103 protein-coding genes and 1 riboswitch (2 of these 104 only partly in view) are annotated in these 111,210 nt (G+C 71.7%); of the genes, 44 read left to right on the forward strand and 59 right to left on the reverse strand.

What is annotated here, in order from left to right; genetic code table 11:
- The 4 genes in view from ACIBHY_RS36885 to ACIBHY_RS36900 are tightly spaced (at most 44 nt apart) and all read left to right on the forward strand, a layout consistent with a single transcriptional unit that may run on beyond the window.
- On the forward strand, positions 1-228 hold the end of the coding sequence (locus ACIBHY_RS36885) for a carbohydrate ABC transporter permease (protein ID WP_397258640.1). Its footprint begins 579 nt before the window's first position; 228 of the gene's 807 nt are visible here — the last part of the coding sequence; its start codon lies beyond the left edge, outside the window; the stop codon is at positions 226-228.
- A 14-nt stretch (positions 229-242) separates the two neighbouring features.
- Entirely contained in the window at positions 243-1,556 is a 1,314-nt protein-coding gene (locus ACIBHY_RS36890; RefSeq protein ID WP_397258638.1) for an ABC transporter substrate-binding protein, read from the forward strand.
- Positions 1,557-1,565: 9 nt separating this feature from the next.
- Complete coding sequence (locus tag ACIBHY_RS36895) at positions 1,566-3,095, forward strand: alkaline phosphatase D family protein (RefSeq protein WP_397309128.1); 1,530 nt, start codon at positions 1,566-1,568, stop codon at positions 3,093-3,095.
- 44 nt (positions 3,096-3,139) lie between these two features.
- Positions 3,140-3,946, forward strand: coding sequence for an SDR family oxidoreductase (locus tag ACIBHY_RS36900; protein ID WP_397309129.1), 807 nt, complete (start codon positions 3,140-3,142; stop codon positions 3,944-3,946).
- Here ACIBHY_RS36900 and ACIBHY_RS36905 read toward each other — a convergent pair.
- Complete coding sequence (locus tag ACIBHY_RS36905) at positions 3,930-5,504, reverse strand: ABC transporter substrate-binding protein (RefSeq protein ID WP_397258632.1); 1,575 nt, start codon at positions 5,502-5,504, stop codon at positions 3,930-3,932. The two genes, ACIBHY_RS36900 and ACIBHY_RS36905, sit on opposite strands and share 17 nt — an antisense overlap.
- 114 nt (positions 5,505-5,618) lie before the next feature.
- Positions 5,619-6,224, reverse strand: coding sequence for a TetR/AcrR family transcriptional regulator (locus tag ACIBHY_RS36910; protein ID WP_397309130.1), 606 nt, complete (start codon positions 6,222-6,224; stop codon positions 5,619-5,621).
- 37 nt (positions 6,225-6,261) lie between these two features.
- On the opposite strand from ACIBHY_RS36910, the gene ACIBHY_RS36915 reads away from it, so the two are divergent.
- Both ACIBHY_RS36915 and ACIBHY_RS36920 read left to right on the forward strand, forming a co-directional pair.
- Positions 6,262-6,744 (forward strand): hypothetical protein, encoded by a 483-nt coding sequence (locus ACIBHY_RS36915; RefSeq protein WP_397258628.1) that lies wholly within the window; start codon positions 6,262-6,264, stop codon positions 6,742-6,744.
- Between the two features lie 113 nt (positions 6,745-6,857).
- Positions 6,858-7,235 carry a hypothetical protein gene (locus ACIBHY_RS36920; RefSeq protein WP_397258626.1) on the forward strand — a complete coding sequence of 126 codons (378 nt, stop codon included), beginning with the start codon at positions 6,858-6,860 and terminating at the stop codon, positions 7,233-7,235.
- Positions 7,236-7,281: 46 nt separating this feature from the next.
- Here ACIBHY_RS36920 and ACIBHY_RS36925 read toward each other — a convergent pair whose 3' ends face one another.
- From ACIBHY_RS36925 to ACIBHY_RS36935, 3 genes are all read right to left on the reverse strand, one after another.
- Entirely contained in the window at positions 7,282-8,421 is a 1,140-nt protein-coding gene (locus ACIBHY_RS36925) for an NAD(P)/FAD-dependent oxidoreductase (protein WP_397309131.1), read from the reverse strand.
- Between the two features lie 68 nt (positions 8,422-8,489).
- The gene (sigJ, locus tag ACIBHY_RS36930) at positions 8,490-9,344 is read right to left on the reverse strand and encodes an RNA polymerase sigma factor SigJ (protein WP_397309132.1); all 855 of its coding nucleotides are present in this window, start codon (positions 9,342-9,344) and stop codon (positions 8,490-8,492) included.
- A gap of 47 nt (positions 9,345-9,391) precedes the next feature.
- Complete coding sequence (locus tag ACIBHY_RS36935; RefSeq protein WP_397309133.1) at positions 9,392-10,255, reverse strand: alpha/beta fold hydrolase; 864 nt, start codon at positions 10,253-10,255, stop codon at positions 9,392-9,394.
- Between the two features lie 96 nt (positions 10,256-10,351).
- On the opposite strand from ACIBHY_RS36935, the gene ACIBHY_RS36940 reads away from it, so the two are divergent.
- Both ACIBHY_RS36940 and ACIBHY_RS36945 read left to right on the forward strand, forming a co-directional pair.
- A complete protein-coding gene (locus tag ACIBHY_RS36940; RefSeq protein ID WP_397258618.1) occupies positions 10,352-10,813 on the forward strand; it encodes a pyridoxamine 5'-phosphate oxidase family protein in 462 nt (153 codons plus the stop codon).
- Positions 10,814-10,916: 103 nt separating this feature from the next.
- Positions 10,917-13,547 (forward strand): DUF6493 family protein, encoded by a 2,631-nt coding sequence (locus ACIBHY_RS36945; RefSeq protein WP_397309134.1) that lies wholly within the window; start codon positions 10,917-10,919, stop codon positions 13,545-13,547.
- 42 nt (positions 13,548-13,589) lie between these two features.
- Here ACIBHY_RS36945 and ACIBHY_RS36950 read toward each other — a convergent pair whose 3' ends face one another.
- Positions 13,590-16,913: a DNA-directed RNA polymerase subunit beta gene (locus tag ACIBHY_RS36950; RefSeq protein ID WP_397309232.1), complete on the reverse strand. Its 3,324-nt coding sequence runs from the start codon at positions 16,911-16,913 to the stop codon at positions 13,590-13,592.
- 476 nt (positions 16,914-17,389) lie between these two features.
- Here ACIBHY_RS36950 and ACIBHY_RS36955 point away from each other — a divergent pair, with 476 nt between their 5' ends.
- Both ACIBHY_RS36955 and helR read left to right on the forward strand, forming a co-directional pair.
- Positions 17,390-17,899, forward strand: a complete 510-nt coding sequence (locus ACIBHY_RS36955) for a glycosyltransferase (protein WP_397309135.1) — start codon at positions 17,390-17,392, stop codon at positions 17,897-17,899.
- Between the two features lie 41 nt (positions 17,900-17,940).
- Positions 17,941-20,088 (forward strand): RNA polymerase recycling motor ATPase HelR, encoded by a 2,148-nt coding sequence (gene helR / locus ACIBHY_RS36960; protein ID WP_397309136.1) that lies wholly within the window; start codon positions 17,941-17,943, stop codon positions 20,086-20,088.
- Positions 20,089-20,101: 13 nt separating this feature from the next.
- On the opposite strand, the gene ACIBHY_RS36965 is transcribed toward helR, so the two are convergent.
- Entirely contained in the window at positions 20,102-20,701 is a 600-nt protein-coding gene (locus ACIBHY_RS36965) for a TetR/AcrR family transcriptional regulator (RefSeq protein ID WP_397255736.1), read from the reverse strand.
- Positions 20,702-20,802: 101 nt separating this feature from the next.
- Between ACIBHY_RS36965 and ACIBHY_RS36970 the strand changes: the two genes are divergently transcribed.
- The 3 genes from ACIBHY_RS36970 to ACIBHY_RS36980 all read left to right on the forward strand — a co-directional run bounded on the left by ACIBHY_RS36970 (position 20,803) and on the right by ACIBHY_RS36980 (position 23,984).
- Positions 20,803-22,173, forward strand: a complete 1,371-nt coding sequence (locus ACIBHY_RS36970) for an APC family permease (protein WP_397255734.1) — start codon at positions 20,803-20,805, stop codon at positions 22,171-22,173.
- A 90-nt stretch (positions 22,174-22,263) separates the two neighbouring features.
- A complete protein-coding gene (locus tag ACIBHY_RS36975; protein ID WP_397309137.1) occupies positions 22,264-23,022 on the forward strand; it encodes an IclR family transcriptional regulator in 759 nt (252 codons plus the stop codon).
- A gap of 80 nt (positions 23,023-23,102) precedes the next feature.
- Positions 23,103-23,984, forward strand: a complete 882-nt coding sequence (locus tag ACIBHY_RS36980) for an SMP-30/gluconolactonase/LRE family protein (protein ID WP_397309138.1) — start codon at positions 23,103-23,105, stop codon at positions 23,982-23,984.
- Here ACIBHY_RS36980 and ACIBHY_RS36985 read toward each other — a convergent pair.
- Genes ACIBHY_RS36985 through ACIBHY_RS37000 form a run of 4 tightly spaced genes read right to left on the reverse strand, consistent with a single transcriptional unit; the run spans position 23,974 to position 28,281 of the window.
- Complete coding sequence (locus ACIBHY_RS36985) at positions 23,974-24,786, reverse strand: carbohydrate ABC transporter permease (protein ID WP_397255730.1); 813 nt, start codon at positions 24,784-24,786, stop codon at positions 23,974-23,976. The two genes, ACIBHY_RS36980 and ACIBHY_RS36985, sit on opposite strands and share 11 nt — an antisense overlap.
- A complete protein-coding gene (locus tag ACIBHY_RS36990; RefSeq protein WP_397255728.1) occupies positions 24,783-25,709 on the reverse strand; it encodes a carbohydrate ABC transporter permease in 927 nt (308 codons plus the stop codon). Before ACIBHY_RS36990 ends, ACIBHY_RS36985 begins: the two co-directional genes overlap by 4 nt.
- Positions 25,706-26,992, reverse strand: coding sequence for an ABC transporter substrate-binding protein (locus ACIBHY_RS36995; protein ID WP_397309139.1), 1,287 nt, complete (start codon positions 26,990-26,992; stop codon positions 25,706-25,708). Before ACIBHY_RS36995 ends, ACIBHY_RS36990 begins: the two co-directional genes overlap by 4 nt.
- Complete coding sequence (locus tag ACIBHY_RS37000) at positions 26,989-28,281, reverse strand: alpha-glucosidase/alpha-galactosidase (protein WP_397309140.1); 1,293 nt, start codon at positions 28,279-28,281, stop codon at positions 26,989-26,991. The genes ACIBHY_RS36995 and ACIBHY_RS37000 overlap by 4 nt, the downstream gene beginning before the upstream one ends.
- Before the next feature lie 217 nt (positions 28,282-28,498).
- On the opposite strand from ACIBHY_RS37000, the gene ACIBHY_RS37005 reads away from it, so the two are divergent.
- On the forward strand, positions 28,499-29,446 hold the full coding sequence (locus ACIBHY_RS37005) for an endo alpha-1,4 polygalactosaminidase (protein WP_397309141.1): 948 nt from the start codon (positions 28,499-28,501) through the stop codon (positions 29,444-29,446).
- 38 nt (positions 29,447-29,484) lie between these two features.
- Here the strand turns inward: ACIBHY_RS37005 and ACIBHY_RS37010 are convergent, their stop codons facing one another.
- From ACIBHY_RS37010 to ACIBHY_RS37020, 3 genes are read right to left on the reverse strand one after another with little or no spacing between them, the layout of a single operon-like run.
- A complete protein-coding gene (locus tag ACIBHY_RS37010; RefSeq protein WP_397255720.1) occupies positions 29,485-30,534 on the reverse strand; it encodes an amidohydrolase family protein in 1,050 nt (349 codons plus the stop codon).
- 12 nt (positions 30,535-30,546) lie between these two features.
- The gene (locus ACIBHY_RS37015; protein ID WP_397309142.1) at positions 30,547-31,482 is read right to left on the reverse strand and encodes a zinc-binding dehydrogenase; all 936 of its coding nucleotides are present in this window, start codon (positions 31,480-31,482) and stop codon (positions 30,547-30,549) included.
- A complete protein-coding gene (locus tag ACIBHY_RS37020) occupies positions 31,479-32,300 on the reverse strand; it encodes a fumarylacetoacetate hydrolase family protein (RefSeq protein WP_397309143.1) in 822 nt (273 codons plus the stop codon). Before ACIBHY_RS37020 ends, ACIBHY_RS37015 begins: the two co-directional genes overlap by 4 nt.
- 184 nt (positions 32,301-32,484) lie before the next feature.
- Here ACIBHY_RS37020 and ACIBHY_RS37025 point away from each other — a divergent pair, with 184 nt between their 5' ends.
- Positions 32,485-33,567, forward strand: coding sequence for an alanine racemase (locus ACIBHY_RS37025; protein ID WP_397309144.1), 1,083 nt, complete (start codon positions 32,485-32,487; stop codon positions 33,565-33,567).
- Positions 33,568-33,578: 11 nt separating this feature from the next.
- Positions 33,579-34,343 carry an SDR family NAD(P)-dependent oxidoreductase gene (locus ACIBHY_RS37030; RefSeq protein ID WP_397309145.1) on the forward strand — a complete coding sequence of 255 codons (765 nt, stop codon included), beginning with the start codon at positions 33,579-33,581 and terminating at the stop codon, positions 34,341-34,343.
- On the opposite strand, the gene ACIBHY_RS37035 is transcribed toward ACIBHY_RS37030, so the two are convergent.
- Together ACIBHY_RS37035 and ACIBHY_RS37040 are read right to left on the reverse strand one after the other, a co-directional pair.
- Positions 34,336-34,896 (reverse strand): dihydrofolate reductase family protein, encoded by a 561-nt coding sequence (locus ACIBHY_RS37035; protein WP_397255710.1) that lies wholly within the window; start codon positions 34,894-34,896, stop codon positions 34,336-34,338. The two genes, ACIBHY_RS37030 and ACIBHY_RS37035, sit on opposite strands and share 8 nt — an antisense overlap.
- Positions 34,897-34,987: 91 nt before the next feature.
- On the reverse strand, positions 34,988-37,900 hold the full coding sequence (locus ACIBHY_RS37040) for an AAA family ATPase (RefSeq protein WP_397309146.1): 2,913 nt from the start codon (positions 37,898-37,900) through the stop codon (positions 34,988-34,990).
- A 33-nt stretch (positions 37,901-37,933) separates the two neighbouring features.
- On the opposite strand from ACIBHY_RS37040, the gene ACIBHY_RS37045 reads away from it, so the two are divergent.
- Positions 37,934-38,137, forward strand: coding sequence for a hypothetical protein (locus tag ACIBHY_RS37045; protein WP_397309147.1), 204 nt, complete (start codon positions 37,934-37,936; stop codon positions 38,135-38,137).
- 155 nt (positions 38,138-38,292) lie between these two features.
- Here ACIBHY_RS37045 and ACIBHY_RS37050 read toward each other — a convergent pair whose 3' ends face one another.
- Complete coding sequence (locus tag ACIBHY_RS37050; RefSeq protein ID WP_397309148.1) at positions 38,293-39,222, reverse strand: NADP-dependent oxidoreductase; 930 nt, start codon at positions 39,220-39,222, stop codon at positions 38,293-38,295.
- 133 nt (positions 39,223-39,355) lie between these two features.
- On the opposite strand from ACIBHY_RS37050, the gene ACIBHY_RS37055 reads away from it, so the two are divergent.
- The gene (locus ACIBHY_RS37055) at positions 39,356-39,868 is read left to right on the forward strand and encodes a MarR family winged helix-turn-helix transcriptional regulator (RefSeq protein WP_397309149.1); all 513 of its coding nucleotides are present in this window, start codon (positions 39,356-39,358) and stop codon (positions 39,866-39,868) included.
- Positions 39,869-40,000: 132 nt separating this feature from the next.
- Here the strand turns inward: ACIBHY_RS37055 and ACIBHY_RS37060 are convergent, their stop codons facing one another.
- Positions 40,001-40,450, reverse strand: a complete 450-nt coding sequence (locus tag ACIBHY_RS37060) for an iron chaperone (RefSeq protein WP_397309150.1) — start codon at positions 40,448-40,450, stop codon at positions 40,001-40,003.
- 126 nt (positions 40,451-40,576) lie between these two features.
- On the opposite strand from ACIBHY_RS37060, the gene ACIBHY_RS37065 reads away from it, so the two are divergent.
- From ACIBHY_RS37065 to ACIBHY_RS37075, 3 genes are all read left to right on the forward strand, one after another.
- Positions 40,577-41,686 carry an MFS transporter gene (locus ACIBHY_RS37065; RefSeq protein WP_397255698.1) on the forward strand — a complete coding sequence of 370 codons (1,110 nt, stop codon included), beginning with the start codon at positions 40,577-40,579 and terminating at the stop codon, positions 41,684-41,686.
- Between the two features lie 140 nt (positions 41,687-41,826).
- Positions 41,827-42,513 (forward strand): hypothetical protein, encoded by a 687-nt coding sequence (locus ACIBHY_RS37070; RefSeq protein ID WP_397309151.1) that lies wholly within the window; start codon positions 41,827-41,829, stop codon positions 42,511-42,513.
- A 196-nt stretch (positions 42,514-42,709) separates the two neighbouring features.
- Positions 42,710-43,000, forward strand: coding sequence for a DUF1330 domain-containing protein (locus ACIBHY_RS37075; protein ID WP_397255695.1), 291 nt, complete (start codon positions 42,710-42,712; stop codon positions 42,998-43,000).
- A gap of 13 nt (positions 43,001-43,013) precedes the next feature.
- Here ACIBHY_RS37075 and ACIBHY_RS37080 read toward each other — a convergent pair whose 3' ends face one another.
- From ACIBHY_RS37080 to ACIBHY_RS37110, 7 genes are all read right to left on the reverse strand, one after another.
- The gene (locus ACIBHY_RS37080) at positions 43,014-44,423 is read right to left on the reverse strand and encodes an amino acid permease (RefSeq protein ID WP_397309152.1); all 1,410 of its coding nucleotides are present in this window, start codon (positions 44,421-44,423) and stop codon (positions 43,014-43,016) included.
- Between the two features lie 74 nt (positions 44,424-44,497).
- Complete coding sequence (locus ACIBHY_RS37085; protein ID WP_397255691.1) at positions 44,498-45,316, reverse strand: GNAT family N-acetyltransferase; 819 nt, start codon at positions 45,314-45,316, stop codon at positions 44,498-44,500.
- 44 nt (positions 45,317-45,360) lie between these two features.
- A complete protein-coding gene (locus ACIBHY_RS37090; protein WP_397255689.1) occupies positions 45,361-46,539 on the reverse strand; it encodes an ABC transporter permease in 1,179 nt (392 codons plus the stop codon).
- Complete coding sequence (locus ACIBHY_RS37095; protein ID WP_397255686.1) at positions 46,526-47,203, reverse strand: ABC transporter ATP-binding protein; 678 nt, start codon at positions 47,201-47,203, stop codon at positions 46,526-46,528. The genes ACIBHY_RS37090 and ACIBHY_RS37095 overlap by 14 nt, the downstream gene beginning before the upstream one ends.
- Positions 47,196-48,950, reverse strand: coding sequence for a peptidoglycan-binding protein (locus tag ACIBHY_RS37100; protein ID WP_397309153.1), 1,755 nt, complete (start codon positions 48,948-48,950; stop codon positions 47,196-47,198). The genes ACIBHY_RS37095 and ACIBHY_RS37100 overlap by 8 nt, the downstream gene beginning before the upstream one ends.
- 1 nt (position 48,951) lies before the next feature.
- Positions 48,952-49,821 (reverse strand): hypothetical protein, encoded by an 870-nt coding sequence (locus ACIBHY_RS37105; RefSeq protein ID WP_397309154.1) that lies wholly within the window; start codon positions 49,819-49,821, stop codon positions 48,952-48,954.
- Between the two features lie 320 nt (positions 49,822-50,141).
- Positions 50,142-51,245: a serine hydrolase domain-containing protein gene (locus ACIBHY_RS37110; RefSeq protein ID WP_397309155.1), complete on the reverse strand. Its 1,104-nt coding sequence runs from the start codon at positions 51,243-51,245 to the stop codon at positions 50,142-50,144.
- Positions 51,246-51,391: 146 nt separating this feature from the next.
- On the opposite strand from ACIBHY_RS37110, the gene ACIBHY_RS37115 reads away from it, so the two are divergent.
- A complete protein-coding gene (locus ACIBHY_RS37115; RefSeq protein WP_397309156.1) occupies positions 51,392-52,999 on the forward strand; it encodes a PucR family transcriptional regulator in 1,608 nt (535 codons plus the stop codon).
- A gap of 424 nt (positions 53,000-53,423) precedes the next feature.
- The gene (locus tag ACIBHY_RS37120; protein ID WP_184963150.1) at positions 53,424-53,627 is read left to right on the forward strand and encodes a cold-shock protein; all 204 of its coding nucleotides are present in this window, start codon (positions 53,424-53,426) and stop codon (positions 53,625-53,627) included.
- Here ACIBHY_RS37120 and ACIBHY_RS37125 read toward each other — a convergent pair.
- On the reverse strand, positions 53,624-54,541 hold the full coding sequence (locus ACIBHY_RS37125; RefSeq protein ID WP_397309157.1) for a DMT family transporter: 918 nt from the start codon (positions 54,539-54,541) through the stop codon (positions 53,624-53,626). The genes ACIBHY_RS37120 and ACIBHY_RS37125 overlap by 4 nt on opposite strands.
- On the reverse strand, positions 54,538-55,041 hold the full coding sequence (locus ACIBHY_RS37130) for a MarR family winged helix-turn-helix transcriptional regulator (RefSeq protein WP_397309158.1): 504 nt from the start codon (positions 55,039-55,041) through the stop codon (positions 54,538-54,540). The genes ACIBHY_RS37125 and ACIBHY_RS37130 overlap by 4 nt, the downstream gene beginning before the upstream one ends.
- Positions 55,042-55,148: 107 nt before the next feature.
- Between ACIBHY_RS37130 and ACIBHY_RS37135 the strand changes: the two genes are divergently transcribed.
- Positions 55,149-56,570, forward strand: a complete 1,422-nt coding sequence (locus ACIBHY_RS37135) for a hypothetical protein (RefSeq protein ID WP_397255673.1) — start codon at positions 55,149-55,151, stop codon at positions 56,568-56,570.
- An 82-nt stretch (positions 56,571-56,652) separates the two neighbouring features.
- Here the strand turns inward: ACIBHY_RS37135 and ACIBHY_RS37140 are convergent, their stop codons facing one another.
- Positions 56,653-58,131, reverse strand: coding sequence for a serine/threonine-protein kinase (locus ACIBHY_RS37140; protein WP_397255671.1), 1,479 nt, complete (start codon positions 58,129-58,131; stop codon positions 56,653-56,655).
- Between the two features lie 423 nt (positions 58,132-58,554).
- Between ACIBHY_RS37140 and ACIBHY_RS37145 the strand changes: the two genes are divergently transcribed.
- Complete coding sequence (locus tag ACIBHY_RS37145; RefSeq protein WP_397255669.1) at positions 58,555-59,247, forward strand: alpha/beta fold hydrolase; 693 nt, start codon at positions 58,555-58,557, stop codon at positions 59,245-59,247.
- On the opposite strand, the gene ACIBHY_RS37150 is transcribed toward ACIBHY_RS37145, so the two are convergent.
- Positions 59,244-60,050 (reverse strand): HAD family hydrolase, encoded by an 807-nt coding sequence (locus tag ACIBHY_RS37150; protein WP_397309233.1) that lies wholly within the window; start codon positions 60,048-60,050, stop codon positions 59,244-59,246. The genes ACIBHY_RS37145 and ACIBHY_RS37150 overlap by 4 nt on opposite strands.
- A 14-nt stretch (positions 60,051-60,064) precedes the next feature.
- Here ACIBHY_RS37150 and ACIBHY_RS37155 point away from each other — a divergent pair, with 14 nt between their 5' ends.
- Both ACIBHY_RS37155 and ACIBHY_RS37160 read left to right on the forward strand, forming a co-directional pair.
- Positions 60,065-60,190: a hypothetical protein gene (locus ACIBHY_RS37155; RefSeq protein WP_397255667.1), complete on the forward strand. Its 126-nt coding sequence runs from the start codon at positions 60,065-60,067 to the stop codon at positions 60,188-60,190.
- A 22-nt stretch (positions 60,191-60,212) separates the two neighbouring features.
- Complete coding sequence (locus ACIBHY_RS37160) at positions 60,213-61,277, forward strand: P1 family peptidase (RefSeq protein ID WP_397309159.1); 1,065 nt, start codon at positions 60,213-60,215, stop codon at positions 61,275-61,277.
- Between the two features lie 93 nt (positions 61,278-61,370).
- Here ACIBHY_RS37160 and ACIBHY_RS37165 read toward each other — a convergent pair whose 3' ends face one another.
- Positions 61,371-61,769: a hypothetical protein gene (locus ACIBHY_RS37165; RefSeq protein WP_397255663.1), complete on the reverse strand. Its 399-nt coding sequence runs from the start codon at positions 61,767-61,769 to the stop codon at positions 61,371-61,373.
- Positions 61,770-61,875: 106 nt separating this feature from the next.
- Between ACIBHY_RS37165 and ACIBHY_RS37170 the strand changes: the two genes are divergently transcribed.
- Both ACIBHY_RS37170 and ACIBHY_RS37175 read left to right on the forward strand, forming a co-directional pair.
- Positions 61,876-62,436, forward strand: coding sequence for a TetR/AcrR family transcriptional regulator C-terminal domain-containing protein (locus ACIBHY_RS37170; RefSeq protein ID WP_397255662.1), 561 nt, complete (start codon positions 61,876-61,878; stop codon positions 62,434-62,436).
- A 213-nt stretch (positions 62,437-62,649) separates the two neighbouring features.
- Positions 62,650-62,841: a DUF5999 family protein gene (locus ACIBHY_RS37175; RefSeq protein WP_184963175.1), complete on the forward strand. Its 192-nt coding sequence runs from the start codon at positions 62,650-62,652 to the stop codon at positions 62,839-62,841.
- Position 62,842: 1 nt separating this feature from the next.
- On the opposite strand, the gene ACIBHY_RS37180 is transcribed toward ACIBHY_RS37175, so the two are convergent.
- On the reverse strand, positions 62,843-63,433 hold the full coding sequence (locus ACIBHY_RS37180) for an alpha/beta family hydrolase (RefSeq protein WP_397255660.1): 591 nt from the start codon (positions 63,431-63,433) through the stop codon (positions 62,843-62,845).
- Positions 63,434-63,516: 83 nt separating this feature from the next.
- On the opposite strand from ACIBHY_RS37180, the gene ACIBHY_RS37185 reads away from it, so the two are divergent.
- The gene (locus ACIBHY_RS37185; RefSeq protein WP_397255658.1) at positions 63,517-63,867 is read left to right on the forward strand and encodes a hypothetical protein; all 351 of its coding nucleotides are present in this window, start codon (positions 63,517-63,519) and stop codon (positions 63,865-63,867) included.
- Between the two features lie 67 nt (positions 63,868-63,934).
- On the opposite strand, the gene ACIBHY_RS37190 is transcribed toward ACIBHY_RS37185, so the two are convergent.
- From ACIBHY_RS37190 to ACIBHY_RS37235, 10 genes are all read right to left on the reverse strand, one after another.
- A complete protein-coding gene (locus ACIBHY_RS37190) occupies positions 63,935-64,732 on the reverse strand; it encodes a tetratricopeptide repeat protein (RefSeq protein ID WP_397309160.1) in 798 nt (265 codons plus the stop codon).
- A 176-nt stretch (positions 64,733-64,908) separates the two neighbouring features.
- A complete protein-coding gene (locus ACIBHY_RS37195) occupies positions 64,909-66,066 on the reverse strand; it encodes an esterase-like activity of phytase family protein (protein ID WP_397309161.1) in 1,158 nt (385 codons plus the stop codon).
- A gap of 181 nt (positions 66,067-66,247) precedes the next feature.
- Positions 66,248-69,076, reverse strand: a complete 2,829-nt coding sequence (gcvP, locus tag ACIBHY_RS37200) for an aminomethyl-transferring glycine dehydrogenase (protein ID WP_397255653.1) — start codon at positions 69,074-69,076, stop codon at positions 66,248-66,250.
- Positions 69,077-69,228: 152 nt separating this feature from the next.
- A riboswitch (glycine riboswitch) is annotated at positions 69,229-69,323 on the reverse strand.
- A 59-nt stretch (positions 69,324-69,382) separates the two neighbouring features.
- On the reverse strand, positions 69,383-70,000 hold the full coding sequence (locus ACIBHY_RS37205; RefSeq protein ID WP_379623108.1) for a MerR family transcriptional regulator: 618 nt from the start codon (positions 69,998-70,000) through the stop codon (positions 69,383-69,385).
- Between the two features lie 147 nt (positions 70,001-70,147).
- Positions 70,148-70,618 (reverse strand): bifunctional nuclease family protein, encoded by a 471-nt coding sequence (locus ACIBHY_RS37210; RefSeq protein ID WP_090771501.1) that lies wholly within the window; start codon positions 70,616-70,618, stop codon positions 70,148-70,150.
- Positions 70,619-70,704: 86 nt separating this feature from the next.
- A complete protein-coding gene (locus ACIBHY_RS37215; protein ID WP_397309162.1) occupies positions 70,705-71,358 on the reverse strand; it encodes a MerR family transcriptional regulator in 654 nt (217 codons plus the stop codon).
- Positions 71,355-71,867, reverse strand: a complete 513-nt coding sequence (locus ACIBHY_RS37220; protein ID WP_397255649.1) for an FHA domain-containing protein — start codon at positions 71,865-71,867, stop codon at positions 71,355-71,357. The genes ACIBHY_RS37215 and ACIBHY_RS37220 overlap by 4 nt, the downstream gene beginning before the upstream one ends.
- Positions 71,868-72,208: 341 nt before the next feature.
- Complete coding sequence (locus ACIBHY_RS37225; RefSeq protein ID WP_397309163.1) at positions 72,209-74,716, reverse strand: sugar phosphate nucleotidyltransferase; 2,508 nt, start codon at positions 74,714-74,716, stop codon at positions 72,209-72,211.
- A 4-nt stretch (positions 74,717-74,720) separates the two neighbouring features.
- The gene (locus ACIBHY_RS37230; RefSeq protein WP_184963195.1) at positions 74,721-75,302 is read right to left on the reverse strand and encodes a CDP-alcohol phosphatidyltransferase family protein; all 582 of its coding nucleotides are present in this window, start codon (positions 75,300-75,302) and stop codon (positions 74,721-74,723) included.
- Positions 75,303-75,635: 333 nt separating this feature from the next.
- A complete protein-coding gene (locus ACIBHY_RS37235) occupies positions 75,636-76,223 on the reverse strand; it encodes a phosphoribosylanthranilate isomerase (RefSeq protein WP_397255645.1) in 588 nt (195 codons plus the stop codon).
- Positions 76,224-76,304: 81 nt separating this feature from the next.
- Here ACIBHY_RS37235 and ACIBHY_RS37240 point away from each other — a divergent pair, with 81 nt between their 5' ends.
- Together ACIBHY_RS37240 and ACIBHY_RS37245 are read left to right on the forward strand one after the other, a co-directional pair.
- Entirely contained in the window at positions 76,305-77,702 is a 1,398-nt protein-coding gene (locus ACIBHY_RS37240) for an SLC13 family permease (RefSeq protein WP_397309164.1), read from the forward strand.
- A gap of 9 nt (positions 77,703-77,711) precedes the next feature.
- Positions 77,712-79,088 (forward strand): glycerate kinase, encoded by a 1,377-nt coding sequence (locus tag ACIBHY_RS37245; RefSeq protein WP_397309165.1) that lies wholly within the window; start codon positions 77,712-77,714, stop codon positions 79,086-79,088.
- On the opposite strand, the gene ACIBHY_RS37250 is transcribed toward ACIBHY_RS37245, so the two are convergent.
- Together ACIBHY_RS37250 and ACIBHY_RS37255 are read right to left on the reverse strand one after the other, a co-directional pair.
- A complete protein-coding gene (locus tag ACIBHY_RS37250) occupies positions 79,069-79,746 on the reverse strand; it encodes a response regulator (protein ID WP_397255746.1) in 678 nt (225 codons plus the stop codon). The two genes, ACIBHY_RS37245 and ACIBHY_RS37250, sit on opposite strands and share 20 nt — an antisense overlap.
- Complete coding sequence (locus tag ACIBHY_RS37255; protein WP_397309166.1) at positions 79,743-81,353, reverse strand: histidine kinase; 1,611 nt, start codon at positions 81,351-81,353, stop codon at positions 79,743-79,745. Before ACIBHY_RS37255 ends, ACIBHY_RS37250 begins: the two co-directional genes overlap by 4 nt.
- A gap of 129 nt (positions 81,354-81,482) precedes the next feature.
- Between ACIBHY_RS37255 and ACIBHY_RS37260 the strand changes: the two genes are divergently transcribed.
- Entirely contained in the window at positions 81,483-82,073 is a 591-nt protein-coding gene (locus tag ACIBHY_RS37260; protein ID WP_397255637.1) for a class I SAM-dependent methyltransferase, read from the forward strand.
- Between the two features lie 71 nt (positions 82,074-82,144).
- Complete coding sequence (locus tag ACIBHY_RS37265; RefSeq protein WP_397255634.1) at positions 82,145-83,326, forward strand: acyl-CoA dehydrogenase family protein; 1,182 nt, start codon at positions 82,145-82,147, stop codon at positions 83,324-83,326.
- A 50-nt stretch (positions 83,327-83,376) separates the two neighbouring features.
- Here ACIBHY_RS37265 and ACIBHY_RS37270 read toward each other — a convergent pair whose 3' ends face one another.
- The 4 genes from ACIBHY_RS37270 to ACIBHY_RS37285 all read right to left on the reverse strand — a co-directional run bounded on the left by ACIBHY_RS37270 (position 83,377) and on the right by ACIBHY_RS37285 (position 86,797).
- Positions 83,377-84,159, reverse strand: a complete 783-nt coding sequence (locus ACIBHY_RS37270; protein WP_397309167.1) for an enoyl-CoA hydratase/isomerase family protein — start codon at positions 84,157-84,159, stop codon at positions 83,377-83,379.
- Complete coding sequence (locus tag ACIBHY_RS37275; protein WP_397309168.1) at positions 84,156-85,076, reverse strand: alpha/beta hydrolase; 921 nt, start codon at positions 85,074-85,076, stop codon at positions 84,156-84,158. The genes ACIBHY_RS37270 and ACIBHY_RS37275 overlap by 4 nt, the downstream gene beginning before the upstream one ends.
- A 10-nt stretch (positions 85,077-85,086) precedes the next feature.
- A complete protein-coding gene (locus ACIBHY_RS37280) occupies positions 85,087-85,770 on the reverse strand; it encodes a gamma-glutamyl-gamma-aminobutyrate hydrolase family protein (RefSeq protein ID WP_397255628.1) in 684 nt (227 codons plus the stop codon).
- A 130-nt stretch (positions 85,771-85,900) separates the two neighbouring features.
- Positions 85,901-86,797, reverse strand: a complete 897-nt coding sequence (locus tag ACIBHY_RS37285) for a LysR family transcriptional regulator (RefSeq protein WP_397255626.1) — start codon at positions 86,795-86,797, stop codon at positions 85,901-85,903.
- An 86-nt stretch (positions 86,798-86,883) separates the two neighbouring features.
- Between ACIBHY_RS37285 and ACIBHY_RS37290 the strand changes: the two genes are divergently transcribed.
- The gene (locus ACIBHY_RS37290; protein WP_397309169.1) at positions 86,884-87,366 is read left to right on the forward strand and encodes a nuclear transport factor 2 family protein; all 483 of its coding nucleotides are present in this window, start codon (positions 86,884-86,886) and stop codon (positions 87,364-87,366) included.
- On the opposite strand, the gene ACIBHY_RS37295 is transcribed toward ACIBHY_RS37290, so the two are convergent.
- From ACIBHY_RS37295 to ACIBHY_RS37320, 6 genes are read right to left on the reverse strand one after another with little or no spacing between them, the layout of a single operon-like run.
- Positions 87,363-88,568, reverse strand: a complete 1,206-nt coding sequence (locus tag ACIBHY_RS37295) for a cytochrome P450 (protein WP_397309170.1) — start codon at positions 88,566-88,568, stop codon at positions 87,363-87,365. The genes ACIBHY_RS37290 and ACIBHY_RS37295 overlap by 4 nt on opposite strands.
- Complete coding sequence (locus tag ACIBHY_RS37300; protein WP_397255620.1) at positions 88,568-89,734, reverse strand: cytochrome P450; 1,167 nt, start codon at positions 89,732-89,734, stop codon at positions 88,568-88,570. Before ACIBHY_RS37300 ends, ACIBHY_RS37295 begins: the two co-directional genes overlap by 1 nt.
- Positions 89,731-90,357 carry an ATP/GTP-binding protein gene (locus ACIBHY_RS37305; protein ID WP_379623144.1) on the reverse strand — a complete coding sequence of 209 codons (627 nt, stop codon included), beginning with the start codon at positions 90,355-90,357 and terminating at the stop codon, positions 89,731-89,733. Before ACIBHY_RS37305 ends, ACIBHY_RS37300 begins: the two co-directional genes overlap by 4 nt.
- Positions 90,335-90,697 (reverse strand): DUF742 domain-containing protein, encoded by a 363-nt coding sequence (locus tag ACIBHY_RS37310; RefSeq protein WP_397255618.1) that lies wholly within the window; start codon positions 90,695-90,697, stop codon positions 90,335-90,337. Before ACIBHY_RS37310 ends, ACIBHY_RS37305 begins: the two co-directional genes overlap by 23 nt.
- Entirely contained in the window at positions 90,694-91,083 is a 390-nt protein-coding gene (locus ACIBHY_RS37315) for a roadblock/LC7 domain-containing protein (protein WP_397255616.1), read from the reverse strand. Before ACIBHY_RS37315 ends, ACIBHY_RS37310 begins: the two co-directional genes overlap by 4 nt.
- An 11-nt stretch (positions 91,084-91,094) precedes the next feature.
- A complete protein-coding gene (locus tag ACIBHY_RS37320; protein WP_397309172.1) occupies positions 91,095-92,549 on the reverse strand; it encodes an ATP-binding protein in 1,455 nt (484 codons plus the stop codon).
- Positions 92,550-92,897: 348 nt separating this feature from the next.
- Here ACIBHY_RS37320 and ACIBHY_RS37325 point away from each other — a divergent pair, with 348 nt between their 5' ends.
- From ACIBHY_RS37325 to ACIBHY_RS37335, 3 genes are all read left to right on the forward strand, one after another.
- On the forward strand, positions 92,898-93,497 hold the full coding sequence (locus tag ACIBHY_RS37325; protein WP_397255612.1) for a PadR family transcriptional regulator: 600 nt from the start codon (positions 92,898-92,900) through the stop codon (positions 93,495-93,497).
- A gap of 2 nt (positions 93,498-93,499) precedes the next feature.
- Positions 93,500-95,467: an ABC1 kinase family protein gene (locus tag ACIBHY_RS37330; RefSeq protein WP_397309173.1), complete on the forward strand. Its 1,968-nt coding sequence runs from the start codon at positions 93,500-93,502 to the stop codon at positions 95,465-95,467.
- Between the two features lie 475 nt (positions 95,468-95,942).
- Entirely contained in the window at positions 95,943-97,061 is a 1,119-nt protein-coding gene (locus ACIBHY_RS37335; protein ID WP_397255608.1) for a globin domain-containing protein, read from the forward strand.
- Positions 97,062-97,065: 4 nt separating this feature from the next.
- Here ACIBHY_RS37335 and ACIBHY_RS37340 read toward each other — a convergent pair whose 3' ends face one another.
- Entirely contained in the window at positions 97,066-97,842 is a 777-nt protein-coding gene (locus tag ACIBHY_RS37340) for a helix-turn-helix domain-containing protein (protein WP_397255606.1), read from the reverse strand.
- Between the two features lie 166 nt (positions 97,843-98,008).
- On the opposite strand from ACIBHY_RS37340, the gene ACIBHY_RS37345 reads away from it, so the two are divergent.
- The gene (locus tag ACIBHY_RS37345) at positions 98,009-99,088 is read left to right on the forward strand and encodes a WD40/YVTN/BNR-like repeat-containing protein (protein ID WP_397309174.1); all 1,080 of its coding nucleotides are present in this window, start codon (positions 98,009-98,011) and stop codon (positions 99,086-99,088) included.
- A 3-nt stretch (positions 99,089-99,091) separates the two neighbouring features.
- Complete coding sequence (locus ACIBHY_RS37350; RefSeq protein WP_184963241.1) at positions 99,092-99,397, forward strand: molybdopterin synthase sulfur carrier subunit; 306 nt, start codon at positions 99,092-99,094, stop codon at positions 99,395-99,397.
- A 36-nt stretch (positions 99,398-99,433) separates the two neighbouring features.
- Here the strand turns inward: ACIBHY_RS37350 and ACIBHY_RS37355 are convergent, their stop codons facing one another.
- From ACIBHY_RS37355 to ACIBHY_RS37365, 3 genes are all read right to left on the reverse strand, one after another.
- Entirely contained in the window at positions 99,434-100,528 is a 1,095-nt protein-coding gene (locus tag ACIBHY_RS37355) for a serine hydrolase domain-containing protein (protein ID WP_397309175.1), read from the reverse strand.
- A gap of 61 nt (positions 100,529-100,589) precedes the next feature.
- Complete coding sequence (gene thyX / locus ACIBHY_RS37360; RefSeq protein WP_397255600.1) at positions 100,590-101,372, reverse strand: FAD-dependent thymidylate synthase; 783 nt, start codon at positions 101,370-101,372, stop codon at positions 100,590-100,592.
- A gap of 115 nt (positions 101,373-101,487) precedes the next feature.
- The gene (locus ACIBHY_RS37365; protein WP_397309176.1) at positions 101,488-104,139 is read right to left on the reverse strand and encodes a M4 family metallopeptidase; all 2,652 of its coding nucleotides are present in this window, start codon (positions 104,137-104,139) and stop codon (positions 101,488-101,490) included.
- A 298-nt stretch (positions 104,140-104,437) separates the two neighbouring features.
- Here ACIBHY_RS37365 and ACIBHY_RS37370 point away from each other — a divergent pair, with 298 nt between their 5' ends.
- Positions 104,438-104,788 (forward strand): DoxX family protein, encoded by a 351-nt coding sequence (locus ACIBHY_RS37370; protein WP_397255596.1) that lies wholly within the window; start codon positions 104,438-104,440, stop codon positions 104,786-104,788.
- Positions 104,789-104,801: 13 nt separating this feature from the next.
- Positions 104,802-105,254: a MarR family winged helix-turn-helix transcriptional regulator gene (locus tag ACIBHY_RS37375; protein WP_397255594.1), complete on the forward strand. Its 453-nt coding sequence runs from the start codon at positions 104,802-104,804 to the stop codon at positions 105,252-105,254.
- A 288-nt stretch (positions 105,255-105,542) separates the two neighbouring features.
- On the opposite strand, the gene ACIBHY_RS37380 is transcribed toward ACIBHY_RS37375, so the two are convergent.
- Positions 105,543-106,688, reverse strand: a complete 1,146-nt coding sequence (locus tag ACIBHY_RS37380) for an amidohydrolase family protein (RefSeq protein WP_397309177.1) — start codon at positions 106,686-106,688, stop codon at positions 105,543-105,545.
- Positions 106,689-107,075: 387 nt separating this feature from the next.
- On the reverse strand, positions 107,076-109,202 hold the full coding sequence (locus ACIBHY_RS37385; RefSeq protein WP_397309178.1) for an anthranilate synthase component I: 2,127 nt from the start codon (positions 109,200-109,202) through the stop codon (positions 107,076-107,078).
- 271 nt (positions 109,203-109,473) lie between these two features.
- Here ACIBHY_RS37385 and ACIBHY_RS37390 point away from each other — a divergent pair, with 271 nt between their 5' ends.
- Both ACIBHY_RS37390 and ACIBHY_RS37395 read left to right on the forward strand, forming a co-directional pair.
- Positions 109,474-110,916 (forward strand): glycosyltransferase family 39 protein, encoded by a 1,443-nt coding sequence (locus tag ACIBHY_RS37390; protein WP_397255588.1) that lies wholly within the window; start codon positions 109,474-109,476, stop codon positions 110,914-110,916.
- Between the two features lie 60 nt (positions 110,917-110,976).
- Positions 110,977-111,210: the beginning of a S8 family serine peptidase gene (locus ACIBHY_RS37395; RefSeq protein WP_397309179.1), read on the forward strand. 3,267 nt of this gene lie beyond the right edge of the window; 234 of the gene's 3,501 nt are visible here — the first part of the coding sequence; its start codon is at positions 110,977-110,979; its stop codon lies beyond the right edge, outside the window.

The following is a 111,210-nucleotide window of genomic DNA, read 5'->3' on the forward strand; positions in this document are numbered from 1 at the left end:
ATCACCGTGATCTCCACGTGGAACAGCTTCATGTGGCCGCTGATCATCACCAGCGGCGACGAGACCAAGGTCATCACCGTCGCCCTCGCGGCGCTCAAGGTGGGCATCGGGGTCGACTACACGGCGATCATGTCCGGCGGGCTGATCGCGCTGGTCCCGATGGTCGTGATCTTCATTTTCTTCCAGCGTTACATCGTCCGGTCGGTCGTGTTGACCGGGCTGAAGTGAAAGGCGTACCCCCCATGAAATCCCCCCGTCTCCGCCTCGCCCTGGCGGCGCTGACCCTGCTCCCCCTCGCCGCCTGCGGCTCCGGATCCTCCGACGCCGGCGGACCGGTGACGCTCACCTACCGCATCTGGGACGAGCAGCAGAAGGTCGGCTACGACAAGGTCATGGCCGCCTTCGAGAAGGCCAACCCGAACATCAAGGTCAAGATCGAGGTCCTGCCCTGGGACGATTACTGGACCAAGCTCACCGCCGACGCGGTCGCGGGCAGCGGCCCCGACGTGTTCTGGATGCAGGTCACCTACTTCCCCGAGTTCGCCACCAAGGGCGTGCTGGCCGACCTCGGCTCGCTCGGGCTGGACACCGCGAAGTACCACCCCAACGTCGTCGCCTCCAACACCTATGAGGGCAAGCTGTACGGCGTGCCCAAGGACTGGGGCATGCCAGGCATCCTGTACAACAAGGACCTGTTCAAGAAGGCCGGCGTGGAGATGCCGGACAAGCTCACCTGGGCGCCCGACGGCTCCGGCACCCTGCTGGAGCTGGCCAGGAAGCTGACCGTGGACGAGGCCGGCAAGCACCCCGGCGAGGCCGGCTTCAACGCGGCCAAGACCAAGGTGTACGGCTTCGCCTCGGCCAACCACTCGCAGACCCAGTGGATGAACTGGATCGAGTCCAACGGCGGCAAGCTCATCGACAAGCCGTTCGGCAAGTACACCTTCAACGACGACGCCTCGGTCCAGGCGGTGCAGTTCGGCGTGGACCTGGTGAACAAGCACCAGGTCTCGCCGCCGGCGAGCCAGACGAACCCGCCCACCGGCACGGCCGCCGACATGTTCAAGGGCGGCCAGGTCGCCATGTACCCGGCCAACAACGCGCTGCTGCCGTTCGTGGCGCCCGAGGCGGCGTTCGAGATCGGCGTCGCGATGATGCCGGAGGGCCCCAAGGGCCGCTCGGCCAACATCAACGGCCTGGGCGAGGCGGTGTACGCCAAGTCGAAGCACCTGGAGGAGGCCAAGAAGCTCGCCGCCTACCTGGGCACCGAGGAGGCGCAGAAGTCGATGGCCGACCAGGGCTTCGCCTTCCCCGCGCTCAAGGGCGACGCGCTGGCGCAGGGCTACGTCGACTTCTGGAAGACCACCAAGAAGATCGACGTCACCCCGTACCTGGAGGAGTCCAAGGGCACGACGTTCAACATGCCGATCGTGACCGGCTGGACCGGCTTCGAGCAGAAGCTGAACTCCATCTTCAACGAGATCTACCTGGGCCGGACCCCGGTGAAGCAGGGCCTCGACCAGGCCGTCACGGACGGCAACGCGACCATCAAGTAGGAGCCCCTCATGATCACCCGGCGATCGTTGTTCGCCGGGGGCGCCGGCGTGGGCCTGACCGCCGCACTGGGGGACTCCCCGGTGCGCGCGGCGGCCCGGCGCGCCCCCTTATCCGATGTCTTCCGGCTGGGCGTCGCCTCGGGCGAGCCCGCGCCCGACGGCGTGGTCCTGTGGACCCGCCTGGCCATGGATCCGCTCGCGCTCGACGGTCTGGGCGGCATGCCGAGCCGGCCCGTTCCGGTGTCGTGGCAGGTCGCCAAGGACGAGAACTTCCGGCGCGTCGTGCGCGCGGGAGCCGCGGTGGCCCGCCCCGAGGCGGCGCACAGCGTCCACGTCGAGCTGCACGGGCTCGACCCCGGCGCCGACTACTTCTACCGCTTCCGGGCCGGCTCCGAGATCTCGCCGGCCGGCAGGACCGTCACCGCCCCCGCCCCGGGCACCCGCGGCCGGGCGCTGAACCTCTCCTTCACCTCCTGCGCCGACTACCAGACGGGCTGGTTCACCCCGTACCGGCGCATGGCCGAGGATCATCCCGACCTGATCGCCTTCCTCGGCGACTACTTCTACGAGTACGGCGACTACCGCGCCCCGGTGCGCGACCAGGCCGGCGGCGAATGCCTCGACCTGGCCGGATACCGTCTGCGCCTGGCGCAGCACCGCGCCGACCCCGACCTGCAGGCGGCGCACGCGATCGCGCCCTGGACCGTGGTCTGGGACGACCACGACGTGGAGAACGGCTGGGCGGGCGACGTCCCCGAGCAGCCGGACCCGCCGTTCCTGCCGCGCCGGGCCGCCGCCTTCCAGGCCTACTACGAGAACATGCCGCTGCGCCGCGCCCAGCGCCCGGACGGCCCGGCGCTGCGGTTGTACCGCAGCATCCGCTGGGGCGCGGTGGCCAACCTGCACCTGCTCGACACCCGCCAGTACCGCGACCTGTACGCCTGCACGGGCCGGTCCGGGACCGTCGGCCCGGACTGCGCGGAGCGGTTCGCGCCGGAGCGGACCATCCTGGGCCGCCGACAGGAGGCCTGGCTGGAGGGCGAGCTGCGCCGTTCCCGCGCCACCTGGGACCTGCTGGGCCAGCAGGTCTTCATGATGGAGATGGACTGGGTGAACGGCGAGGCCAAGGGCTGGTCCAACGAGGGCTGGGACGGCTACGTCGCCTCGCGGGACAGGCTGGCCGCGGCCATCGAGGACAACCGGCGCAACGGCGTCGTGCTCACCGGCGACGTGCACTCCCACTGGGCGGGCGAGATCAGGCGCAAGTCCAGGCCGGTGGCGGTCGAGCTGGTCACCACCTCGGTGACCTCGGCGGGCGACGGCCTGGACGAGTACCCCAACACCAAGCAGCTCCTGGCCGAGAATCCGCACGTCAAGTTCTTCAACGGCCGGCGCGGCTACGTGCGCGCCAAGGTCACCACGAGCGAGATGAGGGTCGACTTCCGCTCACTGCCCTACGTCACCCGGCCGGACGCCCCCGCCCACACCTCGGGCTCCTTCGTCATCGAACCCGGCAATCCCACCCTGAACCCAGCATGACCAGGTGGGTTGATTTTCTGTACTCGCTCCCCTAGCGTCTGGGCATGATCTCTGTCGTCCTGGTGGCGGGCGCCTCGTCGGGCGTCGGGCTGGAGACCGCGCGGGCACTGGCCCGTCGCGGTCATCAGGTGTACGGCACCAGCCGCGTGGCGGCCCGCGTGGACCTCCCGGGCGTGACCCCGCTGGCCCTGGAGGCCGGCGACGAACGCTCCGTCCGCGCGTGCGTCGACCACGTCCTCGCCCGGCACGGGCGGCTCGACGCGCTCGTGTACAGCGTGGGCTTCTACACCGCCGGTGCGGTGGAGGAGACCTCGGACGAACTGGCCCTGGCCCAGTTGGAGGCGTACCTGCTGGGCGCTCACCGCCTGGTCCGCGCGGTGCTGCCCGCCATGCGCGAGCAGGGCGCGGGCCGGCTGGTCCTGATGAGCTCCACCGCGGCCGTAGCCGCCATCCCGTTCCACGCGATCTACTCGGCCAGCAAGGCCGCCCTGAACCACTACGCCGAGGCGCTGCGCGACGAGGTCGCGCCGTTCGGGGTGCGGGTGACGTGCGTCGAGGCCACCAGCGTGCGTACGGGGGCGGCGGTCGCGATGCGCGAGAGCGACCCGATCCCCGGCTACGAACCCGTACGCACGCGGGTCATCGAACGCTTCCGGCGGCTACAGCTCGACGGCCCGTCGCCGGTGCCGGTGGCCGACGGCATCGTCCGGGCAGTCGAGGCCCGCCGCCCGCGCCCCGTCTACCGGATCGGGGCGCAGGCCCGCATGCTGCCGTGGCTGCGCGCCGTGCTCCCCGATCCGGTGTTCCGGCGGCTGTACGGCCGCTTCTTCCACGTCAGCCGCCCTGGGTGACCCGGATCGTGGTCGGGTCGAACAGCCCGAGTATCAGGCTGAACGTGGCGTTCTTGGTGGCCACCAGCACGGTGGTGTCGGCGACGGGCACCAGGTCGCCGTTCTCGAACAGCGCCGACTCGGCCTCCAGCCACAGCTTGCAGCCCTCCTCGCCGGGCTTCAGCGTGGCCTCCTCGACCAGCTTGGTGTAGCGCTCGTTGGCCAGGTGGGCGAAGTTGGCCCCCTTCGGCGCCGCGGGCCCGCTCAGGAAGCCGACGAGCTGCGAGGGCAGGGTGACGCCGATCGGCAGCCAGGCCACGTCCCAGTCCTGGGTGGCGTTGAGCGACTCGGCCAGCTTGGTGTCCAGGACGCCGTTGAGCTTGATCTCCACGCCCAGCTTCTTCCAGGTGGCGGCCAGGTACTCGGCCGCCGCCTGGATGCCCGCGCCCTTCGTGGTGACATAGAGGTAGCGCAGCGACAGCCGCTTGCCGTCCTTGACCCGGATCCCGTCGGGACCCGCCTTCCATCCGGCGGCGTCCAGCCCCGCGGCGGAGGCGGCGGCGTCGAAGGCGGGCACGTGACCGGCCACGCTGTCGCCCTTGCACGGCCTGGGCTCGGCGACCATGCCCGTGGCCGGTCTGCCCGTCCCGCTGGTGGCGATGCCGCCCAGTTCCTTCAGGTTGACGGCCTGGGTCAGCGCCTTGCGCACGGCCGGGTCCTTGGTGGGCCGGTCGTCGCCCTGGTGGTAGAAGAACTGGTGCTGACCGGCCGACGGCAGCATCTTGCCGATGCCGGGCGCCGCCTCCAGGCGCGTACGGTCGGCGCCGTAGAACGTGGCCCCGTTGATGCTCCCGGCCAGCAGCAGGTTCGCGGCGGTCTGCTCGTTGGGCACGACCTTCAGCACCACCTTGTCCGGCAGCCCCTTCGACGTGGCCCCGTTCGGGCCCCAGGCGTAGTCCTTGCGGACCTCGAAGGTGTAGGAGTCGCCGGGCGCGGCCGACTTCAGCACGAACGGGCCCGTACCGGAAGTGGCGCGGGCGATGGACGCGCGGTCCTTCACCCCCTTGCCGCAGACGATGAACAGGCTCTCGGCGCTCTGCAGGATGAAGGAGAACGGCTTGGGCGTGGACAGCGTCACCGTCCCGGCTGCGTCGTCGGCCACGGCCTTCATCCCGACCGGCAGCAGGACGCCGTAGATGGGCGACTTGGTGGCCGGGTCGGCGATGTGGTTGACGTTCTGCGCGACGTCGGCCGGGGTGAGCTTGGAGCCGTCGGAGCAGGTGACGTCCTTGCGCAGGGTGAAGGTCACCGAGTCCGGCTTGACCTCCCACTTCTGCGCGAGCGCGGGCACGATCGTGCCGTCTTCGGTGCTGGCGACCAGGGTGTCGTAGGCGACCGAGAGCACGAGGTTCGTGGCGCCGAGCACGCCGGTGGCCGGGTCGAGCACACCGGGGTCGGCGGACAGGGCGTAGGTGAACGTGCCGCCCGCGACCGGACCACCGGCGGGGGCCTGCGTACCCCCGCCACCACACGCGGCCGTGACCAGAGCCAGGGCGGCGAGCACCGCTGCTTTCTTCATGCACGAACAGTGGTACCTGCCCGCCACCGCATCTTCGTGCCACCCGACGAAACTCCGCCGCTCCCTCGTGCCACACACCCGAGCCACCCGATGGGCGGTCGCCCCGCGGAAGGCTCAGGGGCGGCCGGTGAGGGTCTGGAGGTGGTGGCGCAGGGTGCGGGCCATCAGGCCGGGTGGCATCCGGTCCGGCCGGAGCACGCCCTCCAGCGTCAGCCCGTCGATGAGGGCGGCCAGCCGCTCGGTCTCCAGTTCCGCGTCCAGCGGGCGGCGCCTGGCCAGGCCGTCGACGATCCGGCGTACCAGCTTGCGCATGCCGTCGTGGGACTCGCGGGCCAGCGGCTCCAGCTCGGGCCGGGTGCGGGCGGCCGTCGCGAAGGCCAGCCACACCGTGGTCTCCTCCCGCCGCTGATCGTCGAGCGGCAGCAGTTCCGACAACATCCGCTGCGCGCCCTCGGCCCTGGCGTCGCGGTCCTGCTCGGCCAGCAGCGGCCCGACCCGCTCCATCAGCCGCGCGGCCACCCGGTCGAGCGAGGCCCGCATCGCGAACACCATCAGGTCCGTGTGACTGTCGAAGTAGTGCCTGACCGAGCCGATGGCCAGCCCGGCCTCCGCGGCGACGTTGCGCAGGGACGCGTGCTCGAAGCCCGCGCGGCGCACGACGCGGAACACCGCGTCCACGACCTCGTCCCTGCGGGCTTCCGGATCGACCACCTTCGGCATGTGGCCTTTATAGCACACCCCTGCTACTTTATTTGGCATGGACGTGCTAAAAATACTCCTCATCGTCGGCCTGATCGGCTACGTTGTGGCCGGGCGCATGCGCGGCCGGCCGCTCGTCGCCAAGGACGTCTACGTGCCCCCGGCGGTCATGGCCGCCATCGGCGCGCACGGCCTGCTGCAGCGCGACCTGTCCGCGGCCGACCTCGGGTGGCTGGCCCTCACGATCGCGCTCGGGGTGCTCTTCGGCGTGATCCGCGCCGCCACCACCGTCGTGTACGCCCGCGAAGGCGTCCTCTGGCACCGCTACACCTGGAAGACCCTGGTGGTCTGGGCCATCACGCTGGCCATCAGCCTCGGGGTGGGCGCGCTGGCCGTGGCGGCGGGGATGCATGCCGAGGCCAGGTCCATGCCGCTGTCGATCGGCGCCGGACTGCTCGGGGAGGCTCTGGTCATCGTGTTCAGGTCGCGTACGGCCGGCGTCCCGTACGCCGGGCGGGAAAACACCCGGCGGCCGCTCTGAGATCTCTACACTGAGGCCGCCCCTTCATCCGCGACCCCCGACCCAGCGAAGCAAGGGGTTGGACGGGCCATCCCGTCGCCACACGAGAACCGATCACCCAAAAGGAGATTGGAATGCGTAAGTCGTACAAATTCGCACTACCGGCCCTGCTGGCAGCCGGCCTGCTCACGGCACCGGGCGCGCTCACCTCCACCGCCTCCGCCGCGACGGCCCAGTCGGCGAGCGCGATGGCGCTGACCCTCGACAGCGCCGGCTGCGAGGCGATCGCCCGGCGCTTCCTCTGCGAGGTCCACTTCAGCGGCGCGGTCGCGCCGGTCGCCATCCGCTGGTTCGTCAACGGCAACGCCATCCCGTCCTTCGACAACCGCTCCTTCGTGGGCATCGGCTGCCAGCCCACGTTCAGGTACGACATCCGCGCCGTGATCTCCGACGGCACCGGCGCGTCCGTCCAGTTCCACACCACGCCCACCTGCCGCTCGGGCACCCCATAACCTCCGGTGCGGCGGCCCGCCGGGCCGCCGCACCGTGGGTGGAACGTCAGGCGGCCTCCTCCCGGGGGAAGAAGGGGAGGGCCTGGTAGACCTGGTCGGCGGCGGCGAGGATCCGCTCGGCGTCGTCGACCGGCGGGTGGATGTATTCGTTGATCCGCCGCTTGATGTCCGCGCCCGCGGCGCCCGAGGCCATCACCTTGCGGTCCCAGCCCCGGGTGAACACCCCGCCGGCCCCGCCCAGGTCCAGGCACGTGACGTACGGAGCCGGCGTGAAGTCGCGCAGCGGCCTTCCGAGCAGGTCGGCGGCCGCGTTGTACCCGGCGACCTTGCCGAGCGGGGTGGCGTGCTGGCAGGCCTGCATGACCGTGCGCCCGGCGTCGGACGGCGCCGCGGCCGTGTCACCGGCGGCGAACACCTCCGGCAGCGCGCGCAGCCTCCGGTCCACCGGCACCCGGCCGAGGTGGTCGAGTGCGCCGGAGACCTGCCGGGTGAGCTCGCTGGCGCGCAGCCCGACGGACCAGACCACAGCGTCGGCCGCGACCTCGGTCCCGTCGGACAGCACCGCGTACCCGTCGCCGACCTCCGTCACCGTGGTCGAGAGCCGGCGTTGCACGCCCAGTTCGTCCAGCGCCGCCTCGATGTGCGCGCGCGGGCCGGGGCCGAGCTGATGCCCGACCACCTCCGACCGGTCCACCAGCAGCACCCGGCCGCGCGCGGCCAGCGCGGTCGCGGCCTCCAGCCCGACGAATCCGGCGCCGACGACCACGGCGGAGTAGTCCTCGATCCCCCGCAGATGGCCGGTCAGCCGCCGGGCGCCGTCCAGGGTGTCGATGTCGAAGAGCCGTTCCGCGCCCGGCAGGCCCCGCGGTTGCACGAGCCTGCTGCCCGCCGCCAGCACCAGGCGGTCGTAGCCGATCTCCACACCGTCGGCCACCACGACGCGGCGGCCGGTGTCGATCGTGCTCACCGTGGCCCGCACGTGCTCGACCCCGATCGGCCCGAGAAACCTGCTCAGCTCCACCTTGGCCAGGTCCGGCTCCGGCTCGTACAGGCGCGGCCGCAGCACCAGGTGCTCGTTCGGCGCGATGAGCGTGATGCGCAGGTCCGCGTCCGCGCGGGCCAGCGCCGCTCCCGCCGCGCTCCACACGCCCGCGAAGCCACCTCCGATGATCACAACGTGAGCCATCGTCCCGTCCTCTCTAAGCTTTCACCCCCGGGAACGGGGGGTTTCGGCAGGGAGACAAGACAGCGGGCTCAGATGTGACCGAGGTGGGCGAGTTTTTCGGGATTGGCCAGTCTCCTGAACGCCGTGATCCGCCCGCCGGCGACCTCCACGGTGTCGACCCAGACCAGCTTCCCGCCCGCGTACGTGGCCATGGCCGGCCTGCCGTTCACCTCGATGATCCGGTACGCGTCGGGGCGCAGGATCTCGATCGTGCGCACGGCCAGCATGGCGATGAGCTCGGCGCCCTGGAGCGGCCTGCGCGCCGCGGTCACCTTGCCGCCGCCGTCGCCGACGTAGATCGCCTCGGGGGCCAGCAGTGCGATGAGCTCGGCCATGTCGCCCGCGTCGGCGGCCGCCTTGAACGCCTTGAGCACCCGTTCGACCTCGGCTTTGGACGCCGGGGGCGGCTCCTCGGCCGCGGCGACCCGCGCCCTGGCGCGGGAGGCGAGCTTACGGCTGGCGGCCGCCGTGTTCCCGAGCACGCCGGCGACCTGGTCGAAGGGGAAGTCGAAGACGTCGTGCAGCACCAGCGCGACCCGTTCGGCGGGCGTGAGCGTCTCCATGACGACCAGCATCGCGGTGCCCACCGACTCGTCGACCAGCACCTGGGCGGCGGCGTCGGGGCCGGTGAGCAGTGGTTCCGGCAGCCAGGGGCCCACGTAGGACTCGCGCCGGACCCGCGCCGAGCGCAGCACGTTGTACGACGTCCTGGCGGACACGGTCACCAGCCAGGCCCGCAGATCCCGCACCTCGGACAGGTCCGCGGCGGCGGCGCGCAGCCAGACCTCCTGCGTCACGTCCTCGGCCTCGGCCACGGTGCCGAGGATCCGGTAGGCCGCCCCGAAGATCGCGGGACGATGCGCCTGCCAGTCCGCCTCCACCATCCCGGCCTCCTCGAATCGGTGAGCGGCCTCCGATTCTAGGCACGCGCTCAGCCGTTGAGGACCTCGCGCAGTTTGCGGGCGAAGGCCTCCGGCTGCCCGGCGTAGCCGAACTCGCCGCCGAGGAAGCCGCCGTGGTGGCTGGGGAAGACCGTGACCCGCTGGCCGAGCAGTTCGGCCGTCGCCACCGCGGTGCGTCCGGTGAAGACGTCCGCCGACTCCTCCCCCACGGCGACGACGACCCGCGTCGGGGCCGCGGCGAGCGCGCCGGTGTCGGGCCGGTAGCCGCTGACCGCCCAGGACCGGTCGGACAGCAGCGGGTCGTCGCGCGAGCCGTCGTCCTCGGCCGGCATCCCGAACGCGGCCGGATCCGGCGCCGGCTGGGCGAAGTAGTCGTCGGTGAACTCGCCCTTCCACCCGGTCATCACCATGAAGGCCGCCATCCCGGCGCCCCAGCCGTTCTTCTCGTACGCCTCGCGGACGCCGGCCCTGGCGCGCCCGGCCGCCTCGGCGTCGGGCAGCACCGGGATGAGAGGCGGCTCGTGCGCCACCAGCGTGACGACGTCGCCGGGATAGGCGGCCACGAGCGCGAGCGCGGTCACCGCGCCGCCGCTGCTGCCGAACATGTCGACCGGGCCCGCACCGAGGGCCTCGATGATGGCGTGCACGTCGGCGGCCTGCGTGGTGGGCGTGTGGTCGTCCCGGCCGTCCTTGCGGGTGCTGCGGCCGAGCCCGCGCGGGTCGTAGGTGATCACCGTGCGCTCGGCGGAGTGCTCCGCCAGGGAGCTGAAGCCGGTGGCGTCCATGGGCTGGCCGATCAGGAACAGCGGCGGGCGTCCGTCGGCCGTGGGCAGCGGCCCGTGGACGTCGTAGACGAGGTCGACCTCGGGAGTCGTGAGCGTGTGCGTGGTCATGACGATGTAGACCCCTTTCGTGCCGGTAACTCATCGGACCCTACTCCGGCCCCCTGACGAACTCGTGAATGCGCGCCCGGCGCTACCCTGACCTCTGTGAATCCTCCAGCCCGTGACCCCGGCCGGCGCATCCGCGACACCCTGGACCGGCTCGACCGCGACGTCGACGCCTGGTTCGCGACCGCCGATCCGGCAGGCCTGCCGTACCTGATGCCGCTGTCGTTCCTGTGGGACGGCGAGGCGATGCTCGTCTCCACCGCCAGGACGAACCCGACGGCCAGGTTCATGGAGGCCACCGGCAGGGTCAGGGTGGCGCTCGGGCCCACGCGCGACGTCGTCCTGATCCACGGTGAGCTCCGTGAGGTGATCCCGTCCGCCGAGCTGCCGGCCGAGGTCGGCGACGCGTTCGCCGCCAAGGCCGGTTTCGACCCGCGCAAACAGGGCGCCTCTTACCCCTACTACCGCATCGTCCCGCTCCACGTGCAGGCCTGGCGCGAGGTGAACGAGCTCGCCGAGCGCGACATCATGCTCGACGGCCAATGGATCGACGTGACGTAGAGCGGGGTTTGTCGGGGGCGGTGGTTATGGTCCCGGCCATGATCGCTTGTTTGGGACGGGCCGCGATGACGGCCCGCACCGCCCCGGCGGACGGGGCGCCCGCATGAACCCCTGGCGGGAGGTCCTCGACCGCATCGAGGCGGGCGAGGACGAGGAACTGGCGAGGTTCCTCAACGGGCTGAACGACCTGGGGCGGCGCGCGGTCGCCGTGCGGCTGCCCGCCCACCTGACCGAGGAGTTGCGCGGCGGGGTGGAGGCGCGCTGGGAGATCGAGGGCCTGGCGCCCGGATACCGGCTGGCGGGCGCGGCCTGCTTCACCAGCGCCCGGCAGGTGGCCACCTGGCTGAACCGCAGGGAGCTGCGCCGCCCGGTCGACGCCGAGCGCGACGCGCGCCGGATCATGTCCGTGCTGCGCGGCCGTAGCGTGGAGTGGCGCCGTGAGCTGGCCTTACGGCTGGCGGACCGGCTGCGCCCGCGGACCGGCAGGTCGCGGCGGGGCGACGAGGGCATGCCCGGCTGGGATCTGACCGCCGCCCTGGTGGCCGAGACGGGCATCGAGCCGCCCGGCGGCGACGCCTTCGTCGTCGGCTGGGTGTGGCGGCTGGTGCTGCGGCGGCGCTGGAACCGTGGCGGCCTCGACGGCGATCCGCTGCTCGATCTCCTGGTGCCGCGCCTGTTCACGGCGCAGGGCGTGGCCGGTCCGCTGGCCCTGGACGAACGGTGGAACTCGGGGCTGAGCATTCTGGCCGAGCTGGCCGTGCTGGCCGACGAGGGCAAGGTGGCGCGCGCGACGCTGGTCGGCGGCTGCGCCGGACGGTTCCTGGCCGATGGCCCGGCCGAGGAGATCGCCCCGTTCGTCCGGCTCTGGCGGTTGCTGGCGCCGGAGCCGGACGAGCTGCCCGTGCTCGACTTCGTCCGCCTGCTGCCGCGGGCGTCGTCGCCGCTGGCGCGGCTCGCGCTGGAGGAGCTCGGGCGGGCGGAGGACGCGGGGCTGCTGGACGACGACCTGTTCGCCGAGGCCGTGGGGGCGCTGGCGTACCGGCGGGAGAAGACGTTCGTGCGGGCCGCCGTGCGGTGGCTGGCGCGCACACCCGCGCCGAGGGGCGGCGGCGCGGTGCGCGCGCTGGCCCCGGTGTTCGAGGTGGACACGCCGGCTCTGCGCGAGCGCGCGGTACGGCTCGCGCTCACGCTGGCCCCGCACGCCGGCGCCGCCGGCCGGGAGGCGATCCGCGCGGCCGCCGTCCTGCTGCCCTCAGGCCTGCGTGAGCAGGTGGCCGCCGCCTATGGCGCGAGCGCCGGGGCGGAGCCCGAGCCGCCGGTGGCCGCCGTCCTGCGCGCGAGCGCGTTGCCCGCCCTCGCGCCGCCGCCGGCCGCGCCGGTCGAGGTGGTCGCGGCGCTGCGGGAGCCGGGCGCGCCGGAGGAGCCGCACGCGTGCGAGCGGGTGCTGGCCGGGCTGGCCGCGCTGGCCCACCGCGACCGCGACGCGATGGCGGCGGCGCTGCGGCCGTGGTGGGCGCGGCACCTGCCGGTGCCCGCCGGCTCCGGACCGCACGTCTACGACCACTACCTCGGTTACGACCGCGGCGTGCACACCCTGCTGGTCCGATGCGTGCTGGCGCTCGTCGATCCGGAGCGGAGCCGGGAGGTGAGCGCGGTGTCGGCCGAGTCGGACGCGTACCACGCCGCCCACGACTGGCCGCCCCAGATCCTCCTGCGGCGCCGCCTGGAGGAGGTGATCGCGCTCTTCGAACGCGGGCGGAGCGTTCCCGCGCTGCTGGCCACCCCGACCGAACCCACCGGCCACGTCGCCGCCGCGGTGCTGGTGGAGCGGATGGAGGCGCTCGGGAACACCGAGCCGCTGCCCGCCGACTTCGAGCAGGGGCTGCTGCGGCTGCCCCGCCACACCGACCCGGGACTGCTCGCCCGCGCGGAGCGGCTACCGACGCGGGCGGGGCGGACCCTGGCCGCCTGGCTGCGCGCGGGCGGGTGGCCGGACCCCGCCGTGACGTGGGAACTGCGCGAGGAGCGCGCCGCCTACACCTGGACCCGCCAGTTGCTCCCCACGGTCGAACCGCCCGCCGGCCTGCCCGGGTGGCTGGCGGAGCTGTGGACGCTCAAGCCCCGCCACGTCTCCCTCTCCTACCCGCGCGACGCCATCTGGTGGCCGATGATCATGCCTTCGCACCGCGAGATCGTGGCCACCGCGCTCGTGCGCTGCATGCCCCTTCTCCCCGAGGCGAACGACGTCAGAACCGACGCCCTGGCGGCCCTGGCCCATGGCGAAGGCCCCGTGGGCACGGCCACCGCCCTCGCGATCGCGGGCGGTCTCGGACACCGCCGCGACGCGCGACGTGCGGCGGCGCTCGACGCGGCCCGCACGCTGGCCGCCCGCGGCCAGCTCTCCGCCGGCGACCTAGGCCGGGCCCTCGCGAAACTGCTCCGGCACCGGCTCGTCCCGCTCAAGCGGATCACCGGCTCGCTCGGCGAACTGACCGAGACCGGCGCGCACACCGAGGTATGGCACGCGCTCGCCGCCGCCCTCCCGTCCCTGCTGCCCGGCCCCGGCGAACGACCGCACGCCGGCCTGGGCGACCTGCTGGGCGTCGGCGTCCGGGCGGCCGTCCTCGCCGGCACCCGGAGCGAGATCGCCGGGCTGGCCGAGATGGCCGCGCGCAAGGGCTCGAGCCTCGTCCTGTACGAGGCCCGCCGCCTGCACGAGGCCATCTCCGCGTGACCCGGCCGGTGCCCGCCGTGCGCGGGCACCGGTAGCGCGGGGTCAGATCTCGTCGACGGACATCGCGCCCTCGTTCGGGCGCCGGGCCAGGTCGATGCCGAGTTCCTCCGCCGCGCGGAAGACGTCCTCGTCGGTGTCGCGCAACTCGATGGACATGCCGTCACTGGAGAGCACCTCGACGTTCAGGCACAGCGACTGCATTTCCTTGATGAGCACCTTGAAGGACTCCGGAATGCCCGGCTCGGGGACGTTCTCGCCCTTGACGATGGCCTCGTAGACCTTGACCCGGCCGAGGACGTCGTCGGACTTGATGGTCAGGAGCTCCTGCAGGGCGTAGGCCGCGCCGTAGGCCTCCAGCGCCCACACCTCCATCTCACCGAAGCGCTGGCCACCGAACTGAGCCTTACCGCCGAGCGGCTGCTGGGTGATCATGGAGTACGGGCCGGTGGACCGAGCGTGGATCTTGTCGTCCACGAGGTGCAGCAGCTTCAGGATGTACATGTACCCGACGGCGATCGGATAGGGGAACGGCTCCCCGGAACGTCCGTCGAACAGCACCGCCTTGCCGCTCTCCTGCACCAGCCGGTCGCCGTCGCGGGTCTCCAGCGTGTGCCCGAGCAGGCCGACGATCTCCTCCTCGTTCGCGCCGTCGAAGACCGGCGTCGCCACGTTGGTCCGCGGCTCGACCCGCTCGAAGCCCTTCTCCCGCAGGCGCTGCGCCCAGGCCTCCCTGACCCCGGAGATGTCCCAGCCGCGGGCGGCGATCCACCCCAGATGGTTCTCCAGGACCTGACCGATGTTCATCCGGCCGGGCACGCCCAGCGGGTTGAGGATGATGTCGACCGGCGTGCCGTCCTCGAGGAACGGCATGTCCTCGACGGGCAGGATCTTGGAGATGACGCCCTTGTTGCCGTGGCGGCCGGCGAGCTTGTCACCGTCGGTGATCTTACGCTTCTGGGCCACGTACACGCGGACCAGCTCGTTGACACCGGGGGGAAGCTCGTCGCCCTCCTCGCGGGAGAACACCCGCACCTCGATGACCTTGCCGGACTTGCCGTGCGGCACCTTCAGCGAGGTGTCGCGCACTTCGCGGGCCTTCTCACCGAAGATCGCGCGCAACAGCCGCTCCTCGGGGGTCAGCTCGGTCTCACCCTTCGGGGTGACCTTGCCGACGAGGATGTCGCCGGGCTCGACCTCGGCGCCGATGCGGATGATGCCGCGCTCGTCGAGGTCGGCCAGGAGCTCCTCGGAGACGTTCGGGATGTCCCGGGTGATCTCCTCGGGGCCCAGCTTGGTGTCACGGGCGTCGACCTCGTGCTCCTCGATGTGGATCGAGGACAGGACGTCGTCCTGCACCAGCCGCTGCGACAGGATGATCGCGTCTTCGTAGTTGTGGCCCTCCCACGGCATGAACGCCACGAGCAGGTTCTTGCCCAGGGCCATCTCGCCCTGGTCGGTGCAGGGACCGTCGGCGATCACCTGGTTGACCTCGACCCGGTCGCCTTCGACGACGATGGGCTTCTGGTTGAACGAGGTGCCCTGGTTGGAACGCTTGAACTTGGCCACCCGGGAGGTGATGCGGGTGCCGTCGTCGTTCATCACGGTGACGTAGTCGGCGGAGACCTCCTCCACCACACCGGCCTTGGCGGCCATGATCATGTCACCGCTGTCGGTCGCCGCACGATACTCCATGCCGGTCCCGACCAGCGGCGCCTCACTCTTGAGCAGAGGTACGGCCTGCCGCTGCATCCCCGCCCCCATCAGGGCGCGGTTGGCGTCGTCGTGCTCCAGGAAGGGGATCATCGACGTGCCCACCGACACCGTCTGGTGCGGCGACACGTCCATGTAGTCGACTTCCTCGGCACGCGCGAGCTCGGTGTCGCCGCCCTTGGTGCGGACCAGGACGCGCGACTCGGCGAAGGTGCCGTCCGCGTTGAGCGCCGTGTTGGCCTGCGCCTTGACGAAGCGGTCCTCCACGTCGGCGGTCAGGTAGTCGATCTGGTCGGTGACCTTGCCGTCGACGACCTTGCGGTAGGGCGTCTCGACGAAGCCGAAGGCGTTGATCCGGCCGAAGCACGCCAGGTACCCGATCAGGCCGATGTTCGGGCCTTCCGGCGTCTCGATCGGGCACATCCTGCCGTAGTGGGAGGGATGCACGTCACGCATCTCCACGCCCGCCCGCTCCCGCGACAGGCCGCCGGGGCCCAGCGCGGACATGCGGCGCCTGTTGGCCAGACCGGCCAGGGGGTTGGTCTGGTCCATGAACTGCGACATCTGGGAGGTGCCGAAGAACTCCCGGATCGAGGCGACGACCGGGCGGATGTTGATCAGGGTCTGCGGCGTGATCGCCTCGACGTCCTGCGTGGTCATCCGCTCGCGCACGACGCGCTCCATGCGGGCCAGGCCCAGGCGGACCTGGTTCTGGATGAGCTCGCCGACGGTGCGCAGACGACGGTTGCCGAAGTGGTCGATGTCGTCGATCTCCGCGCCGTCAACCCCCGCGTGAAGGCGAAGCAGATACTCGATCGTGGCGACGAGGTCGTCCTCGGTCAGCGTGGTCTCGGTGATCTCCGCTTCCACGCCCAGCTTTTTGTTGATCTTGTAGCGGCCGACCTTGGCGAGGTCGTAGCGCTTGGGGTTGAAGTAGAGGTTCTCCAGGAGGGCCTTGGCCGACTCCTTGGTCGGCGGCTCGCCCGGACGGAGCTTGCGGTAGATGTCGAGCAGGGCGTCGTCCTGGCCGGCGGTGTGGTCCTTCTCCAGGGTGGCCCGCAGCGACTCGTACTGGCCGAAGCGCTCGAGGATCTGTTCGGTGGTCCACCCGAGCGCCTTCAGCAGCACGGTGACGGGCTGCTTGCGCTTGCGGTCGATGCGCACACCGACGCTGTCGCGCTTGTCGATCTCGAACTCCAGCCAGGCGCCACGTGAGGGGATCACCTGGCAGCTGAACAGGTCCTTGTCGGAGGTCTTGTCGAGGCTGCGGTGGAAGTAGACGCCGGGAGAGCGGACGAGCTGGGAGATGATGACCCGCTCGGTGCCGTTCACGATGAACGTGCCCTTCGGGGTCATAAGCGGGACGTCGCCCATGAACACCGTCTGGCTCTTGATCTCACCGGTGGCGTTGTTGATGAACTCCGCCGTCACGAAGAGCGGGGCGGTGAACGTCATGTCCTTGTCCTTGCACTCTTCGACCGAGTGCTTGGGCGGCTCGAACCGGTGGTCGCGGAACGACAGGGACATGGTCCCGGAGAAGTCCTCGATCGGGCTGATCTCTTCGAAGATCTCTTCCAGGCCGGACTGGGGCGTGATGTCCTTGCGCGCCCGCCAGTTGTCGTTGCCCAGCAGCCAGTCGAAGGATTCGGTCTGCATGGCCAGCAGGTCGGGGACTTCGAGGGTCTCCTGGATGCGGGCGAAGGAGAGGCGAGGTGGAGCGGTGCGTGAAGCTGCCAACAGTTGTCCTTCCGAGGCGGCGCGGATGGATCCGAGCGCACGCATGCCGGACGCCCCGTCAATCGCTAAGCGAAAGCGGGGCACCAAAGGGTCGTGCGAAACGGCAGCATACCCTAAAACGCAAACGGAAGTCCACAACTACTTTGCTTGTCAACCTCAACGCATTCTCATTATTACACGCCTCGCAGGGCCTCGTCAATTCGGAAAATGTGTCCACGAGAGGCGGCGCCGTATGAGGCCAGAGTAGGTGGTCCGACGGAGCGGACGTGAGGGAAAGGGGAAGACCCGCGCCTTTCCACTCTCAACGTATAGCGCACCGGGGGGCTTGCGGCAAGACCCCCGTCATGCCGCATACTCGCTGGCCGAGGCCAGAACCTGCGGAAACGGGGGACAGAATGCAGGTATTGCTGACGACGTACGGCTCACGCGGCGACGTCGAACCCATGCTGGGACTCGCCGTGCGGCTGCGGGAACTCGGCGCGGAGGTGCGCATGTGCGCGCCCCCGGACGAGGAGTTCGCGAAGCTGCCGGCCGGTGCCGGTGTGCCGCTGCTCCCGCTGGGACCGGCGATGGGCACGATGGCGCGGCCGTCGACCGCGGCCGACGCCTCCCGGCGCGTGTCCCAGCTCGCCGAGCTCTACGACACGGTCATCGCGGCGGCCGAGGGCTGCGACGCCCTGGTGGCCGGCGGGCTCGCGCACTTCGCCTCCCGGTCGGTGGCCGAGAAGCTGGGCGTCCCCTACCGGTACGCGACCTTCTGCTCGTACCTGGAAACGGCCCTGAACCCTGGGACCGCGGCCAGGGCGGGCGCCCGGGCCGCGACCATCCGCACCGACGGGGCGGAGGTGGCCGCCAAGCTGCTGCTCGACACGCTGAGCCGGGAACGGCCGCCCGTGTCCGCGTGAACCGCGCGCGACCATCCAGCCCACATGCGCAACCGAAGGACGTGAACCACCTGAACACCAGCGCGTTCGACCTACCCGCCCACCTCGCCCCCAAGGCCGACCCGGCGCTGATCGCCGACGACGAGCGGCACTTCGCGGCCATCGCGCGCAGCCTTGAGCAGTCGATCGCCGAACTGTCCGGCCGCCTGGACGCCGAGCGCAGGTCGCCGGGCGGCAAGGGCCGGCAGGCGCTGGACCGTGACCTGGAGATCCACCGGATCTCGGCCCGCCTGCGCGCGCTGCGCCGCTTCGGCCTGGACCTGTGCCTCGGGCACATGGTGAGCGCGGACGGCGCCGAGCCCGTGTACGTCGGCCGGCTCGGCCTGACCGACAGCGACGGCCGCCGGTTGCTGCTCGACTGGCGCTCCCCCGCGGCCGAGCCGTTCTTCGGCGCCACCCACGGCAACCCGATGGGGCTGGCCAGCCGCCGCAGGTACCGCTGGACCCGCGGCCGGATCAGCGACTACTGGGACGAGGTGTTCGCCTCCGAGGGGTTCGAGGGGCACGCCGCGCTCGACGACCAGTCCGCCTTCATCGCCAGCCTGGGCAGCAGCCGCTCGCCGCGGATGCGCGACGTGCTCGGCACCATCCAGGCCGACCAGGACGCCATCATCCGCGCGGGCTCGCGCGGCGCCCTGGTCGTCGACGGCGGTCCCGGCACCGGCAAGACCGTCGTCGCCCTGCACCGCTCGGCCTACCTCCTCTACTCCGACCCCCGTCTCGGCCACCACCGTGGCGGCGTGCTGTTCGTCGGCCCGCACCAGCCCTATCTGGCGTACGTCGCCGACGTACTGCCGAGTCTCGGTGAGGAGGGCGTGCAGACCTGCACCCTGCGCGACCTCGTCGCCGAGGGGGCGAAGGCGACGGCCGAGGCCGACCCGGAGGTGGCCCGGCTGAAGTCGTCGGCCGAGATGGTGACGGCCATCGAGCCGGCCGTCAGGTTCTACGAGAACCCGCCCGCCAAGCCGATGACGGTCACCACCCCCTGGTCCGACATCCGGCTGAGCGCCGAGGACTGGGCCGAGGCGTTCGAGGCGCCGGACCCCGGCACGCCGCACAACGACGCGCGCGAGCAGATCTGGCAGGAACTGCTCACGATCCTGGTGGACCGGCACGACGGCGAGGCCCCGGAACACCTGCTGCGCAAGTCCCTGACACAGAACAGGGAGCTGCGCGAGGTCTTCAACCGCGCCTGGCCGCTGCTCGAAGCGGCCGACCTCGTCGGCGACCTGTGGACGGTGCCCGCCTACCTGCGCCTGTGCGCTCCCTGGCTCAGCATCGACGAGATCCGCGCGTTGCAACGCCAGGAGGCCCAGGCCTGGACGGTGTCCGACCTGCCGCTCCTGGACGCGGCCCGGCAGCGGCTCGGCGACCCGGAGGCCGCCAAGCGTCAGCGCCGGCGCAAGGCCGCCGCCGAATCCGAGCGCGCCCACATGGCCGAGGCCATCGACCGCCTGCTGGAGGCCGATGACGATGGCGAGGGCGCGGTGACGATGCTGCACGGAAAAGACCTGCAGGACGCGCTGGTCGACGAGGGCGCGCCGCCGGCCACCGACCTGGATGTGCTGGCCGGGCCGTTCGCGCACGTCGTCGTGGACGAGGCGCAGGAGCTGACCGACGCCGAATGGCAGATGTTGCTGCTCAGGAACCCCTCGCGCAGCTTCACCATCGTGGGGGACCGCGCGCAGGCCAGGCACGGGTTCACCGAGTCGTGGGAGGAACGGCTGAAGCGGATCGGGCTCGACCGGATCACCCTGGCCTCCCTGAGCGTCAACTACCGCACGCCCGAGCAGGTGATGGCCGAGGCCGAGCCGGTCATCCGGGCCGCTCTGCCCGACGCCAACGTGCCGGCCTCCATCCGCCGCGGCGACCTCCCCGTCGTACGCGGACCGCTCTCCGACCTCCAGCCGATCCTCGACACGTGGCTCGCCGGGAGCGCGGACGGGATCGCCTGCGTCATCGGCGACCCCGCCTTCCGGGCGACGCCGCGGGTGCGCTCACTGACGCCGGAGCTGTCGAAGGGACTGGAGTTCGACCTCGTCGTCCTCGTCGACCCGGACAGGTTCGGCGAGGGCATCGAGGGGGCGGTCGACCGGTATGTCGCGATGACCAGGGCGACCCGGCAGCTCGTCATCCTCACGAGTTCGTAGGGCGGCCTCGGGGTCACAGGTTCACGCCTGTGGCCCCGGCGGCGTACGCGCGCAGGTGGCGCTCGGCCAGCGCGGGCGAGAGTGTGGGCACGGCCATCGTGATGTGCAGGCCGTAGCCGTCCTCCAGCGTCACGAGGTTACGCGCGATCGCCAGCGGCTCGTCGGCCAGCGTGAACGTGCCGGTGGCGGCGCCCGCCTGCAGGATGGCCGCGTAGATGCCGACCTGGCGCTCGTAGAGCTTGATGTAGGCGGCGGCGCAGGCGGCGTCGCGCCTGGCGATCGCGCCCAGCTCGTACAGCAGGACGCACAGCTCGTCACGCGGGTCGCCGGGCAGGCCGCTGGAGATCATCGCCGACAGTTTGAGCCGCGGGTCGCTCTCGTCGCGCACGACGGCCTCGCGCTCGTCGCAGAACCGCTCGACGGCCTCGCGGTGCACCTCCCGCAGCAGTTCGGTGAGGCCGGGGAAGTAGTAGAGCACCGAGCCGGAGGACATGCCCGCCTCCTGCGACACGTCGCGCAGGCGCAGGCCCAGGAGTCCCCGCTCGACGACGCTGCGCCTGGCCGCGGCGATGAGATGGGCGCGCCGCTCGTGGGCGCGGCTGGGTCGTGCCATGGCACCTCGCATTCCTTGAAGGCATCTCAAACTTTAGTCGGCCGCTATTGACTGCGGTTCAGCGGAGTTCTTTGATGCTTGTTAAAAGTATGGAGGCGCGGATGAGCACGTCCCAGACCCGTCCCGGTGCCCGTCTCAAGCGCGGGCTGCGCGCGTTCGGAACTCTCCTGATCGTCCTGTCGGCCATCACTCCCGCCTCGTCCGTCTTCATCATCGGCCCGGGCGTGGTCCGGCAGGCCGGGACGGGCGCGTTCTGGAGCTACGTCCTCGCCGCGGTGGTGGGCGTCTTCATGGCCTTCGTGTACGCCGAGTTGTCGTCGGCCTATCCGCTGACCGGCGGCGAGTACACGATCATCGGCAGGACACTCGGCCGGCTGCCCGGTTTCCTGGCGCTGGTGCTGGTCCTGGTCACGCAGCTGCTGATCCTCGCGGTGATCGCCCTGGGCGTCGGCACGTACCTGGGCGTGCTGTTCCCCGGCCTGCCGGGTCCCCTCGCGGGCGCGGTCACCGTCGCGCTCGCCGCCGTGGTGGCCGTCTTCGACATCCGCTTCAACGCCGTGGTGACCGGCGTCTTCCTGGCTCTGGAGATGCTGGCCCTGCTCGCGCTGTCGGCCATCGGCGTGCTCAATGTCGAGCGCCCCTTCACCGATCTGCTGGTGAACCCGGTCGCGCCCGACGGCTCCCCCGCCACGCTCGGGCTGATCGCGCTCGCCACCGCCGTGGCGATCTTCTCCTACAACGGGTACGGCTCCGCCGTCTACTTCGGCGAGGAGACCCACGGTGCCCGGCGCAACATCGCCCGGGTCATCCTGTGGGCGCTGGCCATCACCGTGGCCGCCGAGCTCATCCCGATCACCGCCGTCCTGCTGTCGGCCACCAGCCTCGACGGCGGCAACGTGGTCCAGCAGGTGGTCGCCGAGCACGGCGGCGGCACCCTGAACACGCTGATCAGCCTGGGCGTCGCCCTGGCCATCGCCAACGCGGTGATCGCCATCATGCTGCTCACCGCGCGCCTGATCTTCAGCAGCGCCCGCGACGCGACCTGGCCGGCGCGGGTCAACGCCCTCTTCGGCCGCATCCACCCGCGTTTCGGCACCCCCTGGACCGCGACGATCGCCGCCGGCGCGGTCAGCGCGGCGCTCTGCTTCGTGCCGGAGCGCTACCTCCTCGTCGTCACCGGCACCTCCCTGGTGGTGATCTACGCCGCCCTCTGCGTCGCCGTCATCGGCGGCCGCCGCAACGGCAGCACCGCGCACGGCGTCTACCGGATGCCGCTGTACCCGCTGGCGCCCGTCGTGGCCCTGGCCGCGCTGGCGTACGTGATCTACACCAGCGCCATCGACCCCGTGATCGGCCGCCCCAGCCTGATCGTCACCGCCGCCATCCTGGTGGCGGGCACGGTGGTCTATCTCACCGTCGTACGGCGGCGCGGCGCCTGGACCCTCCAGGACACCGCCGACGATCCCGAATGACCGGCAGGAAGAACTGAACGACACACCGATTACGGATCTTCCGCATAACGCTCTAGCATTCCATTATCCGGAATATGCGAGGGAGGCGTTATGGCGGAGACCCAGTCACCGGTGGGAAGCGTGGACCGTGCCCTGCTGATCCTTCAGGAGATCGGCAGGCACAGCCGCGGAGTCACGCTCGACGAGCTGGCCACACGGCTCGGGCTGCCCAAGAGTTCGCTGCATCGGCTGCTCGGCGCGTTGAAGCACCGGGGGTTCGCCGCGCAGCCCGAGGCGAGCGGGCCGTACTTCCTGGGCACCGAGATGCTCGCGACCGCGTTCAGGTTCTACGAGAGCATGGATCTGCGCACGCTCGTGCGGCCGCTGCTGCTGCGGCTCAGCGAGGAGTTCGCCGAGACCGTGCACATGGCGACGCTCGACGGCATCGAGGTGGTCTACCTGGACAAGGTCGAGGCGGTGCGCTCGATCACGATGACCTCGGTGGTGGGCGGGCGCAACGCCGCGCACTGCACGGGCGTGGGCAAGGCGCTGCTGGCCTGGACGTACCCGAGCGACGAGGCGATCAAGGCCTGGGCCGAGCGGTTCGGCCCGCTGGCGACCAGGACCCGCAACACGATCACGAACCCGGCGAAGCTGGCCACCCACCTCGACCAGGTACGGCGCCGCGGTTACGCGCTCGACCTGGAGGAGAACGAGCCGGGCGTGCGGTGCGTGGCGGCCCCCCTGTTCCTGGGCAGGACCGCCCCGGTCGCCGCGGTGAGCGTGACCGCGATCAAGGACAGGATGCCGCCGGCGCGGATGGAGGAGCTGGGGCACAGCCTGCGCAAGGCGATCGCCGAGCAGGGCTGACGGTTGACAGCCCGATTCCGGGGTGATGGTGTGGGCTAGGCGTGGAATGAGATTCTGTATCGCGGAAAGAAGGAGGAGTCATGGAGCCGGAGGTCGTTCCCGTGCCGCGGGCGAGCCTGGGTGAGGGTCCGCGCTGGGACGGGCACACGGGCACGCTCCTGTGGGTCGACATCCCGGCCGGGCTGGTGCACCGGCTCGATCCGGCCGACGGCTCGCACGAGGTGACCGAGGTCGGCCGGCCGGTGGGCGTGGCGGTGCCCAGGACCGGCGGCGGGCTGGCGCTGGCCGTCAGGGACGGCTTCGCCGTCCTGCGGGACGGGGGCGGGCCGCGCGACGAGCGCGGGGTGCGCGACGGGCGCGGGCTGGAGGTGGTCGCGGCGGTCACGGCCGGCGAGCGGCCGGGCAACCGGATGAACGACGGCGCCTGCGACCGCGCCGGCCGGTTCTTCGCCGGGACCAAGGCCGAGGACGACACGCCGGGCGCGGGCGCGCTCTACCGGCTCGACCCCGGCGGACGCTGCGAGCGGGTGCTGGACGGCGTCTCGATCTCCAACGGCATCGCCTGGAGCCCGGACGAGCGGCTGCTCTACTACGTGGACACGCCGACGGGCCGGGTGGACGTCTTCGACTACGACCCGGCGAGCGGGCGGATGGCCGGGCGCCGGGTGTTCGCCGAGATCCCGCGCGGCTACCCCGACGGGATCGCCGTCGACGCCGGCGGCCACGTGTGGGTCGCCCTGTGGGAGGGCGGCGCGGTGCTGCGCCTGCGGCCCGACGGGCGGCTCGACCTGGCCGTGGAGGTGCCCGCCGCCAACGTGACGAGCTGCGCGTTCGGCGGCCCCGGCCTCGGCGAGCTGTACATCACCACGGCCTGGGACGGCAGGGCGGGCGGGGAGCTGTGGCGCTGCCGTACCCCCTATACGGGTCTCCCCGCCAACCCCTACCGCGACCTCAGCCCTTGACCGCGCCGGTCAGCGCCTGGACGAACCGGCGCTGGCCGAACAGGAACACCGCGAGCACCGGCAGCGTGGTCAGCACGGTGCCCGCCATGATGGCCGGCCAGTCCGCGCGGTGCTGACCCTGGAAGGTCGTCAGGCCCACCTGGACCGTGTAGTTGTCCTCCGAGTTGATCGCCACCAGCGGCCAGAACAGGTCGTTCCACGCCGTGATGAACGTGATGACGGCCAGCGCGGCCAGGGCGGGCCTGGCCACCGGCAGCACCACCCGGTAGAACGTCGCCACCCGGGAGCAGCCGTCGATGCGCGCCGCCTCCTCCAGCTCCTTCGGGAAGGACTGGAAGAAGGAGGTCATGAGGAAGATGCCCACGGCCGAGGCGAGCTGCGGCACGATCAGCGCGCCCAGCGTGTCGGTCAGCCCGGCCTTGTTGAAGATCAGGAAGGTCGGGATGACCGTGAGCTGGAACGGGATCAGCGCGGTGGCGATGACCAGGATCAGGACCAGCTTGGAGCCGGCGAACCTGATCCTGGCGAACGCGTAGCCGGCCATGCTGCACAGCACCACCTGGGCCACCACGATCGCGCCCGAGACGATGATGCTGTTGACGAACCAGCGCAGGAAGTTCGAGCGCTCCACGACCGTGCGGTAGCCGCCCAGGTCGACGCTCTCCGGCCAGATCGCCGGGGGGAACCTGTTCAGCTCGGCCTGGGTCATCACCGAGCTGAGCAGCAGCCACACGAACGGCAGGACGACCACCGCCGACATCGGCACCAGGAGCAGATGCCACCTGCCGGACCAGCGCCTCATGTCGTCACCCCCTTGCGCCGGGCGAGCAGCAGGCCGGCGACGATCAGCACCAGGGTTCCGGCGAACAGGGCGTAGGCCACGGCCGCGCCGTACCCGGCGGTGGAGAAGCTGAAGGCGAGCTGCCACACGTAGTAGACGATGGTCACGGTCGCGTTGGCGGGGCCGCCCTTCGTCGTGGTCATGACCAGGTCGAAGAACTGCAGCGCGTCGATCACGCCCCACACCGTGAGGAAGATCGTCATCGGCCGCACCGACGGCACGATGATGTGACGGAACCTGGCCCAGGCGCCGGCGCCGTCGATCGCGGCGGCGTCCAGCACCTCCTTGCTGATCTCCTGGATGGCCGCCAGGTAGATCACCACGGCGAACCCGAAGCGGGTCCAGAAGAAGATCGCCGTCAGCACGAGCATCGCCTGCGAGGGGCTGCTGAGCAGGCCCTGCAGCGGCAGGCCGAGCTTGGCCAGCAGCCCGTTCACCAGGCCGAAGTCGCGGTCGAAGACGAAGCCCATCAGCAGGCCCGTCGCGGTGGCCGACACGACGTAGGGCACGAGGAAACAGGTCCGGTAGAACCCGATGCCGCGTACCTTCCTGTTCAGCAGCACCGCCACGAGCAGCCCGGCGATGAGCGAGGACGGGATGTACAACACCAGGAGCAGCCCGGTGTTGCGCAGCGCCTGGAAGAACACCGGGTCGGCCAGCAGCGCCCGGTAGTTGTCCAGCCCGACGTTGCGTCCCGGCGACATCAGGTCGGAGTCGGTGAACGACAGCGCCAGCGCCCAGGCCATGGGGATCAGCGAGAACCCCAGGATGACCAGGGTCGCCGGCCCGGCGAAGGACCACCCGGCGATGTTCTCGCCGAGCCTCCTGCGGTCCTTCTGACGCCGGTGCTGGCTGGCGGTGGCGCCGAGCGCGGTCGCGCTCATGATCCCGGTACGGCCAGCGCCGCGTCGGCCTTCCTGGCCGCCTCGTCCAGGGCCGTCTTGGCGTCGCTCTTGCCGAGCAGGGCCTGGGCGATGCCCTCGGCGACGAACGCCGACACCCTCGGGTACCGCGTGGTCGGCGGCCGGACCCGTTTGGCGTTGGCCAGGTTGGCGGAGATCACGTCGATACCCGGATATTTCTTGAGATAGTCCTGGTAACCGGGCAGCTTGGTGATCGACTCGCGGATCGGCAACGACCCCGTGTCGCTCATCCACACGAGCTGCTGCTCGGCCGCGGTCAGCCAGGCCAGGAACGTCGCCGCCGCCTTGACCCGGCGCTCGTCGTGCTGGAAGACCACCCAGTTGTCCGGCCCGGAGATGGTCTCGTGGTTGCCGTTCGTGCCGGGCAGCGGCAAGACGCCGTAGTCGACCTTGGCCGCCTGCAGGTCGGGCAGCACCCACGGCCCGGACATGAACATGGCCAGCCGTCCGGACTCGAACAGCTTCTGCCCCTTCTCGGCCGGGCTGGAGTCGAGGTAGAGCGACTTGTCGTCGACGGCCATGGCGCGCAGCCGGTCGAGGGCCTGCTGACCCTGGGCGGAGTTGAAGGCGGCCTTCTTGTGGTCGGGCGTGAGGATGTCGCCGCCCGCCTGCCAGACCATCGGCCACAGGCCCCAGACCGCCTCTTCGCCGCCGCTGATCGGCCAGGTGGCGCCAAAGACGCCGGCCTTGGCGTCGGTGGACCGCTTGGCCATCGCGCGGAAGTCGTCCCAGGTCCAGTCCGGTCCCGGCGGCTTGAGCCCCGCCTCGGCCAGGACGTTCTTGTTGTAGAGGACCACCATGTTGTCGACGACCGCGGGGAAGCCGATGACCTTGCCGTTGACGGTGACGGCCTCGCGTTCGCTGGCCCAGAAGTCCTGCCACCTGACGGCCGGGTCCTTGACGAACGCGGTGAGGTCGGCCGTCTTGGGGTTCCTGGCGATGTTGGGCGCCCAGGAACCGTAGAGGTAGGCGATGTCGGGGTAGGCGTCGGAGGTGAGCGCTGCGGTGATCTTGGGCAGCATGCCGTCCGCGGTGGCTCCGCCGGACTCGGTGTCGACCTTGATGCCCGGGTGGCTCCGGTTGAACTGCGCGACCAGCTTCTCGATCGACTTGGCGGAGGCGTCCTCCTGGCCGTGCCAGATGGTGATCTCCACGGGGCCGTTCGCCGCCGGTTCCTTCCCGCCCGCCCCGCAGCCGGTCACGGCCAGCGCGAGGACCGCGGCGGCGGCCAGGGCCCGCCTCATCGCACACCCTCCGGCATCAGGTCGCCGTGGGCGGCGATCATCTCGTCCACGAGGTCGTGGATCTGCTGGAGCGTGAGCGTCGCCGCGGCGTTGGGGTCGAGCATGGCCGCGTGGTAGACGTGCTCGCGGCGTCCTTCGAGCGCTGCCAGCACGGTCAGCTCGCCCACGTTGAGGAACGTCGTGTTCAGGGCGGCGAGCTGCGGCGGCAGCGCGCCGATCCTGGTCGGGCGCACCCCGGCCCGGTCCACGAGGCACGGCACCTCGACGCAGGCGCCGGCGGGCAGGTTGGCGATCAGGCCGTTGTTGCGCACGTTGCCGTGGATCACCCGGGGCGTGCCGGTCTCGATGGAGTGGATGACCTCGGAGGCGAGCTCCATGGCGGGCTCGATCTCCACGCCCTCCCCCGCGGCCAGCCGCCGCCTGGTCTCCTCGTAGGTGCCGAGGTTCTCCTCCGACCAGCGCAGGTAGATCTCCACGGGGATGCGGAAGTGCGCGACCTGGTCGTCGTGATGGAGGAACCACGGCAGGTACTCCGAGCCGTGTTCGCTGGACTCGGTCGGGAAGTGGCCGAAGCGGCGGTACATCTCCACCCGGACGGTCCTGCGCAGTTCGGGGTCGGCGGCGACGACCTCGTCGAGCGCCGGGTAGAGGTCGCGGCCCTGGTGCTCGAACTTCAGGACGAACGCCTGGTGGTTGGCCCCGGCCGTGACGAAGGAGACCTCCTCCTCCGGCACGCCGACCAGCGAGGCCAGGCGGGCCTGGGTGTCGCGGACCGAGTGGCACAGACCCACCACGTTCGTGAACGGCGTGCCCTGGTAGACCGCGCGCGGGATCATCGCCATCGGGTTGGTGTAGTTGAGCAGGAGCGCGTCCGGCGCCAGCTCGGCCAGGTCGTGGCCCAGCCCGACCATGACCGGGATCGTGCGCAGCGCGCGGAAGATGCCGCCGATGCCGAGGGTGTCGGCGATCGTCTGGCGCAGGCCGTAGCGGCGCGGGATCTCGAAGTCGGTGCGCGTGGCGGCGTACCCGCCGACCGCGATCTCGTTGATCACGTAGTCGGCGCCCTCGACGGCCCGGCGGCGGTCGAGGTGGGCCTCGACCTTGGCGCCCAGGCCCAGCTTGGCGACCATCCAGGCGGCCATGGCCTCCGCGGTGGCCAGCCGTTCCGCGTCGATGTCGTGCAGGACGAGGGTAGTGGAATCCCCCAGTTCCGGAAATGTCAGAATGTCAGAGAGAACGTTCTTGGTGAATTCGACGCTGCCCGCGCCGACGAACACGATGCGTGCCATGGGCCACTTTCCCTCCACAGAGCACGAAGCGGGCGTGGGTCTCCGCTACGTGCGGCAGTATAACCAGCTATCCGTAATACAGACCAGAATTCCATACTGTGGAATGATCGTCAGCACGGAATTCTCGACATCGAGAGAAGGTTGACAACCTCCGATCTTCCTCTGTTTCCTTAGCTACGGAACATGATTCCGCAATACGGAACGGAGGGTTGGTTTGTTGATCCATCGCATATGCCGCCTGGCCCTGGCCGCGGCGCTGGCGTTCGTGCCGGCACTGGCCTTCACCGCCGGTGCGGCGGCCGACGTGTCGAGCGGCGCGGCGATCTGGCGGCCGCCGGTGCAGAGCCGCTGGCAGTACCAGCTCCAGGGCAGCAAGGCCCACGCCGCCACCGGCGGCATCAACGTCGGCATCTGCGAGGTGCCGCAGTCCGGCGGCGCCTGCGTACGGCCGAGCGTCTTCGACATCGACCTGTACGTCGACGCCGAGGTCGCGGGTGACAACACCACGCTCAACACCGCGGGCGTCGACGCCATCCACGCCAAGGGCGCGAAGGCCGTTTGCTACATCGACGCGGGCTCGATCGAGGACTTCCGTCCCGACTACCCGGCGTTCGCCGAGTGGCACGACAGCCACGGCAAGTCGCTGCTGGGCAAGCCGTTCAGCGACGAGTTCCCGAACGAGCGCTGGGCCAACATCAACAACGACAAGGGCCAGCGGGACTTCCTGCTGAAGATGATGGAGGCCCGCGTCGACAAGTGCGTCAGGGCCGGGTTCGACGGGGTCGAGTTCGACGTCGTCCACGCGCACGAGGAGGGCCAGAAGGTCACCGGCTGGAACATCAGCGCCCAGACCCAGCTGACCTACAACAAGGCGCTGGCCGCCATGGCCCACAGGAAGGGCCTGTCCGTGGCGCTGAAGAACGACCTCAGCCAGGTGGACGAACTGGTCTCCCACTTCGACTACGCGGTCAACGAGGAGTGCTTCCAGTGGAAGGAGTGCGATGTCCTGTCCGCCTTCGTCAAGGCGGGCAAGCCGGTCTTCCAGGTGGAGTACAAGACCTCGCCGGGCGGTTTCTGCTCCAAGGCCGCCGCGCTGAAGTTCAACTCCATCAAGAAGGCGACCGACTACTCGCTCTACGACAAGCCGTACAAGCCGTGTAGGTGAGGGCCCCGGGCGGTCCCGCCGGGGGCGGGGCCGCCCGTTCACGCCAGCCTCGGCACGAGCGCGCGGACGTTGCCGGCGTAGACCTTGCCCAGCACGTCACCGGGCAGGTCGAGCCCGCTGATGGTCCATCGGCCCATCAGCGGCGGGTCCTCGGTGGAGTGGGCGAACGCCTCGTCGGCGGTCTCCAGGAAGCGGAAGTGGATCCGGTAGGTCTCCGGGTCCGGCGGGAGGTCGTCGGTGCCGAACAGCACGCGGCCCGGGTGGCGCATGATCAGCTCGCGCGCGGCCCGCGGCGCCCGGCCCAGCTCGGCCAGGCGCGCGGCGATGTCGATGTGGAAGTTGGGGTGCTCGTCGAGCATCCCGCCGACCCAGGCCAGGTTCTCCGGCCAGCATCCGGCGTGCACGCCGATCACGGTGGTGGCCGGGTGCGTGCCGATCATGGTCTCCATGGCCTCGATCAGCCGCTCGAACGGCGGGAACTCCGGGCCGGAGAACACCCAGCCGGGGTGGGCGGCGAGCTGTTCGAGCCGTTCGTTGCGCTCGTCGACCGGCTCGAAGAACGCCACCGGGTCGGCGGTGTGCAGGGCGATCGGGATGCCCAGCTCCCCGGCCGCGGCCCACAGCGGGCCGAGCCGTACGTCGTCGAGCATGACCAGCTCGCCGCGGTGGTCGCGCACGCGCAGGCCGACGTCCTTCCAGACCTTCAGTCCCGCGGCGCCCTCGGCGACCGAGGCGCGCAGCTGCGCGGCCAGGCGCTCCCCGAAGCCGGGCTCGGCGGCCTGCGACCAGTCGACGTGGCAGAAGGTGGCGAACCTGCCGGGGTGGGCGGCGTCGTAGCGTTCGAGGTTGGCGGCCAGCTCCCGGCCCCAGCGGCCGTCGAGGTTGACCATGGCGCGCACGTTGAGCGTGTCCATCTCGGCCAGCAGCGCGGGCACGTCCTTGACCATCCAGTCGCCGTCCTCGCTGAGCCAGCGGCCGAGGTGGGTGTGGGCGTCCACGACCGGCAGCCGGGCCCGCTCCACGTGGTGGACGGGGACCCTGAGCTGCGAGATCGGGCGGTACTCGGACAGAGGTGTGCGCACGGACATGGACGCCTCGATTCAGAAGGTCAGCAGGGCTTTGACGGGGGTGGTGCGCCCGTTCATCAGCGTGGTGAAGATCTCCGCGCCCTCGCCGATCGGGTAGGTGGCCACCCAGCCGAGGTCCCAGCCGGCGACCAGGCCGACGGCGGCGGCGAAGTCGGCGTCACGGTAGGCGAAGGAGCCGACCACCTGCTTCTCCCCGCGTACCAGCGCGGCGGCGTCGAATCCGGCGGTCGGGTCGGCCAGGCCCAGCCAGACGGCGGTGCCGCCGGGACGCAGCCGGGCCAGCGACTGCTCGTGGGTGGCGGCGGCGCCCACCGCGTCGAAGATCACGTCGTACTCTCCGGCCAGCTCCGGCACGGCCGCGCCGGCGCCGAGCCGGCGGGCGATCTCGCGGCGGTGCCCCGAGCGGTCGGCGACCTCGATCCGCGCCGCGCCGCCGGAGCCGGCGACCAGCAGGCAGGCCAGGCCGATGGCGCCGGCCCCGATGACGCCCACGCGGGCGCCGGCGGGCGCGCCGGCCAGCGACCAGGCGTGCACCGCGTTGGCCGCGGGCTCCACGATCGCGGCGGCCGTCCAGCCGAGCCCCTCCGGCAGGTCGGTCAGCGTGCCCGAGGGCACCGCGACCCGCTCGGCGAAGCCGCCGGGCCGGTGCACCCCGACGATCTGCCGCTCCCTGCACACGTTGCGCAGCCCGAGCGCGCACAGGTCGCAGGCGCCGCACGACAGGATCGGGTTCACCACGACCCACCTGCCGTCGCCGGTACGGCCGGCGAACTCGTGCCCCATCACCAGCGGCGGCACCCGGAAGCCGGGCGTCCTGACCCCGTGCAGCTCGCTGCCGCAGATGCCGGAGGTCACCACGTGCACCAGTTCCTCACCGGGGCCGACCTCGGGTTCCGGCACGTCGCGGACCTCCATGGCGCCGGGTCCGGTGAACACCAGGGCCCTCATCGGGTGCCCTCCGTGACGGGGTTGACCAGGACGCCGATGCCCTCGACGCCCGTCTCGACGGTGTCGCCGGGGCGCAGGGAGCGCCGCGGGTCCATGAACTCGCCGCAGCCCCAGGGGGTGCCGGTCAGCACGACGTCACCGGGTTCGAGGGTGAAGGCGCGCGAGCAGAAGGCGAGCAGTTCGGCCACCCCGAAGAGCATCTCGGCGGTGCTGGAGTCCTGGACGGTCTCGCCGTTGACGCGGGTCCACAGCTTCAGCGCCTGGGGGTCGCCGAGCTCGTCGGGCGTCACGACGACCGGGCCGAGCGGGCAGAAGGTGTCCAGGCTCTTGCCGCGGGTCCACTGGCCGTCGGCGAACTGCAGGTCACGTGCGGAGACGTCGTTGGCCACGGTGTAACCGGCCACGCCCGCCAGCGCCTCGTCCCCGCTCACGTTCCTGAGCGGCGTGCCGATGACCGCGGCCAGCTCGACCTCCCAGTCCACGCGCTCGGTCAGCCCGGTGTCGATGACGATGGGCTCGCCCGGCCCGATCACGCTGGAGGGGAACTTGGCGAACATCAGCGGCCGCTGCGGCTTGTCCATCCCGGCCTCGCGGATGTGGTCGAGGTAGTTGAGTCCGATCGCCACGATCTTGCCCGGCCGCAGGGGCCGGACGGGCACCGCGGCGTCGAGCGGCCCGGCGGTGCGCACCGAGCCGAGCCCGCGGACCAGCACGGCCTCCAGCGGGGTGCCCGGGGGCACGTCGAGGGCGTACCAACGTCCGTCGCGTTCCTCCGCGGCCATGCGGGTCTGTCCGACCCGGACCGTGCCGACTCTCATGCGAACTCCCATTCCATGATGCAGAATGCCATTCCGGCTACGCGAAAAGGACAGCAGTGGCGGGGGCACCTGTCAAGAGTTCTCTGGAACTGTCCAGCATTCTGTATGACGGAATGCTAATGCGTCTGACGGAATGGCTGTGTTACGTTCGACGGGCAGAGACCCGAGAGGGCGTGATCCATAGATGTATCCAGAAATCGACACCCCTGCCCTGGTCATCGACCTCGACGTGGTCAGGGCCAACGTGAACGAGATGGCGAAGGTGGCCGCCGCGAACGGCGTCCGACTCCGGCCGCACGTCAAGACCCACAAGATGCCCGAGCTGGCCAGGATGCAGCTCGAGGCCGGGGCGAGCGGCATCACCTGCGCGAAGCTCGGCGAGGCCGAGGTGATGGCACAGGCCGGCATCGACGACATCCTGCTCGCGTTTCCGATCTGGGGCCGGCCCAAGCTGCGCCGCCTCGCCGCACTGCGCGAGCGCGCCAGGGTGCGCGTCAGCCTCGACTCCCCCGAGGTCGCCGCCGAGCTCGGCCGCCTCGGCGGGCCGCCGGTGGAGGTGCTGGTCGAGGTCGACACCGGCCAGCACCGGCTGGGCCGGCCACCGGGCCGGGCCACCGCCGACCTGGTCGCCGAGATCGCCGCCGTCCCCGGCGTGGAGGTCGCCGGCCTGCTCACCCTCGCCGGGCACGCCTACCACTGCCGCACCCCGGCCGAGCTCGCCGAGACCGCCCGCCGCGAAGGCGAGGACCTGGTGGCGACCGCCGAGATGTGCGCCCGCGACGGCATCGCGCTGCGCGAGATCAGCGTCGGCTCGACCCCCACCGCCCGCCACGTGGCCGGAGTCGCCGGCGTGACCGAGATCCGGCCGGGCACCTACATCTTCAACGACACCGCCATGATGCGCCTCGGCGTCGCCTCCGAGGAGAACACCGCGGCCAGGATCCTGACCACGGTGATCGGCCGGCCGATGCCCGAGCGGGTCGTGTGCGACGCGGGCACCAAGTGCCTCACCTCCGACGGGTACGGCACACCGGGCTGGATCCGCGCCGTGGGCCTGCCGTACCTGAGGATGGAGTTCTTGAACGAGGAGCACGGCGTGGCCCGTCTGGAGCCCGGCCACCACGGTGAGCTGCCCGTCGGCTCGCGGATGGGGCTGATTCCCAGCCATGCTTGCTCTGTCGTCAACCTCTTCGACATCGCCTACGGCGTCGAGGACGGGGAAGTCATCACCGAACTGCGCGTCGCCGCCCGCGGGGCCGTGCGCTGAAAGGAGGCAGCATGCGCGGCCTGGCCGGCAAGCGGGTGCTGATCAGCGGAGGCAGCAGCGGCATCGGCGCCGCCACCGCCCGCAGGTTTCTCGAAGAGGGCGCCAGGGTCGTGCTCGGCGGCCTCGACGAGGCAGAGGTGGACGCGGCGGTGACCGGGCTCGCGGCGCTCGGCGAGGTGAGCGGGCTGGCCGGCGACGTCAGCGCGGAGGCCGACGTGGCCCGCCTGGTCGACGGCGCCGTCGCGGCGCTGGGCGGGATCGACATCCTGGTCAACAACGCCGGTACGGCCTGGCGCGAGCCGTTCCTGGAGATCACCCCGGGGCATTGGGACCGGATCATCTCGGTGAACCTGCGCGGCATGTTCCTGGTCGCCCAGGCGGTCGCCCAGCACCTGGTGGAGCGCGGTTCCGGCGGAGTGATCCTGAACATGTCCTCCACCAACGGCCTGGGCGGCGAGGCCGACTACGCCCACTACAACGCCTCCAAGGGCGGCGTGCTCCTGCTGACCAGGACGATGGCGGTCGAGCTCGGCAAACACGGCATCCGGGTCAACGCGCTGTGCCCCGGCTACATCCAGACGCCGCTGAACTCCGCCATCTCCTCCGGCCTGGCCGGCGACTTCGTCTCCGCCTACGCCCGCGACCACATCCCGCTCGGCCGGGCGGGGCTGGCCGAGGAGGTCGCCGCCGCGTACGCGTTCCTGGCCTCCGACGACGCCGCCTTCGTCCACGGCACCGAGCTCGTCATCGACGGCGGCCAGCTGGCGATCATGTGAGCGGGCCCGCCGGACGGTAGCGCAGCCACAGCACGCCCGACCGGTACGGCGTCGCGGCCACCAGCCGAAGCCGGATCGGGCCGACGCCGTCGAAGACGCGCGGGCCCGCCGCCCAGAGGCAGGGGTTGACCCAGAACCAGAACTCGTCGACGAACCCGCGCCTGGCCAGCGTGTGCGCGAGCTCGCCGCAGCCGGAGACGACCAGGTTGCCGCCGTGGGTGTCCTTCAGCTCGGGCACGACCTCGTCGAGCTCGCCCTTGATCAGGGTGGCGTTCCACTCCAGCGGGCCGGGCCGGGTCCGGGAGGCGACGTACTTGGGCATGCCGTTGATGCGCTTGGCGTAGCGGCCGAGCGCGGGGTCGCCGCCGAGGTGGGGCCAGACGGCGGCCAGGTCCTCGTAGGTCTTGCGGCCGAGCACCAGCGCGTCGGCCAGCAGGAGTTGTTCGAGGGAGGCGTCACCGCTGTCGTTGTCCGCCTCCAGCCAGGTGTCGGGGGCGGGCGAGTCGAACACGCCGTTGACGGTGATCATGTTGTGCGCGATGAGCTTTCCCATGGCCGGCCTTTCGACGGTTACCCAGGCACGCTAGGAGCCGGGGGCGGCCGGCCGCATCGGTCGAACTACTGGCGCTGAACCGGCGGCCTGCCTACAGGTCGAGCCGGCCCAGCTCCGCTCGCCTGCTGACGCCGAGCTTCGGGTAGGCCTTGTACAGGTGGTGGCCCACGGTGCGCGGGCTGAGGAACAGCTGGGCGGCGATCTCGCGGTTGCTGAGGCCGAGAGCGGCGCGCCGGACGACCTGCAGCTCCTGCGCGGTGAGCTGTTCGGCGGCCGCGGTCTCGGGGGGCGGGACGGGGCCGCCGAGCGCGACGAGCTCGGTCCGCACGCGGGCCTGCCAGCCGTGCGCGCCGATCTGGTCGAACGTCGCCAGCGCCCGCGACAGCAGGGTCCGCGCCGAGGTGGGGCGGCGGTGGCGGCGCAGCCATTCGCCGTAGGCCAGCTGGGTCCGGGCACGGTCGTAGGGGCCGCAGCCGTCGACGGCCAGCGACGCCTCGAAGCGCTGCCCCGCCTCGCGGCTCTCGTCGAGGAGGGCGGCGCAGCGCAACAGGAGCGCTCCGGCCGCGGGGCTGGCGGTGTGCCCGGCCCAGCTCTCCAACTGCGGCAGGTGGTGGCGGGCCCGGTCCTGGTCGCCGGCGCGTACCCCGGCCTCGACGTGGTCGGCGATGGCGCGGACGGTCACGTCCCTGCCGGGCGGGCCCGCGCAGACCTCGTCGAGCCGGTCGAGGGCGGCGTCGGGGTCGCCGGCCATGAGGTCGATCAGCGCCAGTCCCCATCGGGCCTGGGCCGCGGCCATGCCATGGCGGCCGGCGTGCTTGAGCACCAGCTCGGCCTGCTGCCTGGCGGTGTTCACCTCGCCGCGGACGGCGGCGAGCCAGGACGAGATCGCGGTGAGCACGATCACCTGGAAGTCCTGGCCCAGTTCGGCGGCCAGGGAGACGGCCTCGGCGACGTTCGCCTCCGCGTCGCGGAACCCGCCGGTGACGAGCTGGGCGAGCGCGAGCGGCTCCTGGACGTACGGCAGCCAGCCCACGGCGCCCTGTGCGCGCATGGTGGCGACCTGCCGGTCGAGCACCGTCAGGGCGAGGTCGTCGGCGCCGATCAGGACGCCCAGGAAGCCGGCCGTGAGCCCTTCGAGGGTGGCGTCCATGGCGCCGTCGCGGGCCGCGAGGAGCAGGTCGCGCATCGGCGGCACCGCCTCCTCGGTCCGGCCGCTCAGCAGGGCGACGAAACCGCCCAGCGCGCGGGCGACCTCGGGCGGTCCGCCGCGCACCCGGCCCAGTCGCTCGCCGCATCGGGCGAGGAGCCCTTCGTCCGCGGCGTCGCGGGCGCACCACACCGCCTCGGTCAGCACGGAGATCGCGCGGGCCGGATCGGCGGCGAGGACGGGGACGGCGGCGTCGAGGGCGAGTGCGCAGGCCCGCGCGGGCGATTCCCGCTCGTAGGCGACCTGCGCCCGGATCCACGCCGCCTCAGCCTGAATCCACGCCACGCCCGCGACCGTCGCCCCATTCTCGACCGCACCCGCACCCGCACCCGCGGCCGTCGCCGTGCCTTCGACGGCCTTTCCGGCTGTCGCGCCCCCGTCGGCGGGTCGTCCGCCCGCTTCGGCGCCCGCAGGGGCGGGTGGTCCGCCGGCTTCGGTGTCCGCCGGGGCGGGTGGTCCGTCGGCTTCGGCGCCCGCCGAGGCGGGCGGTCCGTCCGCTTCGGCGCCCGCAGGGGCGGGGCCGGTCATCGCGGTGACCGCTGCGGCCAAGGTGTCCGCGTGGTCCAGCAGGCCGGCGTCGTAGGCCGCGCGTGCCGCCGCGACCAGGCGGCGGGCCTGGACGGCGGCGTCGCCGCTCAGCCGCACCGCCCGTTCCAGCGCCCTGGACGCCGCCGCGGGCGCGCCCCGGGCGAGGGCACGTTCCGCGGCCCGTTCCAGCTCGTCGGCCACCCCGTCGTCGATCCCGCCCGCGGCGGTCGCGGCGTGCCAGGCACGCCGGTCGGCGTCGCGCGGATCGGACAGGACGTCGGCGAGCGCCCGGTGCGCGGCGAGCCGCCACGCGAGCGGCGCCTCCTGGTACGCCGCGGTCCGGATCAGCGGATGCCGGAACTCCACGGCGTCGGCGGTCACCCGCACGAGCCCCGCGTGCTCGGCGGGCTCCAGGTCGTCGGCGCGCAGCCCGAGCCGCTCGGCCGCGGCCAGGTACGACCACAGCTCGCACCCGTGGTCGGCGGCCACGAGCAGCAGAGCCTGCCGTGTGCGCGAGGGCAGCGTGCGCAGTCGCAGGCGGTAGTGCTCTTCCAGCCGGCCGACGGCGGCCAGGGGCGCGACGGGTGACGGGAGGGCGCCGGTGCCGGACCTGGCCAGCTCCACGATCGCCAGCGGGTTGCCGCCCGATTCCACGAGCACCCGGTCGGCGACCGGCTGCGGCAGCGGGCCGACCGTGGCCAGCAGTTCGGCGGACTCGCGCGCGCCGAGCCGCGGCAGCCTGACGTCGTCGATGCCCGAGGCGGGGAAGGGCCGCTCGCCGTCGCGCACCGCGAAGACCGCTCCCACCGGGTCGGTGTGGAGCCGCCGGACCGCGAACAGCAGCGCGTCCACGGAGGAGCGGTCGAACCACTGCACGTCGTCGAACAGGCACAACAGCGGCCTTTCACCGGCCAGCTCCGACAGCAGTGTCAGCGTGGCGGCGCCGACCATGAGCCGGTCGCCGGAAGCCGGTCCCGTCCCGAACGCCGCCCGCAGCGCCTGCGCGTGCGGCGCGGGCAGCGTGTCGAAGCGCGCGGCGTCGCGGGCCAGCATCAGCTGCAGCGCCGCGAACGGGATCTCGGCCTCGGACTCGATCCCGGCCACCCGCAGGACCCGCATGCCGCCGGCGACGCCCGCCGCGTACTCCAGCAGAGCGGTTTTGCCGATGCCCGCCTCGCCGCGCACGACCAGCGACCGGCTCCGGCCGGCCTTGGCGTCGGCGACGAGGCGGACCAGCCGGGAGCGTTCGGCGGAACGTCCCACCATCATGGGGGAAGTCTAGGGTGAGCACCGCTTTTCCCCGTGGAGAAGGGCGTAGGCAGGCGTGAGCGGGCGCTGGTCGTCCTGGAGGAGATGCGGCTGCGGCCGTACGACAGGGAGTCGTTCGAGGCGATGGGCTGCTCGAACTGCCGGCCGCCCGGCATCCGCGCCATCCCGGCGTACGGCGGATCCTCGCCGACGCGCTCAAGGACGCGAAGGCGTCGCTCGACCTCATGCTCACGCTGACCGCGTACCTGGTCGTGGCGGGTGTCCCGGTCGCGGTCCTCGCCGCGGCCGGCGCGCCGCTCGGGGCGCCAGTTCCTGTACCGCGGCGACCCGCCCGTCTCGCCCGAGTTCCGCTACCGCGACGCCCCCGGTGGCGACCCCCATAGGGCCGGTGATCAGGGGATGAGGATCGTCTTGCCGGCCAGGCGTCCGGTGACGGCCTCCTCGTGGACGGCGGCCAGATCGGCCAGCGGCCGGCGGCCGGCCACGTCGATCTTCAGGGTTCCCGCGTCCACGCGGGCGACCAGCTCGGCGAGCTGGGCGGCGTCGCTGCGGGCGAATACCTGGGCGACGCGCACGCCGCGACCGGTGTCCTCGGCGGCGGTGGTGGTGCTGACGAAGACGCCGTCGTCGGCGACCAGGTTCGTCAGCTCGGCGGTCTCCTCCGGGCTCGTCCGGACGAGGTTCAGCACCACGTCGAACCTGCGGCCCTCCAACGCCCGCGTGACGGGGGTCTCGGTGTGGTTCACGATCTGGTCGGCCGCGTAGGAGCGGATACGGCCGGCGCTGCGCGGGCCGGCGGTCGCGGTCACCACGGCGCCGGTCCGCTTGGCCAGCTGGGTGGCGTAGCCGCCCACCGCGCCGCCGGCGCCGTTGATCAGGATGTGCCGGCCTGCCCGCAGGGCGGCGTGCTCGTACAGTGCCTGCCAGGCCGTCAGTCCCACCGCGGGCAGGGCGGCGGCGTCGGCGAGGTCCACGCTCCGCGGGGCGGCGGCCAGGATGCCGGCCGGGACGACGGTGTACTCGGCCGCCGCCCCGGGGGTGGTCATCGGGAGGAAGGCGACCACCGCGTCGCCTTCGCTCCAGCCCTCCACCCCGTCGCCGATCGCGGTGATGACGCCGGACAGGTCGAAGTTCGGGATGTGCGGGAAGGTCAGCGGGAACACCTCCCGCACGTAGCCGGCGCGGATCGCGACGTCCACCGGGTTGAACGAGGTGGCGGCCACCTTCACCACCACCTGGCCGGGTCCCGCCGCGGGGAGGTCGGTGTCCTCGTGAACCAGGACACTGGTGTCGCCGTAGGAGTGGTAGCGCACTGCCTTCATGATCTCTCCTCCTGAAATTGCTTCGAAGTTGAAGCGTGTGATGACAGTAGCTTGCTTTGAGTTCGAAGCAATACCCGGCGAGGAGGTGATGCCGGTCACAATGCTTTGAGTTCGAAACATATAGGCTGAACGGATGACCGACGACGGCGTTCAGGGGCTCGACCCCCGGCAGCTGGGGGCCTACTTCGCGCTGATGGAGGCCGTCAGCCTGCTTCAGCACCACGTCGAGCAGCAGCTCCAGGCCGCGGGGGACCTCAGCTACGTGCAGTTCCAGCTCCTGGCCCGGCTCGCCAACGCGCAGGGGCGGCTCACCATGACCGAACTCGCCGACGGCGTCGTCTACAGCCGCAGCGGCCTCACCTACCAGGCCGGGCTGCTGGAGAAGACCGGTCTCATCACCCGCGGCCCCTCCCCCGACGACGAGCGCACCACCCTGGTCACCATCACCGAGGACGGGCTCGCGCTTCTGGGACGCGTGATGCCGGGACACATCCAGGTCGTGCGCGGCATGCTGTTCGACCCTCTGGCCGACGAGGACCTGAGCCGGATCGGCGACATCATGGTCCGGGTCCGCGACCACATGCGCTCGCTGCCGCCCCGCTCGGCCGCCCCCCGCAAACGCCGCCCGCCGAACGCCCGGGCCTGAACCCGCTTCCCCGGGCGGAACGTGTTGTTCGCGGTCGCGCTTGTGGAACATCCGGCTCGACGAGCGCGGCGCCGAGCCCGGCCCGGCGCCAGTTCATCGAGGGACTGGCGCATACCGGGCTCCAGGGGCGGGTCAGCTCACGGCCTGCTTCACCAGCGCGCCGATGCGGGCCTCCACCTCGGGGGTGATCTCGATCAGGGCGTAGGAGACCGGCCACATCGCGCCGTCGTCCAGCTTCGCCGGGTCGCTGAAGCCGAGCGTCGCGTAGCGTCCCTTGAACTTCTCCGCGGCCTGGAAGTGGCAGACGAGCTTGCCGTTGAGCGCGTAGGCGGGCATGCCGTACCAGAGCTTCGGAGCGAGGGCCGGGGCACTGGCGGTGACGATGGCGTGGACGCGCTCGGCCAGGACGCGGTCCGCGTCCTTCATCTCGGCGATCTTGGCGAGCACGTCCCGCACCGCCTCCGCGGCCTTCTCGGCCTCGCTGCGGCGGGCCGTCGTCTTCAGCTCCTTGGCGTGGTCCTTCATCGCGGCGCGCTCCTCGGCCGTGAACCCCTCGTACGCGGTGGTGGCGGTGCGGCTCATCGTGTGCTCCTTCGTCGTTGTCGCTGTAAGACAAAGGTGCCTGGGCGGGTTGATACATCCGCTATGCGGAGACGATGCGGCCGCATACCTTTTCTTTCTGGATACCGTCCTGTTAGTTTGCCAGCTATGCCCCTCTCGCTGTTCTTCCTCCTGGATGGCGTTGTTTTCGCCACGTGGGTGGTTCGCATCCCCTCGGTCAAGGACCACCTCGGCGTCTCCACCGGCGGTCTCGGCGTGGCGCTCATGTGCATGGCGATCGGCACCGGCCTCGCCATGACCGTCAGCGGGCGGCTCTGCCTGCGCTACGGCACGCGCCGCGTCATCCTCGCCGCCATCACCCTGCTCAGCCTGGCCCTGCCGGTGATCTCGCTCGCGGACACGATGGTGGCGCTGTGCCTGACGCTCGCCGTGACCGGGCTGTGCTACGGCACCCTCAACATCGGCCTGAACAGCGCGGCCGTCGAGGTCGAGCGGGCCACCCGCCGGCCGGTCATGTCGGTGCTGCACGGGCTGTGGAGCGCGGGCGGCCTGGCCGGGGCGCTGCTCGGCGGCCTCCTCCTGGGCTCGCTGACCACCTCGCAGCACTTCCTGCTGGTGTCCGCCCTCATCCTGCTCGGCACCGCCGTCCTGGCCAGGCCGCTCCTGCGCGGGACGGTCCCCGCGGCCGCGAGCTCTCCCGCCAAGGGCGGGCCGCGGACGTTCCGCCTGGCCGTGGCGCTGTGCGGGGTACTGGCCGTGTGCGCGGCGTTCGGCGAGGGCGCGGTGGCCGACTGGAGCGTGCTGCACCTGCGCGACGACCTGCGCGCCGAGGCCGACCTGGCCGCGTACGGCTTCTCGGCCTACTCGGTGGCGATCGCGATCACCCGGCTGGCGGGCAGCCGCCTGGTGGCGCGGTTCGGGCAGAGCACCGTGCTCGTGAGCGGCGCCGTGCTGGCGGTGTGCGGCAGTCTGGCGGCGTCGTGGACGGGTTCGGTGGCGGTGGCGTTCGCCGGGTTCGTGGTGGTGGGGTGCGGGCTGGCCAACGTCTTCCCGCTGGCCATCGCCCAGGCGGGGGCGCTGGGCGGACCGGCGGGCGTGAGCCTGGCCTCCAGCATCGGCCACGCGGGCATGCTCGGCGGGCCGCCGTTGATCGGCTTCCTGGCCGAGCACGTCGGGCTGCCCGCCGCCCTGTCGGCCATCGCCGTCTCCTCGGCCGCCGTCGTGCCGCTCGCGCTGTACCTCCGCTCAGCGCGATAGATCCCCTGCACACGGAACCCTCAATTATCAGAATAAGTAGCGATATCGTGCTTGGGCATGACAGGAGGGGAGATCACCTCGGAGGCAGGAACCCGCGCACGGGCGTGAGGCCGCCACCCGCGGCGGCACGAAAGGGAGCGATGGAAACGCGCACAGGCGACGCTCTGATCGAGCGGATCCGCACGCATCCGGCCGACGACGACATCGTGGGCCCGGCGGCCAACGACCTGCTCGGCGAACTGCACGCGGGATACCCGGTCGAGAACCTCGGCAGGCTTCTGCGCAGCGACGACGAGGCGGTCGCCGGGACGGGCGCCTGGTTGCTGGCGGAGCTGGCGGAGCTCGCCGCCCCGATGATGGACGAGATCCCGGCCCTGCTCTCCCACCGGAACCGCATCGTCCGCTACTACGCGATCGCGGTCGTCCTGGAGAACGCCGGCGAACGCCACGGGCCCGTCATCGCCCAGGTCATCGCCCTGAGCCAGGACCCGGAGAGCGCCATCCGCTGGAAGGTCCTCGAATTCCTGACCGAGTCCTCCGTCGAGCAACTCGAGGCGGGGGCGTCGTGCCTGTCCCCCGGCCGGTTCAGGGACCTGACCGAGTGGCTGGTCCTGCAGGAGGACGAGGAGCCCGACGTCTCCGGCATCATCACCCGGCTGGCGGCGGGCGACCCGGTGACCAGGCTGTTCGCCGCGGCGGCCGCCACCAGCCTGTCCGGCCCGGACGACATGAGCCTCCTGGAGCACGCGGCCGGGGCCGAGGACGAGGAGATCCGCTCGTTCGCCGGGGAACGGCTGAGCGAACTGCGCGAGCACGGCACCGGCTAGGAGATTACTGGGCGAAGTACCTAAGTACGACAGATTCGCCGTGCCCGGCGGTTGTCTAGCGTTGGGGTCAAGACGAACTCTGAGGAGAAAAGCACATGAGCGACATCAAGCGCTACCTCGCCACCTGGAACCAGACCGACGACGCCGTGCATGCCGGAGCCTGAGTTCCCGGCCGCCATCTGACTTCGGAGGAAACATGACCGCGTACCTGCTCGCTCACCTGCGCAAGCCCGACGAGATCCACCCCGAGGTACTGGAGTACAAGGACCGGGTCCAGTCCACCCTCGACCCCTTCTCCGGCCGGTTCATCGTGCGCGGCGGCGAGGTCGACGTCCGGGAGGGCGACTGGCCGGGCGACGTGATCCTGGTGGAGTTCCCGTCCATGCGGCACGCCCGCGCCTTCTACGACTCGGCCGCCTACCAGGAGATCCTCCACCTCCGCACGGACCACCTGAAGGGCGAGGTGATCCTCGTCGAAGGCATCTGAACCCGGGGCGCCGTCACTCCCGCGGGCGGTTCAGCGCGGAGTGGCGGTAGCTGTAGGCCGCGTAGATGACCAGGCCGATCGCGAACCAGATCGCGAAGCGCAGCCAGGTCGCCGGGCTCAGGAAGGTGATCAGCCACACCGAGAAGATGACGCCGATGGCCGGGACCACCGGCATGCCCGGCGTCCGGAAGGTACGCGGCAGGTCCGGCTGCCGGTACCGCAGGACGATGACGGCCACGCACACCACGACGAAGGCCAGCAGGATGCCGATGTTGGTCAGCTCGGCCGCCTCGCGAATCGGCAGGAACCCGGCGATGAGGGCCGAGACGATGCCGACGATCCAGGTGATACGGCTCGGCACCCGGCGCACCGGGTGGACCTTGGCGAACCAGCGCGGCAGCAACCCGTCACGGCTCATCGCGAACCACACGCGGGTGACGCCGAGCATGAAGGTGAACATGACGGTGAGGATGCCGATGATCGCGCCGACCGCGATGACGCCCGCGAGCTTGGACAGCCCGACCGCGGCGAAGGCCGAGGAGAACCCGCTCTCGGGGTCGATGTCCTGGTAGTTCTGCATGCCGGTCAGGACCAGCGTGGCCAGGACGTACAGCACCATCGAGATGGCCAGCGAGTAGATGATCGCCTTGGGCATGTGGCGCTGGGCGTCCTTGGACTCCTCTGCGGCCGTGCTCATCGCGTCGTAGCCGAAGACGGCGAAGAAGACGGTCGCCGCGCCGGTGATCGCGCCGGTCACGCCGAACGGGAAGAAGGGGGTGTAGTTGGCCGGGTTGATGAAGAAGAAGCCGACCACGATCACCATCAGCACGACGGCGACCTTCAGCACGACGACGAAGGTCTCGAACCGTGCGGCCGCCTTGATGCCGAGGTTCAGCAGGAACGCGATGAGCAGGCACAACACCACCGCGAACAGGTCGACGACCCGGCCGGGCCCGGTGCCGGGCGCGCCCAGCATCCATTCCGGCAGATCGAGGCCGAGGTTGCCGACCAGGAACCCGAAGTAGCCGGAGATGCCGATCCCCACGACCGCGACGATGGCGGTGTACTCCAGCAGCAGGTCCCAGCCGATCAACCACCCCGCCAGCTCACCCAGGACGGCGTAGCCGTAGGTATAGGCCGAGCCCGCTTTCGGAATGAGCCCGGCGAACTCCGCGTAGGAGAACGCCGCGGCCGCGCTGGCCACACCGGCGATGAGGAAGGAGATGAGCACGGCGGGCCCGGCGGTCTGGTTGGCGACCGCGCCGGCGAGGGCGAAGATCCCCGCGCCGATGATGCCGCCGATGCCGATCGCGGTGAGCTGCCACAGGCCGAGCACCCGTGTCAGTTCCCCTTCGTGCTCGCTGGCGATCTGCTCCACCGGCTTGCGCCGGAACACTCCCGAGCCGCCTCCGAACGAAGCCATCGTCTCGCCTCCCTGGTCACGACGCTGTCACCGGCGAGGGGGATGGCTAGAAACGTACCCGTTTTCGCGAAGAATCAGACCGAAGCGTGGACGGAGCCGCGACCAGGCCGGACCCAGTCGCGGTTCTCGCGCAGGACCGTGAATCCGGCCGATCGGTAGAGCGCCACCGCGGCGTGGTTCGAGGACGGCGTCAGGACGGCGACCGCGCTCGCGCCCCGCTCGACGAGGGCCGCGCACGTGCCCTGGACGGCATCGCGCCCGTAGCCGTTCCCGCGATGGCCGGGAACGGTGCCGACCGGTTCGAGCAGCCCGCACCTGCCCACGCCGGCGAACCATCCGGTCGCGGCCGCGGCGGGCTCGCCCGCGGGCGTGCGCACCAGCCTCTCCACGGCCAGCCCGCCCGCGGGCGAGCGCTTCATCGCGTGCCAGCCCTCGATGGTGAACGTGGATCCCGCGAACGCGGAGCGCTGCACCAGCACGCGGTCGGCCGCGTCGGCGTCCGCGACCGGCCGGGCCCGGCCGCGCACCGGCCGCGGAGTCCACGACATGACGACCCAGCTCTCCCCCTCGCGTTCCCACCCGGGCACGGGCAGTCCGTCGGACCAGTCGTTGCCGGGTTCGAGCAGGTCCCCGGCGTCGGCCGCGAGCGCGCCGAGATCGGCGCCGGGCGCGGCGGTCACGCGCAGCACGGGGCCGTCGAGGAATCCGGCCGCCACCGGCGCCGCCCCGTCCGTCCAGAGGAAGACGGCCGCGTCGGCCACCCGCAGGTACCAGCCCACGTCTCCGGGATGGAGGCCGCCGGCCGGGGCGTCGGCCGGCGTCCACGCCGACAGCGCGTGGAGCGCCGGGCCGGTCTCGGCAGGGGTCAGGCGTCGGCGAGCGAGTGAGATCACGGACGGCAGGCTAGCCAGCGCGCTCCCGGTGACTCAAAGGCTTTTCACCGCAGCGCGTCCGCCGGTTCCATGCGGGCCGCGCGCAGCGCCGGATACAGGCCCGCCAGCAGCCCGACCAGCGCGCCGGCCACGGGTGCGGCCAGCGCCAGCCGTACGTCGAGGACCGGGGTCCACTGGCGCACGGCGGCCACCGCGACCACCGTCACCATGCCCACGCTGGCCCCGATCACCCCGCCGGTCAGGCCGATCAGGCTGGACTCCATCAGGAACTGGGCGGCGATGTGGCGGCGGGCCGCTCCCAGGGCGCGGCGCAGGCCGATCTCGGCGACCCGTTCCATGACGGTGACCAGCGTGACGTTGGCGATGCCCACCGCGCCGACGACCAGGGAGACCAGGCCGAGGATGAGGAACAGGCCGTTGACGTCGTCCTGGGCGCCGTCGCGCGCCCGTTTGGGGCTCGGCGGCGCGATCACCTGCAGCTCGGCGCTGCGGTTGGGGCTCAGCGCGAGCGGCGCCTGGCGGGCGATGAGCTCGGCGGCGCCCAGCTGGGTGGCGACCAGGACGCGGGTGACGTCCTTGAGCCCGATGTCGGGGCCCAGCGTGGGCGGGACGAGCACCGCGCTGGCCAGGATCTGCTCGCGCCGCAGGCCGCCGATGATGCCGATGACGGTGTAGGCGCGCTCCTTGATGAACACGGCGGGCGCGTGTTCCAGGCTGGTGATGCCGAGCATGGCGGCGGCCTGCTCCCCCAGCACGACGACCCGGTCGCGGCGGGTGACGTGGCCGGCGTCGTAGTAGCGCCCGGCCAGCATCCGGCCGAGTGTCGTCTGCGGCAGGTCGGGGGTGGCCGCGACCACCGCGAGGGTCTGCCCGGACACCCGGGTGGGGTCGAGCAGGTTGTTGGCGGTCACGACGAGGTTGGAGCTCGTGTCGCTCTGCGCCAGCGCCGTCGCCGAGGTCACGCCGCGCAGGAGACGCAGCTCCTTGGCCGCGTCCCAGGTCACGATGGGGTTGTGGCCGCCGCGGGGCACCTCGACGGTGACGCTGGTGGCCAGCAGCTCGTCGAACCGGCCGACGATCTGGTTGCCCGCGGTGGCGGCGATGCCCAGGGTGACCACCAGCGTGCCGATGCCCAGGACGGTGCCGAGGGTGGTCAGGGCCGAGCGCACCGGACGGGCGAGCATCCCCGCCATGGACTCGGCCCACAGGTCACGGAGCTTCACTGAGCACCCCGTCCGCGATACGGACCCGGCGTTTGGCGCGCGCGCTCACCCCGTCCTCGTGCGTGATCACCAGGATGGTCAGCCCGTCGGCGCGCAGGCCGTCGAACAGGTCGAGGATGGCCTCGGTGTTGCGGCTGTCGAGGTTGCCGGTCGGCTCGTCGCACAGCAGCAGGGCGGGCCTGGCCATCAGGGCGCGGGCGATGGCCACGCGCTGGCGTTCGCCGCCCGACAGGCGATCGGGCAGGAAGCGGATGCGATGGCTCATGCCCACCTGCTCCAGCGCCTGTTCGGCGCGGGTCCGGCGGCCGGAGCGGGGGTGCGGGCCGTACACCTCGGCGAGCATCACGTTCTCCACGACCGTCCGGTGGGACAGCAGGTGGAAGGACTGGAAGACGAAACCGATGCGGGTGCCCCGCAGCCGGGTCCGCCCGCCGTCGCGCAGCGCCGTGGTCTCGACCCCGTCCAGCCGGTACGTGCCGGAGGTCGGCCGGTCGAGCAGGCCGAGAATGTTGAGCAGGGTGGACTTGCCGGACCCGGACGGCCCGACGATGGCCATGTAGTCACCCTGCTCGACGCGCAGGTCCACGTCGGCCAGCGCGCGTACCGGCGGGTCGGAAGGGAAGTCCCGGCAGACGCCGGCCAGCTCGATGACGGGCTCAAGCATCGCTCACCACGACCCGATCGCCCTCCTTCAGCTCGCCCGCGCGCACCGGCGTCACCTTCACCACGCCGTCGGCGGTCAGGCCCGTCCGCACCTCGACCTCGCGGGTACGGTCGCCGTCCAGCGCGACCCTCACCCGGGGCCGGCCGTCGGCGGAGGTGATGACGGCGGCCACGGGGACCGCCAGCACCGCGCCCTCGGTCGAGCCGACCGAGATCCGCACGGTCATGGGCGAGCCGACCAGCGACTTGAGCTTCTTGGCCGAGCCGGGCGTGAGCAGGACGGGCACTGAACCGGACTCCTGTTCCTCGCCCTTCGGCTTGTCCGCTCCCGCCTTGGCGTCCTCCCCCACCGCGCTCAGCGTGGCGGGCAGCTGCGTTCCGTCCATGGTCTCCATCGAGGCCTCCTGGCCGGGGCGCAGCAGCTTGGCCTCCTTGGCCTCGACCGACCCACTGACCGCGAAGGCCGAACTGGTCACGGTCGCGACCTTGCCCTCGATGGTGTCGCCCGGCTTGACCTCGGCCTTGTCGATGCGGGCGGGCAGCTTCGGCAGGAAGACGATCTCACCGGCCGGGACGCTGACCCCGTAGGTCTTGCGGAACTCAGCCAGCAAGGTCTGGGCGTCGGCCAGGTTCGCGACGCTGTGGGTGACCTTCGCCCGCAGCGGCGAGACCTTCCTGGCCCGCTTCAGCGCCTGGTCGGCGGTGGCCTCGGCCTCCTTCGCCGTGCGCACCGCCTTGCGCAGGTCCTCCAGCCGCTTGTCCCGGTCGGCGCGGACCTGCTCCTCGTAGGCGGCCACCGCCCGGTGGGCCTCGTCGAGGTCCTGCCGGGCGTTGTCCAGCTTCATCTCCAGGAGGCTCGTGTCCACCGCGCTGGGGGTGGGCGCCGGGGTGCCGGTCGGCGTCGGCGCCGGCTTCCTGGCCTCCGCCAGCGCCTGCTCGGCCGCGAGCACCTGCTCCTCGGCAGCGCGTACGGCACGGCGCAGCGCGGCCAGCTGGGTCTCCTGCTCCGGCGTGACCTCCGGCGCCTCGGCCAGCGCCTTCTGCGCCGACTTCAGGTCCCGGCGGGCGTTGTCGTGGCGCAGCCGCAGCGGCCGCACGTCCAGGCCCTCGTCCAGCGCCTTGCGGTCGGCGGCCAGGGTCTCCTGCGCGGTCTGTACGGCCTGGCGGAGCTGCTGCAGGCTCTTACGCGCTTCCAGGTCGGGTTCCTGGGCCTTGTAGCCGCGTTTGGCGTACCAGCGTTTCACCGCCGCCACCGTGGCCGCGTCGAAGACGCCGCTGGCCCGGACCCGCAGCGCGCGCTGGAGCTGTTTGACGTCGTCGCCCTCGGTGCCGGGCACGAGCGGGCGGTACATCGGCTTCTTGCCCTGCAGCGCGAACACCGGCCGGCCGTTGACCTGCATCAGCGTCTGGCCCGCGCGGATCGGGCCGGGTTTGGGCGCCGTGGTGACGCGCTGGGCGGCGCCGTTCGCCCCGCCGCCCGGACCGGCCCCGGCGCCCCCGCTGTTCCCGCCGACCATCCCGGCCAGGGTGATCGGCAGCGGCGAGCCGTACGTCAGCGTGCCGCTGACCGTCACCGTGCTCGTGAGCTTGCGGCGCTCGACCGCCGAGGTGACCAGGGAGGGTTTGGGCGGGCGGCGCGAGGCGGCCTCCTCGGCCGGGGACCGCAGCCGGGAGCCGACGACCCAGCCGACCGCGGCGATCACCAGCACCCCCGCCACGACCAGGGCGAGCACTCTGGATCTGCGCACGCTAGCTCGCAACCGTCGCCATCATCATGCCCACGCCGGGCAGGAACTGGGCCTTCTCGTAGACCCCGTTCGCCTTGGGCCGGTAGGCGGCGTAGAAGTCCTTGCCGCACTCCAGGTCCTCCAGGGAGGCCTTGATCTCGCGCTGCAGCAGGGGCCGCGCCTGGTCGGCGGTGGGTGTCTTGCCCTGGCCGAGCTTGCTGAACTCCTGCATGAACGGTTCCTCGGTGCTGCGCGCGATGTCCGAGGGGCGTTGCGAGGAGGTCCGGTAGCCCTTGCCCTTCAGGCAGTCGGCGAACGCGCCGGCCAGCTCCACCAGCTTGGGGTCGCCGTCGATCTCACGGGCGATGATCTGCTTCAGCATCTCGCCCTGGGCCTTGGAGACCTCCTCCATCGACTTCATGTTCTTGCCGGTGACCTTGTTGATCATCACCAGCGTGCAGGAGCCCATCGCGTCGAAGTAGGCGTCCCGCTGCGCCTTCGGCAGCCCGGCGATGACCTTTCCGTTGGGGTCGTCGCCGGCTCCGTCCATCTCCTTCGTCCGCATCGCCATCCGGCCGACGCCGTCGTTGGGGTAGACGAAGGAGGCGGCGAAGCCGAACCCGTACTTTTCACGATATTTCCGCATGCCCTGGTAGTCGCCGGACATTTCCTGCTTGATGGCGTCCGGCAGCTTCGGCGTGGTCACGACCGGGTGATAGGTGAACCCCTTGCCCTTCATACAGGTGGCCAGCTGGGCCTGGTGCTGGCGCTGCTTGCCTGCGGGGTCCGCGGAGGGTGAGGCGGCCGCCCCGGTCTCACCGGAAGTGGAACATCCGGCAAGGGCCGCCAGCAGGGCCGCAGCAATCATGAGCGGCGCTCGGGAGTTGGTCATGGGGCTTCACTGTCGCCAGTACAAGCTGAAGCGAACCTGAACGCGCCTGAAGCGCGCTGCTCCCGCCGGCGATCATCACACGGACCCCTGCGGCGCCCTCCCGCGCACGGTCTCCGGCTGCCCCTCGAACAGCTCGTGCGGCCTCCGCACGAGAGGCGAGGGCTACCGGCCCCGGTCCGGGCCACCGAAAGGGCGGTCCCGTCGATCCACGCCACCGGCGGCCTGGTGACGGCTCCCGGCCGGTGGCGCGCTCGCGCGGGCCCGTGAGAGCGGCCCGCCCCCGCCCGGAGCGCGCCGGGCGGGGGTGGTGGCGGTGGCGGTCAGCGGAGGTCGCGGATGAGGGTGCCGATGATGGAGTCGACCTTGTCGGAGTTGAACGAGTCCGAGCCGATCAGCAGGGTGACGGCCCGCCGCCCGTCGTCCGTGACGGCGTTCCTGAACTTGTGCCCGCTGGCCATACTGCCGCTGTGTCCCCACGTGACCAGGCCGGGGGCGTGCTGGTAGCCCTCGACGCCCAGGCCGTAGTCCTGGCCGAAGTCGTCCTTGATGGTCTTCTTCATCTCGGCGAGCTGGGCCGGGGCCAGCAGCTTGCCGGTCATCAGCGCGCTCCAGAAGGCGGTCGTGTCGGCGCCGGTCGAGATCAGCGCGCCCGACGCGTCGGCCTCCGAGGTGTTCCACTCCGTCTTGTCCACCGGCTTCCCGCCCTCCTTGATGTAACCCCGCAGGTCGGGCTTGGGGAGGGTGGTCCGGTCGCCGGGCCAGGAGGTTCCGCGCAGCCCGAGCGGCTTGATGATGCGCCGCCTGATCTCATCGCCGATGCCGCGGCCGGTGATCTTCGTGACGATCAGCCCGGCCAGGTTGTAGTTGGTGTTGGAGTAGGCGAAGCCCGACGGGGTCCTCTCGGGCGGGGGCAGGGGCAGCGCCTGCTCCACCGTCTGCAGGGGCTCGATGTGGTCCCAGCGGTGCTCCTCCTCGTCCTCCCAGAACGGCGCGGCCAGGTAGTCGGGCAGGCCGCTGGTGTGCTGCAGGAGCTGGCGGATCGTGATCTCGCGGCCGTCGTAGTCCTTGGTGCGGATGAGGCCGGGCAGATGGCGCTCGACGGTGTCGTCCAGCTTGAGTCTGCCCTCGCCGGCGAGCTGCAGCACGACCGTGGCCGTCCAGGTCTTGGTGTCGCTGCCGATGCGGCTGTGCTCGTCGCCGGTGACCTTGCGGCCGGTCCTGCGGTCGGCGAGGCCGACGCCGCCGGTCCAGACGCCGCAGCGCGGGCTCTTCACCGTGACCGCGATCCCCGCCCCGACCCTCTCCAGCGCCTTCAGCGCCGTCCGGATGGGCTGGGTGTCGCACCGTGACGTCACGGCCGACGCGGCGGACGGCGCGGCCACCAGGGAGGCCGTGACCACGAAGGCCACGAGAACACCTCGCATATTGTCTCCTTTGACGATACTCCCGCATAAGGCGGATACCCACGGCACGTGCATGCAGCCAGCGTCGCCGCTGACCTGACCGTCCGCATTCGGTGCCCGTCCAGACATTCCGTGCATGCTTTGTACGGCCGGCCAAAGAGGTGAGGATGCTCGGCACCGGAGTACCCGATCTCGCCCAAGTCCTGGACGCGCTGGGCTCGTCGCTGCTGCGCCCGCTGACCGTACTGCCGGAAGGGCCGGTACCGGTCTCCGGCGTGCTCATCTTCGAGCCGCGCGCCCCGCTGCCGTCCGTCAGGGACGCGATCCTGCTGGCCGTCGGCGTGAGCACGGGCGGAACGCGGGCGATGGAGCTCGTGGACGCGGCGGCCGGCATTGGCTACGCCTGCCTGGTGGTGAAGAGTTTCGGCGAACCGGCCGCCGAGCTGGCCGAAGCCGCGCAGCGGTCGGGAATCGTGCTGCTGGCCGCCGACGAGGCGGTCGCCTGGCATCACCTGGACGCCATGATCTCCACGGCCCTCGCCTCGACGGCCCGTTTCGAGCAGGCCGCGGGAGCGCCCGCGGTCGGCGATCTGTTCGCCCTGGCCAACGCGATCGCGGGGATGGTCGGCGGCGCCACCGTGATCGAGGATCCGCACCGGCGCATCCTCGCGTACTCGACCCTGCCGGGACAGGCCATCGACGAGGGCCGCCGCCAGGGCATCCTCGGCCTGCAGGTGCCGGACGGCCCGGACTACGACGAGGTGTACCGCGCGCTGGTCAAGGCGGGGTGTACCTGCCGGTTCCCGGCGTTTCGCGGCGGGCTGCCCCGCCTGGGTGTCGTGGTCCGCGCGGGCAGCGAGGAACTGGGCTCGATCTGGGTCGTCGACGCGGAAGGCTCGCTGGACGCCGCCGCCGAACAGGCGCTGTCCGATGTGGCCGACATCGTCTCGCTGCACCTGCTCGCGGCGCGTACCGCCGACGACGCCGTGCGGCGCAGGCGCGCGGACCTGCTGCGGCGGCTGCTGGCCGACCCGAGCAGCGTCACCGCGGTCGCGCCGCAGCTCGGCCTGGACCCGAACCTGCCGGTCGCGGTGGCCGCGTTCGCCGTCGTGTCGAGCAAGGCCGACGACGTTCTGGCGGCGCACGCGGCCACCCGGCTCGCCGACCTGGTGAGCCTGCACTGCGAGGCCCACTACGGCAGGCACGGCTGCGCCCTGATCGACGGCACGGTCTACGCGCTGCTGCCGAGCGGGCCGTCGCCGAAGGCGCACCACGAGCTCGTCGCCGACATCGCCCGGCGGGCCCACGGCGCGCTGCGGGTGCCGATCCAGGCCGGGCTCGGCTCGCGCGTGCCGGGGCTGCGCTCGATCGCGAGCTCACGCGCCGACGCGGATCTCGTCCTGCGCGCCCTGACCGACCGGCCGGGCGAGCCCCAGCCGTGCCAGGTCGCCACGATCGACGAGGTGTGGGCGGGCGCGACGCTGTCCGCGCTGGCCCAGATCCTGGCCGCGCACGACGCGCTGCCCCGCAGCCTCGGGCCGGCGGTCCGCGCCCACGATCTCGAGCACGGCACCACCTACGCCGACACCCTCCTCGCCTACCTGGACGCCGACGGCGACTTCGCCGCCGCCTCCCAGCGGCTGTCGGTGCACCCGAACACGATCCGCTACCGGCTCTCGCGCGCCGAGGAGATCTTCGGCTTCGACCTCGCCGACCCGGACGAACGTCTCGTACTGTGGCTGCGGTTGCGGCTGGGCGACCAGGTCGGCTGGTAGGGGGTGCGACCCATGACGAACGAGCTCAGCGTCCGCGTGACGACCTTGTCTCGCGGCGTCGTCATCCACCTGTCCGGGCCACTGACCAGCGGCGCGCCGGGACATCCGCCTGATCATGGCGGCCGCCGGACCGCCGATCGCGCAGGCCGCGGAACGGCCTGCGGGAGGCCGTGGACGAGCTCGAAGGTTGACTCGCGACCAGGGACCCCCGTTAACCGCTTTTTACCGCAGGCAGCCCAAGGGCCTGATACAGTCGTGGGCAGTTGCAGTTGTGGTACCCCATACAAACTTTTGGTGCACCTGGCGATCGTGATGGGTCAGGTGCGTTTTTTGTTGCCGGTCATCTCCGGATGGGCACATCGCGGCAACTCGGAATCCGTAGGTACGGATGCCGGTTCTGCACACCTATCAAAGGGAGATAGACATGGCCGTCGGAACTGTCAAGTGGTTCAACGCGGACAAGGGCTTCGGCTTCATCGAGCACGAGGGTGGTCCGGACGTCTTCGCGCACTACTCGCAGATCGTCTCTCAGGGCGGCTTCCGCGAGCTGCGTGAGGGCCAGAAGGTGTCGTTCGACATCACCCAGGGCCAGAAGGGCCCGCAGGCGGAGAACATCGTTCCCGCCTAGTCTGTACGCGTGAAGGCCGAGGCTCGCACCCGATGGGTGCGGGCCTCGGCTCGTTTCTCCCCCTTGACCGCGGGGAAGAGCATGATCCCGGCCACGACCAGCGCCGCTCCGGCCACGTGCCAGACGGTGAGCGCCTCGCCCAGGAACGCCACCGCCGCCATGACGCCGATCACCGGGACCATGTTGAGGATCACGCCCGCCGTACCGGCGGGAATGTGCCTGATCGCGTGGTTGTAGAGCACGAAGCCGAGCGCGAAGCAGACCCCGCCCACGAAGATCGCGGCCAGCCAGTACGGCGCGGCCACGCCGGTCGGCAGCGGCTCCCTGCCGCTCATCCACGGCCAGAGCGCCAGCGGCAGCACGAGCGCCGTGGCGTAGGTGAACTGGTAGGTCGTCATCGTGAGCGCGTCCACGCCCGGAGCGGTCCTGGCGGCGAGCGTGACGTAGACGGCCGCGGCCAGCGAGCCGCCGAGCACGATCAGGTCGCCGGCGTTGAAGCCGCTCCCGAAGCTGCCGCCGTCGAGCACCAGAACACCGAGCAGCGCCAGCACCAGACCGAGCACGGACCTGCTGCGGATGCGCTCCTTCAGGAACATCGCCGCCAGCACCAGGACGAAGGCGGACTCGGTCGCCCCGAGCAGCGAGGCGTTCGTCGCCGTCGTGAAGGTCAGGCCCAGCGTCAGGCCGCCGTAGGCGAGCGCCGGCTCGAACAGGCCGAGCAGCGCGAACCGCCACGGACCGGGCGCCCCGTCGCGCCGGCCGCGCAGCAGCAGGACCGCCCAGAGCACGGCGGTCGCGGCGGCGAGCTTGACGACCAGCAGGGTGAGCGGGCCGAAGCCGTCCAGGGCGTATTTGGTGGCCGTCGTCGCGGCGCCCCAGCCCACCGCGGCGACGATCAGGAGCACGCGGTTCATGACACCGACCGTTCTACGGGGCAGTCGTCCTGCGGGCAGGCGACGTAGTCGCAGAGGCGGCAGATGCGGTCCGCGCGCTCGCGGCTGACGGCCAGGGTGGCCAGCACCTGTTCGACGAGGCCGGTCAGCTGCCGCGCCTGCTCGTCGGTGAGCGTTTCGAGCGCCCTTCGCAGTACGGCCCGCCGCCCGGCCACGATCGCCGTGGCCATCTCGGCGCCGCGCTCGGTCAGCCACAGCGACACGCTGCGCCGGTCACGCCCCGGGCGCCGTTCGACCAGGCCTTCGGCGGCCAGCCGGTCGACCAGGCGGACCGTCCCCGAGCCGGTGATGCCGAGCACCCGGCTCAGCTCGTCGACGTGCTCGCCCGGCACGGCCAGGATCGTGGCCAGGGCCGAGGCCCCGGTGGCGCCCTGGGCGGTGACGCGCCGCGTGGCCTCGTCCAGTTCGTCGGCGAGCCCGACGACCAGAGCGCTGACGAGGTTCGCTGATCTGTCGTCCATGCCGTCCATAATAGCTGACTGAGTCAGTCATATAAAGGTTTCAGGGGTGGCTGGCCGGAGCCGGTGATCGTATCGTCTGGAGAGATTCCCGACGTGAGGATCTTCGGATGCCCCGACCACGCACCGTCCTGGCCTTGTTCGCCCTCGTCGCGCCCCTCCTGTACGGCGGGCCCGCCCAAGCCGAGACCGACCAGCCGTTACCCTCGGCGATCTTCCGCGCCACGCACAACAGCTACTCGGGCGACATCGGCGGCGCCAGGAAGTCGATCCCCCACCAGCTCGACCGCGGCATACGCTTCATCGAACTCGACATCCACGACAACGGCTACGCCACCTCCCGCGACTACGCCGTCGGCCACGACTCCCCCGGCGACGAGGTCGACCACCAGGCGGGCAACCCCGGCTCCAACAACCTGCGCGACTGGCTCACTGTGATCAACAACTGGTCCGCGCAGCACCCGGAGGCCGCGCCGATCGTCGTCGCCCTGGACGTCAAGGACAACCTGACGGACAACGGCTCCTACGCCGCGGGCAACCTGGCCGCGCTCAACGACGAGCTCACCTCCGTCTTCGGCGCGCGCCTGCTGCAGGCCAAGGACTACCCCGCGCAGCCGCCCACGGTCGACGCGCTGCGCGGCCGGGTACTCCCGGTGATCTCCGGCGACGGCGGCACCCGGGCCCAGTACAAGCGGGACGTCGGCCACAACCCGGCCGTCGCGATCAACGGCCGCGGGCAGGTCGTCGAGGTGCACGACTCGGGTTCCGGCGACCTCTGGTACTGGTCCGGCGTGTACGGCGCCGACGGCCGCGTCACCTGGCTGCGCCACGGCAGGTACGACACCGGCGTGACCCCGGCCGTCACCCTGAACGACAACGGCGACCTGGTCGAGGTCCACCAGTCGCAGAACGCGACCACGCTCTGGTACCGCGTGGGCCGCCTCGCCGCCGACGGCGAGATCACCTGGTCGGCCTCGAACCGCTACGACAACGGCGTCCTGCCGACGGTCAGGTTCACCGACCCGGCGGGCACCCGGTTGCGCGAGATCCACCGCAGCCAGGCGAACAGCCAGAACTGGACGTGGAACGGCGCCTTCGACGCCGGAGCCCGATCGGTCACCTGGAGCGCCAACGCCAGGACCTCCGACCCCCGCTACGACAAGAGCACCTCGGTCAGCGGCTCCTCCCGCGTGCGCGTGTGGACCGGCGCCGACGGACCGACACCGGCCCAGACCCTGCGCGTGGACACCGACCGGCACGCCGGCGCGCGCATCCGCTACCAGCAGACCGCCTTCATCGAGTTCCAGCAGGGCAACAGCGCCGAACTGCAGCAGGACGCGCTGTTCTACGCGGCGCCCGCGAGCGCCTCCGCGTTCATGGTCTCCTCCCGGCAGGCCGGGCGGCTGGTGCGCGGGTGGGGCTTCAACTCGGCGGGCAACGCGACCACGCCGCTGGCCGGTTATCCGGCGACGGATCACCCGGACGCCGCGTGGTACCAGGACCTCCTGACGAGGTCCGGCGCCGTGCGGTGACCCGGGAAGGGCACGGCCGTACCGCCACCGGCCGTGCCCGCCCCGATCCGCGAGGCCGGGCCGCCCATGGGGGAGCCGCGGATCAGAGTCCCTCGCGCAGGTTCGCCGCGAGGATCTTGGCCGCGCGCACCGTCGCCGCGTGACCGGTGCTGCGCGGGCTGTGGTGCACGACCAGGACCACGACGTTCGCCAGCCGGAAGGCGAACTGCGAGCGGTAGGGCCCGGACGCGCCGGTGGTCGAGTACTGGGTGAACATGAAGGACCCCTCGCCGACCTTCGGCCGGGAGTGGAGTTTGGTCCCCGGCGTGTGTTTCGGCGTGTCCTTCATGGATCTGACCATCTGCGCCTGATGGTCGCGGGCGAAGGCGAGCTTCTTGTACCGGATGACGGTGACTCCAAGGTACGTTCCGTCCGGACGCTCCCAGGCACAGGAGTTCACGTTCAGGAAGCGGCGCCTGGTCCCCGGCCCGAGCAGCTCGCGGACCTCGGCGGCGTCCAGCAGCTCGCAGGTGTCGACGTCGCGCGTGAACAGTTTCGGGGAGGGAGCGGAGGACACGGACGGGCTTGCGGTCGTGGACGGGCCGGCGGTCGTGGTGGTGCGGCCGGGCGGGTTCCGGGTCACGATCACCACCGTGGCCGTGCCCGCCAGCGCCACCGCCAGCGCGGCGCCCAGGATGACGGGTTTACGGCGGCGCGGCGGCCTGGCCCGGCGGCGTCCCGCGCCGGTCGTGGGCGCGCCCCGGGCGGCGGCGTTCAGCCAGTCGGCGGCCTGGGCGGGCGAGCACCGGCGGGCCGGGTCCTTCTCCAGGAGCGCGGCCAGTACCGGGGCGAGCGACCCCGCTCTGCGCGCGGGCGGCGGCTCCTGCATGAGCACGGCGGCCATGGAGGCGGCCGGGTTCTGGCGGGCGAACGGCGCCGTGCCCTCCACCGCGGCGAAGAGGGTGGCCCCGAGCGACCACAGATCGGCGGGCGGGCCGTCGGCCTCGCCGCGCAGCCGCTCGGGAGCGATGTAGCCGGGCGAGCCGGTCAGCAGCCCGGTCTGGGTGAGCACGGCGTCACCGGCGACGCTCGCGATGCCGAAGTCGGTCAGCAGCACCCGTCCGTCGTCGGTGAGCATGACGTTGGCGGGTTTGACGTCGCGGTGCGCGATTCCCGAGGCGTGCGCGGCCGCGAGCGCCTCCAGGATGCGCGCGCCGATCCTGGCGACCTGCTGGGGCGGGAGCGGGCCGTGCTCGCGTACCGCCCGGTCGAGGGAACGGCCGCGCACCAGCTCCATGACGATCCACGGCCGGCCGCCGTCCAGGACGACGTCGTGCACGGTGACGATGGCCGGGTGCGAGCGCAGCCGCGCCGCCGCCCGCGCCTCGCGCAGCGTGCGTTCTCCCAGCTCGGCCCGTGCGGCGGCGTCGAGGTCGGGCGGCAGCCGTACTTCCTTGACAGCGACCTCCTGGCGCAGGAGTTCGTCCAGCGCCAGCCAGACGATCCCCATGCCGCCCTGGCCGAGCTGGGACAGCAGCCTGTAGCGGCCCGCGAGGAGTCCTGCGGATTCTGCGCCCGACATCCCCGTCTCCCGTCGCCCTGGAAAGTCCCGATATTAGGGATAAATGGGGTGAGGTACCGGGGTTTCGGTGATCAGCCGGGGCCTGTTCCCCGGTGTACGCCGGAGCGGGCGCGGCGCTCGCCGACCCGGCTGACCGCCCGCGAGCACGAGGTCCTGCCGCTGCTCGGGCTCCGCGGCACCAGGCGACGGCCCGGGTCGGCCGGTGATCCGGGGACGATGCGCGCTCCGGACGATACTCAGCACTCCCAGAACCCTACGTGATCATCGACGGCCAGGCAGGTGGCCGCCGACCTGTGCCAAGGGCTCATCGCGTGCCGGACCGGCCGCCGCGCCCGTCTGGCTGGTTCGTCGCCGAACGCCATGAACTGGGCTATCCTCCCGATCCAACAGCTTTTCTGGTTATATGAACCGGTTTGGGGCCTCATGTCTACCCTTGTGCTTCTCCATGCCTTCGGCTCCAGCCGCCGCGCCTGGTCACCCCAGGTCGCCGAACTGTCCCGGCGGCACCGGGTGCTCACGCCCGACCTGCCCGGCCACCACTCCAGCCCCGGCCCGTTCTCCCTGGACGCCGCCGTGCGCTCGGTCCGCGAACTGCTGGCCGCCGAGGACCGGGTCCACCTCGTCGGGATCTCCGGATCGGTGAGCGTCGCCCTCCTGACGGCCCTGGCCGAACCGGAGAAGGTCGCGAGCCTCGTCCTGTCCGGCGGCGTAGCGGCCCCGACCGGCGGCGACGGCCTCCAGCGCACCGTCATGGGGCTGCTGCCGACCGGGATGATCGTGTCGATGATGAAGGGCATGTACTCCGGCGGCCGCCCCGAGCACACCGCGACCGCCGCCGAGGACCTGCGGGCGGCGGGTAAGGCGGCGCTGCTCACCGGGCTGCGCGAGCTGGGCGAACTCGACCTGCGGCCCAGGCTCGCCGAGATCAAGGCGCCCGCCCTGGTGCTCGTCGGCGAGAAGGACAAGGCCAACCTCGCGCCCGCCGAGGTCCTGGCCGCCGGACTCCCCCAGGCGGAACTGCGCGTGATCCCGGGCGCCGGGCACATCTGGAACCTCGAACAACCCGAGCTGTTCACCCGCCTCGTCGCCGGCTGGGCCGAGGCCCCACGGGGTTAGCCCACGGCCGCCGCCAGGCGTTCCAGCTCCAGGGCGACGCCGTCCTCGTCGATGGAGCCGATCACATGGTCCACGGCCGCCAGCACGTCGGCGTGCCCGTTGGCCATGCCGTACGACGTACCCGCCCAGGCCAGCATGGGCAGGTCGTTCGGCATGTCACCGAACGCGATCACCTCCCCGGCCCCGATGCCCAGCCCCGCGGCGTACGACATCAGGGCCGAGGCCTTGCTCACCCCGGCGGCGATGGCCTCGATCAGGCGTGATCCGTTGGAGTGGTAGACGGTGACGATCGGGGCCAGCTCCGGCGCGGCCAGCGCGAGCAGCTCGTCGGCCGACAGCGTCGGGTGGCGGCCCAGCAGCTTGGGACCCGGCCTGCCGAACAGCTCGTGGTCGGCCATCCGCCGCGGCGTGATGCCGCGGTCCCAGTCCCACGGCTCGTACAGGTCGTCGGCGGCCAGCGTGCCGGCGTACTCGACCGCGATGCCGATGCCGGGGATGGCGGCGCGCAGCCGGGCGGCGGCCTCGCCCAGCACCTCGGGCGGGATGGCGTTCTCCTCGACGACCCGGCGGCCGCCCAGGTCGTAGACGAGCGCGCCGTTGGAGCAGATGGCCACGCCGTGATGGCCGAAGGCGGGGGCGATCTCGTGGATCAGCCGCGGCGGGCGGCCGGTGACGAACACGACGCGCGCGCCCAGCCGTTCCGCGGCGGCGAAGGCGGCCACCACGCGCGCGGACACCGTGCCGTCCTCGCGCACGACCGTGCCGTCGAGGTCGGTGGCGATGAGGCGGGGAAATCCCGGCAGAACGGTTCACCTCCATGGGGCCTGGCAGACAGCCAGACTGGCAGCGCCGGACAGCCGCCCGCAAGGTCAGCCCGCCCGGCGCCCACCGCCACCTCGACATGCACGCCGCCATCGGCCCGGCGCCCCTGTTGTCCCGGTGATCGCCTTCCGTAGGATGGCCGGGTGCGCGCTCGTGAGCTTCCCATCGCCCTGCAGGGCCGCCCCGGTCCCGCCAACGCCATCACCGACGTACCCGGTGTCCAGGTCGGCTACGTCACGCTGACCGAGGGTGCGGCCCGCACCGGGGTCACCGCCATCCTGCCCAGAGGCCGCGACGGAGTCGGCACGCCGTGCGCGGCCGGCGTCTACTCACTCAACGGCAACGGTGAGATGACCGGCGTGACGTGGATCGAGGAGAGCGGCGCGCTGACGCTGCCCGTCGCGATCACCAACACCCACGCCGTCGGCACCGTGCACCGTGGCGTCATCGACTGGGTCGTCGCCGCCCATCCCGCGCTCGGCGCCGAGTGGCTGCTGCCGGTCGTGGCCGAGACCTGGGACGGCTACCTCAACGACATCAACGGCCCCCACGTCCGCCCCGAGCACGCCGGCCAGGCCATCGAGTCGGCCGCCGGCGGGCCGGTCGCCGAAGGCAACACCGGCGGCGGCACCGGCATGAACTGCTACGGATTCAAGGGCGGCTCGGGCACCGCCTCACGCTTGGTCGAGCACGCCGCCGACACCTACACGGTCGGCGCGTTCGTCCAGGCCAACTTCGGCAGGCGATCCGAACTGACGGTGGCCGGGGTGCACGTCGGGCAGGACCTTCTCGACGACAACCCCATGGAGGAGCGCGCGCGGGCACGGGCCGGCGCGGGCTCGGTGATCGTCGTGGTGGCCACGGACGCGCCGCTGCTGCCCGGCCAGTGCAAGGCGCTGGCGCGCCGGGTGCCGATGGGCCTGGCCAGGACCGGCACTACGGGCAGCCACTTCTCCGGCGACATCTTCCTGGCCTTCTCCACGGCCAACGAAGGGGCGCTGGCCAGCGGGTTCGCCGCCGGTGACGACTACGAGACGCTGCGGTTCGTGCCGTGGGGCCGCATGGACCCCTTCTACACGGCCGTCGTCGAGGCGGTGGAGGAGGCGGTGCTCAACGCGCTGACCGGCGCCGAGGAGAGCGTCGGCCGCGACGGCCACCGCTCCCCCGCCCTGCCACTCGACCGCCTGACGGAACTACTCTCCCGCTGAGGTCACTCCCGGGCGACGACCGCGCCGCCTCAGGGGTCACGGGTCTTCCGCCGCGGGGTACGGCGGCGCCGCCGTACCCCTGTCAGGGCTCGCTCAGTACGCGGCCGGGATCGCGCGCGGCACGCGCGGCATGCCCCACAGGCGGTTCTCCTCGCGCAGCGTGCGCAGGCGCTCCACCTCGGCGCTCCACTCGGCGCCGGCGGGCGTGGCCTTGGCCTTGCGGCGGGCGATGCGGTCGTCGTAGGCCTTGACGCCGAACGTGGCCCGCTGGCCCGCCTCCGCGCCGCGCAGCGCCTCGGTCAGCGCCTTGTCGAAGATGCGGCCCGCGGCCAGCAGCTCGATGTCGTCGACGTCGGCGGCCCGAAGCTCACGCACGGTCAGCTCGGCCTCGCGGGCCTTGGCCAGCAGCTCCGGGAAGGTCTTGGAGATCTCGATGTCCGCGTGGTAGCGCACCTCGGCCTCGCGGCTCACCCGGGGACGGAAAAACGCCATCGACTCTGCCTTTCTCAACGCTGCGTATCAGGCGTAGCGTACGCCGTCGCGGGACACGGGCCGTAATCGGACCCGCCCCGGCGCCTTTACATAGTAGATTTCTTACATGCCCGCGAAGCGACCGCCCGTACCCCTGTCCCGCGAGCGCATCATCGACGCCGCGCTGCACATCGCCGACAGCCAGGGCCTGCGCAGGCTGACCATGCGCCGCCTCGGCGACGCGCTGGAGGTGGAGGCCATGGCCATCTACCACCACCTGCCCCGGGGCAAGGACGCGCTGATGGACGCCCTGGCCGAGCACGTCACCGCCGTCCGGGTCGAGGCGGCTTCGAGCTGGCAGGAGACGGCCAAGGCCTGGTGCAGGGCCGGGCGCGAGGCGTTGCGCGACCATCCCGGCGTGCTCGCCCTCGCCCTGACCAAGCCGCCCAAGGGCGCCACCACGGTCTCGATCAGAGACCAGACCGAGCAGCTCGCCGACGCCGGCCTGCCCGCCGCCGCCGAGGCCGTGCGCACCATGCGCGCCTTCGTCTTCGGCAGCGTCGCGGTCGAGGTCCAGCAGTCCGGCTGGGCCGATCCCGAGGTCGACACCTGGACCCGCCGCGACGAGCGAGCCGACGCCGACTTCGAGCGCGGCCTCGACGCCCTCATCAAAGGACTGCAAATTTAGTCGGCGTGTCGCGCTTGGACCGTTATCCTGCTTAAGACACGCTGTGTCGTAGGTCACAGACTCACCCGGGGCACCCTCCACTAACCGCCCGAACGGGCTATGTCGGTTTGTGTGACCCACGTCGCACACTTGCTAGAAACGAACAAGCCCGAGCCGCTCCCCGTCAGCTCAGTGCGACATGGGAGCCATCCACGAGATATCGGAGGCACGCCGATGTGCCCGCACGACCCGGTCTGCCCGTCTGCCGAGGCGCCCGACCGCGAGGCCGCACGAACCCTCGCCTGCCACCCCGAGCAGGGGTGGAGCCTCCTCTGCAACGGCGTCGTCCTGTTCGAGGACACCGGGGAGCTCCTGCCCGGCGGCATCGTCATCGCACCGCACCGCCCCGCCGTGGGCGCCGCCTGACCTACGCGTAACGCACGATCCAGCGGGCGACGATCTCGCCCACCTTCTCGGGGTCCTTCTTCAGATCATGTCCCTCCCCCGGCAGGACGACCAGCTCAGCGGCGTCTGCCGGGTCCGGCACCCCGAACGGGTCCCGGTCCCCGTTGACCACGAGCACGTCGACGCCCGCCTCGCGCAGCTCCCCCGCCCTGGAACGTTCCGGCCTCCCCGGCGGATGCAACGGAAACGCCAGCGCCACCACGGCCGCGGCGCCCGCCCGCCGCGCCGTACGGCAGGCCACCCGGGCCCCGTTGCTCCGCCCGCCCTGCACCAGCGGCAGGCCGGGAAAACGCGCGGCCAGCGCCGCCACGACGACCTCCCACGCCTCGTCCTGCCGCTCGGGCGAACCCGGCGCCCTGGCCCCCGCCAGCCGGAACGGCTGCGTCACCCTGGCCACGCCGACGCCGGCGGCCAGCGCGTGCTCGCGCACCGCCAGCAGGTCGGGCGCGTCCACCGTCCCCGCGGAGCCGTGCGTCAGCACCAGCAGCAGCTTCGGCCGCCGGACCTCGTCGAGGTCGACCCGCGCGAGACCGCGCGCAGTGGTGATCTCCATGGCGCCAACGGTACTCGGGGAGGAGGCGCGACCTGGCTCTCAGGTGGGATGACGGCGCGCCGCCGGGAGGGGACAATCTCGATATGGCAGACATGCGTCCTCTCCGCGACGAACTGCAGGCGACTCTCGACGCCCGGCGCGATCTCGGTCCCGAATATGAGCAGGCGTTGGTGGAATCGTTCGTGGAGCGGCTGGACGCCACGATCGCCGCCCGGGTGCGCGCCGAGCTGGACACCCACGGCCCCAGACCCGGCAAGAACCACAAGTCGAGCACCTCGTCGCTGATCCCCATCGCGCTCGGCTCCCTCGCCCTCGGCATCCCGCTCACGGCCATCGCCGCCTCGGCGGCCGGTCCGGCGGGCCTGGTCATGGCGTGGCTGGCGATCATCATGGTGAACGTCGTGGCGGCCGTCGCCATCATGCGCGGCCGCTGACCGCACACCGCTCTGCCACGGGTACGAGGGCTCCGTGGCCCGCGGTGGACAGTCAACGGCCGGGCGGTCAGCCGTCGCGGTCGAGGCGCAGGCGGACCTCTTCCGCCAGCGCCTGGTCGGCGTGGTTGAGGCCATAGCTCCAGACCCGCTCCGCGTCGTCGGCGCGCCCGCGCAGCGGCAGCGTGCGCGCCAGCAGTTCGATGGCCAGCGCGCTGGTGCCCGGCTCGTCGCCGTCCTCCACCGCGCCCGCGAACTCCGCGCAGGCCAGCTCCAGGTGGGCGATCCCCAGCTGCACCCGCAGCCTGGCCACCTCCGCGGCCGGGGCGTCGTGCAGCGCGGCCATGAGCACGTCCGCGGCCTCACCCGGCTCGCCCTGAAGCAGCAGCAGGTCACCGAGCTGCTGGGCGGCCCGCGCGCCGAGGTGCGGGTCTCCGGCGCCGACCGCCGCGCGCAGCTCCTCCTCCGCCGCCTCCAGGTCGTCCCGCTGTACGGCCAGCCTGGCCAGCCCCAGCCGCGCCAGCGCCACGTACTCGGGGGCGCCCATGCCGAGCACCGCCTGCCAGGCGCCTCTGGCCTGCTCCGGCCGGTCCTCGCGCTCGAAGCCCTGGGCCAGGTGGCAGGCGGCCTGCGCGCCGTACTCGGGATGGCCGGTCGACAGCGCCACCCGCGCGGCCGCCCGCGCGCCCTCGGCGTCGCCCCGTTGCTCCAGCACGACCGCCAGCCCCACCGCGGCCTGCGCCCGGTCGGGCCCCGCCGGGTCGGCGGCCAGCTCGGACAGGATGGCCGCCGCCGCATCGAGATCACCGCCCTCGGCCAGCCTCCTGGCGTGTTCCAGCGGGGACGCGTCGACGTCTGGGGGTGTCAAGGAGGCTCCTTCTGAACGTTGATCGCCCCGAGCCTAACGACTCGGAGCGATCACGTCTCGCAACTCGGCCTGTCCTCATCTATCCCTGATGGACACGCTCTTGTTGCCTGCCGCCGTGACGAACGTCCAGGGCGGCCCGTGACATACGCCACGACCGTCCCGGCCGGCATCGGACGTCAGCAGCCCCGGGCGCCGAACGCCAGGAACTGGGTGACCTCACGCTGGTCGAAGTTGTCGTCGCTGCCGATCACCAGCGTGCACTCGCCGGTGGCCAGGCGCGGCCCCCACGCCAGGCTCTCCAGGTTCTGGACCGGCGACCTGACGTTCTCCAGGTCCATGACGAGCCGCTTGGAGACGGGCCGGTAGGGGCGCCCGGTCGCCAGGCTGTCACGGGCCTGGACGTCGGTGGCCCGGCGCAGGTCGATCTCGTAGAGCTTGACCTTGTAGTCCACGCCCTCGATCCAGGAGCGCTCCAGCGCGAGGTAGCGGTGGTCGTCGAGGGCGAGGATCTCCGACACGCCGCTGTCGGTGACGCCGTCCGGCGGGATCGGGGCGGCGGGCAGACGGTCGATCGGGTAGGCGTACTGCCCGCGCAGCCGGCCGTCGCGGCCCCACACCGTGATCCGGGCCGGGGCGCCGGACTCTACGGTGGGCGGCTCGCCGTCCTCGTAGCGGGGGCCCTCCACGATGGCGGCGATCGTGGTCGGCGCGAACGTCAGCCCCTCGAACCCGAAGTTGCGCCGCGGGCCGCTGGTCGTGCCGGTGACCTTCAGGTTGCCCGGCAGCGGAAGCTCGCCCAGATGACGCCCGTCGCGCCCGGCCCAGCGGACGAACAGGCCGGACAGCGGGATGGCGGGGTTGCGCGCGTCCGGCCGGTCGCCCTCGTGGCCCCAGAGCAGGTTGCGGCTCCACCGGTCGAAGCGGATCGTCTCCGGGTCGGCGTCCCCGGGCTTGCCGTACCCGGGATAGGGGGTCCCGTCGGGGCGCAGGAGCGTGGTGGCGCCGGTCAGCCGCACCCCGGTGAACGCGCCGGTGCGCCGGTCGATGTCGAGGGCACCGGTGTAGAAGCGGGCGGGGTTGTAGCGCCAGCGGTCGTCGGAGATGAAGTACCAGGTGCCGGTCCGCGGGTCGCGGTCGATGCCGGACAGGCCGCCGACGACCGTGCCCTCGAACTCCATCTTGTGCGGAAGGCGCTGCTCACCGAGAAAACGGGTGATTCTGAGCTCCTGCCGCGGGGCGGAGGCGGCGCTCGACGGTGGGGTGGCGACGAGTTGCGCGCCGACCGCCAGCGTCAGAGCCAGGGCGGCCTTCACCGATCTTCCCCGAAGGATCATTCACTTCTCCACGGCTTGGAACGGGCCCCGTCGGGGCCTGAGCAAGCACATGAGAGCGTGGATCAAGAGGAAAGTCATGAGGACATGCCGCTGCCCCGGCAGCCTTTACCGTCGGCTCCCGGGCCCGGACCGTCGAAGGCCCCGGGAAGGCACAAAGCGCTTCCCGGGGCCTTCGTCAACCTCAGTCCTCGTACGCCTCCAGCGGCGGGCAGGCGCAGACCAGGTTGCGGTCACCGTAGGCCTGGTCGATACGGCGCACCGGCACCCAGTACTTGCCGTCGCGCAGCGAGCTGAGCGGGTAGGCGGCCTCGGCGCGGGTGTAGGGGTGCGCCCAGGTGTCGGAGGTGGCCGCCTCGGCGGTGTGCGGGGCGTTGCGCAGCGGGTTGTCGTCCTTGTCGTAGGCGCCCGAGGCCACCTTGGCGATCTCGCCGCGGATGGCGACCATGGCGTCGGCGAAGCGGTCGAGCTCGGCCAGGTCCTCACTCTCGGTCGGCTCGATCATCAGCGTGCCGGCCACCGGGAAGGACATCGTGGGCGCGTGGAAGCCGTAGTCGATGAGGCGCTTGGCCACGTCGTCGACGGTGACGCCGGTCTCCTTGGTGATCTGGCGCAGGTCGATGATGCACTCGTGGGCGACCAGGCCGCCGCGGCCGGTGTAGAGGACCGGGTAGTGCGGGGCCAGGCGGCGGGCCAGGTAGTTGGCCGACAGGATGGCCTGCTCGGTGGCGGCCTTGAGGCCCTCGCCGCCCATCATCCTGATGTAGGCCCAGGAGATGGGCAGGATGCCGGCGGAGCCGTACGGGGCGGCCGAGACCGCGCCGACCGGCGAGCCGGGACGCAGCGCGTGACCGGGCAGGTAGGCGGCCAGGTGCGCGCGGACCGCGACCGGGCCGACGCCGGGACCGCCCCCGCCGTGCGGGATGCAGAAGGTCTTGTGCAGGTTGAGGTGGGAGACGTCGGCGCCGAACTCGCCCGGCTTGGCCAGGCCGACGAGGGCGTTGAGGTTGGCGCCGTCGACGTAGACCTGGCCGCCGGCCTCGTGGACCTTGGCGCAGATCTCGGTGATCGTCTCCTCGTACACGCCGTGCGTGGACGGGTAGGTGACCATGATCGCGGCCAGCGTGTCGCGGTGCTTGGCGATCTTGGCGTCGAGGTCGGCGAGGTCGATGTTGCCCTCGTCGTCGCAGGCGACCACGACGACGCGCATGCCGGCCATGACGGCGCTGGCGGCGTTGGTGCCGTGGGCGGAGGACGGGATGAGGCAGACCTCGCGGCCCGTGTCGCCGCCCGCCTGGTGGTAGGCGCGGATGGCCAGCAGCCCGGCGAACTCGCCCTGGGAGCCGGCGTTGGGCTGGATGGAGACGGCGTCGTAGCCGGTCACCTCGGCCAGCCAGGACTCCAGCGTGCCGATCAGCTCCAGGTAGCCCTCGGTCTGCTCGGCCGGGGCGTAGGGGTGCACGGCCGCGAACTCGGGCCAGGTGATCGGCTCCATCTCGGTGGTCGCGTTGAGCTTCATCGTGCACGAGCCCAGCGGGATCATCGAACGGTCGAGGGCGATGTCCTTGTCCTGCAGCTTGCGCAGGTAGCGCAGCATGGCGGTCTCGGAGCGGTGGCTGTGGAAGACCGGGTGGGACAGGTAGTCGTCCTCGCGGGCGAGCGAGGCGGGCAGCGCGTCGTCACCGGCCAGGTCGCTGAGCCCGGCGGAGACGCCGAAGGCGGCGGCGACCTGCTCCAGGTGGGCGAGCTCGGTCTTCTCGTCGCAGGAGACCGAGACGTGGTCGGCGTCGACCTGCCAGAGGTTGACGCCGCGGGCGGCGGCCTCGGCGACGACCCGGGCGGCCCTGCCGGGCACGCGGGCGGTCACGGTGTCGAAGAACTCGCCGTGCACGACCTCCACGCGGCCCGCGCGCAGCACCTCGGCGAGCGTCACGGCGTGCGCGTGGGTACGGCGGGCGATCCGCCGCAGGCCCTCGGGCCCGTGGTAGACCGCGTACATGCCGGCGATGACGGCCAGCAGCACCTGGGCGGTGCAGATGTTGGAGGTGGCCTTCTCACGGCGGATGTGCTGCTCGCGGGTCTGCAGGGCCAGGCGGTAGGCGGGCGCGCCGTCGGCGTCCACGGAGACTCCGACCAGGCGGCCGGGCATCTGCCGCTGCAACCCCTCGCGCACGGACATGTACGCGGCGTGCGGCCCGCCGAACCCGAAGGGCACGCCGAAGCGCTGGGAGGAGCCGATCGCGATGTCGGCGCCGAGCGCGCCGGGCGCGGCGATGAGCGTGAGGGCGAGCAGGTCGGCGGCGGCGACCACGAGGGCGCCGGCGCCGTGCGCGCGCTCGGCCAGCGCGCGGAAGTCGCGCACACGGCCGGAGGCGCCCGGGTACTGCACCAGCACGCCGAAACACTCGGGCAGCTCGCCGTCGAGGTCGGAGGAGACGAGCTCGATGCCCAGCGGCTCGGCGCGGGTGGCCAGCACGGCCTTGGTCTGCGGGAGGGCGTCGGCGTCGACGACGAAGACGTGGCTCTTGGACTTGCCGGCCCGGCGGGCCAGGGTCATCGCCTCGGCGGCGGCCGTGCCCTCGTCCAGGAGGGAGGCGCCGGCCACGTCGAGGCCGGTGAGGTCGGAGACGACCGTCTGGAAGTTGAGCAGCGCCTCGAGGCGGCCCTGCGAGATCTCGGGCTGGTAGGGCGTGTACGCGGTGTACCAGCCGGGGTTCTCCAGCAGGTTGCGGCGGATCACCGCGGGCGTGATCGTGTCGTGGTAGCCCAGGCCGATCATCGAGGTGAGCACGCGGTTGCGGCCGGCCAGCTCGCGCAGCTCGGCGATGACCTCGCTCTCGCCGGCCGCCGGGGGCAGCTTCAGCTGGTCCTTGGCCCTGATGGCCTCGGGTACCGCCACCGCCACCAGGTCGGAGACCGACTCGAAGCCGACGGCCTCCAGCATCCGCTGCTGCTCGTCGGCCGAGGGCCCGATGTGGCGGGTGGAGAACGGAGGTGCTGTCAGGTCGGTCATGAGGGTGCCCTCCCGAGGCGATGGAGACCGGCGCCGGGGCGCGGTGGCCGGGTCTCCCCCTCTGTCATGGGACCTGAGAGCTTCACCCCGCGGGCGGGGCTTGCACCGTCGGTGAGGCGCGCCTGGCTGGCGTGCCTGCTTTCCAGAGTTGCCTCACCCGAGCGGTACCGGTTGCCTGAGAGATTCCGGGGAGGGTTGCTCCTTCGGCGCCCCGACTCAGGGTCGGGGACTCTCCCGCACGGGGTCGTCAGCCTTCGGGTCCTAGATTACTACGCCGGGCCGCGTCAGGCGTTCCGGCACGCTCGGCTATCCGATCTTGCGCGCGCGCCGCCGCTGCGCCAGCTCGTCCGCGGGGTGGTCGGCCGGGTCGTCACCGGCCGCGGCTCGTTCCCCCGGCAGCTCCGCGAGCGACCCCTCGACTTCCCGCCAGACTTTGCCCAGCGCGATCCCGAACACGCCCTGACCGCCCTGCAACAGGTCGATGACCTCGTCGGCCGAGGTGCACTCGTAGACGCTGACGCCGTCGCTCATGAGCGTGATCTGCGCGAGGTCGGCCACGCCTCGATCACGCAGATGCTGGACGGCGGTGCGGATCTGCTGGAGCGAGACTCCGGTGTCCAGCAGCCGCTTGACGACCTTGAGCACCAGGATGTCGCGGAAGCTGTACAGGCGCTGCGAGCCGGAGCCCTGGGCGGCCCTTATCGTGGGCTCGACCAGGCCGGTTCTGGCCCAGTAGTCCAGCTGCCTGTAGGTGATGCCGGCCGCCGAGCAGGCCGTCGGGCCCCGGTAGCCGATGTCACCCGGAAGTGTCGCGGGGGCGTCGTCGAAGAGCAGGCCCTGCTCTCCGGCACGCTGCCGCGCGCTCTCGCGCCGCACCGGATCTTCCTGGCCGGCCGTCTTTCCCTCGCCGCTGCTGACCGCCACGCGGACCTCCGGCTTTCTCTCATCCCGCGGCCTGATCTGGGGGTTCGCAACGCGCGACCACGGGTTTCACTTGCACCGTAGGACCGTGACCAAGCGCAGTCAACGATCCGGCTCGGCGCGTCGTGAAGCGTAAATGCACTGAAATACCTACCCCGCCCTGCCGAAGTCCTCGGGCGTGATCGTGTCAAGGAACTCCCTGAACTTCTCCACCTCGTCCTCCTGGTCGTCAGGGATGATCACACCGGCTTCCTGCACGACCTCCTCGCTGGCGAAGATCCGGGCACCGGTGCGCAGGGCGAGCGCGATGGAGTCGGACGGCCTGGCGCTCACTTCGACGCCGTTGGAGAAGACCAGATCGGCGAAGAAGATGCCGTCACGCAGCGCGACGATGTTGACCGCGCGCAGGCCGACGCCGAGCGCGCTGAGCACGTCGCGGAACAGGTCGTGCGTGAGGGGTCGCGGCGGCGGCTCCTCGGCCTGGGCCAGCGCGATGGCGGTCGCCTCGGTCATCCCAATCCAGATCGGCAGGAACCGCTCTCCGTGTGCCTCCTTGAGCAAGACGATCGGCTGATTTGTGGGCATTTCAACGCGAACGCCCACTACCTCCATCTGCAACACGGGCTGCTCCGTATCCGACACCTGACCGCTCTTATGCAATTCAACGTAACACCCGGCGGACACCTGAGGGCGCGCCGGTGGCCTCTTCATCGGCCCAGGACACTCCGCACGCCCGCGCGCAGCAGGGCCGCGTGCAGATCGAGCAGGTGTGCGGACAGCTCCCTGCCCACCTCGTCGGCCTCCCCGATCGCGCCGGGTCTGCGGCGTTTGAGTATGGGCGCGACGGTCTGCTCCACCAGCCCCGCCTCACGCTCGGCCGCGGCCTTGACCGCCCGCAGGTGCCGGGCGTGCAGGCCGAACCTGGCCAGGGCGCCGACGCTGCGCGCCACCTGGAGCGCGTCCTCGTCGTAGCGGCGCGCGACGGGGGCCAGCAGGCCGTAGTCCTCCAGCTCGGTGAGCGTCTCCTCGCTCAGCCCCGCCGCCTCCAGGAGCTCGGCGCGGCTGAGCCGCACCTCCGAGGTCTCCTGTACGGCGTGCGGCCGCCCGAACGACTCGGCCATCTTGTCCTTGATCACGCGCAGCGGGAGATAGTGATCACGCTGCTCGCGCAGGATGAAACGCAGCTGCTCCACGTGCAGATGCGTGAACTTGCGATAGCCGGACGGGCTGCGCTCGGGCTCGATGAGCCCCTCCCCCTCCAGAAAACGGATCTTGGAGATCGTCACGTCGGGGAACTCGGCGTGCAGCAGGCCGAGCACCTCCCCGATGCTCATGTGCGAGCGGGCCGCCTGAGAGGTCATCCCGCGACGGCGGTCCGCATCAGGAAGACCAGCCGGAACTTGCCGATCTGCACCTCGTCTCCGGAGTGCAGCGGCACCTCCTCGATGCGCTCGCGGTTGACGTAGGTGCCGTTGAGGCTGCCCACATCGCGCACGGAGAACTGGCCGCCGTGGTGGCGGTAGAACTCCACGTGCCGGCGCGAGACCGTGATGTCGTCGAGGAAGATGTCGCTCTCGGGGTGGCGCCCGGTCGTGGTGAGGTCCTTGTCGAGCCGGAAGCGGCTGCCGGCGTTGGGACCTCTGGTGACCGTGAGCAGCGCGGTGCCCGGAGGCAGCTGCTCCACCAGGGCCCGCTCGGCGAGCATGAACTCACCGGTCTCCGCCTCGTACGCCTCGATTCCCGCGACCGAGATGGTCGAAGTGGTGTCCCCGGCGACCTCGGGTCTGGTCAGCGGTGACCCACAGCGGGAGCAGAAACGGGCATCCTCGGGGTTGGCGTGCCCGCACTGCGTGCAGTAGACGCTCGGCATCGATCGGCTCGGCCTCCTACCGCGAAGTCGCGGCAACGGTGCTCGGGGCGCGCCTCGCTTCGCTCTTCAAGTTTGCGAATGCCGCAACTTACGCTGATCAGCGACGAAGGTCAAGACGGACGCCTGACGACAGGTTTGGACGGTGACAAAGTTACCGCCGAGTCTGCCTCAAGGTCCATGCCGCCGCGCTGCCTTTCTGTCACGTTCCTGTTGCCTGCCGGGCGATCCGGCAGGTCATCCTCCCAGATGCCCGTCCAATGATCCACTCGAAGATCCGGCGTGTCACCCCCGGGAATCCCGTTCGATGATCCGGTACGCCACGTTCTGGTGGCCTGGCCGGCTCACGTTCCCGAGGCCTGTTCCACGATGCGGGCCCAGCGTTCCAGGAGCGCCTGTGCCGAGTCGGCGTCGGCGGCCTCGGCCCAGACGTCCGTGACGGGCTCGGTGGCGGCCGGGAGGATGAGCGCCCAGCTGCCGTCGCCGGCGGCCAGCCGTACACCGTCGGTGGTGTCGACGCGGAAGCCCTCGCCCGCCGCTTCCGCGGCCTCGATGACCGAGCGCATCACCGCGCCCTTGGCCGCCCACGGGGTGGGGACGCTGCGCTTGAGCAGGCTCGCCTCGGGGATGCGGGCGTCGATCTGGCTGAGCGACAGGCGCGTGCGGGCGACCAGGCCGAGCAGGCGCATGAAGGCGGCCAGGCCGTCCACGGCGGGGCTGAACTCCGGCACGATGAAGCCGCCCCGGCCGTCCCCGGCGAAGACCAGGTCGTCGGCCGCGGCGGCGGAGGTGAGCGCGTCGGTGCCGGTGGAGGTCCACTCGACCTGCACGCCGTGGAAGCGGCAGACCTGCTCGGCGACGCGGGTGGTGGTGACGGGCAGGGCGACGCGCCCGCGGCGGCGCTCGGCGGCGACGAGGTCGAGCACGACGAGCAGGGCGCGTTCCTCGCCGATGAGCTGGCCCATCTCGTCGACCAGGGCGATGCGCTCGCCCATGGGGTCGAAGCGCACGCCGAAGGCGGCCCGCGAGGAGCTGACCAGCTCCGCCAGGCGCTGCAGGTCGCGGCGGCGCTCGGCGAGGGTCTCGGTGGGCGAGGCCTCGTCCAGGCGGGCGTTGACGGTCAGCACCTCGACGCCGACACGGCCGAGCAGCGTCGGCAGGACCAGTGTCGCGGTGCCGCCGGCGCAGTCGACGACGACCTTCATGTCGCGTACGCCGGTCATGTCCACGCAGGCCAGCAGCTCGTGGGCGTAGTCCTCGACGGCCCTGGCCGGGTAGCGCAGCTCGGCGATCTCGCCGGGGAACGCGCGGCGGAACTCCTGGCGGGAGTAGACGCGCTCCAGCTTGCGCTGGGCGGCGGGCGGCAGGTCGGAGCCGCGCTGGTCCATGAAGACGATGTCGACGCTCTGGGGGTCGCCCGCGGTGGTACGCAGGGCGATGCCGCCGGCGGCCGCCTCGCGGGAGGTGTGGAAGCGCGCCACGGGCAGCGGGGCGGCCTCGAGGTCCAGGACGTTGATGGCGCTGGCGGTCAGGGCGCCGATGACGGCCCGCTTGAGCGCTCTGGCCGCCAGTGAGGAGTCCCGGGCGGTGACGACCCGCTCGCCCTTCTTGAGCGTCGTGGCGTAGGCGCTGGCCAGCCGTACGCACAGCTCGGGGGTGATCTCGACGTTGACCAGGCCGCTGACGCCGCGGGGGCCGAACAGGCTGCGCTGGCCGCGCGACTCCCAGATGACGCTGGTGTTGACGACGGCGCCCGCCTCGATGGTCTTGAAGGGGTAGACGCGTACGCCGCTGGAGACGTAGGCCTCGGCCTCGATGACGCAGTCGTCGCCGATGACGGCGTTCTCCTCGACGCGGGCGCCGGTCATGAGGTCGGTGCCCTTGCCGATCACGCAGCCGCGCAGGTGGGCGCCGGGGCCGAGGTAGACGTTGTCGTGCAGGACGGCGCGGTGCAGGAAGGCGCCCTCGCGGACCAGCGCGTTGTTGCCGACGACGGTGAACTCGCGCAGTTCGGCGCCTGCCTCGATCTTGGCGTACTCGCCGATGAGCAGGGGGCCCTTCAGGACCGCGTCGGGGTCCACGGTGGCCGATTCGGCGACCCAGACGCCAGGGGAGCGTTCGAAGCCGCCGATGTCGAGCTGGACGCGTCCCGACAGGGCGTCGGCCTGGGCCTTGAGGTAGCTCTCGTGGGTGCCGACGTCCTCCCAGTAGCTCTCGGCGACGTAGCCGAAGAGCGGGGCGCCGCGCTTGAGCAGGCGGGGGAAGACGTCGGCCGACCAGTCGACCACCTCGCCGTCGGCGACCTCGTCGAGGACCTCGGGCTCCATGACGTAGACGCCGGTGTTGACGGTGTCGGAGAAGACCTGGCCCCACGTGGGTTTTTCGAGAAAGCGCTGGATGCGGCCGTGCTCATCGACGATGATGATCCCGAACTCGAGCGGGTTGGGCACGCGTTTCAAGCCGATGGTGACAAGCGCCGCATTCTCACGATGGAAACGGATCATGTCCGATAAATCGATATCCGTTAGGGCGTCGCCGGAGATGACCAGAAAGCGGTCGTCCCTGAGCTTGTCCGCGGCGTTCTTGACGCTGCCGGCGGTGCCGAGCGGGAGGTCCTCGGTGGCGTAGTTGAGGCTCATGCCGAGCTCGTCGCCGTCGCCGAAGTAGTTGCGCACGAGCGCGGCGAGAAACTGCACGGTCACGACGGTCTCGGTGAGGCCGTGCCGTTTGAGCAGCCGGAGCACGTGCTCCATGATCGGGCGGTTGACCACCGGCAGGAGAGGTTTGGGCTGGTTGGCGGTCATCGGTCGCAGCCGAGTACCCTCCCCGCCCGCCATCACGACCGCCTTCACCCGATCACTCCTTCTTGTCGGCCTTGATGAGCTGGCGCACCTGTACCACATACAACAGCCCGGCCCACCAGTACAGGCCCGTTCCCCAGATCGCGAAGGCCCAGCCGGTAATCCGGGCAATTTCCGCATACCACCCAGTGTGGGAGGCGAGGAAGAGGAGCGGGAAGGCGTACATCAGGTTGAACATGGCGGCTTTGCCCAGAAAATGCACCTGGAGTGCCCGGTAGCCGTGTTTGCGAAGGACGGGAGCGAAACTCGCGACGAAGAGTTCACGACCGAGGATGAGCACCACCAGCCACCAGGGGATGACCTCGCGCAACAGCAGGCCGATGATCGTGGCGAACACGTAGAGCTTGTCGGCGGCGGGGTCGATGATCCGGCCGAGGCGGCTGGTCTGGTTGAACGCGCGGGCGATCTTGCCGTCGAGCCAGTCGGTGAACCCGGCCACCATCAGCAGCGCGATGGCCCAGCCGTCCGCCTTGGGCCCAAGAACCAGCCAGAGGAACACGGGGACGCCAAGCAGGCGCAGGAAGCTCAGCAGGTTCGGAACTGTCCAGATCCGGTCCTCGGCGGAAGTTTCGCTCACGCTGCGACCCTACTGCGTTGGGTTGTCCTCCCACGCGATCACCTGCTGTGCATCCCCGGACTCCCCCATTTCCGCCCACTCCGCCCGCGGGCCCCGAGAGAGCGAACATGCGGTGCGGGGTCCCCGGGGCGGTCCCGAACGCCAGGGTTCGCGGAGGCGGGCCCGTCGCCGCGTGGGGGCAGGCGCCAGGGGCGGGTCCTGGGCCCGGGGTCTCGGTCGCGAGGGTGGACACCTGGCGCGGGCAACCCGGGCTCTGGGAGCCACGGGCGGGGGTGCCGGAAAGCCCGGAGCTGGGGCAACAGGGCTGGGCGGGGGCGTACCCCCGCAGAACGGCTATGGGCGGGCGGAGGTGAGGAAGGCTCGGATGAGGGCGGAGTCCTTCACGCCGCGCGCGACCTCCACGCCGCTGGAGACGTCCACGCCCCACGGCGCGGCGGCGGCCACCGCAGCGCGTACGTTCTGCGGTGTGAGACCGCCCGCCAGCAGCCAGCGGCCCGTCGGGCGGCCGCGTACGGCGGACCAGTCCCAGGGCTCGCCCGCGCCCGCCCGGGGAGCGTCGACCAGCAGCAGGTCCTCGTCGTAGGCCCCGCAGCGCAGGTCGGCGTCGGCGGCCACGGCGCGCACCAGCGTGAGGCCCAGGTCCTTCAGGGCGGTGAAGTCGGAGTGCGGGTGCCGGCCGTGGAGCTGGATCGCCCGCACGCCCGCCGTCAGTGCCGCGGCTCTGACCGTGTCCGGGTCCTCGCCCTTGAAGACGCCCACGGTCAGGACGTGCGGGGGGACCAGGGCGGCGAGTTCGGCCGCGCGCTCGGGCGTGATGCGGCGCGGGCTGTTGGTGAGCACGAGGCCGATGGCGTCGGCGCCGGCCTCGACGGCGGTCCGCACGTGCTCTTCTTCGCTCAGGCCGCAGATCTTGACGTACACCCCTCCAGGCTACGGCAATCGTGAGAGAGCGCTCATGAACGCCTCATGAACGGGTAATCACGCTCCGCGACGATCGTGGTCGTGACAAGAACGATCTCCGCCCTCCTCCTCAGCGCCCTGGCCGTGACCGCCGTCGTGATCTTCACGCCGGGGCTCGGCGCGCAGGGGAAGATCACGCTGGGCGTGTTCGCGGTGGCGACCGTTCTGTGGGTGATCGCCACGGTGGACGACACGCTCGTCGCCCTCGGGGCCGGGCTGGTGCTGGTGGTGTCGGGGGTGCTGCCCGCCGACGACTTCTTCGGGGCGCTCGGTGAGCCGACCGTGTGGCTGCTCATCTGCGCCTTCGTGATCGCCGCCGGGGTGTCGGCCTCGGGGCTGGCCGCGCGGGCGACCGCCTGGCTGGTCTCCCGGGCCTCGACGGTACGGCGGCTGGTGCACCTGACCACGGCGGCGCTGGTGGTGAGCGCGTTCGCGGTCCCGGCCACGTCGGGGCGGGCGGCGCTGGCGGTGCCGGTGTTCCTGGCGCTGGCCAAGGTGCTGGAGGGGCGGCGCCGGGTCGTGGTGGCGCTGGCGCTGGTCTTTCCCGCGGTCATCCTGCTCTCGGCGGTCGCCTCCCTCATCGGGGCGGGCGCGCATCTCATCACGGTCGAGATGTTGTTCCAGGCCACGGGCGAGCGGATCGGGTTCGCGCACTGGCTGCTGCTCGGGCTGCCGCTGGCCGTCGTCTCCTCGCACCTGTGCGCCGAGATCGTGCTGCTCATGATCACGCGGCGGGCCGACCGGCGCGAACCGGTGAGCGTCGACGCCGAGGCGGTCGGCGAGGCGACGGGCGTACCCGTCAGCGGGCCGCTGGACGGGCCGCAGCGCCGTTCGGCCGTGCTGCTCTGCGTGGTGGTGGCGCTGTGGTGCGCCGAGCCACTGCACGGGGTCTCGCCCGCGGTCGTCGCGTTCGTCGGCGCGGTGCTCACCGCCACGCCGAAGGCCGGGACGATCACCATGAACAAGGCGCTGGCCACCGTGCCCTGGGCGATGCTCATGTTCATGGCCGCCACCATGGCCATGGGCGTGGCCATGACCACCTCGGGGGCGGCCGGCTGGCTGGCCGGCGGGTTGTTCGGCGTGCGGGTGCCGGCCTGGCAGTTCCTGGCCGCGGTGGTCGGGGTGAGCACGCTGGCGCACCTGCTGCTGCAGTCGCGCTCGGCGCGCTCCAGCGTGCTCGTCCCGCTCGTCATCACCGCCGCCGCCGGTCTCGGGGTCTCCCCCGCGGCGGCCGCGTTCGCCTCCACGGCCGCCGCGGGGTTCTGCCACACCCTTCCCGCCTCCGCCAAGCCCGTCGCGCTCTTCCACCGCATCGAGGAGGTCCCCACGTACGGCTCCCGCCACCTGCTGGCCCTGTCGGCGGTGCTCGCGCCGCTGACCGCCGGGCTCGTTCTGCTCTTCGCACTCATGGTGTGGCCGCTTCTCGGCCTGCCCTACTGAAGGATGATCATGCGTATTCTCATCGCCCCGAGTGGTTTCAAGGAGTCCCTGAGCGCGGGGATGGTCGCCGAGGCCATCGCCCGCGGGGTACGCCGGGTTCTGCCGCTGGCCAGGACCGAGACACTGCCCCTGGTGGACGGTGGCGAGGGCTCGGCCGCCGCGCTGGCCGAGGCGCTGGGCGGGCGGCTGGTGCCGTACACGACGACCGGGCCGGTGGGCGCGCCGGTGGACTCGCACCTCGCGCTGCTGCCCGGCGGGACGGCGGTGGTGGAGATGGCGGCGACCGCGGGGCTGCGGCTGGTGCCGCGTGAGCTGCGCGATCCGGGGCTGACCACGACGTACGGGGTGGGCCAGCTGATCGCCGCCGCGCTCGATCACGGCGTGCGGCGGGTGCTGGTCGGCTGCGGCGACTCCGGCACCTCCGACGGCGGCGCGGGCGCCCTGACGGCGCTGGGCGCCCGGCTGCTCGACGCGGAGGGGCGCGCGCTGCCGGCGGGCGGCGCGGCGCTGTCGCGGCTGGACCGGATCGACGTCTCCGGGCTGGACCCCCGGCCGGCGGGCGTGGAACTGCTCGTGGCCTGCAACCCGTGCAACGTGCTGTGCGGCCCGCGCGGCGTGGCGCGGGTGTTCGGGCCGCAAAAGGGCGCCACCCCCGAGCGGGTCGAGGAACTGGCCGCCGCGATGGAGCGCTGGGCCGAGGTGCTGGAGCGCGACCTCGGCGCCGGCGGGCTGCGGACCGCGCCGGGCAGCGGGGCGTCCGGCGGTCTCGGCGCGGGTCTCGCGGCGCTCGGCGGGCGGTTGCTGCCACGCTTCGAGGTGCTGCTCGACCACGTGGACCTCGACGCGAAGATCGCCGCCGCCGACCTGGTGATCACCGCGGAGGGGGCGATCGACGCGCAGACGCCGTCGGGGAAGATCCCGGCCGAGGTGGCGCGCCGGGCCAAGAGGTACGGCAAGCCCGTCCTCGCCCTGGCCGGAACCATCGGCGCCGGGGCCAGCCAGGTGCACGAGGCGGGCATCGACGCCTTCGAGAGCATCGTGCCGGGGCCCATGCGGCTGGCTGAAGCGATCGACGGCGGCGAGGAGTTCCTGGTGGCGGCGGCCGAGCGGGCGCTGCGCATGGTCGTGGTGGGCGCCCGGCTCCAGCGGGCCCGCGGCACGTCCGAGATCATGACGGCCGCGCTCCCCGGGATCCCGGGAAACGGGCCGTCGCCGGGAACGGGCCGCCCCGCCGTCCCGCCCGCGGCCGACCAGGCGTCGCCGGACCGTGCCTCCGGGGGCCGGGTCGCGACGAAGCCGCGGCCCTCAGCGGGCGGGATCGCGAGGATGCCGTCGATCTCCGGCGTTCCCCCGCTGACGGAGCTGATCAGGGGGCGGGTCGCGTGATGGGACGGAAGTGGGCGTCCACCAGCCCCATCCGGTGGGCCACCACCGCCGCCTGGATGCGGTTGCGCAGCCCCAGCTTCTCCATCACCGCCCCCACGTGCGTCTTGACCGTGGTCACGCCCACGTGCAGGAGCTCGGCGATCTCGCTGTTGGACAGCCCGGAGCCGAGCAGGGTCAGCACGTCCAGTTCCCGGTCGGTCAGGTGGGGCGCGGGCGCGGCCTCGGCGCGTACGTCCTCGGCGGCCAGCGCCCGCTCCACCACCCGGCGCAGCACGGACGGCGCCAGCAGCTGCTCGCCGATCGCGGCCCTGCGCACGGCGTCGACCATGCGCTCGGGCTCGTCGTCCTTGACCAGGAAGCCGAGCGCGCCGGCGCGCAGGGCGGCGTAGACGTTGGCGTCCTCGGCGAAGGTGGTCAGCACGACGATCCTGGCCGACGGGGTGGCCGCCAGAATGCGCCGGGCCGCCTCCAGGCCGTCGACGCGGGGCATGCGCAGGTCCATGAGGATGACGTCGGGCGTGAGGTGGGCGGCCAGGCGCACGGCCTCGGCTCCGTCCTCGGCCTCGCCGACCACCTCCATGCCGCCCGCCGCCTGCAGCAGCATGCGTACGCCCGCCCGTACCAGGGCCTGGTCGTCGGCGACCAGCACGCGGATCACGCGGCGCTCCCCCGGGCGCCGGGCAGGGTGGCGCTCAGCAGCCAGCCGCCGCGCCCGTCGGGTCCCGCGGTCAGGGCGCCGCCGAGTGCGCGCACCCGCTCGCGCATCCCGGCCAGCCCCTGGCCGGAGGAGGGCAGCGGCTCGCGGGTGGTGACCGGCGGGCCGTTGCGTACCTCGACCGACAGGCCGCCCGCGGTGCGGGCCCGGGTGACGCTGACGCTCACCTCGGTGCCGGGTCCTGCGTGTTTGAGCACGTTCGTCAAGCCTTCCTGGACGATGCGGGCGGCGGAGGCGCGGGTGACCAGCGGCGCCTCCTCCATGGCGGGGTCGACGTCGAGCGCGACCACGAGGCCGGCGGCGCTCATCCGCTCGGCCGACTCCCTGACCACGTCGCCGGGGTCGGCGAGCAGGTCGGGCGGGCTGTCGGGGTCGCGCAGCAGGTGGAGCAGGCCGCGCAGGTCCTCCAGCGCCTGGTGGCCGGTCTGGCGGATGTCGGCGAGCGCGTCGGCGATCGGGCCCTCGGGCGCGGCGTAGTGGGCGGCGCCGGCCCGCAGCACCATGGCGCCGACGTGGTGGGCGACGATGTCGTGGACCTCGCGGGCGATGCGCTCGCGCTCGGCGAGCTGGTCGGCGCGTACCTGGGCGACCGCCAGGCGGGCCGACTCGCGGGCGCGCAGCTGTTCGGCCGAGCGCGCGGCCTGGTTCGCGCCGAGGTAGCGGCCGATCGCCACCGGCGTGACGACCAGCGCCATCAGCACCACGACGCGGACCGGCGTGGTCTCGACGCCGGGCTCGACGACGGCGATCGAGCCCAGGATGCACGCGGCGAGGTAGACCGCGGCGGTCCACAGCCACGAGGAGACCCGCATCGCGAACACGCCGATGGAGATGAGCACCAGCAGCATGCAGGTGTTGACCACCTGCGGCAGGTAGCTGTCGGCGGCCAGCAGCAGCAGCCCTTGGAGCAGGAAGACCAGGCCGGGCAGCCGCCGCGCGACGCCGAGCGACAGCCCGCCGGCCACCGCGAGCAGCCCGGTGACCCAGATCGGCTGCTCGGCGGCGTGCCAGCTCGTCCAGGTGCTGAGCACCGCGTAGGCGACGCCGCCCGCCGCGAGCAGCAGGTCGGGCGCGATGGCGCGCTCTTCCAGCCGTACGGCGGGCCGCCGCAGATAGGCGCCGAGCAGTGCGGGGAACAGCGCTATCCCCACCGAGTACATCCACGCGGTGGACGTGAACGCCACGCCCGGGTCGGCGATGTTGAACGCGCTCGCCAGCGCGCCCGCCGCCACGGCCGCGACCATCCGGGGCCAGCGGGTGCGGTAGGCGGCGGCGCCGAGGGCCGCGCACAGCAGCACCTGCGCCGTGTTGGAGGTGAAGGACCCGATCTGGTCGGTGTAGACGAGGAAGCCCGCGAGGTAGAGGACGACGGCGACCGGCCAGCGGCGCACGAACCCCATCGGCGCCCCGGCCAGCACCGCGAACAGGATCACCGACAGGGCGGGACGCTCCTCCCACGCGGGAGCCTTGCCCGATATCAGCAGGTCCAGGCCGATGCCGGAGGCGGCCAGGAGGAGATCGAGCGGCACTCCCCGCCATCGCCAACGCATGGACAAACGCTATCCCCGCGTGTCGGCTACCGGGTCCTCCCCGGGGAGGACCGGGCCTCCTCCAAGTGGCCGGAACTCTGTCCGTTCGACCGAGGAGTGAGCCCCGATCTATGCCGTAAGTTTCCTCACATGTCTAACGACACCGCTCTCTTTCTGGGCCAGTTCCTGCGCTCGCCCGCCAGCATCGGCGCGCTCGCACCCAGTTCCAGGCGGCTGGCCGAGGCGGTCTCGGCCCCGATCCCGGAACGCGGAGAACCGGTCGTGGTCGAGCTCGGCCCCGGCACCGGCCCCTTCACGGCCGAGATCCAGCGCCGGTTGTGCGGGCGCGGGCACCACCTGGCCGTCGAGTTGAACGACTCGCTGGCCGGGCTGCTCGCCCAGCGCTACCCGCTGGTGGACGTGGTACGCGACGACGCCGCCCGGCTACCGGAACTGCTGGCCGAGCGCCGCCTGAACCGCGCGGACGTGGTCGTCAGCGGCCTGCCCTGGGCCGCCTTTCCCGAGAGCCTGCAGCAGCAGTTGCTCGGTGCGGTGTGCACGGCGCTCGGCTCCGGCGGGGCGTTCACCACGTTCTCCTACATCCACGCCATTCCGCTCAGCGCCGCCCGCCGCTTCCGCGGCCTGCTGGACGAGCGGTTCGAAGAGGTCGTGCCGGGCCGTACGGTGTGGCGCAACGCGCCGCCCGCCTTCGTCTTCCACGCGCGCCGCCCCCGCCCCTGAGCCTGCCCGCGCGGATCAACGATGATCCGCGCGGCTCGACCCTGACCAGAACTTCCTTCTACGATGGGCCGATGGATTTCACGCTTCCGGAGAGCGCGCTGGCCGTCCAGCGCGGCGTCGGCGACATCTGCGCCCGATACGACATGGACTACTGGCAGCGCTGCGAGGCCGAGAAGCGGTGGCCGGAGGAGGTCTGGGCGGAACTGGCCAAGGGCGGGTGGCTGGGGCTGGCCGTACCCGAGGAGCATGGGGGTGGCGGTCAGGGGCTGCTGGAGCTCGCGGTCGCGACCGAGACGCTGTCGGCGTCGGGATCGGCGGGGGGCTCGGCGTTCACGTACGTGCTGACGCCCGGCTTCGGCGCGCTGACCATCGCCCGGCACGGCTCGGACGAGCAGAAGGCCGCGCTTCTGCCCAAGATGGCCACGGGCGAGATCGAGACGTGCTTCGCGCTGACCGAGCCGGACGCCGGGTCGAACTCCCTGGCCATCACCACCTCGGCCCGCCGCGACGGCGACGAGTTCGTGGTCAGGGGCCAGAAGATCTGGATCACCGGCGTGCAGCGGGCGACGTGGATGCTGCTGGTGACGCGGACGATCCCGGCGGCCGAGGCCAAGCCGCGCACCAACGGCCTGACCGTGCTGCTGGTGAACGTGCCGGAGGCGGTGGCCGCGGGCCAGCTCAGCTACCGGCCGATCCCCAAGATGGGCGCGAACACGACGCCGTCGAACATGGTGTTCCTGGACGACCTGCGGGTTCCGGCGAGCGGTGTCGTGGGGCAGGTGGACCAGGGCGCGCTGGTGCTGTGGGACATCCTCAACCCCGAGCGCATCCTGCTGGCCGCCTCCGCGCTGGGCGGGGCCGAGGTGGCGCTGCGGGTCGGGGTCGCGTACGCCAAGGAGCGCGAGGTGTTCGGCCGGGCGATCGGCGCGAACCAGGCGATCGCGTTCCCGCTGGCCCGGGTCAAGGCCAAGATCGAGCTGGCCCGGCTGATGTTGTACAAGGCGGCGTGGTCGTTCGACCGCGGGCTGCCCTGCGGGACCGAGGCCAACATCGCCAAGCTGACCGCCTCGCAGGCCGCGTGGGAGGCGGCCGACGCGGCCTTCCAGACGCACGGCGGCATGGCGTACTCGCTGGAGTATCCCGTGGCCCGCCTGCTCACCGACGCCCGGATCGGCAAGGTGGCGCCGGTGACCGAGGAACTCCTCCTGAACTACCTGGCCACCCAGGTCCTCGGCCTGCCACGCAGCTTCTGAGGCAGCGCGCCTCGCCCACGCCCGGAGGCGGTGCCGAGCCGGTCGGCGGACTAGAAGCTCGGCGGCCGCTTCTCGCGCAGCGCCCGCACGCCCTCCCGCACGTCGGGGCCCGTGAAGCCGAGGAACTCCATGGCCAGCGAGGCGTCGAAGGCCGGTCCCGCCATGCGCAGCCAGTTGTTGAGCGAGTACTTGGTCAGCCGGATCGCCTCCTGGGCGCCGGCGGCCAGCCGTACCGCGATCTCCATGGCCTTGTCGTGGACCTGGTCGTCGTCCACGCACAGGCTGACCAGGCCCATCCGCTCGGCGTCCGCGCCGGAGACCGGCTCGCACAGCAGCAGGTGGTACTTGGCCTTGGCCATGCCGCACAGCAGCGGCCAGATGATGGCCGCGTGGTCGCCCGCCGCGACGCCGAGGCGGGTGTGGCCGTCGATGATGCGGGCGGTGCGCCCGGCGACGGAGATGTCGGCCAGCAGCGCCACGGCCAGCCCCGCGCCGACCGCGGGGCCCTGGATGGCGGAGACGATCGGCTTTGAGCAGTTGAGGACGTTGTAGACGATGTCGCGGGCCTCGCCGAACACGCGCAGCCGGGTGGCGTGGTCGAGCGTCATCTCCTCGATCATCGACAGGTCGCCGCCGGCGGAGAACGCGCTGCCCTCTCCCCTGACCACGACCGCGCGGACCGCGTCGTCGCGGTCGATGTCGCGCCAGATCTCGGCCAGTTCGCGGTGGCCGGCCATGTCGACGGCGTTGAGGCGGCGCGGCTCGCTGATGGTCACGCGCAGCACGCCGTCGGCGGGCATGTCGGTCTTGAGCTTGTCGTAGGAGTAGGTCACGGGGCCAGGTCCTCGCGTAGCCGCTCCGCCACGTACTCGCGGGCCTCGATCGCCTGGTCGAACAGCCCCGGCAGGCCGAAGAAGCTGTGCACGGCGCCGTCGAACCTGCGTGACTCCACCGCGACCCCGGCCTTGGCCAGGCGTTCGGCGTAGCGCTCGCCCTCGTCGCGCAGCACGTCGCATCCGGCGGTCACGACGGTCGCGGGCGCCAGCCCCTCGCAGGAGTCCAGCCGCAGCGGCGACAGTCGCGGGTCGGCCGGGTCGGCGCCCGGCGCGTACTGGGCGAAGAACCAGGCCATCTCCCTGGCGTCGAGCCCGAAGCCCTCGCCGAACTCCCGGTAGCTCGGCGTGTCCATCGCCGCGTCCATGACCGGGTAGACCAGCACCTGGTGGGCCAGGCTCAGCCCGGCCTCACGCGCCTGCCAGGCGGCCACGGCGGCGAGGTTGCCCCCGGCGCTGTCGCCGATGACGGCCACGCGGCCGTTGCTCTGGTAGAAGGCGGGCCGGGCGAAGACGTCGCGCACCACGGCCCAGGCGTCGTCGGCCGCGTCGGGGAAGACGTTTTCCGGAGCGAGCCGGTAGTCGACGGAGACCACGACGGCGCCGGTGCGGATGGCCAGGTCGCGGCCCACGGCGTCGTTGCGCTTGACGCTGCCGAAGACGAAGCCGCCGCCGTGGAAGTAGACCACCACCGGCAGGGCGTCCTCGCCGCGGTCGGAGCGGTAGATCCTGATGGGCACGCCCTCGGCCGTCTCGTCGCGCACGAACGGCAGGTGCGTGATCGGCCCGCGCTCGGCGGCCAGGCCGTCCTCCGCGCGCATCCGCTGGATGGCGCCCAGATCGAGCGTGTCCGGGTCGACGCCCAGATCCGACGGGAAGCGCGCGACGAAGTCCCGCGCCTGGGGATGCAGCGGCATGATCCGAAGCCTAGCGGGCCGCCTCCACGAGCGCATCGAAGAGCTTGATCTCCTCGGCGCGTTCCGGGTGCCACTGCACGCCCACGCCGAAACGGTGCCCCTGGAGCTCGATCCCCTCGACGATCTGGTCGTCGGCCCAGGCGACGGCCAGCAGGCCCGAGCCGAGCCTGCGTACCGACTGGGTGTGCGGGGCCACCACCTCGACCTTGTCGCCCACGGCCTTGCCCAGCTTGCTCGACACGCTCACCTGGATCACGTGCGGGCCCTGTTCGCCGTGCCGTTCGTGGTCGAGCACGTCGGGCAGCCAGGGGATGAGCGTGCCGCCCTGGGCGACGTTGAGCACGTGCATGCCGCGGGCCACGGCCAGGATGGGCACGTCGGCCTGGACGGCGGCGCGGGCCAGCGCCAGCTCGAACCGGTCGCGGTGCGCCTGCGGCTCGGCCACCCTGGCGTCGTCGTCCTCGCCGTAGGCCTGCGCGCCGACCTCGACACCACCGGCCAGCACGATGCCCTTCAGCCCGCGTACGTAGTCCTCGACGGCGTGCAGGCCGAGCGGCGGCAGGATCACGGGGGCGCCGCCGGCGCGGGTGACGGCCTTGGCGTACGAGGGCGGAGACAGCACGGCCTCCCTGACCCAGTCGCCCCAGCGGGCGGCCTCGAAGTAGGCGGTGATACCGATCAGGGGTCGAGACATGCGATCTCCAGGGAGTTGGGGCCTCAAGCCCATCATGGCGCAGACCATTTCGGTTATGTCGGCTCTCCCGGAGATCCCGTTCTGTCACTTCTATCCCCGCCCGAATCTCACGTGCTGATCCGCTTCTCGGCTATCGGTGGGCGGACAGGAGGTCGCCGGCGGCGCGGGCGAAGGCGAGGACCCGCGCGCTCCCTCCCCCCGACCGCCACATGAGGCCCCACTCGACCGGGGCCGCGTCGCCGAAGGGCACGTAGGCCACGTCGGGGCGGGGGTGGTAGCGGCGGGTCTGCGCGCCGACCGGGAACACGCCGCGCCCTGCCCCCACGAGCGTGAGGATCTCGTGCAGGGTCGCCGCCACCGGACCCGGCGCGATGGCCCGGCCGGCCGGTGTACGGCGGGGCGTACGGTCGGCCCGGTGCGACTCCGGCACCGACTCGGGCAGCCGCAGCACGGGCACCCGGGCCAGATCCTCGACCGACACCCGCGTCCTGCGGGCGAACGGATGCCCGGCGGGCACCGCCAGCATCCGCGCCTCGCGCACCAGCACCGGCCCGGCCACCACGCCGGACGCGTCCATGGGGAAGCCGGTCAGCGCCAGGTCGGCCACGCCCTCGCGCAGCCAGGGCACGACGTCGCCGAGCTGCGCCTCCCTGATGTCCACCGCGCACCCCGGCTGCCTGGCGCGGAACTCCTCGGCCGCCCCCATGACGAGCTGCCCGCCGGCCGGGCCCACGAAGGCGACGGTCAGCGTGCCGGTGATGCCCTTGCCGGTCTCGATGGCGCGTTCCACTGCCGCGCCGATCAGCTCCCAGGCGGGCCGGATCTCCTCGTGCAGCTGCCGTCCCACGGCCGACAGCTCGACCCGCCGGCTGCTGCGGTCGAACAGCGGCACCCCGACCTTCCGCTCCAGCTTCTTGATCGTCTGGCTGACGCGGGCGGTGGACACGCGCAGCCGCTCGGCGGCGCGGCCGAAGTGCAGTTCCTCGGCCAGCGTCAGGAAGGCTTCCAGCTCGTATCTCTCCACCATGCCACCCCGGACCGTTAAACCACGCTTCATGATCCTTGCACAGACTCGCATTGATGACGAGAACGGACGAAACAAGGATGAATCACATGTACGTCACTACTGACCGCGCGCTCGCGGACGGCGCGGACCCGCGCGACCTGCCGGAGATCATCGACGCCCTGTACCGGTTCGCGCTGGGCCAGGACCTGGGGGACGCGGAGCTGTTCGCCTCGGCCTTCGCCGAGGACGCCGGCCTGGACTTCGGCCCGGCCGCGGCGAAGTGGGGGGCCGCGCCGCCGGTGATGTCGGGCAGGGACACGATCGTCTCGGCCATCCTGGGCGGGTTCGCGGGCCGGGTGGCGACCACGCACCAGGTCACCAACCCGCGCGTCCAGGTCACCGGCGACACGGCCCGCCTGACCGCGATGGTCGAGGCCCAGCACCTGCTCACCGCCGACCGGAGCGTGCACGCGCTGCTGAAGAACCTCTACGACGTGGAGCTGGTACGCGAGGGCGGGCGCTGGGTGATGACCCGGGTGGTGATCGACAACCTCTGGTACACCGGCGACCCGCCCGCGATCTTCGGCTAGAGGCGGACCGGGAGGGTGGCGGCGGAGTTGGAGAACAGGGAGGGGACCGGGGGGATGCGCGCGGCGTCCAGCGACATGCCGGGATAGCGGGCGAACAGGGCGGGCAGGGCCACCGCGGTCTCCAGACGGGCCAGCGCGGCGCCCAGGCACACGTGCGGCCCGCCGCCGAAGGCCAGGTGACGGCGCTGCTCACGGGTGATGTCGAAGCGGTCGGCGTCCGCACCGTGCTGCGCCGTGTCGCGGCCCACGGCGCTGTAGGGGGCCAGGATGGCCTCGCCCGCGGGGATCGTCACACCCGCCACCGTGAGGTCCTCCAGGGGGTAGCGGGCCATGAAGTTGCCGATGGGCGCGTCCCAGCGCAGCGTCTCCTCCACCACCGCGGCCCAGGTGGCCTCGTCGCCCTTCAGGGCCAGGGAGAGCTGGTCGGGGTGGGTCAGCAGCGCCCGTACGGCGTTGACGACCAGGCTCAGCGTGGTCTCGTGCCCGGCGGCCAGCATGAGCCAGATGGTCCCGGCCAGTTCCTCGTCGGTCAGCCGGTCCGGGTCGTCCACCTGCGCGGCGATGAGCGCGCTGGTCAGGTCGTCGCCCGGTGCGGCGTGCTTGCCCGCCACCAGGCGGCCCAGCAGCAGGTGGATGTCGCGCTGGGTGCGCAGCACCTCCTCGGGGGAGGTGGTCGAGCGGAAGATGCTGTCCACGAGCGTGCGCAGCTCGTCGCGCTCCTGCTCGGGCACGCCGACCAGCTCGCAGATCATCCGCATGGGCACCGGGTAGGCGTAGTGCGGGCGCAGGTCCACGGTTCCGTCCGGGGCGGCGTGGCCGGGCAGCTCGTCCAGGAGCCCGTCCACGATCTGCTCCAGCCTCGGCCGCATGCCCTGCACGCGGCGCGGCGTCAGCGTCTGGGTGACGAACTTGCGCAGCCGGTGGTGCTCGCGCCCGTCGGCGGTGACCATGTTGGTGACCTTGACCATGCCGATCAGCGGCCAGTCGTCGGGGATCTCGCCGCGCCGGATGGCGTTCCAGTTGCGCCAGTCCTTGCTCACCCGGCGGTCGGCGACCAGTTCCGCCAGGAGTTCGTGGTGGGTGACGGCCCAGGCCCGGACGCCGCCGGGCAGCTCCACCCGCACGACCGGCCCCGCCTCGCGCAGCCTGGCCGCCTCGCCGTGGTGGTCGGTTCCGGCCGGGTCGAGCGTGATGATGTCCATCAGTGATCTCCAAACAGGACCGGGAGCGCCGCGGGGCAGCGGGTCCACGGCGAGGGGTGCGGGGTGAGCTCGTCCGGCGCCACCGCGAGGCGGACGTCGGGCAGCAGGTGCAGGGCCGTCTCGACCGCGGTGCGGGTGATCAGGCGCGCCGGGACCGGGGCGGGACAGGCGTGCGGGCCCGCGCTCCACGCCAGGTGGGCCCGGTTGCCGAGTTCGATCACCGCTTCGCCGGTGTGCGCGCCCGGGTCGGCGTTGGCGGCGGCCAGACCCAGGACCAGGGCGTCGCCGCGCGCGATGCGCCGGCCGCCGAGTTCGGTGTCGCGCAGCGCGTACCTGGCGGGCATGTTCGTCATCGGCGGGTCGCGCCACAGGACCTCGTCGAGCGCGTCGTCGACGCCGAGCCGTCCGCCGCGCATCCGCCCGGCGAAGCGCGGGTCGGTCAGCACCAGGCGCAGCGTCTGGGAGATCCACGTGGTCGTGGTCTCCTGGGCGGCGGAGATCATCACCACCATCGACTGCAGCACCTCGGCGTCGCCGTTGAGGTCGTGGTGGCGCAGGAAGCGGCTGGTGAGGTCCTCGGCGGGGTCCTGCTGGCGGGCGTGCATGATGCCGCCGAGGATCTCCTCGAACTTCCTGTTGCCGGCCTGGGAGTCCTCGGCGCTGCCGAACAGCGCGCGCAGCGCCGCCAGCAGCTCGTGCCCCTGGGTGACGTCCAGGCCGAACAGGTCGGCGATGGCCAGCATGGGGATGACCGCCGCGTACTCCCCCACCAGGTCGGCGCTGCCCTTGTCGCGGAAGCCGGCGATCAGGTCCGCGCACATGCCCTCCACCGAGCGGCGCATGCGCCGCTGGTCGATCGCGGCCACGCCGTCGTCCAGCGGACGGCGCAGCCTGCGGTGCTCGCCCCCGTCGGCGCCGATCACGTTCGGCCGCCAGAACATCATCGGCCCGAGCCCCGAGTCCGGCGGCACCACCCCCTCCTGGAACAGCCGCCAGTTGCGGGCATCGCGGCTGTAGAGCTTCTCCTGGCGGGTGATGGTGAGGATCTCCTGGTAGCCCATGACGAGCCAGGCGCCCACCCCGGGCTCCAGCTCGACCCAGGCCACGTCACCCCACTGGGCCCGCAGCTCCTCGTAGTCGGTGGTGGCCGTGAGCGGGGTGGTCATGCCTTCTCTTTCTGTACGGCGGGCGCCTTCTGGCCCGCCTGCTCTTTCTGTACGGCGTGCTCGACCAGCGTGATGAGGCAGTCGAGCGAGGAGGCCCGGTTCCTGGCGTCGCACTCGACGATCGGCGTGTCCGGGGCCAGGTCGAGCGCCTCGCGCAGCGCCTTCCTGCTGTGCCTGACCGAGTCGGGGAACAGGTTCACGGCCACGGCGAACGGCATGTCGCCGCGGAGTTCGAGCTGGTCGAGCACCTCGAAGCTGCCTTCGAGGCGCCGCGTGTCGATGAGCACCAGCGCGCCCACCGCCCCTTCCGACAGCCCCGCCCACAGATCCCAGAAGCGCTGCTGGCCCGGCGTGCCGAACAGGTAGAGGGCGGTGAGCGGGCTCAGCGTGATGCGGCCGAAGTCCATGGCGACCGTGGTGGTGGCCTTGGCCTCCAGCCCGGCCAGGTCGTCGACGCCGACGCTGGCCTGCGTCATCGTCTCCTCGGTGCGCAGCGGCTCGATCTCGCTGACCGACCCGATCATGGTGGTCTTCCCTACGCCGAAGTCGCCGACCACGAGGATCTTCACCGATTCCTGGACCGTGTCGGGAAGGTAGCGGTCAGCGGAGCCTGCGGAGGCCATCCAGCACCTCCTTGAGCATGTTCGGTGACGGCCGGGCGACTTCGGGGATACGCGAGCGGGCGGTCAGGTGGCCGGAGTCGACCAGGTCGGAGGCGAGGATCGAGGCGACGCTGAGCGGCAGCTCCAGGTAGGCCGCCGCCTCGGCCAGCGACAGCAGCCTGCGGCACATGCGCACCAGGTCGCGTTCCTGGCGGCTGGCCGAGACCGGCAGCGGCTTGCCCGCCTCGGTGACCACGAGCAGCGTGTCCAGGCCGATCGTGTTGCGCGAGGGGCGGGCCCTGCCCTGCGTCAGCACGTACGGGCGGACCGCCTGGTCCTTGTAGCCGCCCGGGTCCGTCATGCCCTGCGGGCCGGGGTGCTGAAGTTCCGTTCTCCGATCTTGATGACCTGGGCCTGCATCTGCTGGGCGATCAGGCGCGGGTCCACCACCGGCTCGGTGATCACCACCAGGTGGGAGCCGGTGCCCGCCGAGCGCGCGAACAGGTAGCCGCCCTCGAAGCCGACCATCAGCTCCTTGACCGCGCCGCCGTCCATGCCGAACTCCCTGCCGACGCTCTGCGCCAGCGACTGCAGGCCCGAGCAGGCCGCCGACAGGCGGTCGGCGACGTCGCGCGGGGTTCCGGCGGAGCGGGCCTTCAGCAGCCCGTCGGAGCTGAGGACGACGACGTGCCTGACACCGGGGACCCAGACGACCTCGCCGATCATCCAGTCCTGGTCCTGCTGCATCCATTCCTCCGTCATTCGTCGTCGCCGGGCTCGGTATCGGCGTTGTGGTCGAAGAAGGCCGCCATCCAGGCGCCCGCCTGCTCGGGCGTCGTGTCGGTGCGCGCCGGTGCGGGCTGGTCCGCGGGCGCGCCTTCCTCGCCTGGGCCCTCCGCCGCGGTGAACGGGCCGCCCGCCGTACCCTCTGCCGGGGGCGCGGCCTCGCCGCGCTTGGAGCGGCGGCGGGGCAGCTCGGGATCCTGGGGGGCGGCGTGCGGCGCCCTCTCCTCCGGTACGGCGGGCCGGGCCGCCCTGACCGGCGGCGCGGACACCGGTTCCAGCGTCTCGACCACCTCGGTCGGCACCAGCACCACGGCGCGCACGCCGCCGTAGGGCGAGGGCAGCAGGTCGGCCAGGAAGCCGTGGCGGCGCACGTAGTGCCCGATGACGGCCAGCCCCGTCTGCGGGATCTCGCCGACCTCGCCGACGCCGACGGTGCGGCGGCCGGAGACGACCTCGCGGGCCTGCTCCAGGTGGTGCTCGTCCATGCCGACGCCGCCGTCGTCGATCTCGATGACCGCGCCGCGCTGGACGTTGCGGATGGCCACCAGCACCGTGGTGGCGGGGGGCGAGGACTGGGTGGCGTTGGCCAGCAGTTCGGCGACGAGGTGGATGAGCGGCTCGACGACCTTGGCCGAGGCGGCGGTGTCGGGGTCGCCGGAGACCTCGACGCGCTTGTAGGCGACGATGCGCGAGGCGGCGGCGCGTACCACGTCGACCAGCGCGAGCGGCTTGGGCCACTGCTGGCCCGGCCAGTCGCCGCACAGCACGGCCAGGCTCTGCGCGTGGCGGCCCTGCTGGGCGGCGGCGTGGTCGACCTGCATGCTGGCCTCGAGGACGTCCGGGTTGCCGGGGTGCCGCTCGGCCATGAGCGAGACGGTCTCCTGGATGCGGTGCGCGGAGGTCTGCACCCGGCGCGCCAGCGCCACGACGGCCAGCCGCAGCGACTCCTGCCGCTCGCCGTCCTGCTTGGCGGAGCCGGCCACGGCGTCGAGCACGTCCTCCAGCCGGGCGGCCACCTCCTCGTCCAGGGCCCCGTTCTGGTACGGCGGGGGCACCGGGGTGTCGTTTCCCACCGCCGGGATGCGCTCGGTGACCAGGTGCTTGACCGCTTCGTCGAGGGCGGCGGCGCGGGCGGCCAGGTGGTTGTTCCACTGGAGGTTGCGCTGCTGGACGTGGTGCTGGAACTCGGCCTCGCGCTGCTTGCTCGCCCGCTCCCGCTGCTCCAGGGCCTGGACCGTGGCTCCGTGCTCGTACCGGACGGCGGCCACGGCCACGGCGCAGACCAGCGCCAGCACGCCCGCGGCCACGGGTAACCAGGCGGCGGCGCCGGTCGCGGCGGCGAAGGCCAGCAGCGCGGCGAGGATGGGGAGGGCCAGGGTGACGGGCCAGAGCCACTGCGCCTGCTGGGGCGAGCGAGGGGAAGCCATGACAACCTTTGCATGGGTGGATGGGAGGCGTGGCCGTCCTGCGGGGTGTCGCTTGTGGCGGCGGAGGAACTCACACACCAAGATCCGATTATTCCGACTTCACACGATCAGTCAATCCATCTCGCGTTATCTGTCAGATATATGGCAAAGGTTGGTTTTATCCCGGTTTTGGATGATTTATCAGCTTTTAGGGGTGTTTTCGGGCCCGGCTGGCGCGCGCCCCGCCCCCGGCACCCCCTAATATGTCTGGCAGATACGTGAGCGCGCTCACCGTGCGAGCGCCGATCGGAGGAGAGCGCAGGTCGGCGACCTCCGTCATATGTCTGCCAGACGCATTATGCTGGCCGCATGGCACAAGATGATCAGCTGCCCGACCTGACGCCCACCGCGTGGGCGATCCTCGGCTTCCTGTCGTTGAAGGCGCAGTCCGGCTACGAGATCCTGCGGGCCGCGAAGCGCTCGATGGAGGCGTTCTGGGGCATCAGCAACGGCCAGCTCTACCCCCAGCTGCGCCACCTGGCCGAGCAGGGGCTCATCCGGCCGGACGGGGAGGCCGAGGGTCCGCGCTCACGCCAGCGCTGGGAGATCACCGACTCGGGCCGCTCCGCGCTGCGCGCCTGGCTGGAGTCGCTGTCATCGCCCGTCCAGATCCGGGACGAGAACCTGGTCAAACTCTTCTTCGCCGGCGGCGGCAGCCCCGACCTCGTCGGCCGCCTCCTGGAGGAGCGCAAGAACATCTTCTCCCAGTTCGAGAAGGTGATCGACGCGGTGCTGCCCGGCGACCAGCTGCCCGAGGCGGAGCAGGCCGCCTCATTGGGCGCCCCCGAGCTCCTGTTCCGCTACGGCAAGCACTTCACGAAGTCGACCATGCGCTGGATCGACCAGGAGGAGTCCCGCATGCTGGCGGCCCTGCGAAAGGCTGAAGAGGACGACGAGGGGCGCTCCTGAGCATGGACCTCCTGACTCCCCTCACCCTGGCCGTCACCGCCTGGCTGGCCGCCGTCGTGGCCAGGCGCGCGCTCGGCATCCCGGTCGGCTGGCCCCGCACGATCGTCGTCGGCCTGTTCGTGACCAGCGCCATCGGCTCGGCCGTCACGTCGTTCTCCGAGTTCGCCGGGATCGTCGCCGACGGCCGGATCATGGTCTCGATGCCGGCCGCGTACCTCGTCCTCAGCCTGGTGATCGCGTGGGTGTTCGTCCTCGGGCTCACCGCCCTCGTGGTGCTGGAGGTGGTCGTCCCCACCGGCACGCTGCCGTCCCCGCTCGACCTGCTCAAGGGCTGGCGGGCCCGCCGCCGCCGGGCCCGCCGCTACACACAGATCATGAAGATCGCGGTACGGCACGGCCTCGGCGGCTACCTGCGCGGCAGGCGCAGAACCGACCCGTACCACGGCGACACGAAACTCGCCCGCTCCCTGAAGGCGGCGCTCAACGAGGGCGGCGTCACCTTCGTCAAGCTCGGGCAGATGCTCTCCACCCGCCGCGACCTGATCCCCGGGCAGTTCGCCGACCAGCTCGCGACCCTGCAGACCAGGGCGGAGCCCGAGCCGTGGCCCGAGATCGAGGCGGCCATCAGGGCGGCGCTCGGCAGGCCGGTGGCCGAGGTGTTCGCCTCCGTCGACCCCGAGCCGATGGCCGCCGCCTCCGTCGCCCAGGTGCACGCGGCGCGGCTGCTCGACGGCCGCGAGGTCGTGCTCAAGGTGCAGCGGCCGCGCGCCCGCGCCCAGGTCGCCTCCGACATGGAGATCATCCTCAGGCTCAGCCGCAGGCTGGAGCGCGGCACGCCGTGGGGGCGCTCGCTGCGGGTGTTCACGCTGGCGAAGGGGTTCGCCGCCTCGCTGGAGGAGGAGCTCGACTACACCGTCGAACTCGACAACCTGCGCAGTGTGTCGGCCACGCTCGACGGCGGCATCGCGGTGCCCGAGGTCGTCGAGGAACACTCCAGCGGCACGCTGCTCGTCATGACCCGCCTGCGCGGCACCCCCGTCGGCGCCGCCGCGCCCATACTGGCCGCCCTGGGCCCCGAACGGCGCGGCCAGATCGCCCACCGGCTGCTCAGCGAGGTGCTCAGGCAGCAGGTACGCACCGGTGTCTTCCACGCCGACCTGCACCCCGGCAACGTCCTGGTCGACGAGGACGGCGGGCTCGGCCTGCTCGACTTCGGCTCCGTCGGCCGGCTCGACGACTCCACGCGGCGGGCGCTCGGCATGCTGCTGCTGGCCGTGGACAGGGACGACGCGATCGCCGCCACCGACGCCCTGATCGAACTGCTCGACCGGCCGCGCGGCCTGGCCGAACGGGACCTGGAACGGCAGATCGGACAGCTCATGGTCCGCTACCGGAGCGGAACCGGGCGCGGCGGGTCGAGCGGCATGTTCGGCAGCCTGCTGAGGGTGGTCCACGACCACGGCTTCGCCGTACCGCCGCAGATCGCGGCCGCCTTCCGCGCGCTCGCCGCGCTCGACGGAACCCTCGCGCTGATCAGCCCCGACGTCGACATGGTCGGAGCCGCCCGCGAACAGGGCCGCGCGCTGATGCGCGAGGCAGTCGAGCCCGGCAGGGTCAGGGCCGATCTGGAGGAACGGCTGGCCGGCTACCTGCCGATCCTCCAGCGGCTGCCGCGACGCGTCAGCCACGTCGTCGAGGATCTGGAGCAGGGCAGGCTCTCGTTCAACGTACGGCCGCTGGCCGACGACGGGGACCGGCGGTTCCTGACCGGGCTGGTGCAGCAGATCGTGATCGCGGTGCTGGCGGGGAGTGCCACGCTGGGCGCGATCATGCTGATCACGGCGGACATCGGGCCGATGATCACACCGAACATCCGGTTGCTGACGGTGGTCGGGGGTGCGTTCCTGCTGATCGGGTTCATCCTGGCACTGCGGTCGCTGGCCCTGGTCTTCAACCCGAGATCCGACTAGCGCCCTTTCCCGTCCCCTATGTGCTCTCAGCGGGCCGGCCGGTGCCAGGCCTCGCGGATGGCCGCTCCGGCATCCGCCACCGACCCGGCCGCCCGCCACGCCACGGTGGGCGCATGGCCCATGGGTGGCGGTCGGGGCGGGAGCGGGCCGGGGTGGGGTGCGGTGGTCAGGCCGGTGGGGGCGGAATGGGGGCGGCTTGAGCGAGAGAAAGGGGGGAATGCGAATCCGATTAACTTTCACTTTTAAAGTCCGCCGCCATAACCAGATGAATGCGGAAAATAACGTTACAGTTACGGATAGTTGTGGTTCGCACCATATTGAGGTGAAACGGTTGTGGCTCCAACGCAGTGATGTAAGACTCCAAAGCGAGCGATCGGCCGAGCCGGGGCCCGTCGAGCGCTCGTCACCCGGAGCCGTCAGGGAGGTGAACATCACGACCGGAATGAGATTCCGGCCGAAAAGTGGGGTCAGTTAAATGACGTTGAATCCGCGCCTGGTCAAGGAAAGTTTCTCCGTCGTCGAACCGGTGGCCGACAAAGCCGCCGCCTACTTCTACGGCCGGTTGTTCGCCGAGAGCCCGCACCTGCGAGGGATGTTCCCACCGGCCATGGACATCCAGCGCGACCGGCTCTTCACCGCCCTCACCCGCATCGTGTGGAGCCTGGACAGTCCCGACAGCCTGGCCTCCTATCTCGGCCAGCTCGGCCGCGACCACCGCAAATACGGCGTGATCGCCGAGCACTACACCGCCGTCGGCAACGCGCTTCTGGCCACGATCAGGCGTTTCGCCGCCGACGTGTGGAACACCGAGATCGAGGCGGCCTGGGTCGCCGCCTACACCGCCGCCGCCAACCTCATGATCGAATCGGCTTCCGCCGACGCCGGGGTCTCGCCCGCGTGGTGGCTGGCCGAGGTGATCGACCACGAACGCCGGGCCCCGGACATCGCCGTCCTCACGCTCCGGCCGACGCAACGCCTGCCGTACACGGCGGGACAGTACGTGAACGTCCAGACGGCGCGATGGCCGCGCGTCTGGCGGACCTTCTCCATCGCCAACGCCCCGCGCGCCGACAACACCCTGCGCCTGCACGTACGCGCGGTGCCCGGCGGCTGGGTGTCGACCACGCTGATCCGGCACACGCGCATCGGCGACACCGTCATGCTCGGCCCGCCCATGGGCACGATGGCGGCCGAGGAGCACAGCGCGCGCGACATCCTGTGCGTGGCGGGCGGCACCGGGCTGGCGCCGATCAAGGCGATCATCGAGCACGTCATCGCCTCGGGCCGGCGTCCCAACATCCATCTGCTGTACGGCGCGCGTACCGCGGAAGAGCTCTACGACCTGCCGGATCTGATCAGGATGGAGTCGTCGTTCCCGTGGCTGCGCGTGCTGCCCGTGGTGTCCGGCCAGCCGTCGTGGGACGGCATGCGCGGCCACCTGCCGGAGGTGACGCAGCGTTTCCACACGTGGTCCGAGCACGACGTCTACGTCTGCGGCCCGCCCTCGATGGTCAACGAGACCGTGCGCCGCCTGCAGACCGACGGCGTGCCGCTGTCGCGCATCCACCGCGACATCGTGCAGTCGGAGCGGTGAGCGCCTAACGGAAGAACGCCGCCGTCTCCTCGTCGTTGGGCCAGAACGTCTCGATGGCCAGCTCCGACACCGTCACCTCCACGGGCGTGCCGAACGTCGCGATCGTGGTGAACATCGACAGCACGCGCTCCCCGTGCCGCACCCTCAGCGGCAGCAGGATGTCGGCCGGGCTGGGCACGACGGCGACGTTCAGCTCGACGCCGGGGTAGGTGTAGGCGGCCAGTTCGTCGTGCAGTTCCGCCAGGCGGCCGTCGCCGCTGGTCTCCGCCTGGCGGCGCAGCCGGTGCAGCAGGTGGGCGCGTACCTCGGGCAGGTTGAGCAGGCGCCCGCCCATCGCCTCCGGGTGCAGCGACAGCCGCATGATGTTGATCGGGTCCTTGAGCAGGTGGTCGGGGACGCCGTCCATGAACATCCCGGCGGCCTCGTTGGCGGCCACGAGGTTCCACGTCGCGTCGACGACGACCGCCGGGTACGGCTGGTGCCCGGCCAGGATCTTGTCCAGCGCCTGCCGTACCGCGTCCATCTCGGGGGCGGTGACGTCGCGCTCGCGGAAGACGGGCGCGAACCCGGCCGCGACCAGCAGCCGGTTGCGGTGCCGCAGCGGCACCTCCAGCTCCTCGGCGAGCTTCATCACCATCTCGCGGCTCGGCCGGGCCCTGCCGGTCTCCAGGAAGCTGACGTGCCGGGCCGACACCTCGGCCTCGATGGCGAGGTCGAGCTGGCTGACGCGGCGCCGCTGGCGCCAGGATCTCAGCAGGTCGCCAAAGGACTCTTCAGTCATAGCAAGCGCTTCCATAGCCCGGAATCTACCGAGCATGGGGAAGTATCACGATTACCTGGCGGGTAATCGAACGACCTTCGGTACAAATCCCACAGTCACCGGCGGTACCTGCCATGCCGTGACACGATGGCCGAGAAGCGAACATGCGAACGATGGGAGCTCCGACATGAGTGAGGCCATACTCGCGATCGGCACCCGCAAGGGCCTGTTCCTCGCGCGATCCGGCGACGGCGGCCCGTTCGAGGTCGGCCCGATCCACTTCTCGACGGTCGCCGTGCCCGCCGTGGCGATCGACACCCGCCGCGCCACGCCCCGCCTGCTCGCCGGCATCGAGTACGGCCACTTCGGCCCGTCGGTCATGTACTCCGACGACCTCGGCGAGACCTGGCAGGAGGCCGACCGCGCGCCGATCGCCTTTCCCGAGGACAGCGGCGCCACGCTGGAGCGGGTCTGGCAGCTGCTGCCCTCCCCCTCCGAGCCCGACGTGGTCTGGGCCGGGGTGGAGCCGGGCGCGCTGTTCCGCTCGGAGGACGGCGGCGTCACCTACGAACTCGTCGAGGGCCTGTGGCGGCACCCGCACCGCGAGCAGTGGCAGCCCGGCGGCGGCGGGCTGTGCCTGCACACGATCCTGAACCACCCGACCGACCCGAAGGTCCTCGGCGTCGCCGTCTCCACCGGCGGCTTCTACCGCTCCACCGACGGCGGCGCCTCGTGGGAGGCGGCCAACCAGGGCATCCGCGCGCCGTTCATGCCGGAGGGCCAGCAGTACCCGGAGTTCGGGCAGTGCGTGCACAAGGTGACCTTCCACCCCGCGCGCCCGGAACGCCTGTTCCTGCAGCACCACTTCGGCGTCTACCGCAGCGACGACTTCGGCTCGTCCTGGAAGGACATCGGCTCGCCGCTGCCCTCCGACTTCGGCTTCCCGATCGTGGTGGACCCGGCGCGGCCCGACACCGTCTACGTGCTGCCGCTGCAGGCCGACATGGACCGCACCCCGGTCGAGCACCGCTACCGCGTCTACCGCAGCGACGACGCCGGTGACACCTGGCGCCCCCTCGCCGAGGGCCTGCCCGAACCGCCCGTCTACGCCACCGTCCTGCGCGACGCGATGACCGCGTCGGAGGCGGGCGTCTTCTTCGGCACCCGCGACGGTTGCGTGTACGGCTCGCGCGACGGCGGCGAGAGCTGGGCGCAGATCGCCGGACACCTGCCGGATGTCCAGACCGTCCGGGCGGCGGTGCTCTAGGCGATGGCCAGGCCCGTCACCATGGTGGTGTTCGTGCTCCCCAGCGCCTTCCAGCGGTGGGTCAGCGGGCAGAGCGAGGTGAAGGTCTTCGCCGTGGGCGCCGACCCCGAGACCCCGCCGACGCTCGGCTCGGCGCTCGACACCCTGCGCCGCGTCCACCCGTCGCTGGAGGAACGGCTGCGCGACGAGTACGGCAGCATCCGCCGCCACATCAACATGATCGTGTGCGGTGAGAACGGCCACGGCGTCGGCCGCCTCGACTGCGAACTCCCGCCGGGCGCCGAGGTCTACGTCCTGCCCGCCCTCTGACGACCGCGGCGCCCGCGCTCGCGCGGGCGCCGGTCATCAGAGCTTCTCGGCCAGCGACTCCATGAACGCCGGCCAGGCGCGCCCGCCGGTGTCCACGCCGAAGCGCACCATCACCAGCTTCTTGTCCGGCACCACGTAGATGACCTGCCCGTAGCGGCCGGAGGCGACCCTGGCCTCGCCGCGGGCCCACCAGAAGAGCTGGTAGCCGTCGGCCCAGCCGTTCGGGGCGACCACCGGCGTGTTGGGCTCGTTGATCCATTCGGCGGGCACCAGCTGCTGCCCGTTCCACCGGCCCTGCTCGGCCACGAGCATGCCGAGCTTGGCGAAGTCGACGGCGCGGCCGTTGACGCCGCTCTCCATCTTCTCGAAGCCGTCGGAGGAGTCCAGGCTCCACGAGCCGTCGGCCTCCATCCCGAGCGGGCGCCAGAGCTTCTGCTCCAGGTAGGTGGCGACCGGCACCTTCGTCGTCCGCTCCAGCGCCAGCCCGACCAGCAGCGGGTTGAAGTTGTTGTAGCGGAAGCCCTGGCCGGGATCGCTCTCCACCCCGGAGTCGTCGATGGCCAGACCGCGCAGGTCGGGGCTGTAGTAGGTGCTGGTGTCGTCGCTGAACGGCGTGCCCTCGTCGTCGTAGCGCAGCCCGGAGCGCATGCCCATCAGGTGCCGCAGCGTGATCTTCTCGAAGCGCGGGTCGCGCTCGCGCAGCTCCGGCACGTACGCGGTGATCGGGTCGTCCGCCGACCGGATCTTCCCCTCGCCCACGGCCACGCCCACCAGCAGCGACAGCACCGACTTGGCCACCGACATCGAGGTCAGCGTGGAGTCGCGGCGGGTGCCGTTGAAGTAGCCCTCGTACAGCAGCTTGCCGTCGCGCACCACGACGAACGCGGTGGTCTGGCCCGCCGCGAGCGCCTGCTCGTCGAGGCCGGGGATCGCCTGCGGCTGCTTGGGCAGCGGCGCCGGGGTGCCCGTGGACACCTTGCGGAACGGGAAACGCTGCCAGTCGCCGACGTCCGAGTCACCCCAGAAGAAGGCCCTGGCCAGTTGCGAACGGCCGGTGCTGGCCCACAGGCCACCGTAGGCAGCGGCGGCGACCAGCACCAGAACTCCGAGGATGATCAGCAGTCGGCGCACACGCCCATTGTTGGTGCGCCGCCTGCTGACGTAAACCCTTACTCCGCCGGAGGTGCAGGGGTCAGACCTTGCGCCAGCCGGGGACCCAGGCGCCGTCCTCGACCACGTAGTCGCCGAACAGCGCCGGCGCCTCCTTCTTCATCAGCTCGCCGATGCGCTGGAAGAGCAGGCGGATCTCCTCCTCCGCGCCGACCGCGGTGCGCGCCTCGATGGTGTGGCGCAGCGTGCGCACGTTGGCCGTCCACACCAGGCCGGTGGCCACGCCCTCGGGGGCGAAGCGCCGCATGAAGGAGGTGCGGTGCTTCTTCTCCGAGAACGGCACGCCCTCCTCGTCGAGGCCGAAGTGCCCGGCCATCCACCCCTGGAACTCCTCCAGCTGCTCCAGCACCGCGCCGGCCCGCTTCATCAGCTCGGGGTCCTCGCGGGCCCAGTCGGGGAACCAGAAGGGCAGCTCGGTCAGCCGGACGAAGCGCAGCGACTCCTGCGAGATGGCCACGCCGGGCCGGTGGCGGACGAGTTCGTGCGTGAGCACGCGGCTGACGTTGTGGAGCACGAAGCTGAAGCTGACGTGCTCGAGGACCGAGCCGTGGGCGCTGGCCAGGATGTTCCGCAGGTACTCGGTCTGGTCCTTGCGGATGCGCACCACGTTGGGGTTGAGGCCGGGCTCGAAGGAGCGGTAGCACAGCCGCCCGGCGAACTCGGCGAGGTTCTGGGCGTCGAGGTCGCCGCGGTCCAGCCGTTCCAGCCACGCCGTGCCGCCCACCTCGCCGAGGTAGCGGGCCAGCTCGTCGTAGTCGAGTTCGGGACGGGCGACGATAAAGACCTCTGGTTCGACGGCGTGCATGGCAGCCCCCCGGCTTGGCGATGTGACGGCCCTAGCAAACCAGGTCCGGGGGTCGGTTCGCGACTCGCCCGCCGTACCTCTGAGCGATGGGGTACGGCGGGCGGCCGGAAGGGTGTCAGCAGCGGCCGATGGGCCGCTCGCGGTAGACCAGATCGGTGTCTCCGGCGGAGCCGTCGATCCAGGCGGTGAGCGTGCCGTCACCGGAGGCGTTGGCGAACTGGTCGCCCCTGTTGCAGGAGAAACGGGTCATCGGCCCGCCCGCGAGGGGCAGCTGGAACAACTTGGGCAGGTTCGCGTTGGTGAGCGTGCCGTCGCCGTGCGGGTTGACGCCGACGGTGACGATGGCGTCGTTGGCGTCGACGGTGCTGGGCAGCAGCGCCTTCGGCCCGTCGGGCACGAGCCAGGTCAGGCCGGTGCCGTCGTGGTTGGCCCGCACCAGGCCGTAGACGTCGTCGGCGTCGGCGTCGGCGTACCACACGACGTGCTTGGAGGTGAGCACGGGCAGGGCCGAGGACGACGGCTCCTGGCCGGTGGAGGGCACCTCGGGCAGCAGCGTCTCGGTGCCGGTGGCCACGTCGTGCACGACGGGCGCGGTGTGCGTCTGCTCGCCCACGCGCCAGACCCGCAGGTAGGACAGCTTGCCGCCCTTCAGCTTGGGCTGGACGCCGAGCACGTCGGCGGTCGCGGTGAGGTTGACCGGCGGCGCCGTGCCCTTCTTCAGCCACATCTCCGTCTCGAACGTGGCCGTGTCCAGCGACTCCCAGGCGATGGCCCCGCCGGAGGCCGCCACCACCCCGAGGGGGGTGGACACCTCGGCGACCACCTGCTCGGGCGCTCTGCCGTCCAGTGGCCGGGTGAGGATCCGGTACGTGCCGGTGCCGGCGTTGAATCCCGCCCACACCGCCCGCCGGCCGTCGATGACCGGGGCGAAGTTCCAGGAGGTGTTCTGCGAAAGCTTCACCGGCTTGCCGCCACGGAAGCGGCCGGTGAGGATCGAGGTCGGCTCGGAGGCGTCGGGCGAGGAGTTGCCGACCACGTACCGGTCGCCGGCCACGCCGGGGCGGGCGCCGCCGTCGCTGATGTTGTCGACCAGCACGCGGCTGTCGGTGTGGATGTCGCGCTCCCAGCCGCGCCGGATGCCGTGGCGCTCGAAGGCCAGGGCGATCGTCACCCGGTCGTGCAGCGACACCCCGAGCGCGCGGGCGGCGGACTCGACGGCGCGGCGGCCGTCGGCGAAGTCGTCGATGGGCGTCATGTACTCCGTCAGCGCCTTGTAGACGACCTTGTCGGCCTTCGCTCCGAGCTTCTCGCGGATGTCCCAGAGCGCGCCGGAGAAGATCGTGGAGTTCAGGTGGACGCCGCCGCCGTCGAGGCTGACGCCGACGCCGATCCAGTCCTTGGCGGCCGAGCGGCCGTCGTCGAGGTCGCGGATGGCGCACTCCTTGGGCGGCAGCGTCTTGCACAGCCGGTCGCCGAGCAGGCTGGCGTCGGGGTGGCTCATCGGGACGCCGAGCGCGTCGACCTCGATGGCGTTGCCGAAGTAGTCGGCCAGGCCCTCGTTCATGGCGCCCGACTGGCCGAAGTAGGCGAGGTCGGCGCTGTTGGTGATGACGCCGTGGGTCATCTCGTGGCCGACGACGTCGAGGCCGGCGGCGAGGGAGTGGTAGGTGGGGCCGCCTCCGCCGTACACCATCTTGGTGCCGTCCCACAGGGCGTTCTCGAACGGTTCGCCGAAGAAGGTGACGTTGACGACGGACAGCATCGAGCCGCCCTTGCCGTCGAGCCCTTCCCGGCCGAGCCCGCGGTAGTACTCGTAGACCTTGCCGGTGCCCCAGTGGGCGTCGGCCGCGCCGCTCTCGGTGTGGCCGGGCCCGAAGACGGGCGTGGGCGACTCGGCCAGTTTGGCGCCGGGCGGGATGCCGGGCACGAGGTAGTCGAACAGGTCGCCCTTGTTCGCGTCGTAGGTGAGGATCTCGCCGCTCGTGCCGTTCCACATCGGGCGAGCGCGGTCGCGGGTCTCGTAGACGCCGTCGGCGCGCTGGTAGAGGTTCAGGGGTACGGCCCGGCCGTCCGAGGCGGTTCCGGAACCGGTGGCGGGGCCCTCCATCTGGATCCGGCTGATGGCCTGGAGCGGCTGGCCGGAGTGGGCGTCGATGTAGGCGTCGAAGGCGAGGAGCTTCTTCTTGGCCCGGTCGAGGCCGGTCATCGGCAGTTTCCAGGCCAGGCGGCCCTTGGTGCCGCGCGGGACGACGACGAGGCTGCCCTGGCCCGTCTTCACGGCGCGGCGGGCGAGCGGGTCGGTGACGAAGCGCGTCAGCGCGATCCGGGCGGCCGACTCGGCGGTCAGCTTGGGCGTGGTGTCCACGCTCAGCTCGGTGAGGAAGCGCCCGCCCGCGCCGGTGACCTGCCGGGCGGCGCCGCTGCCGCGGAAGTGCACGAGGTACTGGCCGCCGAGGACCGGCAGGCCGCGGTGCTTCTGGGCGAACCTGACCGTCGTGTCCTGGCCGTCGGTGACGGTCTGGATCGGGGTGAGGTCGGCGGGGTCGAGGTGGTAGCGGGAGTTCTTCAGGTGGTTCCTGGCCGCGGTCGCGAGGTCGCCTTCGGCGGCCGCTTCGGCCAGGCCGCTCACCTCGGCGGGGGCGTCGGTGCCGGCGCGGGGCTCGACGGCCGGCGGGTCGGCGGCGTGGGCCGGGCCCTGGACCGTCAGGGGGACGGCTAACGCGAGCGAGAGGGCAAGAGCCGATGATGTGATGGGACGCCAGGACACGACACCTCCAGGTGTTGCGTAAGGGGTTCTGGCGTCTTGATCATCGCCTTGCCCTGACTGGCTGGTGGGTCACGTTTCAATATCATCAGTCAGGAAGTTTCGCTTTTCTCAGGCCTTGCGTAGATGTGTGCGAGGGAGTTACGGCCCCGAGGCCGTCGCGGGCCGCGGGGCGGCCACCCTGCCATCGGGACGGTCACGACACGGACTCGGGCGTGGCCGCAACCTCGCCCTAAAGGTTGTCCCTTCAAGTTTTGAGGTCTACAGTCTGGCTCACCGCAATAACTTGAAGGGACAACCAATGGACGTGGTCCTCTGGATCCTCCAGATCCTGCTCGCCCTCGCCTTCGCCGCCTCAGGCGTCAGCAAGATGGTCGTGGCGAAGGAGCGGGTCAGGGAGCGCATGCCGTACGTGGACGACTTCACCCAGGGACAGCTCCGGCTCGTCGGCCTCGTCGAGTTCCTCGGCGCGCTCGGCCTCGTCCTCCCCTGGGCCACCGGCATCGCGCCCATCCTCACGCCGCTGGCCGCCGTCGGGCTGGCGGCCACGATGGTCGTCGCGGCGGGCGTACACGTGAGGCGCAAGGAGAACTTCGCCGTTAACCTGGTACTGCTGGCGGTGGCGGTCGTCATCGCCATCGGACGGTTCTGACGCTGGGAGTTCTTTGATCGAGGGCCTCGACGCCGACGAGCGGCGCGCCTGGCACGGGCTCATGGCCGTGTTCCTGGTCGGCATTCCGCAGGTGGAGCGTACGTTCCGCGCGCATGGGCTGGTGCACATCGAGTACGGCTTCCTGTGCGCGCTGGAATCGGCCCCGAAGCGGCTGTCGGACCTGGCCGCGACCTCCAACGTGTCCATCAGCCGGTTGAGCCACCGGATCAGCAAGCTGGTGGAGCGGGGGTACGTGCGGCTGCGCCCCGACGAGAGCGACGGCCGGGCCACGGTCGCCGAACTCACCGACACCGGCCGCGCCCTGATCGCCGAGATCGCCCCGGCCCACGCGAAGGCGCTGCGCGAGGTCCTGTTCGACCACCTGACTCGAGACCAGGTCAACGCGCTGGCCGAAGCCATGCAAACCGTCGGCACCAACCTGGGCGCCTGCCTCGACCCCACCTGACCCCCGCCCCTGCCCAGCGCCACGGCCCCGCCGCCCAGCGGGCGGCGCGCCACCTGCTCGAAGGACTCCGCCGGCGGGTCATCATGCCGGCCACCCGGGGCTCACGCGCGGCCGGTTCACCGCATCGGTTCATCTCGGCCTCGGCAGCTCGCCGTGCCTGTCCGCGCATCCAAGCCGTGCCCGCGCGGAGGGTCCCCGGCAGCACCCGCAGCGCTGCCCCTGGATCCAGCCCGGCAACCACGCGACGATCCGGTGGTGTTCTGCGGGGTTGCCCGTGGGTCCTCGGGGTCAGAGGCGGTAGACGCGGCGGGCGTTGCCGGAGCCGATCATGTGGGCGATGCGGGCGCAGTCGGTGGGGTTCCACTCGCCGTCGTCCAGGCGGGTCCGCAGGGCGCGGGCCAGGCCGTGGCGGAAGTAGAGGGCGCCCAGGTGGCAGGTCTCGGCCACGCCGTAGCAGTCGGAGGAGAACATCTGCTTGTGGAACGGCACCAGCTCCAGCAGTTCGGCCATCACCCTGGCCGAGCCGGCGGCGGTGTAGGTGAGGGCCAGGCCCACGTCGACGTAGACGTGCGGGAAGACGGCGGCCAGGTAGGCGGCCTGGCGGTGGTAGGGGTAGCAGTGGAGCAGGATGACCGGGACGCCGATCGGCTGCAGGGAGCGGATGAAGCCGGTCATCAGGGCCGGGTCGGCCCGGTCCAGGTCGAGGTCGGTGTCGCCGTACCCCGTGTGGAACTGCAGGGGGAGGCCGCGCTCGCGGGCCACGTCCACGGCGGTCCAGAGCAGGTGGCGCAGCAGGATCGGGTCGGTCAGGCGCTGCTTCGGGTCGGACAGCCGGCGGTTGGCGGCGGCGATGACCGAGCCCCTGCTCGGGCGGGCGGGGTCGAAGTCGAGGCCGCACCGGTAGGCGACGATCGACTTCAGGCCCACGGCCCGGGCGGCGCGGGCGGCCAGTTCCTCGGCGAGGCTGTCCATGTAGTCGACGGCGATCTGGGCGGATTCGGCCACGTCGTGCTCGATCTGCTCCAGGCGGACGATCTCGTCTGCCGCGGCGCCGCCGTGGCGTCCCATCTCGGCGGCCGACAGCAGTTCGGGGGCCTCCAGACCCGTGTCCACCAGGAACGCCACGATGCCGGCCGCCTCCAGCAGCCTCCTGTTGACCTCGCCCGCGCCCAGCTCGGCGCGTCTGGCCAGGTAGACGGCGGGTGGAGCGTGGGGTTCCAGGTCGAGCACCGGCGCGCACCACCGGCGGATCGCGGCGCCGACGGGGGTGTCGAAGTGGGTGGTGCCGGGGGGCGCGGGGGTGCTGCCTTCGGTGATGAGCAGCTCGAACTGTGCCCTGCTGAGCTCGTCGCGCCTCACCCCGTGGCAGTGGTGGTCGACCAGGGGCGCCAGCAGCGCCTCGCGCACCGCGTCGGGAAGGTCTACGGGGAGCATGCGGGCGAGCCTAGGCGTTCGCGCCGGGCCACACGCCGCGATTGCGCACTTGTCCCGGCGCCACCGCCCGGGGATGCCCCGATGCGCCCCGTAACGCCGGTCCCGTGTTCACCGAGGGCGGAGCCCGGGGACCTGGAGCGGCCGGAAAGCCTGGGTCAGCCCGTGGGCCGGGCCCAGGCAGGGCCTCCGCTTCCGCGGGAACGGTCGAGGCGGGAGAGGGCGTGCCGGAGAAACCGGGGTGTGAGGCGCGTGGGGAACAAGCGCTGGCGTGGCAGCGCGCGTGGAAGGTGGGGAGCCCGTGGGGAGCGGGCGCAGGGGGGTGGAGGCACGCGCGTGGAAGGTGGGTGGGCAGGGTCCCAGAGAGGGCCTGCCCACCCTGCCGTTCGGTTAGCGGCGGGTCAGGCGGAGAACGTTGGCGATGATTTTGGCGCCGGCGTCCCCCTCGGCCGTGAGGATGGACTCCGGGTGGAACTGGACGCCGTAGCGCCGGTTCGCCGGGTCCTCGATGGCCATGACGTTGCCGTCGGGGGTCAGGGCGGTCGGGGTGAAGGAGATCACCCCGGGGCGCTTGGCGTGCAGCGAGTGGTAGCGGGCGGCCGTGAACGTCTCGGGCAGGCCCTCCAGCAACGCGCTCTCCCCCAGGCGCGAGACCTGCCCGCGCTTGCCGTGCTCCGGGTAACCCAGCAGTTCGAGCGTCCCGCCGGCGTGCTCGACCATGGCCTGCAGCCCCAGGCACACGCCGAAGACCGGCAGGTTCCTGGAGTACAGCTCGTCGATGAGCGCGGACATCCCGAAGTCGACGGGCCATCCCGGCCCGGGTGACAGGACGACGAGGTCGGGGGCGATCGTGTCGATCATCGCGGCGGGGAAGCCGTGCCGCAGCGTGGTGACCTCGGCGCCCTGCTGGCGGAAGTAGTCGGCGAGGGTGTTGACGAAGGAGTCCTCGTGGTCGACGAGCAGCACCTTCATGCCGAGCCCCGGCTGTTCGGGGGCGGGGGCCACGGGGACGGACGCGGGCTGGTTGACCGCGTCCAGGGCGCCGAGCAGCGCGCTGGCCTTGAGTTCGGTCTCGCGCTCCTCCGACTCGGGGTCGGAGTCGAACAGCAGCGTGGCTCCGGCGCGTACGGTGGCCACGCCGTGCTTGATCTGGGCGGTACGCAGGGTGAGCCCGGTGTTCATGGACCCGTCGAAGCCGATGAAGCCGATGGCCCCGCCGTACCATCTGCGCGTGGTGGCCTCGTGGTCCTCGATGAACTGCATCGCCCAGGTCTTGGGGGCGCCGGTGACGGTGACGGCCCACATGTGGGTGAGGAAGGCGTCGAGGGCGTCGAACTCGGGGCGCAGGCGGCCCTCGATGTGGTCGACGGTGTGGATCAGGCGGGAGTAGAGCTCGATCTGGCGGCGGCCGATGACCTTGACGGTGCCGGGGACGCAGATGCGCGACTTGTCGTTGCGGTCGACGTCGGTGCACATGGTCAGCTCGCTCTCCTCCTTGACGGAGGAGAGCAGGGTGCGGATGGCCTCGGCGTCCTCGACGGGGTTGGAGCCGCGGGCGATGGTGCCGGAGATGGGGCAGGTCTCCACGCGGTCGCCGCTGACGCGCACGTACATCTCGGGTGAGGCGCCGACGAGGTGCTCGCCCTCACCGAGGCTGATGATGAACTCGTACGGGGCGGGGTTGGACCGGTGAAGGGTGCGGTAGAAGGCGGGCGGGTCGGTGCAGACGGAGTGGAAGACCTGGCCGGGCACGACCTCGAACAGGTCACCGCGCTTGAACTTCTCCTTGGCCGCGGCCACGACCTTGGCGTAGGAGCCCTTCTCGGGGTCGGGCGGGATCTGGCCGGGGACCACCTGCGGCACCGAGGCGCCGGTGCGCTCCATGCCGCGGGTGGAGACGCCGTCGACGGTGAACTCGTAGCGGTGCTCGACGCTGGTCTCGCGCTGGCGGTCGATCACCACGAGCCGGTCGGGCAGGTGCAGCACCAGGTCGCGCTGGTCGTCGGGGCGGGTCAGCTCGTGCCGGATCGGCTCGAACTGGAAGGCCAGGTCGTAGCCGAAGGCGCCGTACAGGCCGAGGTGGGCGTCGTCGCCGGCGAAGGCGGCGATGACCTCGCGGATGGCGGTGAAGACGGTCGGGCGGCGGCTGCGCATCTCCTCGGGCAGCAGTTCGTCGCTCTCGGGAACGTGCACCTCGACGCGGTCGGCGGTGGGCTGGGCCACCGGCTTGCCCGCGGCCAGCAGGCACGTCGCCAGCACGGGCAGGACGACCCTGCCGCGCTCGTTGAGCGCCGTCGCGCTGATGCGCCGCCCTCTGGCGACGAGCTCGACGCACGGGTCGACGTAGCCGAAGGCCCACCGGCTGTAGCGGCCCGGGTAGTCCATGCCCGAGGAGAACGCGCCGCCGCGGCGTTCTCCGAGCGCGCTCACGATCTCTTCGAGGGCCTCTTCGGCGACCTCACGTGTCTCCCGCTCGACATGGACGCCACCGGCGGTCGTATATCCGCTCGTCTCCATTGCCTGCCCCTTGCTAACCCAATGAGCCCCGGAGGCGAGACAACAAAGGCCGCCTTCCGGGGCGGCCGTCGTTGAGGAATGCGAAGTACGCGCCGCCTAGAGGGGGCGCCACCACTGGCTCTGCAAGCCGATTCGCATGCAGGGATGCTAACACGCCCGGCCGAGGTCGCGACCATGGCGTGCCCCCTGACACGGCAGCGGTTCGCGTAAGGGCGGGTTAGGGGCTCGCACGTGGTGACAAGCCCAAGTCAAGCACCTAACTTCAGCGAGTATGGAGCGCGCCTTCGCCTGGCGGCCCGTCACCGCGATCGCTCTCGGCACGGCCGCGATCCTGGTGGCTTTCAGCGGGGCCTACGACTATCACCGTGACGAGCTGTACTTCCGCATGCTCGCCGAGCATCCGGCCTGGGGCTACGTCGACCAACCTCCGCTCACCCCGATGCTGGCGCGTGCCGCCATCGGGGTGTTCGGCGACACGCTCACCGCCATCCGCGTTCCCGCCGCCGTGTGCGCGGCGGTGCTGCTGGTGCTGGTGGCACTCATCGTCCGCGAACTCGGCGGTGGCCGGTTCGCGCAGATACTGGCCAGTCTGGGGGTGGCGACCGCGGGATTCGTCCTGATCGTCGGCCACTCGCTGCTGACGCTCAGCGTCGACCTGCCGCTGTGGGCGGCGGCCATCCTGTTCATCCTCAAGGTGCTGCTGCGCGACGAGCCCCGCTGGTGGCTGGCCGCCGGCGCGGTGATCGGGGTGGCCACCTACAACAAGCATCTGATCGCGCTGCTGGTCATCGGCCTTGCCGCCGGCCTGCTCGCGGTGGGGCCACGCCGGGTGCTGCTCAGCCCGTGGTTGTGGGCGGGGGCGCTGATCGCGGTGCTGCTGGCCGTACCGAATCTCGTCTATCAGGTCGCGAACGGCTGGCCGCAGCTGAAGATGGCGGCGGCGCTGAGCGCCGACAAGGGCGCGGAGATGCGCGCTTTGTTCCTTCCGATGCAGGTGCTGCTGCTCGGCCCGGCGGCGGCGGTGGTGTCGGCGTTCGGGTTCGTGCGACTGTGGCGCGACCGGCGGGTGCGGGCGCTGGCGGTGGCCTATCCGGTGACCGGGCTGCTGACGGTGCTTTCCGGCGGCCGTCCCGACTACATCACCGGGCTGATGGTGCTGCTGTTCGCGGCGGGCTGCGCCGGCCTGGAGGTCGCGCGCCCGCGCTGGCGGGTGGCGGGCACGGCGGCGCTGGCGGTGGTGGCGGCGGGCAACCTGTTCATCGCGCTGCCGATCCTGCCCGCGAAGGAGGTGGCGCAGACGGTGATCCCGGAGGCCAACCAGGTGGTCCGCGAGTCGCTGGGCTGGCCGAGCTTCGCCACGCAGCTCCGGTCGGTGTTCGACACGCTGTCACCGGAGGACCGCTCGCGGGTGATCCTTCTGATGGGCAACTACGGCAACGCGGGCGCGGCCGACCGCGCGGGCCTGCCGCGTGTCTACAGCGCGCACAACCAGTTGTTCGAGTACGGCCCGCCCCCCGAGACCGGCACCGTGGTCATCGCGGTCGACGTGATCAGGTGGGCCATGAACAAGCAGTTCACGACGTGCGACGAGGCCGGCGAGATCGACAACGGCCTTGACCTGGACAACGAGATCCAGGGCATGGTGATCTTCGTCTGCAGAGGCCTGAAGATCCCGTGGCGCGACGGCTGGCGCAACTTCCAGCATTACTCGTAGAAAACCCGAATTACCACTTTGACTCTTGCCAACTTGACTGTGTCGAATCACGCTCTGCACATGGTTGTCAAGATCGCCTGGCGGGCGGCTCTCACGGGGGCCGCAGCAGCCCTGTGCCTCCTGCTCCCCCAGTCCGTGGCCCTGGCCGCACCCCAACCCGACAAGATCGACAAGTCCGTGATGGACGACCTGAAGGCCGATGACAAGGCGACCTTCTGGGTCAAGATGAAGGGCGAGGCCAACTTATCCGCGGCCCGCCGGGCCACCTCCAAGGACGCGAAGGCCGCCGAGGTC

Source organism: Nonomuraea sp. NPDC050547 (assembly GCF_044457345.1).
Lineage (GTDB): Bacteria > Actinomycetota > Actinomycetes > Streptosporangiales > Streptosporangiaceae > Nonomuraea.

Coding starts and splice junctions, on each gene's coding strand:
- ACIBHY_RS36890 (WP_397258638.1), top strand. CDS start 243: ATGAAATCCCCCCGTCTCCGCCTCGCCCTGGCGGCGCTGACCCTGCTC.
- ACIBHY_RS36895 (WP_397309128.1), top strand. CDS start 1,566: ATGATCACCCGGCGATCGTTGTTCGCCGGGGGCGCCGGCGTGGGCCTG.
- ACIBHY_RS36900 (WP_397309129.1), top strand. CDS start 3,140: ATGATCTCTGTCGTCCTGGTGGCGGGCGCCTCGTCGGGCGTCGGGCTG.
- ACIBHY_RS36905 (WP_397258632.1), bottom strand. CDS start 5,504: ATGAAGAAAGCAGCGGTGCTCGCCGCCCTGGCTCTGGTCACGGCCGCG.
- ACIBHY_RS36910 (WP_397309130.1), bottom strand. CDS start 6,224: ATGCCGAAGGTGGTCGATCCGGAAGCCCGCAGGGACGAGGTCGTGGAC.
- ACIBHY_RS36915 (WP_397258628.1), top strand. CDS start 6,262: ATGGACGTGCTAAAAATACTCCTCATCGTCGGCCTGATCGGCTACGTT.
- ACIBHY_RS36920 (WP_397258626.1), top strand. CDS start 6,858: ATGCGTAAGTCGTACAAATTCGCACTACCGGCCCTGCTGGCAGCCGGC.
- ACIBHY_RS36925 (WP_397309131.1), bottom strand. CDS start 8,421: ATGGCTCACGTTGTGATCATCGGAGGTGGCTTCGCGGGCGTGTGGAGC.
- sigJ (WP_397309132.1), bottom strand. CDS start 9,344: ATGGTGGAGGCGGACTGGCAGGCGCATCGTCCCGCGATCTTCGGGGCG.
- ACIBHY_RS36935 (WP_397309133.1), bottom strand. CDS start 10,255: ATGACCACGCACACGCTCACGACTCCCGAGGTCGACCTCGTCTACGAC.
- ACIBHY_RS36945 (WP_397309134.1), top strand. CDS start 10,917: ATGAACCCCTGGCGGGAGGTCCTCGACCGCATCGAGGCGGGCGAGGAC.
- ACIBHY_RS36950 (WP_397309232.1), bottom strand. CDS start 16,913: ATGCAGACCGAATCCTTCGACTGGCTGCTGGGCAACGACAACTGGCGG.
- ACIBHY_RS36955 (WP_397309135.1), top strand. CDS start 17,390: ATGCAGGTATTGCTGACGACGTACGGCTCACGCGGCGACGTCGAACCC.
- ACIBHY_RS36965 (WP_397255736.1), bottom strand. CDS start 20,701: ATGGCACGACCCAGCCGCGCCCACGAGCGGCGCGCCCATCTCATCGCC.
- ACIBHY_RS36970 (WP_397255734.1), top strand. CDS start 20,803: ATGAGCACGTCCCAGACCCGTCCCGGTGCCCGTCTCAAGCGCGGGCTG.
- ACIBHY_RS36975 (WP_397309137.1), top strand. CDS start 22,264: ATGGCGGAGACCCAGTCACCGGTGGGAAGCGTGGACCGTGCCCTGCTG.
- ACIBHY_RS36980 (WP_397309138.1), top strand. CDS start 23,103: ATGGAGCCGGAGGTCGTTCCCGTGCCGCGGGCGAGCCTGGGTGAGGGT.
- ACIBHY_RS36985 (WP_397255730.1), bottom strand. CDS start 24,786: ATGAGGCGCTGGTCCGGCAGGTGGCATCTGCTCCTGGTGCCGATGTCG.
- ACIBHY_RS36990 (WP_397255728.1), bottom strand. CDS start 25,709: ATGAGCGCGACCGCGCTCGGCGCCACCGCCAGCCAGCACCGGCGTCAG.
- ACIBHY_RS36995 (WP_397309139.1), bottom strand. CDS start 26,992: ATGAGGCGGGCCCTGGCCGCCGCCGCGGTCCTCGCGCTGGCCGTGACC.
- ACIBHY_RS37000 (WP_397309140.1), bottom strand. CDS start 28,281: ATGGCACGCATCGTGTTCGTCGGCGCGGGCAGCGTCGAATTCACCAAG.
- ACIBHY_RS37010 (WP_397255720.1), bottom strand. CDS start 30,534: ATGTCCGTGCGCACACCTCTGTCCGAGTACCGCCCGATCTCGCAGCTC.
- ACIBHY_RS37015 (WP_397309142.1), bottom strand. CDS start 31,482: ATGAGGGCCCTGGTGTTCACCGGACCCGGCGCCATGGAGGTCCGCGAC.
- ACIBHY_RS37020 (WP_397309143.1), bottom strand. CDS start 32,300: ATGAGAGTCGGCACGGTCCGGGTCGGACAGACCCGCATGGCCGCGGAG.
- ACIBHY_RS37025 (WP_397309144.1), top strand. CDS start 32,485: ATGTATCCAGAAATCGACACCCCTGCCCTGGTCATCGACCTCGACGTG.
- ACIBHY_RS37030 (WP_397309145.1), top strand. CDS start 33,579: ATGCGCGGCCTGGCCGGCAAGCGGGTGCTGATCAGCGGAGGCAGCAGC.
- ACIBHY_RS37035 (WP_397255710.1), bottom strand. CDS start 34,896: ATGGGAAAGCTCATCGCGCACAACATGATCACCGTCAACGGCGTGTTC.
- ACIBHY_RS37040 (WP_397309146.1), bottom strand. CDS start 37,900: ATGATGGTGGGACGTTCCGCCGAACGCTCCCGGCTGGTCCGCCTCGTC.
- ACIBHY_RS37050 (WP_397309148.1), bottom strand. CDS start 39,222: ATGAAGGCAGTGCGCTACCACTCCTACGGCGACACCAGTGTCCTGGTT.
- ACIBHY_RS37055 (WP_397309149.1), top strand. CDS start 39,356: ATGACCGACGACGGCGTTCAGGGGCTCGACCCCCGGCAGCTGGGGGCC.
- ACIBHY_RS37060 (WP_397309150.1), bottom strand. CDS start 40,450: ATGAGCCGCACCGCCACCACCGCGTACGAGGGGTTCACGGCCGAGGAG.
- ACIBHY_RS37065 (WP_397255698.1), top strand. CDS start 40,577: ATGCCCCTCTCGCTGTTCTTCCTCCTGGATGGCGTTGTTTTCGCCACG.
- ACIBHY_RS37070 (WP_397309151.1), top strand. CDS start 41,827: ATGGAAACGCGCACAGGCGACGCTCTGATCGAGCGGATCCGCACGCAT.
- ACIBHY_RS37075 (WP_397255695.1), top strand. CDS start 42,710: ATGACCGCGTACCTGCTCGCTCACCTGCGCAAGCCCGACGAGATCCAC.
- ACIBHY_RS37080 (WP_397309152.1), bottom strand. CDS start 44,423: ATGGCTTCGTTCGGAGGCGGCTCGGGAGTGTTCCGGCGCAAGCCGGTG.
- ACIBHY_RS37095 (WP_397255686.1), bottom strand. CDS start 47,203: ATGCTTGAGCCCGTCATCGAGCTGGCCGGCGTCTGCCGGGACTTCCCT.
- ACIBHY_RS37105 (WP_397309154.1), bottom strand. CDS start 49,821: ATGACCAACTCCCGAGCGCCGCTCATGATTGCTGCGGCCCTGCTGGCG.
- ACIBHY_RS37110 (WP_397309155.1), bottom strand. CDS start 51,245: ATGCGAGGTGTTCTCGTGGCCTTCGTGGTCACGGCCTCCCTGGTGGCC.
- ACIBHY_RS37115 (WP_397309156.1), top strand. CDS start 51,392: ATGCTCGGCACCGGAGTACCCGATCTCGCCCAAGTCCTGGACGCGCTG.
- ACIBHY_RS37120 (WP_184963150.1), top strand. CDS start 53,424: ATGGCCGTCGGAACTGTCAAGTGGTTCAACGCGGACAAGGGCTTCGGC.
- ACIBHY_RS37125 (WP_397309157.1), bottom strand. CDS start 54,541: ATGAACCGCGTGCTCCTGATCGTCGCCGCGGTGGGCTGGGGCGCCGCG.
- ACIBHY_RS37130 (WP_397309158.1), bottom strand. CDS start 55,041: ATGGACGACAGATCAGCGAACCTCGTCAGCGCTCTGGTCGTCGGGCTC.
- ACIBHY_RS37135 (WP_397255673.1), top strand. CDS start 55,149: ATGCCCCGACCACGCACCGTCCTGGCCTTGTTCGCCCTCGTCGCGCCC.
- ACIBHY_RS37140 (WP_397255671.1), bottom strand. CDS start 58,131: ATGTCGGGCGCAGAATCCGCAGGACTCCTCGCGGGCCGCTACAGGCTG.
- ACIBHY_RS37145 (WP_397255669.1), top strand. CDS start 58,555: ATGTCTACCCTTGTGCTTCTCCATGCCTTCGGCTCCAGCCGCCGCGCC.
- ACIBHY_RS37155 (WP_397255667.1), top strand. CDS start 60,065: ATGGGGCCTGGCAGACAGCCAGACTGGCAGCGCCGGACAGCCGCCCGC.
- ACIBHY_RS37165 (WP_397255663.1), bottom strand. CDS start 61,769: ATGGCGTTTTTCCGTCCCCGGGTGAGCCGCGAGGCCGAGGTGCGCTAC.
- ACIBHY_RS37170 (WP_397255662.1), top strand. CDS start 61,876: ATGCCCGCGAAGCGACCGCCCGTACCCCTGTCCCGCGAGCGCATCATC.
- ACIBHY_RS37175 (WP_184963175.1), top strand. CDS start 62,650: ATGTGCCCGCACGACCCGGTCTGCCCGTCTGCCGAGGCGCCCGACCGC.
- ACIBHY_RS37180 (WP_397255660.1), bottom strand. CDS start 63,433: ATGGAGATCACCACTGCGCGCGGTCTCGCGCGGGTCGACCTCGACGAG.
- ACIBHY_RS37185 (WP_397255658.1), top strand. CDS start 63,517: ATGGCAGACATGCGTCCTCTCCGCGACGAACTGCAGGCGACTCTCGAC.
- ACIBHY_RS37195 (WP_397309161.1), bottom strand. CDS start 66,066: ATGATCCTTCGGGGAAGATCGGTGAAGGCCGCCCTGGCTCTGACGCTG.
- gcvP (WP_397255653.1), bottom strand. CDS start 69,076: ATGACCGACCTGACAGCACCTCCGTTCTCCACCCGCCACATCGGGCCC.
- ACIBHY_RS37215 (WP_397309162.1), bottom strand. CDS start 71,358: ATGACCTCTCAGGCGGCCCGCTCGCACATGAGCATCGGGGAGGTGCTC.
- ACIBHY_RS37220 (WP_397255649.1), bottom strand. CDS start 71,867: ATGCCGAGCGTCTACTGCACGCAGTGCGGGCACGCCAACCCCGAGGAT.
- ACIBHY_RS37245 (WP_397309165.1), top strand. CDS start 77,712: ATGCGTATTCTCATCGCCCCGAGTGGTTTCAAGGAGTCCCTGAGCGCG.
- ACIBHY_RS37255 (WP_397309166.1), bottom strand. CDS start 81,353: ATGCGTTGGCGATGGCGGGGAGTGCCGCTCGATCTCCTCCTGGCCGCC.
- ACIBHY_RS37260 (WP_397255637.1), top strand. CDS start 81,483: ATGTCTAACGACACCGCTCTCTTTCTGGGCCAGTTCCTGCGCTCGCCC.
- ACIBHY_RS37265 (WP_397255634.1), top strand. CDS start 82,145: ATGGATTTCACGCTTCCGGAGAGCGCGCTGGCCGTCCAGCGCGGCGTC.
- ACIBHY_RS37275 (WP_397309168.1), bottom strand. CDS start 85,076: ATGCCGCTGCATCCCCAGGCGCGGGACTTCGTCGCGCGCTTCCCGTCG.
- ACIBHY_RS37280 (WP_397255628.1), bottom strand. CDS start 85,770: ATGTCTCGACCCCTGATCGGTATCACCGCCTACTTCGAGGCCGCCCGC.
- ACIBHY_RS37285 (WP_397255626.1), bottom strand. CDS start 86,797: ATGGTGGAGAGATACGAGCTGGAAGCCTTCCTGACGCTGGCCGAGGAA.
- ACIBHY_RS37290 (WP_397309169.1), top strand. CDS start 86,884: ATGTACGTCACTACTGACCGCGCGCTCGCGGACGGCGCGGACCCGCGC.
- ACIBHY_RS37295 (WP_397309170.1), bottom strand. CDS start 88,568: ATGGACATCATCACGCTCGACCCGGCCGGAACCGACCACCACGGCGAG.
- ACIBHY_RS37300 (WP_397255620.1), bottom strand. CDS start 89,734: ATGACCACCCCGCTCACGGCCACCACCGACTACGAGGAGCTGCGGGCC.
- ACIBHY_RS37305 (WP_379623144.1), bottom strand. CDS start 90,357: ATGGCCTCCGCAGGCTCCGCTGACCGCTACCTTCCCGACACGGTCCAG.
- ACIBHY_RS37310 (WP_397255618.1), bottom strand. CDS start 90,697: ATGACGGACCCGGGCGGCTACAAGGACCAGGCGGTCCGCCCGTACGTG.
- ACIBHY_RS37315 (WP_397255616.1), bottom strand. CDS start 91,083: ATGCAGCAGGACCAGGACTGGATGATCGGCGAGGTCGTCTGGGTCCCC.
- ACIBHY_RS37320 (WP_397309172.1), bottom strand. CDS start 92,549: ATGGCTTCCCCTCGCTCGCCCCAGCAGGCGCAGTGGCTCTGGCCCGTC.
- ACIBHY_RS37325 (WP_397255612.1), top strand. CDS start 92,898: ATGGCACAAGATGATCAGCTGCCCGACCTGACGCCCACCGCGTGGGCG.
- ACIBHY_RS37330 (WP_397309173.1), top strand. CDS start 93,500: ATGGACCTCCTGACTCCCCTCACCCTGGCCGTCACCGCCTGGCTGGCC.
- ACIBHY_RS37335 (WP_397255608.1), top strand. CDS start 95,943: ATGACGTTGAATCCGCGCCTGGTCAAGGAAAGTTTCTCCGTCGTCGAA.
- ACIBHY_RS37340 (WP_397255606.1), bottom strand. CDS start 97,842: ATGACTGAAGAGTCCTTTGGCGACCTGCTGAGATCCTGGCGCCAGCGG.
- ACIBHY_RS37345 (WP_397309174.1), top strand. CDS start 98,009: ATGAGTGAGGCCATACTCGCGATCGGCACCCGCAAGGGCCTGTTCCTC.
- ACIBHY_RS37350 (WP_184963241.1), top strand. CDS start 99,092: ATGGCCAGGCCCGTCACCATGGTGGTGTTCGTGCTCCCCAGCGCCTTC.
- thyX (WP_397255600.1), bottom strand. CDS start 101,372: ATGCACGCCGTCGAACCAGAGGTCTTTATCGTCGCCCGTCCCGAACTC.
- ACIBHY_RS37370 (WP_397255596.1), top strand. CDS start 104,438: ATGGACGTGGTCCTCTGGATCCTCCAGATCCTGCTCGCCCTCGCCTTC.
- ACIBHY_RS37380 (WP_397309177.1), bottom strand. CDS start 106,688: ATGCTCCCCGTAGACCTTCCCGACGCGGTGCGCGAGGCGCTGCTGGCG.
- ACIBHY_RS37385 (WP_397309178.1), bottom strand. CDS start 109,202: ATGGAGACGAGCGGATATACGACCGCCGGTGGCGTCCATGTCGAGCGG.
- ACIBHY_RS37390 (WP_397255588.1), top strand. CDS start 109,474: ATGGAGCGCGCCTTCGCCTGGCGGCCCGTCACCGCGATCGCTCTCGGC.